Here is a 111836-nt window from a genome sequence, read left to right on the forward strand (position 1 = left end):
CATCACGCTCTACTCCTCCAGCCTCAACCTCCAGGTCCTCGGAATCCCGTGGAGCCGCGCCAGGACCATCGTCATCAGCGCGGCCGTCACGGCCGCCGGCTCGCTCGCCGCGCTCTTCCTCACCGACTTCACCTCCTCCCTCCTCTCCTTCCTGTCGCTGCTGATCATCGTGTTCGCGCCGTGGAGCGGCGTGTTCCTCGCCGACATGCTGCTGCGCCGCTGCCGGTACGACGCCCACGCCCTGCACGCCGGCCGCGCCGGCGCCTACTGGTACCGCGCAGGCTTCAGCCCGGCCGGCATGGCGGCGCTGCTCACCGGGCTCGTCTTCGCCCTCCTCACCTGCGACTCGGAGCTGTGGACCGGGCCGCTCGTCGCGCCCCTCGGCGGCGCCGACCTCACGCTGCTGGGCTCGGTCGTCGCGGGCCTCACCTACTGGGCGCTGAGCCGCCGCACCGCCACCCCCGCCACCACCGTCTGACCTCTCAGGAGCACCACCACATGTCACCCACCCCCGCCGACCTGGTCCTGCGCGGCGCCCGCGTCCACACCGTCGACCCGCGCCTGCCGCACGCCGAGGCCCTCGCCGTACGCGACGGGCGGATCGTCTGGCTCGGCGCCGACGCGGACGCCGACGCGTGGACCGGCCCCGGCACCCGCGTGATCGACGCCGCAGGCCGGCTGGTCCTGCCCGGCTTCATCGACGCGCACAACCACGTACGCCTGGGCTCCGACGACGCCTGCGTCCAGCTGGCGGGCGTCTCCACGCTCGACGGGATCCACGCGCACATACGCGCCTGGGCCGAGGCCCACCCGGACGCCGAGTGGATCGAGGCGGAGGCGTTCGACTACTCGGCCATCCCGGGCGGCCGGATGCCGCACGCCCGCGACCTCGATCCGGTCACCGGCGACCGCCCCGCCTTCGTCCTCAGCTACGACGTGCACACCGCCTGGCTCAACACGGCGGCCCTGCGCAGGCTGGGCATCGGCCGCGACCGTACGGGGCTGCCCTTCGGCGACGCCGAGACCGACCCGCTCACCGGCGAACCCACCGGTTTCCTCCGCAACTTCGCCATCAAGGGCCTGTCCCGGGACGGCCACCGGGCGCTGCGCGAGCTGGGCGTGCCGTGGGCCTCGCCCGACCGGCAGTACGGGCGCCTCGCCAAGAGCCTCGACGACGCCGTCCGGTTCGGCATCACCACCGTCGTCGAGCCGCAGAACTCCCTCGACGACCTCGCCCTCTTCGAGCGCGCCCGCGCCGAGGGGCGGCTGCGCAGCCGTCTCGTCGCCGCCCTGTTCCACCCGCGCGGCACGGGCGACGCCGACCTGGACGCGTTCGCGGCGGCGGCCCGCCGCTACGACGACGACCGGTTGCGCGTGGGGCCGCTGAAGCTGTACATCGACGACGTCGTCGAGCCGCGCACCGCCGCCCTCCTGGAACCGTACGCGGGCTGCGGGCAGCACCGGGGCGACACCTTCTACCCGCCGGAGGAGTTCGCGGAGCTGCTGGCCCGGCTCGACGCGCGCGGCTTCCAGTGCTTCGTGCACGCCACCGGCGACCGGGGCATCCGCACGGTCCTCGACGCGGTCGCGCACGCCCGCGCCGTCAACGGCCCGCGCGACGCCCGCCACCAGGTGGTGCACGTGGAGTGCCTGGACCCGGCGGACGTGCCGCGCTTCGCGGAGCTCGGCGTGGTGGCGTGCATGCAGCCGCGCCACTGCGCGCCGGAGATCGCCGGCCCGGGGCAGGACTGGGCGGAGAACGTCGGGGCCGGCCGCTGGCACAAGGCGTGGCCGATGCGCAGCCTGCGGGACGCCGGCGCGGTCCTGGCCTTCTCCAGCGACTGGAACGTCGCCGAGATGGACCCCATGGTGGGCCTGTACACGGCGGTCACCCGCCGCCCGCTCAGCGGTGGCGGCGAGCCGTGGATGCCGCACGAGACGGTGGACGTCGAGACCGCCGTGCACGGCTACACGATGGGCTCCGCCTACGCCAACTTCCTGGAGGACGACCTCGGTTCGCTGACCGTGGGCAAATTCGCCGACTTCGTCGTGCTCTCACGCAACATCCTGCGCTGCGCCCCCGAGGACATCCCCGGGACGGTGGCGGAGACGGTCGTGGTCGGCGGGGAGGTGGTGCACGCGCAGCACGCCGCCGCCTGAACGCCCCACCGGCACCCCGCGTAGTACGGGACGAAGCGACCGTACGAAAAGGGGGCGATCATCCGTGATTCCTCGCATCCATCGGGCGGCGGTGAGGGCGAGGGTGCGGCTCCGCGTCGACTACCCGCGCCGGGGCCGCAGCGGGCTGCGGCGGTTCCTGCCGTCCTGGCGCCAGGTGCTGGGCCTGGCGCTGCTCTGCTGCGCCGCGCTGGCCGCGCTGGTCGGCTACGTCTACTCCACGGTGCGGATCGTGGACGTGAACGCCTCGGCCCGCACGGAGGCCACCGTCTACTACTGGGCGGACGGCACCCAGATGGTCAGCGTCGGGGCGGTCAACCGGCAGAACGTGCCCCTGTCCGACATCCCGGTCTCCCTCCAGAACGCCGTGATCGCGACCGAGAACGCCGGCTTCTACACCGACCCCGGCTTCTCGGTCCGCGGCCTCGCCCGGGCGGTGTCCAACATGGCGCAGGGGGAGGAGATCCAGGGCGGCTCCACCATCACACAGCAGTACGTGAAGAACACGTACCTGACGCAGGAGCAGACCCTGGACCGCAAGCTGCGGGAGCTGTGCCTGGCGGTGAAGCTGTCCAGGAACCTGTCGAAGCAGGACATCCTCCAGGGCTACTTCAACACCAGCTGGTTCGGGCGCAACGCCTACGGGGTGCAGGCGGCGTCGGTGGCGTACTACGGCGTCGACGCCAAGGAGCTCGATCCGGCCCGCGGTGCCCTGCTGGCCGCGCTGCTCAAGGGCGGGGACCTGTACGACCCCTCCCTGAGCGAGGCGCACCACCGGCGTGCGGAGGCGCGCTGGCGGTACGTGCTGGACCGGCAGGTGGAGCTGGGGTTCATGTCGAAGGAGGAGCGGGCGAGGTACACCGTCTTCCCCGAGCCGCGCCCGCGGTCGGCGTCCCTCTCCACCAGCCTGTCCGGCCAGACCGGTTACCTGGTGGACGTGGCGAACAAGTACATCGAGCGGCGGACCGGGCTGACCGCCGAGGACCTGGGCCGCGGCGGCTACCGCATCCGTACGACCTTCGACCGCGCCCTGGTGGAGCAGCTCGAACGGACCGTGGAGGACGTCACCGCCCGGTCGGCCGGAGCCGGCGAGGGCGTCCGGGGCCTCCAGGTCGGCGCCGCGTCCGTACGCCCGGACGACGGGGCCGTACTGGCCGTGTACGGCGGGCCCGACGCGACCGAGCACTTCGCCAACAACGCCGACACCTCGGGCGTGCCGGTGGGGTCCGCGTTCCGGCCGTTCGTCCTGGCGGCCGCGGTGCGCGACGGCGGCGGCCCGGACGGCGTGGAGGACGTGGACCCGCAGGACGTGGAACCGAGTACCGCGCGGGACGTGGCGGTCGGCGCGGGGCTGCTGCCGCAGAGCATGGCCCCCTTGGACCGGTCCTTCACCTCCGGCACCTCGACCCCCAGTGCCGTGCGGATGGCGGACGCGTACGCCACCTTCGCCAACGGCGGCCGGCACGCCGATCTGTACGCCGTCACCGCGATCACCTACCAGGGCGAGCCCCTGGACGGCCTGGGGCGGCCGGGCGGGCGGCAGGTGCTGGACGGGGGCGTGGCGGAGGAGGTCGTGGAGGAGATGCGGGACGTGGCCGTGAACGCGCTGGACCCCGGCACCCTGCGCACGGTCGGCCCGGTCGCCGCGGGCCGCACCGACGCCGGGGACCGGCTGCCCGCCGCCTGGTTCGTGGGCGCGACGGAGGAGATGTCGACCGCCGTGACCGTGTTCCGCGCGGAGCCCGGCAAGGACGGCCTGCTGCCGCTGACGGGTGGTGAGGAGCTGCCCCTGGAGGTGTGGTCGTCGTACTCGACCACGATCCAGTAGGCGGCGAGGGTACGGCGAAGAGGCCGGCGTCCGCTCCCGGACGCCGGCCTCTTCGCGTACGCGGTGCGGGTCAGCCGGTTCCGCTGAGCCGGGCGAAGACCACCACGTTGTCGGAGTAGTAGCGCTGCGACTCGTCGTACTGGCCGCCGCAGGTGATCAGGCGCAGGCCCGCGTGGTCGATGTTCTTGTAGACCTCGACCGTGGGGAAGCGGTTCTTCGGGTACTGCGCGACGCGCTCGACCTCGAACGTCGCCTTCTTGCCGTCCTCGCGCTCGACCTCGATGGGGTCGCCGGCCTTGAGCGCGGTGAGCCGGTGGAAGACGGAGGGCGCGCCGTTCCAGGTGACATGGCCCGCGATCACGGCCGGGCCCTTGTCACCGGGTGTGGGGCCGGGGACGTACCACCCCGCCTTGGCGGGGTCCTTGGGGGTCTCCATGGCCCCGTCCTTGTTCTGCCCGAGCCGCTCCAGGGTGGAGGTGACGCCGATGGAGGGGATGGACAGGCTCCGGGGGGCGGGCTTCCCGTTCGCCGCGGGCTGCTGTTGTGCCTGCTGTCCCGGCTGCTGCTGTCCCGGCGGTTGCTGTCCCGGCTGCTGCTGCGGGGGCTGCTGTACGGAGGCCGACTGCGGTGCCTGCTCCCCGCCCGCGCACCCGGCCAGCAGGAGGCCCGCCGCCATGACGCCCGCCGCGGCTGCGCGGCCCCTCACGCGGCGCTCCTGCCGTACCCGGCGCGTGCGCGCCCCCGGACCCGTACGAGCGCGCCGGCCACCGCCGCCACGCCCGCGGCTCCGGCGCCGAGCAGTACGGCGCTGGTCTGCGCAGTCGCGGCGGTGCCTCCGCCGGTCTCGACGCCGCCGACCGGGATGGAGCCGACGGCCGCGCCTTCCACCAGGCCGCAGGTGGCGGGAGCGGTGGCCTCCTGCGGGAGCTTCGGGTCGAGGTCGCTCTTGCCGACGCCGAAGTCGTACTCCTCGTTGCCGTTCGGGTCGATGCCGTGCTGGACGACGTGCAGGTCCTTGATGTGGTCGGCGACGTCCTGGGAGACGTCGATGGTCCGCTCGTAGGACAGCTTGCCGTCCTTGTCGGCGACCGGCATGCGGTCCACGGCGAGCCCGCTGTCGGGTGTGGTGTCGCCCTCCGTGGTGAGCGAGATGTTGATGTCGCCGTAGATGGGCACGCCCTCGCTGGTGGTGACGATCCCGTCGCCGTCCTTGTCGGCGCTCGCGTCCGGGCAGCGGAAGTCGTGGCCGTCGGTGGAGCCGTGGATGTGCTGCGCGTGGGGCTGTCCCGGTGTGAGCCCCTCGGACTCGATCTTCACGGTCAGCCGGGTGCCGTCGAGGCTGAGCATCACCGTGCCGTTCGCGCCGGAGTCGTTCAGCGGATCCAGGTCGATCTGGAACGCCGACCCTTCGGCGGCCTGACCCCCGGCCTGACCGCCGGTCCGTCCGCCGCCGTGGTCGTCGGCCGTGGCGGAGGGCGAGGCGGCCGCCGCGAGCGCGAGGGCGGCGGGCAGGGCGATGAGCGTGGTGAGACGTGCGGTACGGCGGGTCGTACGACGGCCGGTGCGCTGGGCTATCACGATGCGTTCGTTACCTTTCGGGTGTCGTCCGTCAGCCGGTGCGGCGGACCTGGGCGTGCTGGGGCGTGGGGGTGTGCGGCGGGAGCGTGGCGACCTGCGCCGTCTCGCTCAGCCGCGTCACCTGCGGCCGGGCCCGGTCGGCTGCCGCGGTGTCGGGAAGGGGCGGGGGCGGTGCGGCCCTGTGCCGCTCGTCGGGTCCGTTCGCCACCGAGGACCAGGTGCGCAGGCGGTGGCTGGCGGCCTCGTCGAGGGTGACGGGCCCGCCGCGCTGCTCGGCCAGCCGGCTGGCCTCGCGGCCGAGGGCCGCCACGTCGTCCCAGCCGAGGCTGAGCACCACGGAGAGCTCGGCGCCGCCGCCCGGGAGCCCTTGCATCATCGGTTCACTGCGATCGGTCATATCGCTCCTGTCGTCGAGCCTGTCGTCGAGGCAGAGACGTGTCGCCGCACCTGGCAGGGCGCAGGTAGCCGGTAGTACGCAGTGCGCGGGCGTCATGTTCACGCCGGTGGCCGGGCGTGCGATCGTGGTCGTATGGGATCGCCGACGGGCAAGGACGTCGCCGTACTGGTCGGGTTGCAGGCGTCCGGGAAGTCCACCTTCTACGCACGCTGCCTGTCGGACCGGTACGCGCTCGTGAGCAAGGACCTGATGCCGCGGAAGGCCCGCCACAAGCAGGCGCGGCAGCTGCGGCTGGTGCGGGAGCACCTGGCCGCCGGGCGGCCGGTGGCGGTGGACAACACCAATCCGTCGCCGCAGGAGTGGGGGCCGCTGGTGGAGCTGGCCCACGCCGAGGGGGCGACGGTGACGGCGTACTGGTTCCCACCGGACGTGGCGGGCTCGCTCCGCCGCAACGCCGCCCGCGAGGCCGGCGACCGCGTCCCGGACGTCGGCCTCCTGGCCACGCTCAAACGGCTGCGCACGCCGTCGCGGTCGGACGGGTTCGACGGCGTACGGGAAGTGCGGTTCGACGGCCACGGCGGCTTCGAGGTGCGGCCGCTGCACCCCGTGCGGCCGGTGCGGCCCTGAGGCGGTGGCCGGCCCCGCCGCACGGGGCCGGTGACAACGCTTACCGCTGAGCGGTGGTGCTGGCCCCGTCCAGCGCTTCCCGGATGATGTCGGCGTGGCCGGAGTGATGGGCCGTCTCCCGGATCAGGTGGAGCAGGATCCGCCGCGCCGACCAGTAGACGGTCTCCGGCGGGGACCAGGGAGTCCTGGGAAGGGGGACGCTCCGGTCCAGGTCCGGCAGGGCGATCACGGCTTCTTCGAGCGTGCGCGACGCAGTCTCGTAGGTCTCCAGCAGCGCGGGGAGCGTGTCCTCCTCGCTCATGCGGTACTGCCCGGTGTCGAGCATCCCGTCCGGGACCTCCCCGTCCCCCTTGGCCATGATCTGCGCCCACACCCGCTCGCCACTGGCCATGTGCTTGACGATCCCGCCCAGCGTGAGCTCGCTGACGGTGGTGCGCTGCGCGGCCTGCGCGTCGGTGATGCCGCGGACGGTGATGAGCAGCAGCTCCCGCTGCTCGGCGAGGGCGCGCAGCAACTCGCCGCGCTCGCCGGGGAGAGGGGAGGCGGGACTCTGCGATGAAGTGGTCATGGACTGACCGTAGGAACCGTATAGGTCAGTTCGAGTCCTCCATTCCATCGACGCTGAGCACCAGCTTTCCGCGGGTACGGCCCGAGCGGCTGAGGTTCCACGCCTCCGCGGCCTGGTCGAGCGGCAGGACGCGCTCCACGTGGACCGTGAGGCGCCCTTCGTCGGCAAAGGCGGCGAGGGCCGCGAGGTCGGCGCTGTCGGGGCGTACCCACACATAGTGGCCGCCCTTCGCCAGGGCGTCCGCGTCCACGATGGACGCCAGGCGCTCGGGGCTCGTCAGCAGCTGCCGGGAAACCTCCACCGCGCCCTCCCCGACGAAATCGAGCGCCGCGTCCACGCCCTCGGGCGCGAGCTCCCTGACCCGGTCGGCGAGCCCTTCGCCGTAGGCGACCGGCTCGGCCCCGAGGGAGCGCAGGAAGTCGTGGTTGCGGGGGCTGGCGGTACCGATGACGCGGGCGCCCAGGGCCACCGCGATCTGGGTGCAGAGGGACCCCACCCCGCCGGCCGCGGCGTGGACGAGGACCGTGTCGCCCTCGCGTACGCCGACGCGCTTGAGCGACTGGTACGCCGTCAGGCCCGCGAGCGGCACCCCGGCGGCCTCCTCCCAGCTCAGCGCGGCCGGCTTGCGCGCGAGCATGCGGACGTTCGCGGACACCAGTTGCGCGTACGCGCCGTGCTGGACCTCGTCCTTGCGGACGTACCCGTACACCTCGTCCCCGACGGAGAACTCCCCGGCGTCCAGGCCCACGCGCTCCACGACACCCGCCACGTCCCAGCCGGGGATCATGGGGAAGTGGGCCTCCATGAGTCCGTCGAGGAGTCCCTCGGCGATCTTCCAGTCGACCGGATTGACCCCCGCCGCCTTCACCCGGACCAGGACTTCGCCGGGCGCCACCTTGGGCTCGGGCAGCTCGACGAGGGCGAGCTGCTCCGGGCCGCCGTACTGCTGCAGTGCCATCGCTTTCATGATCACACCATAAGCATCGGCAACAGCGGACGGCGGGCGTTCCGGGAACCCCTGAGCGGGTGTCGGGGCTGACCGGGGTGGTGCTGAGAGGATGGTGCGGAGTGCCGCACCACTCACGCGATGAGGAGGATGAGGAGGACTTCATGGACACCGCCGACGAAGGACGGCAGCAGTTGGACGCCGCGAGCGTACGGAACGCGAAGCAGACGCTGCTCCAGTTGCTCGCCCGGGCGGGGGTCTTCTCGGGCGATGCCGAGGAGCTGCTCGGGCTCGTCGAGGCGGGCGCCCTCGCCGTCGCGTACCGGGAGGTCGGCGGGATCGGACGCAGTGCGCCGGGCGGGAAGGGCGAGCTCTACGAGGCGGGCTGGCTCGACGGCGCGCAAGCCGTCACCGACGGACTCGGCGACCTCGCCGACCGGGCGCTGCGGCAGGCCGTCGCCCCGGGGCCGTCCGCCTCCGCTCCGGACGACCGACCCCCCGTCAGGAAGATGCAGGTGGAGCGGGCGAAGGTGGCGGTCGTGCCCCTCTACCTCTCCTTCACCGACGTCTCCGACCTCGACCCCGAAGTCTCCGAACAGGTGCTCATCGCCGTCCTCGGCACCATGAACTCCCGGCAGCGCGCCGGGTACGCGGGGCGGCTGGCCCAGTTCGCCTCGGTCCACCGCGTACGCCTGGAGCGGCTGTACGCCGCGTACGGACCGGGCAGCACGATCGCGATCCACGGCCGGTACTCCCTCATCCACTCCCCCACCAGCATCGCCGTACTGGAGCGGCTCGCCGCGGCGCCGTCGGAGCTGCGGGAGGAGTGGGACGCCGCCGAACTGCCGCCCGCCTGGCTGGAGGGCCTCACGACGGCCTGGGGCTCGTCGGCCTGACCGCGTGATGCCGCGTCGCCGTCGGCTCCGGAAGTGCGGGTACGGCGCCGTCCGCCGCGGGCCGCCGGAGCGCGGCACGGACGGACGGCGCGGCCGCCCGGTGCGCCGTGTCCCCGCCCTTGCGTCCCACGAGCGGGTGGTCGATCTCGGCTGGATCGCACGCGTAGCCGGATCCCCAGCTATTGACATGATCATGGCATCTCTGTTGGCTGGGTGCAGTCAGTCGACGAGTCGACCTACGGGGGTAGTCACATGAGAAACGCGCTTCGGGCGACGGTGGTCGCCAGCGCCACACTGGCGCTCGGCGGAGTGGTGCTGGCCGGCACCGCGCAGGCGGCGACGGCCGGCTTCTTCCTCGGGGACGGCGTGAACATCCGCACCTGTCCCTACACCTCGTGCACGGTGGTGGGCCAGGGACAGCGCCTGCAGACCTTCAACGTGGACTGCTGGACGGACGGCACGTCCGTATCCGGCAGCACGGTGTGGGTGCGCGGACGGAACGCCGCCACCGGCGTCTACGGCTACGCGTCCGCCGTGTACGTCAACTCCTCGGGCAACGGCACGCCCGGCTCCGGGGACAGGTGGCGGTATTACGCCCCGCACTGCTGATGTCCAGGCGGGTCGGCCTGCCGGCACCTCGATGGTGACGGCGGGCCCTCCTGCCGCGGGCACGCCCGCGCGCCGCCCGGCTCCTCACGGGACGCGGGAGAGCAGGGTGCGCAGCACGGCCTCGGTGTGTGTCCAGAGCAGGGAACCCGCGGCGGCCGGCAGCAGGTGCCGGGTCGCCAGCGGGATCATCCGGGCCAGCGAGGCGCCCAGGTCCGGGGAGTGGACCGGGCTCGTGTCCTGCTCCCCGTACCAGAGGTCGACCGGGACGGCGATGTCGGCCGGGTCGAAGGGCCAGCGGGCCATCGCCAGGACGGTGTCGCGGGCGTAGCCCGCCGAGCCCTGGCGGAACGCCTCGTCCATCGCGCGCCGGAAGGCGTGCCGGAAGACCGTGTCGGTGTAGACCGCGCGATCGGCCTCGGAGCTGGTGGTGACGACCAGCTCCCACAGGGCGTTGGCGCTGCCGAAGCCGGCGAAGGAGGCCATGGCGGCGTCGGGGTCGGCCGCGACCGCGTCCACCATGTCCCTGACCTGTGGGGCGAGCACGTGGGCAAAGCGCGGATGGGCGAGTTCGTCGCTGCCGGAGACCACGGCCACCGCCTTCACCAGACCGCTTGCCGCCAGCGCGAGCGCGAACGGGGCCCCTTGCGAGAACCCCACCGCCAACGGGCCGCGCAGAGCCCGCTGCTGGACGAAGTGCTGGATGTCGGCTGCCCAGTCGGTCAGGGTCCGGCCGGGAGCCGGGTCGGAGGCACCGAGGCCGGGCCGGTCCACACTGATGAGCCGGATCGCGGCCGCATCGACGAGACCGCCGCCGAAACCGAGCCATCTGCTGGTGGCCGCCCCCGGACACACCAGCACCGGGATGCCGTCGACCGGGCCCCACTCCGCCCAACCGAGGAGCCGGCCGTCCAGCAGCCGGGCCTCTCCCAGCCGTTCCGGCTCCGCTACGCCATAGTCCATGATCCGTACCGTTCGTCCATCTGCTCGACACTCCACGATAGGACGGGGCGGAACACGGGCGTTGGGCTCCCCTGCCGTACGGACCGACGCCGTACGGACCGACGCCGTGCGGCCGCGGACGTGAAGGTTCGCGCTGTGCGAGACTGCGCGCCACGCGGATGCTCGTGGGGGGGCTGACTGGTGGGTGTGCTGAAGAGGATGAGGATGCGGGCGGGCCTTGTCCCGGTGCTGACGGGGGCGCTGCTCCTGTCTGTGACGGGGTGCTCGCCGGAGCAGCGTCCGCTGGTGGCGGTGTACGTGGACGAACGGGGTGTCCCGTACGCGCTGCTGAGGTCGTGCGACGACGACGGCCGGGTGCGCGGGCCCGGGCTGCGCGGAACCTTCGCGCGGGGTACGAAAGGGGCCGCACCGGACGAGGCGCGGGGCAGCGCACCGGCGGAGCCCCTGGCGGAGGACTCCTGGACCGGTTGGGAGACCCGTGGGCCCCACGAGGCCGCCGACTTTCCCCTGTTCGCCCCGCCCTCGTCATGGTCCGCCGAGACCCGTGGCCCGCAGAGCCTGCAACCGGGTCACTCGTATGAGCTCGCGTTCGCCGACCCCGACGACTCCTACGTCTACACCGCCTCGGTGACGTTCGACGCCCGGGAACTCGCGGCGTTGCCGGCCGGACAGGTGCTGACCGGCCAAGGTGCCATGACGCGGGGGGCGTTCGAGAACCTCGTACGACAGGCTTGCGGAGGGTGACCGCTCCCCCGCGTACCCGCCGCGCCACGCCCGGGCACCGCGTCGCCGACTGGGCCGCTCGGGGCATGCCGGGCATCACCGGAAGGGTGGCGGGGTACCGGCTGAGCCATGGCCCTGTCGGTGGAACCGCTGCCCGAGTCGACACTGCGCGACGTGATCGGCCTGCTCGTGCGGCTGATCGAGTCCGCGGGCGCTCTGATCATCTTCATCGGTGCGGTCTGGGCGTTCGTCCAGTTCGTGCGGGCCGGGGTCCGGGCACGGGGCCGGGTGGCCGGCTTCAACCGCATCCGCCTGAGCCTGGGCCGCTTCCTCGTACTCGGCCTGGAGTTCCAGCTCGCGGGAGACGTCCTGCGCACCGCGGTCGCGCCCAGTTTCACCGAAATCGGGCAACTGGCGGCCATCGCGGCGATCCGGACCGCGCTGAACTACTTCCTCGGCCGGGAGATCGCCCAGGAGCGGGCAGAGCTCGAACAGCATGACGCACCGCACCAGCGGCACAGCACCAAGGGCCTGCCGACATGAAGTCCTGGCTGGAGGCGGCGGCCGTACTGATCACCGCCGCCGGGCTCGTCTCGGCCGTCTCCGCCTACCGCCTGACCCACACCCTCCGGCCGGCCCTGGCCGTGCTGCTCGACTTCCTGACCGCCGCCGGTCTCATCCGCCTCTCCGGCGCCCCCTCCTGGGACGGCATCGCCCTCGCGGCCGCGGTGATCGCCTTGCGTAAACTCCTCGGCATCGGCCTGGGCATCGCGTCCCGCACCGCCACGTAGCCCCGGCGCCGCTCAGCGGCACTACAACGGCCAGGGCCGGTTTCGGAGAGGGCCAGTTGGTCACTTCGCGCACTACAGGTGGCCACTTGTGCCGCCTGCAGAGGAGGAACCACTTCATGACCCGATGATTCGATCAACGTCCGACTGCGAGCATTCGGGTGACGCGACGGCGCGTCACCCCGGCGACCGGGGCCCTGCCCCCGGTCGATGTGGCTGGAGAAGCCAACTCGGCTGGCGCCGCTGCATGGTTCGCATGTTCCTCGTGGCTCTCCGCCGCGCGTGCTGTGTCGGAACCTCCGCGGTGTAGAGGGGCTTCGAGTGATGAAAACAACCGCCGTCGAACGTGCCGTGCCATACCGCCACCGGCAGCCCGCCAGGCCGCTCGGCATCCAGGCTCCGCGGGTCGTGTGCGCCGCACCAGGGCAACCAGGCGAAAATTCAGATCCCGATCCTCGGTGCCGTAGATCTGGCGGAGGGTCCGTCGTCCGCCCTCGGTAAGGCCCAGACCTTCACCGAAATGCGGATCGTGGACGCCCTGGCCGCGACCGGGCAGCTGAGCGTCACGCACCTCGGGCTCAGGACTGGTTCCCGGCTCCTCCGGACCGATCACGCTTCCGGGTAGGTCGCGGGCGCCTGCGATGAGGACGCCCAGCCACCCCTTGGCCAGCCGCCTCTCAATGGTGTCAAGAGGCAGCACCTCCGCTCCTCCGCTCGCCGAGAGGACGAGGTACAGCTGGCCGGCACCTGGCGCCAGCGTGCGCAGCGCATGGATGTGATCGAGTGTGACGGGGCGCCGGTCGAAGACGGGGGTGCCATCGAAGATGCCTGGGCGAACGATGCCCGGCTGACTTCCGGGACCACGGTGGCGCTCGGACAGATCCGCCGTCCCGTCGGCTGTGCTGCACGGGAGGCCGCTCGCCGGGCCGAGCAGCCGTTCGGCGACGAGAATCACGACGTCCTCGCCGCCGGGGTAGCCGCGCTCACGTACTTCCTCGAACAAGCGGCGGGCGACGGGGCAGCCCTCGGCCCACCGCTGGTGCAGGTAGGGCTTGTAGAGGTCGAGAATGCTGGTGCAGCCGGTCCACCGCCCGCCCAGTAGCTCGTCCGCACTCGCCGCATGCGCGTAGCGGCGCACCGTGTTGCGGGCCAGCCACAGCTGGCGGCCGATCTCCCTTAGTGCAACTCCTTGTTCAACCAAGGCACGGACCATCGCGTGTTGTTCGCGGACCCGGTCGGCCAGGCAGCCGGACATCCGCGGCCCCACGGCGGAAGCCGAATCGAGGTCAAGGCTCTCCTGGGTCGTGGCGCTGTCCAGCGGCTCGCGCAGCAGGGCACGGTGCTGGACAACCGTCTTCTCGACAGCCTCGGCAATGTTCGACCAGATGTGCCACCGGTCTGCGACATGCACGGCGTCCGGGGCGCCGAGGCGTCCGGCCTGGGCGTAAGCGATGGAGCGGTCGCGGCAGATTACATCTACGCCGGGATGCGCGGCGAGCCACCGGGCCACCGTCGTAGTCGTGCGGTCCGGTAGCAGTCGACGGGCTGGCGCGTCTCGATGTCGATCAGGATGGTGCCGTAGTTGTGGCCCTTGCAAGCAGGGCGGACTCGTCCACCCCGAACACTCGCGGCGTGGAAGTTTCCGGGTCCTGCAGGCGGCGGACCAGGCGCAACAAGGTCGAGCGGCTCACCCCGGCCCCCAGTGTAGGGGCCAGGCGGGCACCGGCCCGGCCGGCCAGCATCACCGCCAGACGCTCCAACACCGTCTGCAGTCTGGTGCTGCGTCTGCCGTGCCGGAAGGTCAGCCCATCGACCTGCTCGACGAACGCCACCTGCCAGCAACCTTGTTGGCCGCAGCGGAACCCCCGCACCCGCAACTCAATCAGCACCCGACGCCCGCCGACCGCGCTGTCGGCGAGCCGGCGTACGTACCGGCTGTACACCCGAGGCGACGACGCCGCACACGCAGCCCGTTCCGCAGTGGCGCGGGCCTGCACCGCCACCAACTCGCCGTCGGGTACGACGTTTTCGATCAACACCTTGAACGTGGTGGAACCGCAGGGTGCCGGGAGCAGCGCGCGGCCTGCCGCGAGGTCGACCCCGAGCTGGGACCATCCCGGCTGGTGCGGGGAGCAGCTCGCCGAGCAGTCACCGACGCCGCGGGCCTCGGGACCATCCCCGCGGGTGCGGGGAGCAGGCCGGGCTCGTCATCGCTGGCCTGGCCTGGCTGGGACCATCCCCGCGGGTGCGGGGAGCAGCGCATCGACCTCGCCCGTTCCGCCGGCACTTCGGGACCATCCCCGCGGGTGCGGGGAGCAGTACGTGGACCGGGCGACCGCGGCCGACGTGACGGGACCATCCCCGCGGGTGCGGGGAGCAGTCCTCGGCGGTGTCGTCGGGGGCGTTGTTGGCGGGACCATCCCCGCGGGTGCGGGGAGCAGCGGAGGATCGCGGGCAGGCGCATCAGGACTCCGGGACCATCCCCGCGGGTGCGGGGAGCAGCATGGGAGATCCGGGGTCTGGAGCCACCGCGGACTACCATCCCCGCGGGTGCGGGGAGCAGCTGCTGGAGATGGCCCGCCTTGGCAACCAGGTGGGACCATCCCCGCGGGTGCGGGGAGCAGACGGACGGGACCGGGTTTCTGTTGAGGGGAGAGGGACCATCCCCCGCGGGTGCGGGGAGCAGGTGCTGCGCAGCGTTGGGTGAAAGCGGCTGTGGGGACCATCCCCGCGGGTGCGGGGAGCAGACTCCGCCGCGCGCCGCCGGTGGCTGGCCGCCGGGACCATCCCCGCGGGTGCGGGGAGCAGGATGGCAAGCGGTGCCTGATCTACAACAAGTGAGGACCATCCCCGCGGGTGCGGGGAGCAGTACGACCAGTACGAGGTCATCACCCCGCAGCTGGGACCATCCCCGCGGGTGCGGGGAGCAGCCGTGGACGTCGGTCAAGGCGGGTGATCTGTCGGGACCATCCCCGCGGGTGCGGGGAGCACGCTCCGGCGGCCGATATGCGGGTGGGTACGGTGGGACCATCCCCGCGGGTGCGGGGAGCAGAAGCTCGCGCCGCCGTCGAGGACCGGGCGCCCGGGACCATCCCCGCGGGTGCGGGGAGCAGATACACACCCGGATTTGGAACTGGTTGCGGACGGGACCATCCCCGCGGGTGCGGGGAGCAGCCCGGCGTGCCCTTCAGTAGGTCGCAGGGGTCGGGACCATCCCCGCGGGTGCGGGGAGCAGCATCCGAGTTCGAGTCCCTGCTGTGCCTCGGCGGGACCATCCCCGCGGGTGCGGGGAGCAGTACGTCAAGGCCGACAAGTTCATCGTGGCCGCGGGACCATCCCCGCGGGTGCGGGGAGCAGAAGTGTGTGTCCTTCGCTCCGGTGATCGGGAAGGGACCATCCCCGCGGGTGCGGGGAGCAGGTGGCTGGCTTCCAGTCTCCCGAGAGGCTGGCGGGACCATCCCCGCGGGTGCGGGGAGCAGGGCACGCAGATGGACCACGCGATCTTGGAGTCGGGACCATCCCCGCGGGTGCGGGGAGCAGAAGACCGGCCAGTCCTGGCAGGTGGAGGCCACGGGACCATCCCCGCGGGTGCGGGGAGCAGGGGTCGCGCGGCGTGATCACCCTGGCGACTGCGGGACCATCCCCGCGGGTGCGGGGAGCAGTCGACACCATCGGAGCCGACGGCCCCAGCACAGGGACCATCCCCGCGGGTGCGGGGAGCAGTTCCGGCCCGAGTGCAGAGCGAACCGGGGCACGGGACCATCCCCGCGGGTGCGGGGAGCAGCGTGGCGGCCGGGCGCCGGGCATGGCTGCTGAGGGACCATCCCCGCGGGTGCGGGGAGCAGGACAGCTACGGGTCGGAGCAAAAGCGCATCCTGGGACCATCCCCGCGGGTGCGGGGAGCAGACTGAATGACCTGCGGTTTTAGTGGTGCTGGGGGCGGTTTCCGAGCACTTTCTCTGATTCCGACAAATGAGACAAAAGCTTTCTGATATGCATCAGCCCCTCCCAAACCGTCGGCGTTTGGCGGCCCTGCTCCAGCCGGATGGCGGCCCGTTGGGAACTGGACCGGCGGCGGGTGCGTTCGGGTCAGGGCGGCGGATCAGGGTGATGCCCTCGTGGTCGGCTGGCTGCCAGGCATGGTCATGGGCGCGGAAGGTGAAGCCCTGCTCGTTGTTGGTGGTGTGGGCCAGCAGGGCGCGGCCTTGCCCCGCGTACTGCTGGACTTCTTCCCAGAGCACGTCGCGGATCCGGGCTGAGGGGTTGCCCACGAACACGCCGGCGGAGATCTCCAGCAACCAGCGCGTGAGGAAGCCGCGTAGTCCGGCCGGGCAGTTGGTGAGGACGATGACGGTCACCAGAGCTCATCCCCGTAGTCGGGCCCGTCGTAATTGACGCCCGCGGCGACCTGGTGATTGCGGTCGCTCTGGAGCGTGACGACGTCCCGGTCGTCGCCGGACTCGGAGGGTGTGGCCGTCTCGGGCAGCACGAGGTGTTTGATGTCGTCGACGCACCGGTTCAGCAAGGATGTTTCGGTGATGCGGTCCCGCAGTGCACGGCGGGTGCGGGAGCCGACGTCCTCCTCGCCCTGTGCGGCCACGTCGAAGGCGAGCGGGATGCCGATTTCTGTCTTGTAGAGGTCGGCGATGTCCAGGACGAAGGACAGTTCGTGGCCGGAGTGGATGAAACCGAGGGCTGGGCTGCATCCCAGGGAGGTGACGACGGCGTGGGCGATGCCGTACATGCACTGGGCGGCGGCGGTGACGGCCTGGTTGACGGCGTCGCCGCTGGTGAAGTCGCCGGGGGTGTAACGGCGGCCCCGCCAGGAGACGCCGGTGCGGGTGGCCTGGGCTCGGTAACAGTCCTTGACTCGTCGTCCCTCGCGGCCGAGTAGTTCGTGCCTGGTGAGGCCGGCCGGGTCCTCGTCCGGGAAACGCAGCTGGTACATCTTGCGCGCCACGGCGAGGCGGCTGCGCGGGTTGGCCCACTGCCGGGCCTGGGCCTCCATGAGGGCGTTCGAGCGGCTGAGGGCACGGCCGGAGGCGTAGTAGCGCACGCCGTGTTCGCCGACCCAGCAGACTGCCGCGCCGGTCTCGCCCAGCACGCTCATGGCCTGGTGGGTGACGCGTGTTCCGGGGCCGAGGAGGAGGGTGCCGATGGTCGCTGAGGGGATGTGGGTGGTGCCTTCGGCGTCCTGGGCGGTGATGGCGTTGGCGTCGCGGTGGACCGTGCAGCGTTCCAGGTAGACGAAGGAGAGTCGTTCGTCGGTGCGGGTGAGCTGGCGGGGAGTGAGTGCCGGGCGCTGGGAGACTGTACTCATGGTGTTTTCCGGGCGGGCTGGGCAAGGGGGGCCAGGGTGAGGAGGCCGCAGCCGTAGGCGCGGGCCCGGCCGACGCCCTGGGTGAGGGTACGGCGCAGGGCGTCGGGGTCGATGATCTCCATCCGTCCTTCGAAGGTGACGGTGACGACGGTGACCGGCTTGTCCCTGCGCCCGCCGGAGCTGTGGGGCTTGTCGAAGGAGAGGGACCGCGTGTCCCGTACGGCCACTTCGTACCGGTCACCGGGATGGGAACGCTTCTGGTGGGTAGTGCCATCGGCCAAGAGTCGCCGGTCGGCCGGTTTCTCGCAGATGCGGAAGCCGAGGCGTTTTTGGCGCTCTTCGTCGAGCAGCCAGCCCATCTGGTGGATGGGTGTGAGATGGGCGGTGATCTTGCGGGGTTCGCCTTCTTTGCGGCGAATGGTGTGCACGGGGTTCGCGGTCAGGCGGAATGCCCAGCGGTCACCGGCGGTCAGCCGGTCGAGGAGCGGAGCATAGGACCGGGTCTGCCAACCGGGGTTGTCGGGGTCGGCGGCGGCGGGCCATCCGGCCTGCTCGACCAGGTGCGTCAGGTCGGGGCGATCAGGGCTGACGATGTACAGCAGTACCTCGGCGCGGGCTCGCTGATCCAGACGCCACAGCACTCGCGGTGTGTCGGGCTTCGGGGCGTCGGAGGGCAGGATGTGGGGGAAGGACGACATGACGGCCGCGTGCATGGCTTGAGGTGAGGACAGCAGGCGGCGGGCGCCGGGCCGCGCGGTGTTGACGCGGAAGCGGGTGATAAACATCAGGCGCTGTCATCCTCCAGGACATCGAGGGCGGCGAACGGATCGTGCGTATCCTGCGGGCTGCCGCCCGCCGGGACCGGAGTGGGCACGGGGGAGGTGGCGACGGTGCGCAGCGTGTGTCGCCGGTGTGCGGCGTCGAAGCTGACCGGCTGGTCGCGCAGGACGTCTGCCGCTGTGACCGGCTCGTCGGCGGACGTCTCGCGCAGCACCGTCAAAGTTTGCGGGATCGGGTGGCGCCTGCGGTACCAGGCGGATGCCTGCCAGGGCACGCGCGTCAGTACGTCCTCCAGGCGGGTGTCCTCGTACAGTCCGAGGCCGACCGGTTCGGAGGGCGGGCAGGAGCGTCGTCCGAGGTAGGGCGGGTACGCCGGGGTGCGCAGGGCGTCGCACAGGCTGGTGAGCAGGGCGTGATCGCCTTCGACTGCGGCGACGAAGACGGCGTCGGCGAGGTAGAAGCGTTCGGACAGCGGCATGGATGCGCCGGTGACGCCATGGTGGGCGGTATGGAAGTCCCGGATGCGGGTACCGGGCTGGTCGACGCGGACACCGAATCGGAGCGCCGCCAGGGGGGCGAGGCGTGTGTCGTCGCCGCGTTCGATGCCGGCCGCCGCGGCGAGCAGGCCGACGACGCCGCTCTTGGTCGGGGCCGATTCGGTGGTTCGGCGGGTGAAGCGGGAGGAGGCGCCCCAGGACTGCAGGGGGCCTGCCAGGCGGAGGGCGAGTACGCCCGTGCGGCTCATGCGGGCTTCTCCAGGCGTTCTGCGACGGCCTGGCCGACAGCGGCTGCGAGTTCGCGGAGTGTGCCGGTCTCGATGCCGAGATCGGCGAGCTTCTGCGTGGCGGGGCCGACGCGCAGGACCCAGGTGAGGGTGGTCTCGGGGTCGCCGTAGGCACGCTCGACATCGGAGGCGTAGGCGGCGAGCCGATCGGCGGCCTCGCGCATGTGGCCGCCGCCGTCGCTGCGGACCGGGTCCTCGAAGGCGGCGACGTAGCTGATCGGCCGGGTGGTGCGGAGCCTGATGACGACGGCGTCGGGCTCGGTGTGGTGCCCGAAGGTGTTGATCTTCCCGGTGGGGAGGGAGGAGACGAAAGCGTGCACGAACGCCTCGACGGCGCGGCGTACCGGCTCGGTGCGCGGTTCGTCGTCGCGTAGGCCCTGGCCGAGATTGGCGGCGAGCTGGTGCACGCCGAGGGCGGCATAGCGGTAGAGGGTTGCGGAGTTGAAGTCGACGGTGCCGATCATTCCGGCGCCGGTCTCCTCGTCCTTGTTCTCGTCGTCGACGGCGGTGTAGTAGTCGGACTCGTTGTCCACCCGGTGGACGCTGAGGGCGTGCGCGACCTGCACGGCGGCGTCGACGTTGATGTCGGCGATGTCGGCGACCATGCGGCCGAAGAGGGCGATGTCCACGGAGTGGCGGGTGTCCGCGATTTCCTTGACGCGGGCCTTGTTCTCCTTGGTCTTCAAAAAGGCCGTGATGTCGGCGGCGCCCTCGAGAGCGTGGCGGGCCAGGCCGTCGAGTTGCCGGGAGCTGAGAAAGACCAGGTACTTGCTTTCGGGGGCGGGGATGGGTCCTGCGTCCTTCTTCGCCTTGTCGGATTTTCGCTTGGGAACTTCGGTTTTAATGCCCGTGGCCTTGACGATCTCGTCGGCGAGCTTGAGCGCCGTCTCCTGTCCGACGGACGGGTCGAGGCCGGTGATCCGGTCGGCCAGGAGTTCCACGACCTTCTTGGTCCGCACCCCCAGTTCGGCGGGGTCGAGCAGGTGCTCGTCCTTGAAGTAGGTGCGGATGGCCCGCTTCCACGCCTGGCTCGAGACACGGGCGCGGGGAACGCCGCCGTAGACGGCCGTCTTGGGCGCGCCCGTGTCGTCCCGGTTGAGGTTGCTGGGCGGGACGGTCTGCAGGGCGTGTACGTCCAGGAAGATGCGGTTCACGAGGCGTCCTTGTCGCTGTCCGGGGTGGTGTTCTCGTCCGAGGCCGGCTGGGGCCGTCGCTGCTCGTGGAAGGAGCGACCCCACCTGCGGCGGACGGCGGCGGGCCCGTCGGGCCACTGCCAGAGGTAGAGCTGGCCGGCGAGGAGGGCGTAGTCGAGGGGGATGTCGTGGCGGCGCAGCAGGGCGACGATGTCGCGCAGCCGCTGGGCGAGAGTGACGAGGTCGGGGGCGGTGCCCGCGCGGACCAGACGCTTGCGGACGGGCTCGTCGATGCCGTCGGCCGGCATCAGGCGCCGAACCGCCGCGCCCAGGCCGCCGGGCCGTTCACGGGTGTGCCGGAGGTGCATGGGCGTACCGCGGGACTGCTGGTGGAACGCCCACAGGGTGAGGGCTGCGTGCAGCGCGTTCTCGGCGCGCACCAGCTCCAGCTCGCTCAACGGCCGGGTGTCTTCGGCCGCAGTGTGCAGCGGATCGGTGTCGATCAGGCTCCACAGGTCGGGCGTCTGGCCCGCCTCACGGCCCGCACCGCGGCGCAGGCGGGCGAGGGCGGCCACGGCCTGGGACCTGTCCTGGAGATATCCCGCCTGCCAGGAGCCGATGAGCGTGGCGGCGAGTTCTGCGACCTGCTGGTGAACCGGGACCACGGCGGGGGGAGCCGACGGGGATACGGGCGTTGCGGGGGTCATACGTGCACCTCCGGGTTGGTCGCGGCGTGATCGGTTGCCGGCAGGCCGGCGGGTCCCGGCCGGGGCGGACCGTCGCCGTTCGGGACGGCGGCACTTTCGCTGTGGCCCGCAGCGCTTGGAGAGTCGGGGTCCCCCAGCGCCCTGGCCAACCGTCCGCGGAACCACACGTCGGCCAGGCCCGCGTTCAGCCAGTGGGTGCCGCCCTTGTCGCCGGTGTGGATCCGCCCCTGCCAGGCCGCGTCGCCCGCGGCGGCGATGAGACGGTCCCCGAGACGGCCCACCATCTGCCGTACCTGGCGCTGCCAGGTGTGGCGGTGCTCGAACGGGTCGTCAGCTTCCGCCAGGGCGGACAACCAGCCGCGGTACGGATGGTCCAGCGCGTCGAATCCCTCGGCGCGGGCAGTGGACTTCGGTCCTTCCTGTTCGGTTCCGGTGGCCCGGGCCAGGTCAGCCGCAAGGTCCTCCAGGGCCCGCACCGCCCGATCGGCGTCCTCGGCCGCGGCGATGGCCTGCCGGGCGTACGTGGGATCCTGCCCGTGGAGCAGGACGACCGGCATCGCCAAGCGGTCGTCGACGACCTCGTCGATCACGGACTGCTGGGTCCCGTACCTGACGCCCACCACCCGGGCACGGATGAGGGAACGGCGGGTGAGATGGCCTTCGGTCACCAGACGGGCGACCCAATCGAGGATCCGCGGCCGAAGACGCGACGGTCCTCCCGCGCCGCCGGCCTCCTCCAGCCGGTCGGCGAGGAGCGCGGCGAGCCCTCGCCAGGACGAGCGGGCCGGATCGTGTTCCAGGGGCAGGTACACGGGTGACTGCCCCAGCTTCTTCTCCTGCGCGGGGCTGCGCCGCCACGGGGTCATCGGCTCGCGGCGATGCATGTTCCGCCAGGCGAGCGGGTCGCCGTAGCCGAGAACGACACCATGGACGCCATCCGCATCGTGGTGCAGCCGCACCCGGCGCGACTGCCAGGTGTACACGTCTCGAAGGCCGCACGCAGCCCGGCCGTCGGATCCCGGCCCGCACGGCTCACGGCGCCAGGCCGGCCGGTCGTCAGGAGAGAAGTCGAGTGCTTCGGTGTCCGCTGCCACCAGGTTGAGCAGCAGCGTCTGGCGTAGCGTCGCACCTTCCACGAAGACGCCGCCGAGCCCGCCCGCCCAGCCGGTGCCGAGCGGGTACACCTTGCCGCCCTTGACCCGGTCGTCGCCGGCCATGCCGCTCTTGATGCCGGAGGTGTCGTAGGCGTGGACGTGGACGACCCAGCGCGCGGCCTCGGCGAAGGTCAGCCGTTCCACGCCCGGCATCCGCGCAGTGAAGAACGGCTCCCCGGTGGGCACGTCGGCCACGATCCGGTTCAGGGAGAAGACCTCGTCCTTCGCGGTGCGCAGCCCGGCGGCCTGCAGGAACGGCGTCAGCGGGTGCAGAAGGTCGAACCGCTCGCGGTGCTCCTCCAGGTACGCCTGGACGGGGGCGAAGCACTCGGGGTCCTCCCACAGCTCCGCCCACTCCTCGATGCTGCGCGGACCGTCCAGGGCGTCGTGCGCGACGGCCAGGAGGAGGCGGACCAGAGCGAACTCCTGAGTGGCCAGGTCACTCACGACGCGCTGCAGATCATCGGCTCGGGCGAAAACCTGACACAGCGATAACTCGTGTTGAGAACCGTCGCTGTGCAGCACCTGGATCCACGGCCGGCGGGTCAGGTCGAAGGACAGTACGCCATCGTTGCTCGGACTGTACTTAGGCACTGCTCACCTCAAGACGGTCGCTGGGACTGCAGCGGAGGCAGAAGCCTGCCACACGGGTCTGACAATGCCCGCCGCGGAGAGGAACGGCTGGTATGCCAGCCATCCATGCCACGACCACGCGACAACCCATGGCCATTGAGCGCTTGCAGGACCCGGGCGTGGTGCACCACCGTTGTGGCGTAAGCGAGTTGACGCTTGACCTGCAGGAGTTTGCATGAGGCTCCACTTCGCCCGAGGTACGCGCATCCATGCTGCAACAGGCTGAGGGGCGTACGGAAATCATGAGTAGCTGGATCCGCTGGATCCTGGTGACGAGCGCCGTTGTTGTCATCTCTTGGTTAAGCCTGGTGCTGGGCAACCGCTCTGGCCGGTGCAGTGTCTGCCGTGGCGGGCCTGCCCTTGATCCGGTGGGGAGAGAGAAGTCAGCAGCCACCGAAGGAAATGTGATCGCTCCGCCCTGCGGCTCCCTACGGGTGTCGCGCCACGGCAACTTCGGGCAGCGCAGCAAGCTCCCGCGTAGCATGCGATTACTGCTCCCCACCAACATGGGGGTGGTCCCAGACGGTTTCACGTCGTCGGCCCTTCAGCACGGGTTACCTCCAGACCGTCTTCAGGGCTGTACTGGAGCGAGAATCCCGCCAGCCGGGTCTGACAGTCCTCGTCGAGAGCGAGAATCAGCTGGTCGGAGAGCCAAGGGCTGTCCTTGCCCTGCCACTTCGGCACGTACAGCTGCTCCAGCTCCTGGATGGCCCGGTCCATGGTTTCGCCGGAGAACTGCAAGGGGAGCCGCAGTCCGCAGCTCGCGGCTGTACGGGCCGCGAACCGTGTCGGCGTGGCGTCCTGCGGCAGTGCGAGGTCGGCTCGTTGCCGCTTCTTGCTGTCCGGCTTGAGCCACGGCAGGGTCGCAAAACTTCCGTCACCGCGCCGCTGCACGACGACGACCTCCAGGCTGTCCCGGCTGTCGCGGACCTGGGCACGCCCGGTGGGGGTGTCGTCCGTGTCCCCCACCCCGGCGGCGACCCAGCCGAACAGCGGACGCCCCGGTTTGCCGACGCCCCCCAGACGGAACACAGCGGCGCGCCCGGCCTGGTCGTCGCGGTGCCGGTCGAACTGTTCGCGTGCTCTCTTCATCGCGTCCTGCCAGTGGTCCGGCCCGATCGGGTCCTCCGCGTACGCGCTCTGCACGAGAGGACTGATGTCCGCAGGGAGCCGCACCGGCCGCCCGGATCCGCCGTCGAGGTAAGGGAAGAGCACTGCGGCCGATCGCAGCAGGGTGTACTGCCCGTACACGGCGACCGAGCCCCGCACCGGGGCGGGCACGTCCGCCGTCCAGTCGGCTCCCGTCACCAGGCAGCGCGCCGTCCGCAGGCGTACGGGCCGCTCTTCCTGACCCGGTCCGCGCTGGTGGCGGTGCAGGCGCCCCATGCGCTGCAGAAGCAGGTCGACAGGGCACAGGTCGCTGACCAGCAGATCGAAATCGACGTCCAAAGACTGCTCGGCAACCTGGCTGGCCACCACGATGTGCCGGCCCGTGGGCCTGTCATCCGTCTTCTCCGGAGGCCCGAACAGACGCAGCAGCGTGCTGTCCTTGTCCGCCCGGTCGAGATCGACGAAGCACGAGTGGGCCACGGTCACGTTCTCGGCCCCGAACCTGTCGCGCAGCGCGCGAGCTGTCTCGAGCACCCGCCTGACCGTGTTCCGGATCACCAAAGCGCATCCGCCGTCGGCCAGTTCGCTCTCCAGCCGGTCGCAAAGGACATCCAAACTGTCGTCCAGGCGCTCCAAGTTGACCGCCGTCGACCGGGCCGACGCCCGCGGGCGGCGGCACAGTGAGGCGCCGCCCGGAGCGACGGCGGTCAGCAAGGGGTACGCGTCCGGTGTGGCAGTGTTCCCGTCGGCATCGGCCCGGCCGGAGTACGCCGCGACGAGTTCACGTCTGCGCGAGGCCGGCAGGGTCGCAGACAGGACCACCACCGGGACCCGGTAGGCACTCAGCCAGGACAGCACCCGGTCCAGGTACACGCTCATGTACGTGTCATAGGCGTGCGCCTCGTCGATGACGATGACCTTCCCCGCCAAGGCGAGGTGCCGCAGCGCCAGGTGCCTGCTCTTCAACCCGGCGAACAGCAACTGATCGATGGTGCCTGCGACGAACGAGGCCAGCATGGCCTTCTTATGGCCACGCAGCCACGCATGCGCCACGAGTTCAGCAGCCGCGCGGTGCTGCTCGTCCCGCTGTTGCCGAGGTGCGGGCGCCGCTTCATCCACGCCGACGGCCACGACCCGCCCTGCACGGGCCATCAGGCCGGCGAAGTCCTCGTTCAGAGCGGCCTTGGAATGGGCCAGATGCACCGAGCGGCGCGAGCCGGCCACCCCCGGCAACCGCTCCAGCCAGTCCAGCAGGCGAGGGAACATGGCGTTGCCGGTGGCCATGGTAGGCAGGGCGAAGAACACGCCTCCCGCGCCCGAGCGCGCTGCGAAGATCTCGGCCACGGCGAGCGCCGCCTCCGTCTTCCCCTCCCCCATCGGTGCCTCGACGATCATCAGCCCGGGCGTCTGCATCTCCCGGGCGAGTTCCACGGCCGCTTCCTGGACCGGGCGTATCCGCGCTCCCGCCGGCAGTTCGAACCGGGAGGCGAACAGCTCTCGCGCGCTTCGGTCCGTTTCCTCGGCCCGCCAGGGTTCCGGCAGGTCCAGTCCCTGCCAGGCCGCGGCGAGACGCTCCTGGTCATCGCGGGACGCGCCATCGGGGAAATACGGGAAGAGGTCCGGGTTGCTGGCGATCCAGTCGGAGACGATGACCAGCGCGGTGAGAAGCACCTGCACCGGCTGCGGCAGCTTCACCGTCCGCCATGCCGCCAACCGCTGCGCCACACCGAAACGCTCGGCGCAGGCGTCGAGCAGTTCGGTCTGCACCTGCCGCCAGAGTCGGCCACTCGCACCAGGAGTGCGCAGCAGCTCTTCATGCTCGTACAAAGCTGTGATCTGGCCGTGTTCGGGCGGCGCCCCATGATGTCCGCCCACAGCAACCGTGAACTGCCCGGTCCGGGCGGACACCCACCCGTGGCGTTCCTCCAGCCATTCCCCCAGCAGTACCTGCCCGGCCAGACCGTGCGGCGCGATCCGACGGTCCGGCCCCATCGCCTTCGCCGAACGTATTTCCAGCCCGTGGCCACGCATCGCGTCGGCCAGCTGATCGACCTGACAGGCGAATGCCGGGGTGGCCTTGCCGATGTCGTGCACCCCGGCAAGCCATACGGCGAGGGCGCGTGCGTCTGCATCGCACTGCGGCAACGCCTCGGCCACCAGCCTGCGCACCCCTACAGGCAGCCAACGGTCCCACAACAGGCCCGCCACCGCAGCTGCGTCCTCCATGTGCCGCCACAACGGCAACCATCCATCGGTGTCACAGTCATACTTGGCCCACACCGACCGGGCCGGCCCCCCGAGCCGGCGCAACAGGCCGCAACAAGCACTCCCCTCATCACTCATGAGCAATTGATACCGGCAGACCCCACCCCCGCACACCAAAACAAGCCAACAGAAGCGCCTACAGGGAAACAGCACCGCCGTCACGTAGCATCATCGGCTTGCCACTGATCCAGCGAGAAGCACTCACGTGACCGAGTGCCAAAATGTCCCCTTGGCCGGAATCTGCGATAGTTACTGAAAACGCGTCACTACAGCAATCACTTCGCAGGTCAGAAAGTCTGCTCCCCGCACGCGCGGGGATGGTCCCGCGAGCGCGGACATCTCCAGCCTGCCCAACCCCTGCTCCCCGCACGCGCGGGGATGGTCCCCCTCATCTGCTGGACGCGTTCGCGCCCTGGGCCTGCTCCCCGCACGCGCGGGGATGGCCCCTCCTCGCCGGGCTGCCCGTGCCCGTTCCAGTCCTGCTCGCCGGACGCGCGGGGATGGTCTCGCCTCCGCGGCCCCTTTTCGGCGGACTCAAGGATCGCCACGCGTTCCACATGATGGGTCATGAGAAACAGGCCGATTAGGCCCTATAAGCGAACCGCCAACTTTTCACTACCCTGTCATGTCGCTTCAGTTGGGCAACATAGCTCGTGATCGCCGGTTAGCCAAACCGGCGTATCCCAAGACGATTATCTGGTCAACGTTCGTTTCAGAGCACAACCGCGGGTGATGGTGGTTGACGTCAGCGCTGCCGCCCATGGGGCGCCACACCTCCGTTCTCGAAGCGTGTCACCCCCATACGAATCTCTTCCACCGATCCTCCTAGTGCTCTGTACTGCCCCGAGAATGCCCGCACTTGCCCGTGCCGATAGCAACAAGCTTCAACACCGAGCCTCTTCGCGAGAAGAAGGCCGCAGCAGCACAACCCGCAACTCCCCGCCAGCATGCCGTCCCAGCCGATAACCAAGCGCCCCTCCTGACCAACGCCTGGTACTCAACCACCGACCTGGCCTCTTGTCTCCGGGTGGACGCCTCAACCCTGCGCCGATGGCGCACCGCCCAACCTCACAAGGACCGCGTTTCGTCGCCCTTTCGGAACGTGTGGTCATGTACAGCGCGCTCGATGTCGAGGAATGGCTGCACAGCCGCCGTGCCGTCCCCACCAAGGGGATCCATGGCCGATGAGACCAACGTTCCCGTCGGCATCCGGCTCTCCACCGACATCGAACACCGCCCTGACCGTCCCGCCCCCTATCGGGCGCGCGTCCGATGGTGGGATCCCACCACCAAGCGCCGTCAGTCACTGTCCGAGGGAAAGAACAGCGAAGAAGAAGCGCAGGAGTGGCTCCAGGCCATCATCCAGGCCGTACAAGCCGGCCTGACCTTGTCGACCGCCACCATGCCCTGGCCGAATACGGCGAAGCGAACATGGACCTCGTGCTGCGCGGCCTGGAGTTGAAGACGCTGGACCCCTACCTCGCAGGATGGCGGATGTGCGTGGTTCCCGCTCTGGGCCACCTACCCGTGTGGCCGATCACCAACGGTGTCGTCAACTGGACCGTGCAGAACTGGATCACCGAGGAGCACAGCCGCTCAACGGTGAAGAACACGCTCACCGCCCTGGTCCGCGTCATGGAACAGGCCGTGCGCGGAAGACGTTTTCGTCTTCGCCGCGTGCACCGCCGCCCGGATCAGCAATCTCGGGCTGCCGCGTCCAGGACATCGACACCGACCAGTGGATCTGGACGGTGCGCCGCCGGGCCACGCCCGCGCCCGGCGGACTGACCGACAAGGGCACCAAGGGCAAGCAGGCCCGCAAGGTCCCCATCATCGAGAAGATCCGCCCCCTCGTCGCCCAGCGCGTCCTGTCCGCCGTCCCCGACCCCGACGCCCGCCTGTTCACCGGCCCGCGCGGCGGACGCATCTCCACCGCCGTCCTGCGCGACGCGACCCACTGGGACGACGTCGTCACCCGACTCGGCTACGACCACCTGCGCCGCCACGACCTCCGGCGCACCGGCCTGGCCTGGTTCGCCGACGCGGGAGTCCCGGTACCCGTCCTGCGACGCATCGCCGGTCACGGCTCCCTCGTGGCCACCCAGCGCTACCTCCACCCGAACGTACACAACAAGATCACGGCCGCCGACGCAGCACTCTCCGCATACCGCAGCGCGGTCCGCGCCCCCCGCTCGCTCCCGAGCCCGATCGTCATCACCCGCTGACACCCGTCAAGGAGCCCGGTCCCCAAGTGGTCCCAAAAACGATCAAGGGGCCGTTTCAGATTGCTCTGAAACGGCCCCTGACCTGCGACTTCGCAAAGTCGGGACGACAGGATTTGAACCTGCGACCCCTTGACCCCCAGTCAAGTGCGCTACCAAGCTGCGCCACGTCCCGATGCGCGTGTCCCCCGGCTGGTCGCCGTGGTGAGCGCGCAGGAGAAGATTACCTCACTCTCGGCGTGGGTTCGTCTCCCGGGCCTCGAGTGCGCGGGTCGCGAGGGTGTCGGCGCCGCAGGTGGTGGCCAGGGTGGCGGCGTGGGTGAGTTCCGCCGGGGAGCCGGCGGCGAGCCCGAGGTCGTACCGGGCCAGGGCGTGTTCGTACGCGGAGGGGGAGGTCTCCAGGTGCCGGACCGCCCGGTCCAGGAGGTGGACGGCCTCGTCGGGGCGGGCGAACAGGGCCGCGCAGCGCAGGGCTTCCCCGAGGGCGGTGGCCGTGCCGAAGCGTTCGGCGTGGGCGCGGGCCTGTTCGGCGTAGCGGGCCGCGCGGGGCCGGTCGGCCGGGGCGAGGGTGCGGGCCAGGTCGCAGGCCCAGGGGGCCCAGACGGGGTTGAGGCGGCCGCGCCGCTCCAAGGCGCGGCCGGCCGACTCCAGTTCCGTGACGGCCTCCTGCGTGCGGCCTTCGGCGAGCAGGAGCCTGCCGTGGACGCAGGGGCCGTCGGGTACGACCATCGCGTGCGGCCAGGGCGGTCCGAAGCGGTAGTGGTCCGCGATGGCGCGGGCCTCCGTGGTCCGGCCCCGGGCCAGCAGCGTGTCGATGAGCAGGCAGACGGCGTCCCACTGGACCGGGAGCCCGGTGCCGAGGCGGTCGGCGATGCGCAGCGCCTCGCGCAGGAAGCTCTCGGCCTCCACGAGCGCGCCGCGGCGGCGGTGGGCCAGGCCGAGGAGGGTGTGGGCGAAGGCGAGGTGGGCGCCGCTCCAGCCGGAGATCTCGAAGGCGCGCACCGCCTCCTCGAACAGGGCGCGGGCGTGGTCGGGCCGGTCGGCGAAGGCGTACGCGACGCCGACCATGGCCGGTGTCTCGCAGCCCCACTCGGTGTCGGTCCAGCCCAGGCCGCGCGCCGGGCGGCCGTCGGGGAGGGAGCGCGCGCACAGGTCGAGGACGTGGTCGGCGTTCTCGCCGCGGAGCATCGCGTCGAAGGCGCGCAGCGACAGCAGGGCGCGTTCGGCGTTGTCGGCTCCGGGGAGGCGGCCGGCGAGGTCCGCGAGGCGGCGGGAGCGGCCGGGTCCGTCCTCCTCGGCGGCCTGGAACCCCTCGTACATGAACCGGGCCGCCTCCAGCCGCGTCCGGGCCGGGCCCGGCGGCGTCCGCGCGGCCTCCGCGGCGACGGCGCGGGCCGCCTCGCGCGGCTCGTCGGTGTGGGCGAGGGCCTGCGCGAGGCGGCAGGTGGCGTCGGTGCGCCGTGGCCCGGTGAGGCCCGGCAGGGCGAGGGCGGAGCGCAGGTAGCGCACGGCGGCGGACGGCGAGGTGAACAGGGCGGCGCAGCCCAGTTCGTACAGGACCTGCGCGTACGCCTCCGGGGGCGGCGGCTCCTGGAGGGCGCGTTCCAGGCAGCGGCGGGCCGCCGCGGGCGCGCCGAGGGCGAGGTACTCGCGGGCCGCCTCGCGCAGCTGGGCGACGACCTCCTCGTCGTCGTCCGGGTGGATCTCGAGCAGGTGGCGGGAGGCGGCCGCGGCACCGAGGCCCGCGCGCGTGAGGGCCCAGGCCGCCCGGCCGTGCATGGCGGTGCGGAGGGCGGGCGGAATGGAGCGGTATATGGCGGTGGCGATGAGCGGGTGGACGAACTCCAGGTGGTCGGATCCGGTGACGATGCGGGCCTCGCGCAGCCGCCGCGTGCAGTTCTCCGCCTCGGCCGCGGTCATCCCGGCGAGGCTGGCGGCGAGGGACTGCGAGATGTCGGTGCCGAGCACGGCGGCCGCCCAGGCGAAGCGGGTCGGGCCGGTGCCGAGCCGTTCCAGCCGGGCCACGAGCCCGCTGCCGCGCGCGGAGGCGGCCAGGTCGCGCAGGAGGGCCGCCGACGTCTCGACCGGGGTCAGCATGCGGTCCTGGGCCTTGGCGAGGAGCTCCACCGTCTCGTACGGGTTGCCCCCGGTCAGCGTCCACACCTCCCGGCAGAACGCCTCGTCCGTCTCGTCGCCGAGGGCGGCCCGGACCATGCCGGCGGTGGCGTCCGCCGTGAGGGCGCGCAGGGTGACGCGGAGCCTGGCCGCCTCGCCGAGCCGGTCGAGCAGGGCGGTGGCCGGGTCCGCCCCGGCTCTGGGGCGGTGGGCGAGGACGACGAGCACCGGCAGGGCGGGCAGGCCGACGGCGAAGGACGCGAGCCAGCCCAGCGATTCGGCGTCCGCCCAGTGCGCGTCGTCGACGATCAGGACGAGCGGGCGGTGGTGCTGGTGGCGGTGGCGTTCGGCGAGCCGCGCGACGAGCCGGTCCAGCCCGTCCCGTACGCCCTGCGGGTCGGCGAGCGGGGCGCTCGGGACGGTGACGCCGAGGGCGGGGGCGGTGATGTCGTACCGGTCGGCGAACAGCCGCCGCAGCTCGTCGCCGTCGTACGCGGCGAGGGCGGGTTGCAGCAGTTGCCGTACCACGTGGAAGGGGACGGACGTGACGGTCTCGCCGCCGCGCGCGGCGTGGACGGTGCAGCGGTCGGCGGCGAGCCGCCGTACGGCGTCGAGTAACGCCGTCTTGCCGATGCCGGATTCACCCCGGTAGACCAGCAGCCCGCCGGAGGCGCCGGCGCCGCACAGCGCGTCCACGGCGCGGGCCGCCGCGGCGAGCTCGGGTTCGCGCTCCAAGAGCGGTACGGACAGCCGGTGTTCCGACCGGGACGGCAGCATCGCCTTCCCTCCCCCTCGACGTGCCCGGGCATGTGTGCGTCTCCGGACCCGAGGGTAGCCGCGCCCCGGCGGCGGAGGACATGGTTGGGAACGCTCCCGCCGGAAGGGTGACAATCGAGGCGTGAACACGACGCGAAGGGACCGCGACCCCGAGGGCCGCGCACGCAACGCACGCCCCCGCGACGGGCTGGGGCGCCCGCTGCCGTACGGCGCGCCGGGTGTGGAGCGCCAGCCGGAGGGGGTGGTGCGTACGCCCGGGGAAACCCTCCGCGAGGCCCAGCGGCTGCTGGACGCGGGGCTGCCGTTCCACGCGCACGAGGTTCTGGAGGACGCGTGGAAGGCGTGCGCCGGGGAGCGGGAGGAGGAACGTGAGCTGTGGCGGGGCCTGGCGCAGCTGGCGGTGGGCCTCACGCACGCGGCGCGCGGGAACAGGGCGGGCGGGGCGCGGTTGCTGCGGCGCGGAGCGGAGCGGATCCGCGCCTTCTCGCCCGTGTACGGGATCGATGTCGGGGGGCTGGTGGAGTGGGCGCGGGGGCTGGCGGGCCGCCTGGAAGGCGCGGCCGAACTGGTGGCCGACCCGGTGGTCGATCCGGCGGCGGAGGCGCCGCGGCTGCGCCGGTAGGCGGGCTTGCGCGCCGACAGCCCCGGGGCCGTCTACGCCTGCGGCGGCGCGAGGCCCAGCGCCGGGAGCAGGACCGCCTCCAGGAGGGCCGGGAGGGCGTCCTCGCCGGTGAAGCGGTCGTCGAAGAGGCGTTCCACGCGCAGGACGCCGAGGAAGCAGGGGGCGACGAACGCGATGGCCGGATTGGCGGGGTCGAGTTCGCCGCGGGCGATGCCGCGCTGGAGCATCGCGTCGAGCGCGGCGACCTCGGGGTCGATGACCGTCTCGCGCAGCGAGCGGCGCAGGTCGGAGTGGAGCAGGTAGGCCTGGCCGACGGCCTCGATCAGTTCGGTGTCGCGGCCGCGGCGGGTCGCGGCGGCCTCGGCGGCGGCGCGCAGGTCGCCCGCGAGGGAGCCGGTGTCGATGTCGGTGAAGAGCGAGCGTCGGCTCTTGGCGAGCGCGGCGGTGACGAGCTGTCGCTTGGTCTTCCACTGCCGGTAGAGGGTGGCCTTGCCGCACTTGGTGCGGGCGGCGACGCCCTCCATCGTGACGGCGTCGTAGCCGCCCTCCCGCAGCAGGTCCAGGACGGCCGCGTACAGCTCCTGCTCACGCTCGGGAGTGATCTTGCTGCGGCGCGCGGCGGCGGTGGCGGCCTGCGTGGACATCGGGTTCTCCCCCGCTGACGGATGCCTCGGTGCGCCTTCGAGCCTACCTCATCGAGACGGGCCCGTATCGAGACGTTTGCGTATCGATGAGACGGGACCTAAGCTTTCCGTTTTGTTGCCTTAGCGAACCATCAGAGGGGCCGGACCATGGCTGCCGGGATACCACCGGAGACGACCGCCACCCCGCGGCCGCCCCTGGTACGGGAGCTGGCGCTGGTGACAGCGCTGTTCCTCGTCTACAAACTGGGCCGGCTCGCGGCCAACGGCCACGAGGGCCGCGCCTTCGGGAACGCCGCCCACGTCTGGGAGCTGGAGCGGGCCGTCCACCTGCCGGGCGAGGGGTGGGTGCAGCGGCTGCTGCTGCACGACGGGACGGCCGTCCACGCGGCGAACACGTACTACGCGGTCGTGCACTTCCCGGCGACCGTGGCCTTCCTCGGCTGGCTGTACTGGCGCCGGCCGGCACACTACCTGTGGTCCCGGCGGGCGCTCGCGCTCCTGACCGGCGCCGCGCTCGCGCTCCACCTGCTGGTGCCGCTCGCGCCCCCGCGGATGCTCGCCGAGGCGGGCCTGGTGGACACAGCGCGCGTCTACGGCCCGTCGGTGTACGAGGCGACGCCCGAGACGGACACGATGGCGAACCAGTTCGCGGCGATGCCGTCGCTGCACGTCGGGTGGGCGCTGATGGTCGCGATCGGGATGATGGCCGCCACGCGGGGCCGGTGGCGGCCGCTGTGGCTGCTCCATCCGCTGCTGACCCTGCTGGTCGTGGTCGGCACCGCCAACCACTACTGGCTGGACGCCCTGGTGGCCGCCGTACTGCTGGGCGGTGTCCTCGCCGTCGTACGGGCGCCGGGGGCCGTGCAGCGCGGGCCGGTGCTTCTCGGGGTGGCGGTGCGATGAAGGCGACGCTGTTCGCGGTGGTGCTGTCGCTGGCCTCGGCCGCCGGATACGCGCTGGCCGCGGTCGTCCAGGCGCGGCTCGCCCCGGCGGGCGGCCTGCGGGCGCTGGCCGCACGCCCCCTGTGGTGGTGGGCGATCGGGCTCAACACGGCGGGCGCGCTCACCCATGTCGCGGCGCTGCACTACGGGCCGCTCACCCTGGTCCAGCCGCTCGGCGCGCTGACCCTGGTGGCCGCGCTGCCGGTCGGGGCGTGCTTCGAGCGGCGGCGGGTGCGCGGGGCGGAGTGGCGCGGGGCGCTGTGGACCCTGGGCGGGCTGGTCGGCCTGGTCGCGGTGGTGGGTCCGGCGGCGCCGGGCGACGCGCTGTCCCTGCCGGAGGGGCTGGCGGTCGCCGCGGTGACGGCGCTGGCGATCGCGGCGCTCGTACGCCGGACCGGCCACGGGTACGGGCTCGGGTTCGCCACCGCGTCGGGCGTCGCGTCGGGCGTGGCGTCCGCGCTGACGCAGACGGTGACCGCCTCGCTCGCGCGCGAGCTGCCCGGCGGGCCCCTGGCGGCCTGGCAGACGGCGCTGCTCGCCGTGCTGGTGGCGGTGTTCGCCACGGGTGGGCTGCTGCTGTCCCAGGCCGCGTACCGGGGCGGGCTCGCCGCGCCGCTCGCGGTGGTGAACCTGGCGAACCCGGCGGCGGCGGCCGTGATCGGCGTCGCCCTGCTCGGCGAGGGCTTTCGTGCGGGGCCGGTGGGGTGGCTGGTCGCCGCGGGCTCGGCGGCGCTGGCGGCGCGCGGTGTACTGCTGCTGACGTCCGGTCAGCGCGTGGCCGCTCCGGTCACCGCCTGAGGAGCTCCGCGAGCACGGCCGCGTGGCTCTCGGCGGGCTCCTTGGATGCGGTCAGCAGCGTGAGCGGCCCCTTCCGGGCGAGCTCGCGCAGCCGGTCGAGGGCCTCGGCCGCCTCCGGGGCGGCCAGCTCCGCCTCGTACCGCTCGCGGAACTCCTCGTACGTGCCCTCGCCGGCGTGGTACCAGCGCCGTAGCCCGGTCGAGGGGGTGACGGACTTGGGCCACTCGTCGACGTGGGCGTCCGCCTTGGCCAGTCCGCGCGGCCACAGCCGGTCGACGAGGACCCGCGTCCCGTCGCCGGGCTCCGGCGGCTCGTAGACCCGGCGGAGTTTCGGGCGATGAGCGGCTTTTGTCATAGTTCCAGGCTAGGCGACCCGAAGGTCGAGGAGGCGGTGCGACAGGTGGGTCGCCTTCGTCCACGCCCTTCGCCACGACTTCCTCCGCCATGGCTCGAGAGCATCACACAGCCGGGCTGAGCCTCGCGTGGACGCGTGCGTGGGGCCACGGTCGCCTCGTGGGACGGTCGGCCCCGCGTGCGTGGCGCGGCTCTCATGAAGCGGACCGTCCCGCTCCGTCAGGGCGCGGGCGCCGGACGGCCCTGCAGGCGAGAGCGCGGAGGGCGCTTCATGCGGCGCTGTCCTCCTGCGCGGACGGGACGACGTGGACGACGCCGTCCGCGACGACCACCCGATGGGTGCGGACCGGGCGGCGCGCGGGCAGGCAGGTCGGCCGGCCCGTACGGAGGTCGAACGCGGCGGCGTGGAGCGGGCATTCGACCAGGCAGCCCTCCAGCCAGCCGTCGGAGAGGGACGCGTCCTGGTGGGTGCACGTGTCGTCGATGGCGTACAGCTCGCCGTCCTCGGTGTGGAACACCGCGATCGGCGGGCTGGTGCCGACGCGCACGGACTCGCCGACGGGGAGTTCTTCGAGGCGGCAGACGGGAATCACGGGTCCCCCTCCGTGGTCCGGGAATCCAGGGCCCTTGGGTAACATGATGTTTCGCATGGCACACGAGAGAGCGCGATGCGCAACAGAATCCGGTCGGGTCGCCCGCCGCGTCAAGGGCTTCCCGAGGATGCGGCCCGAACCGGCTGCCAGGGGGTGGGAGTTGAGCTGTGACCCGTGAACCGTCAGTGGCCGAACAACTCCCCGACGGCACCCGTGAGGACGTGCGCGAGGACGGGCGCGAGCGGGCCTCCAAGGGAGCGGCCGGCTCGATCCAGTCGGTGGACCGCGCGGTGAGCGTGCTGGAGATCCTCGCGCGCCTCGGCGAGGCCGGTGTCACCGACATCGCCGACGAGCTGGACGTGCACAAGTCGACGGCGTTCCGGCTGCTCGGCGTGCTCGAGAACCGCGGCCTGGTCTCGCAGGCGCAGGACCGCGGCAAGTACTTCCTGGGGGCCGGCGTGCTGCGCCTGGCGGGGGCGGCGGCCGTCCGGCTGGACATCTCGCAGGAGGGCGCACCGGTCTGCCGGGAGCTCGCCGACGAGCTGGGCGAGACGGTCAACATCGCGGTGCTGGACGACGACGCGGCGGTCAACATCATGCAGGCGCGCGGCCCCGCGTCCGTCACGGCCCAGAACTGGCTGGGCAGACGGACCCCGCTGCACGCCACCTCCAGCGGCAAGGTGCTCCTCGCCCACCTGCCGGCGACGCTGCGCGAGGGACTGCTGGCGCGGGCGCTGCCGCGGTTCACGGAGTACACGGTGAGCAGCGCCCGGATGCTGCGCGCCGAGCTGGAGGCGGTGCGCCGACAGGGGTACGCCCTCGTCACGGAGGAGCTGGAGCTCGGGCTGAACGCGGTGGCCGCGCCGGTACGGGCGCACGACGGCAAGGTCGTCGGCGCGCTGAGCGTGTCCGGCCCGGCCTACCGGCTGGAGCGGGACCGGCTGCCGGAGCTGGCGCGGCGCACGGTGTCGGCGGCCGACGAGCTCTCCCGGCGCATGGGGTACGGCTTCTGAGACGGTGAAGGCGCCCGGAAACGGCACTCCGCTCCTCCGCGGGGGCGGGGGAACCCGGCCCCGCGTCGTCGTGCGTCCGGGCGTTTCACGGCGCCCGATGCTTTTGCGCGCCGTTCGTCCCGGCCTCTTGACGGTCCGTCGGCGCCCTTCCCAGTATGTTCCTCGCCGCGCAACGCATCGCGCATTGTGCAACAGCAGAGGAGTGCTGTCGTGCCCTCGGAGCCCCCTGAGTCCTCAGAGCCCCCTCAACGTGAGCCACGCGAGCTCCACGACGCGGACCGGTGCGGCGAGGTGCTGCGCTCGGTGACCGTACGGTGAGCGGCGTGCGTGCCGAACGGGTCGTCACCTCCGGCACCTTCAGCCTCGACGGCGAGACCGTCGACGTCGACACCAACGTGTGGCTCGTCGGCGACGACGAGGAGGTGCTCGTCGTCGACGCCGCGCACGACGCCCGGGCGATCGCGGCCGCCGTCGCGGGCCGCCGGGTCACCGCCATCGTGTGCACCCACGGCCATGACGACCACATCGGCGCGGCACCCGCCCTCGCGGAGGCCACCGGCGCGCCCGTCCTGCTGCACGCCGCCGACCGGGCGCTGTGGGACACGGTCCACCCGGGGCGGCAGCCGGACGGTGAACTGCGCGACGGGCAGCGGCTGCTGGTCGCCGGGGTCGCGGCACGGGTGCTGCACACCCCCGGCCACACCTGGGGCAGCTGCGCGGTCCACGTCCCGTTCCTGGACGCGGTGTTCACCGGGGACACCCTGTTCCACGGCGGGCCAGGCGCGACCGGCCGCTCGCACTCCGACCAGGCGACGATCATGGCGTCCCTGCGCAGGCGGCTGCTGCCCCTGTCCGGCGCCACCGTCGTGCACACGGGGCACGGCCGCGACACCACGATCGCCGCCGAGCGGCCGCACGTCCCGGCCGCCGTCTGACACCCCCGACACCGAGGAGGGGCATGTCCAGCACGTCCAGCACGTCCAGCACGTCCCGCTCGTCCGCACCCGCACCCGCACCCGCACCCGCCCGGGCCCGGCCCCGCGCCCGCGCCACCCCCCGCGTCGTCGTCATCGGCGCCGGCATCGTCGGCTGCTCCCTCGCCGACGAACTGACCGCCCGCGGCTGGACCGACGTCACCGTCCTGGAGCAGGGGCCGCTCCCCGCCCCCGGCGGCTCCACCTCCCACGCGCCCGGTCTGGTCTTCCAGACCAACCCGTCCAAGACCCTCACCGACTTCGCCGCGTACACCGTCGAGAAGTTCGGCGCCCTGGAGGCCGACGGGCTGCCCTGCTTCGACCGGGTCGGCGGCCTGGAGCTGGCCACCACCGAAGAGCGCCTCGCCGACCTGCACCGCAGGGCCGGGCTCGCCGCCTCCTGGGGTGTGCGCGGCGAGGTGGTCCCGGCGTCCCGCTGCAAGGAGCTGTGGCCGCTGCTCGACGAGACCAAGGTCCTCGGCGGGTTCCACACCCCCGACGACGGGCTCGCCCGCGCCGTCCCCGCCTGCCGCGCCCAGATCACGCGCGCCGAGCAGCGCGGCGCCCGCTTCCTCGACCGGCACACTGTGACCGGCATCGAGCGCGAGAACGGCCGGGTCACCGCGGTCGTCACCGACCGGGGTGCCTTCCCGGCCGATCACGTCGTCTCGGCGGCCGGCTTCTGGGGCCCGGTCATCGGCCGGATGGCGGGCGTCGACGTGCCGCTCCTGCCCCTCGCCCACCAGTACGCGCGGACCCGTCCCCTGCCCGCCCTGGCCGGCGCGCGCGCCGAGGCGACCCGGCCGATCCTGCGCTTCCAGGACCGCGACCTGTACGTACGCGAGCACGCGGACCGGCTCGGCATCGGCAGCTACGCGCACCGGCCGATGCCCGTCGACCCCTTCACCGTCACGGCGTACGACGAGGCGCCCGTCATGCCCTCCTCGTACCCCTTCACCCCCGACGACTTCGCGCCCAGCTGGGCGGACTGCCGGTGGCTGCTGCCCGCCCTCGCGGACAGCGAGGTCGAGGAGGGCTTCAACGGGGTCTTCTCCTTCACGCCCGACGGCATGCCGCTCCTCGGGGAGTCCCGCGCGCTGCGCGGTTTCTGGCTCGCCGAGGCGGTGTGGGTCACGCACGCGGCGGGCGCCGCCAAGGCGGTCGCCGAATGGATGGTCGACGGGCGGCCGACAACCGACGTCCACGCGTGCGACCTCACCCGCTTCGAGGAGGCCCAGCGCTCCCCCGCGTACGTCGCGGAGCGCGGCGCCCGGGAGTTCGTCGAGGTGTACGACGTCGTCCATCCGCTCCAGCCGGTGGAACAGCCCCGGCCGTTGCGGGTCAGCCCCTTCCACGCGCGGCAGCGGGAGCTGGGCGCGTACTTCCTGGAGGGCGGCGGCTGGGAGCGCCCGCACTGGTACGAGGCCAACGCCCCGCTCGCCGAAGGCGTGCGCGTACCCGAGCGGGACGCCTGGTCCGCGCGGTATTGGTCGCCGATCGCGGCCGCGGAGGCGCGGGCGACGCGCGAGAGGGTCGCGCTGTACGACATGACGCCGTTGCGGCGCCTGGAGGTCTCCGGGCCGGGCGCGCTCGCCTTCCTCCAGCGCATGACCACCAACAACCTCGCCAAGAAGCCGGGCGCGGTGACGTACACGCTGCTCCTGGACGAGACCGGCGGCATCCGCTCCGACCTCACCGTGGCGCGGCTCGCGGAGGACCGGTTCCAGATCGGCGCCAACAGCCCCGCCGACGAGGACTGGCTGCTGCGGCACGCGCCCGGTGGCGTCCACATCCGCGACGTCACCTCCGGCACCTGCTGCATCGGCGTGTGGGGCCCGCTCGCCCGGGAGGTGGTGCAGCCGCTGACCCGCGACGACTTCTCGCACCGGGGCTTCGGCTACTTCCGGGCCAAGCGGACGTACGTCGGGCACGTACCGGTGACGGCGATGCGCCTGAGTTACGTCGGCGAGCTGGGCTGGGAGCTGTACACCGGCGCCGACCTGGGCCTGCGGCTCTGGGACACCCTGTGGGAGGCCGGGCGGGAGCACGGCGTCATCGCCGCCGGGCGGTCCGCCTTCAACAGCCTGCGCCTGGAGAAGGGCTACCGGGCCTGGGGCGTCGACATGACCGCCGAGCACACCCCGTACGAGGCGGGTCTGGGCTTCGCCGTCCGCATGGACAAGGGCGACTTCGTGGGGCACGAGGCACTGCTCAAGGCGGCCGAGCCGCGCCGCAGGCTCACCGCCCTGCTCCTCGACGACCCGGCGGCCGTCGTCCTCGGCAAGGAGCCGGTGTACGTCGACGGGGCCCCGGCCGGATACGTGACGAGCGCCGCGTACGGCTACACCCTCGGCCGCTGCGTCGCGTACGCCTGGCTGCCGCCGCTGGCGACGGGCACGGCCGTGCACGTGGAGTACTTCGGCCAGAAGGTGCCGGCGACGGTCGCGGACGAGCCGCTGTTCGACCCGGAGATGAGCCGTATCCGCCGCTGAGGAGGCCGGAGCAACGTGTCACCCACCTATGACGTGATCGTGGTCGGCCTCGGCGGCATGGGCAGCGCCGCCGCGCACCACCTGTCCGCGCGCGGCGCCCGCGTCCTGGGCCTGGAGAAGTTCGGTCCGGTCCACAACCGGGGCTCCAGCCACGGCGGTTCGCGCATCACGCGCCAGTCGTACTTCGAGGACCCCGCCTACGTACCGCTGCTGCTGCGCGCGTACGAGCTCTACGAGCGGCTGGAGCGCGACACCGGACGCGACATCGCCACGCTGTGCGGCGGGCTGATGCTGGGCCGCCCCGCGTCGCGTACCGTCGCCGGATCGCGGCTGTCGGCCGAGCGGTGGGGCCTGCCGCACGAGATGCTCGACGCCGAGGAGATCCGCCGCCGCTTCCCGACACTGACGCCGGCCGACGACGAGGTGGCGCTGTACGAGGCGCGGGCCGGGCTGCTGCGGCCCGAGAACACCGTGGCCGCCCAGCTGCAGCTCGCCACCACGGCCGGGGCGGAGCTCCACTACGAGGAGCCGCTGCTGCGCTGGGAGCCGTACCGCGACGGCGTACGCGTCCACACCGCCGAGAACACCTACACGGCCGGCCAGTTGGTGATCTGCCCGGGGGCGTGGGCGCCGGAGCTGCTCGCGGACCTCGGAGTGCCGTTCACCATCGAGCGGCAGGTCATGTACTGGTTCCGGCCACGCGGTCCGGCCGAACGGTTCCTCCCCGCGCACCATCCGGTCTACATCTGGGAGGACGCGGACGGGGTCCAGATCTACGGCTTCCCGGCCATCGACGGGCCGGAGCTCGGCGCCAAGGTGGCGTTCTTCCGCAAGGGCACCGTCTGCACGCCGGAGACCATCGAGCGGACCGTGCGCGACGACGAGACGGCGGCCATGGCCCGGCAGGCGGGCCGTCTCCTCCCCGACCTGCCGGGCCGGTTCCTGAAGGCCGCGACCTGCATGTACTCCAACACGCCCGACGAGCACTTCGTGATCGCGCGCCATCCCCGGCACCCGGAGTCGGTGACGGTCGCCTGCGGGTTCTCCGGGCACGGCTTCAAATTCGTGCCGGTCGTCGGCGAGATCCTGGCCGATCTGGCCCTGACCGGCACCACCGCGCATCCGATCGAGCTCTTCGACCCCCGGCGTCTCACCGCCGCGCCCGCCTAGGAGGCCGCCGTGACGGCAACAACCCCGCCCCCGAGCCTGATCGCCACGCTCCCCGGCGCCGCCTACACCGACCCCGACCTCTTCCGCCGGGAGCAGGAGCGGATCTTCGAAGCCATGTGGTTCTGCGCGGTGCGCGGCGCGGACCTCGGCAAGCCGGGTGCCTTCCGCACCGTCCAGGTCGGCCGCGAGAGCGTGCTCGTCACCCGCGACCGGGCGGGCGAGCTGCGCGCCTTCCTCAACATCTGCCGCCACCGGGGCGCGCGCCTCTGCCTGGAGGAGTCCGGCGAGGTGCGCAGGAACCTCCAGTGCCCGTACCACGCCTGGACGTACGACCTGGACGGCCGGCTGGTGGCCGCGCCGAACCTGGCGAGGATGCCGGACGTCGACCGGGTCGCGTACGGCCTGGTGGCCGTGCACCTGCGCGAGTGGCTGGGCTACGCCTGGGTGTGCCTGGCCGACGAGGCGCCGTCCTTCGAGGAGACCGTGATGGGGGCGGCGGTGGAGCGGCTGGGCGACGCCGCCTCCCTCGCGCGCTACCGCACCGAGGAGCTCGCGCTCGGCCGCCGCATCACGTACGACGTGAAGGCGAACTGGAAACTGCTCGTCGAGAACTTCATGGAGTGCTACCACTGCGCGACGATCCACCCGGAACTCGTGGACGTGCTCCCGGAGTTCGCGGAGGGGTACGCGGCGCAGTACTACGTCGGCCACGGCGCCGCCTTCGGCGAGGACGTCAAGGGCTTCACGGTCGACGGCAGCGAGGGGTTCGGCAAGCTGCCCGGCATCGCCCCGGACCAGGACCGGCGGTACTACGCCATCACCGTGAAGCCGACGGTCTTCGTCAACCTGGTCCCGGACCATGTGATCCTGCACCGGATGTTCCCGCTGGCCGAGGACCGCACGGTGGTGGAGTGCGACTGGCTGTACGCGCCCGAGGTCGTGGCCTCCGGCGCGGACGTGTCCACGTCGGTGGAGCTGTTCCACCGGGTGAACCTCCAGGACTTCGAGGCGTGCGAGCGCACCCAGCCGGCGATGGCGTCGCGCGCCTACCGCGCCGGCGGCGTCCTCGTGCCGAGCGAGCACCACATCTCCCTCTTCCACACCTGGCTGCTCGACAGGACGGGAGGATCCGGTGCCTGACGCCCTCACCGGCGGGGCGGACGACGACGCCGCACTCGCCGAGTTCGGCTACCGTCCGGAGCTCAAGCGCACGCTCGGCGGCTTCCACACGTTCGCCGCCGGCATCTCGTACATCTCCATCCTCACCGGCACCTTCCAGCTCTTCTACTTCGGCTACGCGAGCGGCGGGCCCGCCTACTGGTGGTCCTGGCCGATGGTGTTCGCGGGCCAGTTCATGGTGGCGCTGTGCTTCGCGGAGCTCGCGGCCCGCCATCCGGTGGCCGGGTCCGTCTACAACTGGGCCAAGCGGCTGGGCAATCCGCACATCGGCTGGCTCGCCGGGTGGATGATGCTGATCGCCTCCATCGTGTCGATCGCGGCCGTGGCCCTCGCCTACCAGCTGACGCTGCCGCGCATCTCGTCGGCGTTCCAGTTCGTGGGCGACGGGACGGGGACGTACGACGTGGCGGCCAACGCCGTCCTGCTCGCCGCCGTCCTCATCCTCTTCACCACCCTCGTCAACGCCTTCGGCGTGAAGCTGATGGCACGGATCAACACGGCGGGCGTCTTCCTCGAACTGATCGCCACGGTGGTGCTGATCGCGCTGCTCGCGGTCAACGTCGTACGCGGCCCGCAGGTCGTGACCGAGACGGCGGGGACCGGAGCGGGGCAGCCCTTCGGCTACCTCGGCGCGTTCCTCGTCGCCTCGCTCGCCTCCGCGTACGTCATGTACGGCTTCGACACGGCCGCGTCGCTGGGCGAGGAGTCGCTCGACCCGTCGCGCAACGCGCCCCGGGCCGTCCTCCGGGCGATCGTCGCTTCCTTCGTGCTGGGCGGGCTGGTGCTGCTGCTGGCGTTGATGAGCGTCAGGAGCCTGCGGGGCGACAAGCTGTCGACGGAGGGGCTGCAGTACGTGGTGCTGGACGTGCTCGGGCCGACGGCCGGCACGGCGATGCTGTGGTGCGTGCTCGTCGCCGTCACGGTGTGCGCGCTGGCCGTGCACACGGCGGCGGTCCGGCTCGCCTTCGCGATGGCCCGCGACACCAACCTCCCGGCGTCGGCGCGGCTGGCGAAGGTGAGCCCGCGGTTCGGTACGCCGGTGCTGCCGACCGTGCTCATCGGGGTGCTGGCGCTGGCGGTCCTGCTCGTCAACGTCCGGCAGCCGCAGATCTTCACGGTGGTCACCGGCATCGGCATCGTCATGATCTACGTGGCCTATCTGCTGGTGACGGGGCCCATGCTGGTGGCGCGGCTGCGCGGCCGGTGGCAGCCGGCCGAGGGGAGGTTCTCGCTCGGCCGCTGGGGCCTGCCGGTGAACGTCCTGGCCGTGCTGTGGGGCGCGGCGATGACCCTCAACCTGATCTGGCCGCGTGCCGCCGTCTACAACGCGACCGCCCCGTACCACTGGTACCTGCGGTGGGGAGCCGTGCTGTTCGTCGGGGCCATCGCGGCGGGCGGCTTCGCCTACTACTGGTTCGTCCAGCGGCACCGTACGGGCGTCCTGGCGGAGCACGCCGCGGCCCCCGCGCCCGCCCCGGCCACGAAGGAGGTCACCCGCTCATGACCGTCCAGGAGTTCGACTACGTCGTCGTCGGCGGCGGTACGGCGGGCAGCGTCGTCGCCGCCCGGCTCAGCGAGGACCCGACCGTCACGGTGTGCGTCCTGGAGGCGGGCCCGAGCGACGTCGGCGACGACGACATCCTGCGCCTGGAGCGCTGGATGGGCCTGCTGGAGTCGGGCTACGACTGGGACTACCCCGTCGAACCGCAGGAGCACGGCAACGGCTTCCTGCGCCACGCCCGCGCCCGGGTGCTCGGCGGCTGCTCCTCGCACAACTCGTGCATCGCCTTCTGGGCCCCGGCGGAGGACCTGGACGACTGGGCGGCGGCGGGCTGCCGGGGCTGGGGCGCGGCCGACCTGTTCCCGCTCTACCGGCGCCTGGAGAACAACGACGCGCCCGGCGACCACCACGGCCGTACGGGCCCGGTGCGGCTGCGCACCCTCAAGGGTGGCGACCCGTGCGGCACGGCGCTGCTGGAGGCGTGCGCGCAGGCGGGCATCCCGACGACGCCGTTCAACACGGGGCGGACGGTGGTGCGGGGTGCGGGCTGGTTCCAGATCAACGCCGACGAGAACAACATCCGCCAGTCGTCGTCGGTGGCGTATCTCCACCCGGTGCTGGGCAAGCGGCCCAACCTGGAGGTACGCACCGGGGTGCGGGCCAAGAAGCTGGTGTTCGAGGGCCACCGCTGCGTCGGCGTCGCCTGTCTGGACCCGGACCTGGTCCACACCCGTACCGTGCGGGCCCGGCGCGAGGTCGTCGTCTCGTGCGGCGCCATCGACTCGCCGAAACTGCTGATGCTGTCGGGCATCGGCCCGGCGGAGCACCTGCGGGAGGTGGGCGTGGACGTGCTGGTCGACGCGCCGGGGGTCGGGGCGAACCTCCAGGACCACCCGGAGGGCGTGATCATGTGGGAGGCGAAGCAGCCGATGCCCGCCACGTCCACGCAGTGGTGGGAGGCGGGCGTCTTCTACGACACGGGACCGGGTCTGGACCGGCCGGACCTGATGTTCCACTACGGCTCGGTGCCCTTCGACCTCCACACCGTCCGGCACGGCTACCCGACCTCCGAGAACGCCTTCTGCCTCACGCCCAATGTGACCCGGGCCCGCTCCCGGGGCACCGTGCGGCTGCGGACCCGCGACTTCCGGGACAAGCCGCGGGTCGACCCCCGCTACTTCACGCACGAGCACGACGTGCGGGTGATGACGTACGGGCTGCGGCTCGCCCGCCGCATCGCCGCCCAGCCGGCTCTGGCGGGGTGGGCGGGCGCCGAGCTGGCGCCGGGCCCGGACGTCCGCCGCGACGACGAGCTGCTCGACTACATCCGCGCCACCCACAACACCGTCTACCACCCCGCCTGCACCGTGCGGATGGGCGCGGCGGGCGACCCGCTGGCCCCGCTCGACGCCCGGCTGAGGGTGAAGGGCGTGGCGGGGCTGCGGGTCGCGGACGGCTCGGTCATGCCGGACCTGGTGACGGTCAACCCGTGCGTCACGACGATGGCGATCGGCGAGAAGTGCGCGGACCTCCTCAAGGAGGACCGCTGAGGAGGACCGCTGAGGAGGACCGCCGAAGGCTCCCGTGGTCAGGCGCGCTGCCACACCACCGGGGCCGCCGCGGGGTGCCAGCCCGGCTGCGCCTGGTGGGACTGGATGCAGCGGTAGGTGAGGCCGTCGTAGGTGACCTGGTCGCCGGGCGCGTACACCTTGCCGGCGGCCCAGGTGCCGCCCGCCTTGCCGGCCTCGCCCGGCTGGCTGGCGGTCGTCTTCAGCGCCAGCCCGTACGTCTGGAGGATGGGGTTGATGGGCTGGTGGTAGGTGGTGCCGCCCGAGGTGCAGTTCCCGGAGCCGCCGGAGGTCACGCCCTGGGCCTGGCTGCCGGAGACGTACGCGCCGCCCGAGTCGCCGGGCTCGGCGCAGACGGTGGTGCGGGTCATGCCGGTGACGGTGCCCTGGGGGTAGGTGACACTGGTGTTGTGCTGCTCGACGGTGCCGCAGTGCCAGCCGGTGGTGGAGCCCGAGCGGCAGATCGATGCGCCGACGAGGGCCTCGGTGGAGCCGGTCACCTCGACGTTCTTCTCGGCCTCGCCCTTGACGTACGCGGTCGCGGCCCACTCCGCGTTGGTGGCCACCCAGGCCATGTCGCTCTCGGGGAACTTGGAGGCCTTGAAGGCTCCCTGGGCCACCTTGTTGTGGCCCATGGTCTCGTTCCCCTCCTTGCCGCAGTGCCCGGCGGTGGCGAAGCCGGGCTGCGTACCGGACATGACGGAGAAGCCGACGGAGCAGCGGGCGGCGCCGATGTAGTACGCGTCGCCGCCGCGCAGGTCGTGCGCCAGCGGCTGCGGCCGCTCGGCCGTCGTCCGTACGCGCACCAGGGCGCGGTCCAGGCCGGTGGCGGTGAGGAGCGCCTCCGCCGCGGCCGGTTCGGTGGCCTCCAGCGTCACGGTGTTGGTCCGTACGTCGACGTACCAGACGGGCGCGTCGATCGTCTTGGTGGTCGTGGCGGCCTGGTCCAGCTTGGCCTTGGCGGCTTCGAGCTCGGCGAGCCCGTACCGTACGACCTCGGCCTCGGCACCGCCGGCCTTGATGGTGGGCACGTCGGCGGCGTCGGTGGTGGCGACCGTGACGATGGCGGAGGTGGTGCCGCGGACCCAGGCGCCCGCGAAGCGGGTGCCGAGCGCGGCGCGCAGGCGGCCCGCGATGGCCCCGGCCTCGGCCTCGTTGACGAGGCGCTTCGCGGCCTGGTCGCCGGTGAGGCCGAGGTCGCGCTGGAGGGCGCGCAGCACTTCGGGTGAGGGTCTGTCGGCGCCGAGCGTCGCGGCGGCCGACGGCACGGTGGAGGAGGGTCCGGCGGGTGGGGTGGGCGTTTCGGACGCGACCGCGGCGGGCAGCCCGGTCAGCACGAGCGCGCCGGCCGCGACGAGGACGGCGGTGCACGCGGCTGTGGTGTGTCGGTGGAGCATCAGGTGTCACCTCGGTTTCGGTGGGGGAAAGGCCCGATCCGTAGGTGTTGCCGAAAACGCCGCCGAAAATGTCGGCTTGTCGGTTTATTAGGTGGTACGGCAGACGCGGGCCCGCCATGCGGCGTAACCGCCGCGGCCCCGCGGTCCCGGAACGCCCGGGTGGGCCCCGGAGGCGTCGTCCGCCCCCGCGTCGTCCGCCCCGGCGGCGAGACGGTGCTGCAGCTCGATGTGGCGGAACTGGTGGACGGCCCCCACCTGGCGCAGCACCCCGCGCCGCTCGTGCGCGTCCACGAGGAAGGCGGTCAGGTCGCGGGGGGTGTGGCCGCGCAGCGCCAGGTAGTGGCGCGCGAGGGTGTAGCGCCACCAGGCGCTGTGGCTGAGGGCGGCACCGAGCCCGACCGCCGTGCCGTACGCCAGGGCGCGGCAGAGGAGGTGGGCGGGGGTCATCGCCACCTTGCCGCCGTCGGCGAGGCCCCGCGTCAGACCGTAGAACGGCCCGCTCTCCAGGGCGTATCCGGCGGCGTAGCAGACGAGGAAGGCGCCGCCGATCGCCGAGCCGACCATCAGCCACTGCCGGCGGCAGACCCGGCGGTCCTGCACCAACAGCTCCGCCGGGCCGACCGCCGTGGCGAGGTCGGCCGGTTTCCCCTTCAGGCCGTGGACGAGACCGACGGCGAGTCCGTACGCGGTCATGAACGCGAGCATGATGCCGAAGGAGTACGTGGGCACCCCGGAGGGAGCGGACTGGATCCGCAGCACGGCCCAGTGGGTGAGCCCGATCGTGGAGCCGCTGGCCAGCCCGATGGTGAAGCCGGGCCAGAACCAGGTCCACTGCGTACGGATGGTGGGGATGGGCCTCGGGCGGCGCGCCGACAGGTCACCGGCCACGGCGCCGACCGCGCCGCCCGCCAGGCCGTAGACGGCGGCGTTCGCCAGGGCGCCGAGGAGCGCCGCCGACGGGCCGAAGGTGGGGCGGAAGGAGAACCAGAGGACACCGCCGGCGGCGAGGCCCACGGCGCACCCGCGCCAGTCCCACGCCCAGCTCCGCCGGCCGGCCGGGCGCGGCGCGACGAGCCGGCTGGTCAGGGCGCCGACGACGCCGCCCGCGAATCCGTAGGCGAAGCCGTTGGCGGTGGTGGTCAGCAGCCAGCCCGGGGCACCGGTGGCCAGCGCCAGGGTGACGCCCTCGGCGACGCCCGTGGTGAGCCCGGCGGCGATGCCGCAGCCGAGGCCGCCCGCGACCCCGCCGGCCAGCCCGCCGACGATCGCCGCGGGCGGCCCGGTCAGCCAGCCGCTGTCCAGCCCGGCGGCCAGCGCGACCAGCCTGCCGATCACGGTGGCGGCGAACCACGCGGCGGTGCCGAGCACCACGCCGGTCGCCGCCTGCGCGAGCCGGGGCGGCAGCAGCCGGGGCAGCCGCCACCAGGCGAGGTCGGTCGTGCCGCCGCGGGCGGCGTCGAGGTGCCGCGCCAGGAAGCGCAGCGCGCGCTCGGCCTGCTCGGGTGTCCAGCGGCAGGGGTGGCGGGGGTGCGGGCGGTAGGCGGCGGGTACGAAGGCGTCGAAGAGGTGGCGCTCCAGGGCGGCGCGGTCGGGGAACCGGCCCGGGTCGCACAGCTCCGCCGGGGCGGGCAGCACCGCGCCGTGCTCGCCGGGGCGGGGGTTGTAGACGGTACGCGCCAGGAACAGCGCCAGCGGCGTGCGCAGCACCCGGGCCACCGGCGCGTCGGTGCCGAGGCGGCGGATCACCGGCTCCCAGCGGTCGGCCGCCGCCGTGCCCCGACCCCCGGCGTCCCGGCGCAGATAGGCGGCGATGTCGGCGTTGTCCAGTGGCCGCAGCTCGACGGCGGCCGCGCCCGCGAGGCGGACCGGCACCCCGGACGCCGGGGCGAGCGCGGCGCGGTACTCGGTGACGCGGCTGGAGACGACCAGCGGCTGCCCGAGCGGCAGCGCGGCGTTGACCATGTCCAGGGCCATGCTCCGGAAGGGCGCCGGGATCTCGTCGAAGCCGTCGAGGACCGGCAGGATGAGCCGGTGCTCCAACAGGGCCCGGGCGTGGCCGAGCTGGGAGTCGCCGAGCCCCGTGTAGTCCCGCGCGAGGCGCTCGGCCATCCACTCCTCCAGCGGCTGCCGGGCCGGGTTCCAGGAGGCGAGGGGGAACAGCACCGGGACGGGCCCGCCCTCGGCGCGCCGGGCGATCAGGGCCAGCAGCAGGCGGATCAGCAGCATGGTCTTGCCGGTGCCGGGCTCCCCGAGGACGAGGAGCCGCCGCGTGGGCAGCCGGTGGAGGAACACGTCGGTGATCTCGGCCCCGGCCCCGGCCAGGTCGGCGGCCGGGCGGGTCTCCCCCGCGTCACCGGCCTCCGCCATCGCGAGGAGGTCGGGCCACGCCTCGCCCAGGTCCGGGTCGGCGGCCCGCCACGACACCGCGAGCGGATAGGGGTCGTTCAGGCGGCGTACGCGCACCTCGGCGTCCCACTGGCTGCGTACGGCCACGGCGAGTTGGTCGGCGATGTCGGCGGGGCGGGGGGCGACGGCCGCCTCCGTCCGCTCGGCGCGGAAGGCGGCCCACGACAGGTACAGCCCGGCCAGCGACGGCAGCAGTGACACCGCCGTCTCGGCCGGCCGCAGATCGAAGCGGAAGGTGATCCACAGCGCCCCGGCCACGCCCCCGACCGCCAGTACGCCGAAGATGACCCCGTCCCAGCGCGCCCGCGCACCGCTCCTCATGGGGGGATTCTGCGGTGGCGGGCGCACGGCGGGGGCGGCGAACCGCGAGCGGCCCCTCGTACGGGTGATCAGGCCCCGGTCAGGGCGTGGTCAGTTCGTAGAAGCCCCTGCCGAAGGTGGCGGCGACCAGCCGGTGGTGGCGGGCGTCGTACTCGATGTCGTCGACCGGGACCTGGGGCATGCCGCGGCCCAGGCGCAGCCAGTGGCCCCGGCCGGAGGGGCTGGTGAACACGCCCTGGTCGGTGCCGATGTAGAGGATGCCGCCGCGGGCGACGACCAGGTCGTTGACGGGCGCGGCCGGGAGGTTCCCGGACAGGTCCCGCCAGTGGCGGCCGCCGTCGGTGCTGGCGTACACGTGCGGCAGCGGGGAGCCCGCGCGGTAGCCGGAGTGGGTGGTCCAGACGCGGTCGGGGTCGGCCGGGTCGACGACCACGCGGGTCACCCACGGCCGCCCCTCGGCGAGTTTGGTCCAGGTCGCGCCGAGGTCCCTGGTGACCCAGACGCGGCCGTCGTCGGTGCCCGCGTACACGGTGCGCCCGTCGGCCGCCGGGGCGAGGGAGGTGATGGTGCCGTAGTTGGGGTAGGCGGGGTCGGCGCCGGGACCGCCGGACAGGTCGGGGCTGATGGGATGCCAGGTCACGCCGCCGTCGGTGGAGCGGTTGACGACCTCGGAGCCGTAGTACAGGATCCGCGGGTCGCGCGGGTCGAAGACGACGGGCGTGAACCAGTTCCGGCGCTTGAAGGCGGTCTTGTCGGCGAAGTACGTGAGGGTGTCGCCGCCGTCGGTGGAGCGGAAGCAGTTGCCGTACTGGTAGCAGGCGAAGACGTTGTCGGGGTCGGTGGGGTTGATGAGGTTCTCCTCGCCGTCGCCGCCGAGGTACTCGTTGAAGCCGTCGCCGTCCCCGGCCCAGGAGCGCAGCGAGCCGTTGTCCTGGGCGCCGCCGGAGATCCGGGTGACGTCCTGCGGGGTGATGGCGGCGCTGTACAGCTGGGTGTACGGCTCGTGGCGGGCCTTGACCCAGCCGCCGTCGCCGTCGCGGTCGGAGCGGTAGACCCCGCCGTCGTTGCCCAGGTAGACGCGGCCGGGCCGGCGCGGGTCCCACACCATGGCGTGGTGGTCGACGTGGATGCTGGTGTCGTCGCCGGTCCAGGTGGCGCCGCCGTCCCGCGTCGTCATCAGCGCGACCCCGGCCACGTGGACGTGGTCGGCGTCGCGCGGGTCGGCCCACACCTTGCCGAACCACCAGCCGAAGCTGGACTGCGAGGCGGCGAGCGCCTGGTCGTCCGGCGTACGGTTCCAGGTGTCGCCGCCGTCGTCGGAGACGTAGAAGCCCTCGAAGGGGCCGCCGGACTTGTTGACGAGCGCGTAGAGGCGGTCGCCCGCGACGGCGAGGCCGATGCGCCCCACGTCGGGGCCGCGCGCGGGCAGGCCGCCGCCCAGGCGCTGCCAGCTCCGGCCGCCGTCGGTGGAGCGGAAGACGCCCGAGCCAACGCCGCCGTAGGTGCGCAGGTCGGGGCGGCGGCGGTGGTCCCACATCACGGCGTAGAGCCGGTCGCCGTCGACGGCGATCTCGGTGGCGCCGGTGAAGTCGTTCTCCCCGGCGAGGATGCGCTGCCAGGTCTCGCCGGCGTCGTCGGAGCGGTAGACGCCGCGGTCGCCGCCGCCGTTGTAGAGCGAGCCGGCCGCGGCCACGTAGACGCGCCGCGGGTTGGCGGGGTCGACGGTGATGGCGCTGATCGCGCCCGAGTCGCGCAGGCCGATGGGGCGCCAGTGGGCCCCGCCGTCGGTGGAGCGGTACAGCCCCGTGCCCTCGTAGGTGATGCTCCCGCCACCGGGGTTGGGCTCGCCGGTGCCGACGTAGAGGGTGCCGTCGGGGGCGGTGGCGACCGCGCCCATGGCCTGCGTCCAGTCGTCGGGCCACACGGAGTGGAAGGTGCTCCCGGCGTCGGTGGAGCGCCACAGGCCGCCGCCGGCGGCGGCCGCGTACACGGTGTCGGCGCGGGTGGGGTCGAGCGCGAGCGAGACGATCCGGCCGCCGATGTCGGTCGGCCCGACGGCCTTCCAGCGCCCGCCGATCGCGGGCAGCTTCCGCGCCTGTTGGGCGGCGAGGTCGTGGGCGTGGCGCGGCATCGCCTGCCCGGGCAGGGTCTTCTGCTGGTACCGGTACTCCGCCGGCGCGGACGGCCCCCGCACCGGCCGGTAGACGTCGGGCGGGCCGGGCGGCGCGGCGGTGGCGGGGGCGGTGCCCGGCGCCGTGAGGACGGCGGCGCCGGCCACCACGGCGAGGACGAACGACAGCAGGCGTCTACGCATGAGCACCCTCTCGTTGGCCACGACCACTTCAAACGGCGACGACGTTACGAGAGGGCGGGTGTGAACAGAAGGGCGCGTGTCGGCCTTTGTGGCACGCGAGGCGCAGGGCGCCCCGAAGGCAGGAGCCGTGGGGGTGACGTCGGACGCGTTGCAGCTCCACCCGGGGCTGTTCAACACCACCGGTCGACAACTCCCAGATTCCTGCCCGATTTCGGGCAGGAATCTGGAGGTTCGTCGACTCCCGCTCTATGGTGAGCGTCCATGATCACCGTAACCGCGTTGTGGACGTTCTCTCTGATGGTGGGACTCCTCACCCTCACGCCGGGGGTGGACACCGCGCTCATCCTGCGCACCGCCGCGCTCGGGCACCGCCGCCGCGCCTGGGGCGTGATCCTCGGGATCCAGAGCGGCACGCTGGTCTGGGGCGTGCTCACCTCGCTCGGGGTCACCGCACTGCTGACCGCCTCTCACCTCGCGTACGCAACGCTCCGCTGGGCCGGGGCCGCCTACCTGGTGTGGATGGGCGGCAGGCTGCTGTGGACCACCTGGCGCCGGCCGGCAGCCGAGTGCCCGGAGACGGCCGAAGCCGGGGCCGGCACCGGAACAAGCACCGGAACAGGCGCCGGGGGCAGCCTGCTCGGCGGCTGGCGTCACGGGATCACGACCAATCTCCTCAACCCGAAGATGGGCGCCTTCTACGTCGCGGTGCTCCCCCAGTTCATCCCCGCCGACGCCTCGCACCTCGCCGCGGGCGCGCTCCTGGCCGGCATCCACGTCGTTCTGGCCGTCGTCTGGGCCTGCGCACTGCTCGCCCTCGCCCACGCGCTCCGGGACCGGCTGCAGCGGCCCTCGGTGCGCCGCCGCCTCGACCGCATCACCGGTACGGTCATCGCCGCCTTCGGTCTCCGTCTCGCACTCGCGGAGTGAGCGGAGTGAGCGGAGTGAGCGGAGTGAGCGGAGTGAGCGGAGTGAGGCGGGTGCGAGCCCCTGCCGACCGCGCCGACGACCGACGAACGGGCAGCCCCCTCCCCCGAACCGAAAAGGACGGACGCGTGCACTCGCTTCCCACCGGCGCCGAAGCCGTGGTCTTCGACTGCGACGGCTTGCTGGTCGACACCGAGACCTGCTGGACCGTCGTGGAAGCGGCCGTCTTCGCGGCGCACGGGCACCCCTTCGGCCCCGCACAGAAGGCGCTGCTCCTCGGCCGTACCGTGGAGGCTTCGGGAGAGGCCATGGCGGACTACTTCGGACTGCCCGGAGCCGGTGCCGAACTCGCCGCCGAACTCCTCGAAAGAGGCCGCGAGGAGCTGGCGCGGGGCGCCGTCGCCCTCCCCGGGGCGGTGGAACTGGTGCGCGCCTGCGGTGCCGCCGTACCGATCGCCGTCGCCAGCAACAGCCCTCGGGAACTGCTGGACACGGCACTGCGATCGGCTGGTCTCGCCTCGTACTTCACCCACTCGTTCGCCGCCGACGAGGTGCCACGCCCCAAGCCCGCACCGGACCTCTACCTCACGGCCTGCGAGGCACTCGGCGTGGCTCCGGAGCGCTCCGTCGCCTTCGAGGACTCGGCCACGGGCGTCTCCGCGGCACGCGCGGCCGGGCTTTACGTCGCGGTCGTACCGTCCCTGCCGGAAACCGGCCTCGACCACGACTGGCTGGGCACCGGCCTCGGGGAGCCCGCGTTGCTCGACTGGGCCGGGCAACTGGGGCAGGGCACCGGGTGCCGCACACGTCGGTGACCGGCACCCCACAGGAGGCGGCGCCTACACCAACGGACGAGCGATCGCCGCGAGTTCGGCTCCGGAGGTGACGGTCAGGCCGTGCATGCCGTAGAAGACGCGGCCGGTCGCCGGGGCGGCGACGTCGCGGCCGCGGCCGTCGGCCGGGTCGGCGATCCGGCCGATGACCCGGCCCTGCGTGACGTCGTCGCCGGCGGTGAAGGCCGGGTACCACAGCCCGGTGGCGGGTGCGGTGACCGCTCCGGCCCAGACCCATTCCCGTACGGGCGCCGTCCTCGTCGGTGCCGGCCCGTCCAGCGCACGGGCCTCGCGCAGCAGCCCGTACAGGCCGTCGACCAGGCGGTGCGCGGTGGCCGGGTCGCGCTCGCCGAGCCGGCCGGTCTCGACGAGGACGGCCGCGACGCCCCGGCGCGCGGCGGCCGCGTGGCTGTTGCCGCCGCTCGCGTCCCGGCCGAGGATCACGTCCTCGACACCGAGGGCGTGGGCCAGCGCGCGGGTCCGCGCGTCGAGGCCCGGCTCGCCGGTGAGCCGGTAGCCGACGAAGTCGCGCAGGGTCTCGTCGATGCCGCCGGAGTGCAGGTCGACGTACACGTCCGCCCTGGTGATCAGGTGCGTGGTGTGCCAGGCCGCCAGCCGCTCGGTGGGGCCGCCCTGCGCGTCGCCGGGGAAGACGCGGTTGATGTTCACGCCGTCGAGCGGGGAGACGCCGAGGCGTCCGTGGTACGCGGCCGGCGGATGGGCGACCGGGCAGATGAGCACCTGGCCGGTCACCTCCTCCGGCGCGAGCAGCGTCGCGAGGCGGGCGGCCGCGTCGATCCCGGTGAACTCGCCGCCGTGCATGCCCGCCGTGATCACCACCCGGGGCCCGGGGCGCGCGCCGTTCACCAGGGTCACCGGGATGTCCGCGGTCACCACGGCGAGGTCCGCCGGCGCCACGGGCCTTGGTGCCGGGCTCGGCGCGCAGCGGACCGAGGGCCCAGACCGACGGCGGCGACGGCGGCGATGGCGGCGATGGCGGCGGTGGCGGCGGTGTCATGGTCGTGCTCCCGGGGAGAGGCGGCGCACGCCGGTCGCCGCGAGCAGCTCCCGTGTGTGCGGGTGGAGGCCGGCCGGCTCGTACAGGGCGGGCGCGGGCACCGTCACCGAGCGGAAATGCGCCACCATGGCGCCGCTTTGGCGCCACACACTTCCTTGTGGCGCCATAATCGCTTCCCATGGCGCCACAGTGGTGCCACTATGCTTCCCATGGACCTGACCCCCTACGTCGACCACCTCCGCCGTGAGCTCGCGGTCGCCGCGAACGCCGGCGGGGACGAGGCCCGCGCCCTGGCGGAGCGGCTCACCGCGCCCCTGGAGTCGGCCGCCCGGCTGACGCTGCTCAACGCGCTCTCCGCTGCCTCGGACGAGATCACGCGCGAGCTGGCACCGGGCTCGGTCGACGTCCGCCTGCGGGGGCTCGAACCCGAGTTCGTGGTGACCGCACCGCCCACCGCCGAGTCCCCCGGCGAGGAGGCGCCTGCCATGGCGGCACCCATGGCGCCACCGGTGGCACCACCGGCGCCCTCCCCGGCGGACAGCGAGGAAGGGGCAGGCACGGCCCGGATCAACTTCCGGCTCCCGGCGCCGCTGAAGGCGCGGGTCGAGGAGGCGGCCGGCCGGGAGGGCCTGTCCGTCAACGCCTGGCTCGTACGGGCCGTGGCCCTCGCCCTCGAACCGGGCGGCGGACCGGACCGGCCGGCCGGCCGTACCGCGCGTCACGGCCAGAGCTACCGGGGCTGGGTCCGCTAGCCGGAGTCCCCGCTTCGCACGTCACTCCTCCCGCGCCACCTGCGCACACACCTTCCAGAGTCAAGAGGACGGACCAGCCATGCCTTCTTACGACACCGCCGGGCCCATCACGGCGGTCCTCGAGTTCGAAGTCGGCGATGTGCGGCTCACCGCGGGCAAGCGCGGGGACACGGTCGTCGAGGTGCTGCCGAGCAACGGCGCCGACGACGCCGACGTACGGGCCGCGCAGCAGACGAAGGTCGCGTACGCCGACGGCACCCTCACCATGAAGGGGCCCAAGAAGCGCTCGCTGTTCGGCAGGAGCGGCTCGATCGACGTCATCATCGAGCTCCCCGCCGGATCGCGCGTCCGCGCCACCTCCCCCATGGGCGACTACACCGGTGAGGGACCGCTCGGCGAGTGCCGCATCAAGACCTCGCTCGGCGACATCCGGCTCGACGAGGCGTCCAGCGTGAACCTGCGGACCGAGCACGGCCACATCCGCGTCGACCGGGCGGTGGGCGATGCCGACGTCCGCGGGGCCGGCCGGGTCGACTTCGGCGAGATCGTGGGTGCGGCGACCATCAGGAACGGAAACGGCGAGACCGAGATCGGTGAGATCACCGGCGAGTTGAAGGTCAATTCCTCCAACGGCCGCATCACGGTGGGCACCGCGCACACCTCGGTCGAGGCCAAGTCCGCCAACGGCACGATCAGCGTGCGGCAGGTGGCGCGCGGCGTGATCGACCTGCACACCGCCGTCGGCGACGTGGAGGTCGGCATCCGCGAGTCCACGGCGGCCTGGCTGGACGTCGGCTGCAAGCTCGGCACGGTCCGCAACGAGCTCGGCGCCGCCGAAGGGCCCGACGCCGCCGACGAGACCGTCGAGATCCATGCCCGCACCGGCGTCGGCGACATCGTCATCCGCCGCGCCTGACCTCCCGCACGAGCGACCTCTCAGCGCGGTGCGCCCTCCGGGCCGTCCCGCCGAGCGGTGAGTACCACTCCACACACCATCGCACCGTCACACCGTCACACCGTCACACCGTCACACCGTCACACCGTCACACCGTCACACCGCCATGGAGGACACACCATGCAGCACGAACCGTCGGCCCGCCCCATCGCCACGGACGCCGCCGAGCCCGTCACCTTAGCCACGCAGCGCGCCGCCGGCTGCCCGTTCGACCCGCCCACCGGCCTCACGCACGTGCGCGAGGAACGGCCCCTGGCCCGGATGACCTACCCCGACGGACACGTCGGCTGGCTCGCCACCGGGTACTCGACGGTCCGCGCGATCATGGGCGACCCACGGTTCAGCTCGCGGTACGAGCTGTTGCACTACCCCTTCCCCGGTGGGCCGGAGGGCCCTCTGCAGCCTGCCCCGGTCGGCGACATGACGGGCATGGACGCCCCCGAGCACACCCGCTTCCGACGGCTGCTGACGGGCAAGTTCACCGTCCGCCGGATGCGCCTGCTCACCGAACGGGTGGAGGAGATCACCGCCGAGCAGCTGGACGCGATGGAGCGCCGGGGGCCGGGCCTCGACCTGGTCGAGGTGTACGCCCAGCCCATCCCGGCGCTGATGATCTGCGAGCTCCTCGGTGTGCCCTACGCCGACCGGGAGCGTTTCCAGCGGCACGCCCACACGCTCATGACCCAGGACGTGACGCCCGAGGAACGGTACGCGGCCTTCGTCGGACTCCAGGAGTACATGGCCGAGTTGGTCGCCGCCAAGCGCGCCGCACCCTCCGACGACCTGCTCGGCGACCTGGCGAAGGACTCCGACCTCACCGACGAGGAGCTGGTCGGCATCGGGGGCTTCCTCCTCGCCGCCGGGCTCGACACCACCGCCAACATGATCGCGCACGGCACGTTCGCCCTGCTCACCAACCCGGCCCAGGCCGAAGCCCTGCGCGGCGACCCCGATCTCGCCCCGAAGGCCGTCGAAGAGCTGATGCGCTACCTGACGGTCGCCCACACCACCATGAAGTCCGCGCTGGAGGACGTCGAGCTGGACGGCGTCACGATAGCGGCCGGCGAGAGCATCACCCTCTCCCTCCAAGCCGCCAACCGCGACCCGGAGCGGTTCCCCGACCCCGACGTCCTCGACCTGCACCGCGCGGCCACGGGGCACCTGGGCTTCGGACACGGCATCCACCAGTGCCTGGGCCAGCAACTGGCCCGCGTCGAACTGACGGTGGCCCTGCCCGCGCTGCTGAGGCGGTTCCCCACCCTGCGGCTCGACGTGCCGGCCGAAGAAGTACCGCTGCGCACCGACATGAACATCTACGGCGTACACCGGCTGCCGGTCACCTGGGACGCGTCCTGACCGGACCCTGAGCGGCGGCCCGGTACGCCGTGCCATGCCGGCGCGCACGCCACCGCGGCCCGGTCGGGATCGCGGCGGCGTGCGTGGTGACGGTGATGGTGGCAAGGGTCAGGTGGTTTCGTGCGCGGTGATGAAGGAGCGCATCTTCGCCAGGGCCGTGCTGTTGGTGATGACCGTGAAGTGGCTGGGTGCCATCGGGCCGCTCATCAGGTAGTTCTCGTCGGCGCCGGCGAGCATGGCGGTGTTGGTCGGTACGGCGTTGTAGTCGGCGGTCGACCGGATCGTGAGGTAGTCGACCTTGTCGTTGAAGGGGACCTCCGTCGGCGAGTTGAGCGCCTTCAGGAACGGTGTGTCGGGGGACGCGAACTGCTGGCAGGAGACGTACCACTGGCAGCCGTTGTTGGTGGTGCCGTGCTGCGGTCCGGCGAAGCCGATGTACTGGGAGACCTTGTCGGCGCCGCCGAGGTTCTTGATGTAGTACCGGGCCGCCAGGGTGGAGGCCGACCAGGTGGCCAGGACGACCCTGGAGGCGCCGGTCTGGCTGCGGACCTGGTCGACCTTGACCGAGAGCTCCTGGGCGGCCTTGGCCAGGTCCTGCGTCATCCGGCTGCTGTCGGTCCAGGTGAACAGCCTTGCCGCCGGCCAGCCGTGGGCCTGGAGGTTCGACTTCATGGTGTCCATGCTGGACGGCTGGCCGGTCATCCCGGGGATCATGATCACCGGGTCGTGCCCGGCGGCCGCGGCGGCCTCGGTACGCGGGGCCGCGGTGGACGTCTGGGACGCCAGCCCCAGCAGGCCCGCGGTCAGTACGGCCGCGAGCGTGGCGGTCAGCGTCCGCCGGACGGGGTGGAACGACATGGGTGCCTCCTTGCCCGTCGTACGGTGCGCCGGGAGCGGACTGCGGCTCGCCGCCCGGCGGTCGTCGACGGGGATGTGGGGTGGGGATGGGGAGCACCGTAGAACCGCGTCACTCGGCGGCTTGATGGGAGCGGCGCACATAGTTCCGCCGCGTATGTGTCCACCGTGACCATTACGGCGCCGGAGGCGCGCTGCGAGCGTGCTGCGCACATATCCGGCTTCGGGAGGATGGGAAATGATCCGGTTCGGCATCGTCGGCGGTGGCCTGATGGGGCACGGAATCGCCGTCGCTCTGGCCCGCGCGGGCTTCGGTGTGGCCGTCCACGACGCGGATCCCGCGACGCTGGCCGGTCTGGGTGAGCGGGTCGGGCAGGCGCTCCAGCGCTGCGGCACGGCGGCGGAAGAGCGTGCGACGGTGGCGGAGCGGATCACCGCGGCCGCGACGCTCGCGGAGCTCGCGCGGAGCTCGGACATCGTGGTGGAAGCCGTCCCCGAGCGCCTGGAGGTCAAGCACCAGGTGCTGGCCGCGCTGGAGGAGCGGGTCGGTGACGTGACGCCGATCTGGTCCAACACCTCGGTCCTGCCGCTCACGGAGGTGGCCAAGGGGATGCGGCACCCGCAGCGGCTGGTCGGAGTGCACTGGTGGAACCCGCCGTACGTCATCCCGCTGGTCGAGGTCGCGCCGGGGACGGAGACGGACCACCGGTTCGTGGAGGAGGCGTGCGAGGTGCTGAACGGGCTGGGCAAGACGACGGTACGCCTCCAGCGGGACGTCCCCGGATTCGTCGGGAACCGGCTGCAGTTCGCGCTCGTGCGCGAGGCGCTGCACCTCCTGGACCAGGGCGTGTGCGACGCGGTCACCATCGACACCGTCATGCGGTCGAGCCTCGCCCTGCGCTGGCCTGCCGTGGGCCCCATGGAGAACGCCGACTTCATCGGGCTGGAGCTGACCCGGTCCATCCTCGGCAGCCTCAGCCCCCACCTGTCGGCACGGACGGGCGACTTCCCCGTCCTCGACGAGCTCCTCCGCGCCGGCCAGGCAGGCCGCGCCTCCGGAGCGGGGCTGCTGCCCTGGCCGGAGGGGCGGGGCGAGGAGGTCGCACGGCGACTGGAAGCCGGAATCCGCCACAACCTCGCTGCGCCGCAAGACCGTCCGGCAGGGGTCCGGCGGGCGGCGGAGCGGTGATACTCCCCGGCGGGGCCCGGCACACCCCGCCGCGGCCCGGTGGCGTGACGGGCATGTCCGACGGAGGAGCCATGGCACGGACGTACGGCGGCGTGTTCCTGGAACTGCTGCTGGGGGAAGCCGACATCAGCGCGTTCGACGACGTGCTGGCGGCGGCCCGGGCCGCCGGGGAACCGGCCGGCCGGCTCGCGGAGCTGGAGGAGGAGCGCGCGCTCGCGCTGCGGCTGCGCGAGCGGCACCTGCGGCACCGCCGCAACGAGGCGGAGCTCCAGCTCCTCAACGACACCGCCAACGACCTGGCCTCGCTGCGCGACCTCGACTCCATCCTCCAGGCCATCTCCGATCGCGCACGGCGCCTGCTGGAATGCGACCTCGCCTACATCAGCCTCAGCGACCGCGGCAGGGGGGACAGCTACATCAAGGCGGCGGCGGGCAACATCTCCGGCCGGCTGCGCGAGCTGAGGCTGCCGGTCGGCAGCGGAGTCGGCGGCATCGTCGCGCGGACCGGCGAGCCGTACGCCGTCACCTCGTACCTCTCCGACGACTCCTTCGCCCATACCGCCGAGATCGACCGTACGGTCGCGGCCGAGCGGATCGAGTCCCTGCTGGGCGTGCCGGTGAAGCTCAACCAGGAGGTGATCGGGGTCCTGCTCGCCGCGCACCGGAGCCGACGGGGGTTCGGCAGCCGCGACATCAGCGTGCTGATGATGCTCGGTTCGCACGCGGCGGTGGCCATCGAGAACGCCCGTCTGCTGGGCGCCGCCCAGGCGGCCGTCGCCGAGCTGCGGGTCGCCAACGACACGATCAGCGCCCACATGGCCGACCTGGAGCGCACCGCCGACGTCCACGAACGCCTGACGCGCCTGGTCATCCAGGGCAAGGGGGTGGACGAGGTGGCGCAGGCGACCGCGACCTCGCTGTCCGGGACGGTCGTCGTCCTCGACGAGGACGGCGACATCGCGGCCCGGTCCCGCGGCCCGGCGTCGATACCGGTGGACGAGCTGCGGGCCATCGGCGCCGACGCCTGGCAGGCCGGAGGCACGGTGGTCCGGGGCGCCCGGTGCGCCGTCCCCCTGATCACCGAGTCGGAGCCCCTGGGCACCATCGTCCTCGCCGGGACGGCGACGGAGATCGGCACGATCGACCGCCGCATCCTGGAGCGGGCCGCGCTGGTCGCCTCCCTCGTGCTCGTCACCCGCAGACGCATGGCCGAGGCGGAGGCACGGGTGCGCGGCGAGCTGCTGGCCGACCTGCTGGCGGCGCACCCCAAGGACCACGACCTCCTCCGGCACCGCGCGGCCCTGATCGACGTCGACCTCGACGCCTGCCGGATCGTGGTGGTGGCCCGGCTGGACGACGAACCGCGGGAGCGGGTCTACGCGTCCACCGCGGCCTTCGCCCGGCGCCGCCGCGGACTGGCGACGCTCCGGCGCGACACCGTGATCCTGCTGCTGCCCGGCGACGACCCCCTGGAGGTGGCGCGCGCCGCAGCCCGCGAGCTGACGCGGACCTGCCGACGCCCCGTCACCGCCGGCACCGCCCGCGCCGGGGACATCGCCGGCCTCCCCGCGGCCTACCTGGAGGCGGACGAATGCCTGCGGGCGCTGCTCGCCCTGGGCAGGACGGGGGAGATCGCGGACACCCGCGGTCTCGGCTTCGTCGGCGCCCTGTTCAGCGGCCGGCCGGCCGTCGCGTCCTTCATCGACTCGGTCATCGGCCCGGTGATCGCGTACGACCGCGGCCACCGCTCGGAGCTGGTGCGCACGCTCGACGCGTACTGCCGCAGCGGCCAACACGCCAGGAACACCGCAGGCATGCTGCACGTGCACGTCAACACCGTCGCGCAGCGCCTCGCCCGCGTCAGCCGGCTCCTCGGCGACGGCTGGCGGGAGCCGGAGAGGCTGCTGGAGATCCAGGTCGCCCTCCGGCTGCTGAGAGTCAGCAAGTCCTAAGAGGTGTCTTCCGGATCCTGCCGAGCTCGCGCGCCCTGGGTCCTGTTCCACACCGCGCGAGCGGCAGGAGTGTGCGCCGAGGCCATAGTGCCCAGGGGGACGGGCTCCATAGCCTGTGCGCCCGCTCCCCCTCGGCGCACGCATGGAGACAGACCATGAAGAAGATCATCGCCGCTTCGGGCCTCGCGCTCACCCTGGTCAGCGGCGTCAGCCCGCCTGCCGCGTCCACCCCGGGCTCCCCTGCGGCGTGCGGTGACCTGCTCGGCCTGCGGATTCCCGCCTCCGCGATCGGCCTGCCCACCACGGGCGGCGAGGTGACCGCCGCGCGACCGGTCCCGGCGGCCGGCAGCGGCACGGCCGCGACCGGTGCCTACTGCCGGGTGGACGCCGCCATCCACCCCGTGGACCCGCAGGCTCCCGACATCACCCTGCGAGTGGCCCTGCCCGAGCGGTGGAACGGGAAAGCGATGATGTTCGGCGGCGGGGGCTACGACGGGACCATCCCCGATGTCACCGGCAACGTCCCGTTCGGCCCCACCGACCAGCCCCGGCCGCTGAGCCGCGGCTACGCCGTCTTCGCCGGCGACTCGGGGCATCAGGCCGCACCCGGCTTCAAGCCGACGCCCTCGCTCGACGGGTCCTTCGGCCTCAACGACGAAGCGGTACGCAACTTCGCGGGCGACGCCCTGAAGAAGACCAGCGACACGGCACGCTTCGTCCTGCGCGCGCACTACCGGCGCGGCGCTCCGGCGCACAGCTTCTTCGCCGGCGGATCGAGCGGCGGGCGGGAGGCGCTCGCCGTGGCCCAGCGCTGGCCCACGGACTTCGACGGCGTCATCGCCGCCTACCCCGCCTGGAACGCCGCGAGCCTCGACCTCTTCTTCGGCCACACGGCGCAGGTCTTCTCCCGCCCCGGGGCCTTCCTCAACCCGGCCGAGCAGCACCTGCTCCACCGCGGTGTCCTCGCGGCCTGCGACGGTGACGACGGCCTGCGCGACGGCGTCGTCTCCCACGAACGCGGCTGCCACTTCAACCCGCGCACACTGCGCTGCCCGCAGGGCCGGGACACCTCGGACACCTGCCTGTCCGACGCCCAGATCCGCGCCGTACGGGACCTGTCCGCGCCACTGCGCTGGCCGTACCGCCTCGCCAGTGGGGAGAAGGGCTATCCCGGCTTTCCCTTCCTCTCGGGTGCTGACATGTCCACGCCCCTGCTGGGCATGGGCACCGAGCCCCCCGGCCACCCGATGCCCAAGAACAGCGGCTACGGCGTGCAGTTCTGGGACCAGTGGGTGCGCTACTTCGTCACCCGCGATCCCGCGTACGACTCCCTGAGCCTGGACCCGCGCCGTCCCGGCGCCTGGCAGCGGCGCATCAGCGAGCTGTCGGCGCTGCAGGACGTCAACAACCCCGACCTGCGCCGGTTCGCCGAGGCCGGCGGCAAGCTGCTGATGGTGCACGGCACGGCCGACGAACTCGTCAGCCACCGCGCCACGGTCGACTACTTCCAGCGCGTACGGAAGCACATGGGCGAGCGCGCCACCGACGCCTTCGCCCGGCTCTACCTCGTCCCCGGCGCCAACCACGTCAACGTCGACGCGTCCTTCGCGGCGAGCTGGGACTCACTGACCGCCCTGGAGACGTGGGTGGAGAAGGACACCGCCCCCCTGCGGCCGGTCGTCAGCGACGCCAACCCCGCGGCGAACGGCCGGACCCGGCCGCTGTGCGCCCACCCGTCCTGGCCGCGGTACACCGGCACCGGCAGCCCCGACTCCGCCGACGGCTTCACCTGCTCCCCCACGCCGTGACGCGTCGATGGTGGTGCCGATGAGGCCGGCGGCGCGACCGCTTCAGGTCGGCGAGGAGCAGGGATCGGGCCGCTCCGGTCGCCCGTCCCGCGCCAGTTCGGCGTTGAACTGAGCACCCGCCAGCAGCACGACATGGGAGACCCACAGCCACACCAGGAACGCCACCACACCCGCCAGGGAGCCGTAGAGACGGTTGTACGTCGCGATGTGCGACGCGTAGAAGGCGAAGCCCGCCGACGCCAGCAGCCAGAGCAGCACCGCCAGTGTTCCGCCGGGCAGCGTCTGCCGCACACCGCGGGTCTCCGGCGGCCCGGACCGGAAGAGGAGCAGGACCAGGGCGACGACCACCGTGAACAGCAGCGGCCATTTCAAGCCCGCCCAGACCAGGGCGGCCTGATGGTCCGTTCCCGTGCCCCGGCCGATGGCCCGGGCGACCCGCTCGGCAGCCGTGAGCGTCAGCACCCCGCTGACCAGCAGTGCGAGCACGGTCAACGCCCTGAGCAGGATGGCGGGGAACGTCCGCCACGCCGGGCGGCAGTCGGGAACGCCGTACATCGCGTGCAGTGCCCGCCGGAAGACGGCCAGGTAGCTGGAGGCGGACCACAGCGCGGCCCCGGCGGTGACCACGAGCAGCAGCCAGCGGACCGACGAGCCCTCCTGCGGGCTGCTCAGGGCCTGGGCGAGGACCGGACGGGCCGCCTTCGGCACGAAGGCGGCCAGTTGCGCGACGACCTCCTCCGGGGAGTCCGTGCCGAGCAGCGCGATGGAGAAGATCATCACCAGCAGGGCCGGGAAGACGGCCAGCACCGCGTAGTACGTCAGCGCCGCCGCCCAGTCGGTGAGGTCGTCCTCCCAGACGGCGACCGGTGTACGGACCAAGGCCCTGGCGTGCGCCCCGTGCTCGCGCCGACCGGGCGCCGAGCCGCTCGCGGGTACACCGATCGTCATGACATCACCGCTCCGTTCAGGGCCTGCCGCCACCCGGCCGCCGCCGCGCCCCGAGCGGGGGCGGCGGGTTGCCTGTCTGGTGCCCCGTCAGGGCGGCGTAAACGCCAGGGAGCCCCGGCGGTGTCACCGCGCGTGCCTGCCCTTCGCCGGCTTCGGCTTTCCCTGCCGCTCCTCCGCCTTCTCGGGAGCCGGGCCGGCTGCTCCGGGACCGTCCGCACGGCCGCGCTGCCGCTCCCCACTGCCGGAAGCCGACGGCGTGCCGCTGTCGACCGCCGTCTCCTCGGCGCCGGTGGCCCGCCGGCTCACGGTGTACGAGGGGGACCGCGGCGCGGACGCGGAGACGGCGGCGGCTCCGACGGACGGGGTGGGCGAGGCGGTCGCGGAGGCCGACGCGGACGGAGAGGAGGCGGAGGGGGCGGACGCGGACGGGGAGGAGGCGGACGCGCTCGACCGGTTCGCGCCCGGTGAGGCTGGCTCGGTCGTCGCGGGGCGGGGAGGACCGGACGCGGCGTTCTCCGCCTCGGCGGACGGCCCGCCCACCGAACCGGCCAGTCCGACGCCGAAGACGGTCATGGCCGCGCCGGCGGTCAGCAGGATCCGGCCGGCCCGGCGAGCGGCGGGCCGGCCGGAGGCGGATCGCGCAGGTACCGGACCGCCGTGTGCGGAGACGGCGGCCTCGGCGCCGGCGGTCCGGAGCGCGGCGCCCGTCCCGTGCGACCTCAGCGTGTCCGGGTTCCGCTCGCCGGCGTCGTCCTCGCCGCTCACGGGCGAAGCCGCGAGCACGGAGGATCCCGTGGGCACGTCGGCCGCTTCCGCGGGGCCTTCCGATGCCAAGGCTGCCAGGGCGCGTCCGCAGGCCCGGGCGTCCGGCCGGCGGGTCTCCTCCGCGTCGGTCATGGCGGCCAGCAGTTCGACGAGCTCCGCCGGTATGTCCGGCGGAATGACCGGGGGCCGGTGCAGGCGGGCGATCGCGGCCTCCAGCGGCGCCCCGTCGTACTCCAGTTCACCTTTGATGGACTCGATGAGCACCAGTCCCAGACTGTAGATGTCCGCCGCCGGCCCGGCGCCCCGGCCCAGCACCTGCTCCGGGGCCATGTAGGCGGCGGTCCCCACCAGGGCGCCCGGGACGGTCTGGGCCGTGGTGCCGAGCAGCCGGGAGATGCCGAAGTCCGTCAGGCGGGGGAGGCCCGCCTCGTCCAGCAGGATGTTCGCGGGTTTGACGTCGCGGTGGACGACTCCGGCCCGGTGCACATGGGCCAGGGCGGAGGCCAGCTCGGCGCCGATCCGGCACGCCTCGGCGGGTTCCAGCGGAGCCGCGGTGATCCGCCGGCGCAGCGTCGTGCCCCTGACCAACTCCATCACCAGGTAGGGCGTTCCGTCGTCCCGGCCGCAGTCGTACACGGTGATCAGGCCGGGGTGCTGCAACTGGGCCAGCAGCCGGCCCTCACTGTCGAACCGCTCCTCCGTGTCGGCGGCACCGTCCGGGCGGAAGACCTTCACCGCGACCGGCCGCCGCAGGCGCAGGTCCACGCCCTCGTACACGTCGGCCGCGCCGCCGCGGCCCAGCAGGTCGTCGAGCCGGTAACGACCGGCCACCACGTGGGCGGTGAGCCGGAGGTCCGGCCGGATCGGCCACGAGCGGACTTTCATCACTGCGCTCCCTGCGTCCTGTTGTCACCTGCCGTCGTCCGCCCGCCCACGCGTGTGCTGCCGGTGGCGTGCCCGGCAGCGTGGTTGCGAGCACCATGTGCCCGTGTGCCCCCTCAACCGCCGGGCATCCCCCGTCCCTCGTCCGGCCTCGTGGGCGGAGGGTTCGCCGCCGTTTCGGCATGATGGAGTCATGCGGACCCGACCGGTGCTCGTCTTCGACGGCGACTGCGGCTTCTGCACGTCCTGCGTGTCGTTCGTCGAACGCCGCCTCCGCCCCGGTTGCGAGACCGTCCCCTGGCAGTTCGCGGATCTGGCCGCGCTGGGCGTGACGCCGGAGCGCGCCGCACACGAAGTGCTCTGGGTGACCCCCACGGGCCTGGTGTACGGCGGTGCCCGGGCGGTGGCGAAGATCCTGCTGTGCACGGGCCGGGGCTGGGCGCCGCTGGGCGCGCTGCTCATGCTGCCCCCGGTGCGGTGGGTCGCCCACGCCGTCTACCGGCTGGTGGCGGACAACCGGCACCGGATGCCGGGCGGGACGGCGGCGTGCGCGGCACCGGCGCCACGTGGGCGAAGGTGACGGGAGCCGGGCGGTGGCTCCCGCCGGAGGGGGTAGGTGAGGACAGCACACGACCATCGCGTCTGCGAAGGAGACGAGCATGACCGACGACGCCTACCTGTTCCTCGTGGACGACCCGGCGACCCCGCTGGGCGCATCCGTCGCCGCTGTCGGAGACCTGGCGTGCTTGGAGACGCCCGCCGTACGGGCCTGGCTCGACGCGCATGAGGTGACCGCCGCCTCCGCGGAGGTCCGGCTGCTGCCGCCGGAGGAGACGGGCGCCATCCCCGACGGGGCGGAGAAGCTGCCCGTTCCGTTGAGCGACGAGGAGCTGAACCGGCTGCGCCACGCGCTGGCGCCGGGCGCCCTCGCCCGCGTGGAGAAGGAGCTGCTGGCCTACCGCGACTGCGCGGGCGAGCGGGACGCCCTGCTGGCGCGGGCCACGGCCGCCGGGGTTCCGCCGCACCGCATCGTCGAACTCACCGGCGAGGACCCCCGGACCGTGGCATCGGCGGCCGCGGCGCAGGGGCAGGGCCGTCCGTCGGATCCCGGTCCGCGGCAGCGGTGACGGGGAGGGGGAACATGACGACCGAGGAGACGCGTACCAGGCTTCGCCTGCTGGAGGACCGGCTCGGCGAGCGCACCCCGGCCCCGATCGAGGGCCAGACCCGCATCCCCCTCCCCCGGCCCACCCCGGCGGACGACGTGGACGAGGGGCCGGAGCGCCGCGACACGGCCTGACGGCCGGGCGCAGACCCCGGTGACCTCGGCACTCGCGAACAGCTCGTAGACGGGGGTGACCGTGTGACGGCCACCGGTGGGCGGGGACGTCCCGGCGGGCGACCGGCGGGCGATCCCGTCCGCGCCGAGCACGCCGGCCGTGGAGGTACGCCTCCCCGCGCAGGCGTACCTCCACGGCCGACACCGACGACCACCCGCTCATCGCACTCTGCGGGACTGGGACCGTGCGGCGCCAGACCGCCGACCACGCCTCAGCGCGCTGCACGCCCCGCGCTCCCTTCCGAGCCTGGCCGCGAAACGATCAAGGGGCCGTTTCAGATTGCTCGGAAACGGCCCCTCGACCTGCGACGGCGAGCTGTCCCGTCAGACAACGTAGGGAAGTTTGAGCAATCCGACCCGTAGTGAACTGGCCTGTGAGACCTCACTCGCCACCTCCACCTCCGCCTCCCCCGCCCCCGCAGCTGTGGCCGCCCCCGCAACTGTGACCGCCGCCGGAGTGTGTGCCCGTATCCGGGCCGGGGCCGGGGTCGCCGAACAGGCGATTGCGCGTGCGTCTCGGAGGCCGGCCGGGACGGCCTGGAGCCGCCTGCGCGCGGCCGACCGGGCGTCGCACGGTCTCCTCCCGGAGCATGGTGCTTTCGACGAAGACGTACACCGGCATGCTCGGATCGCACTCGGCCTGTTGGAGGTGCCGCCGGCCCGCATGCGTCACCTTACGGTCCGCGCCCGCCACCAAGCCCCATGTGGCCAGCCCACGGGCGATCTCTTCGACCTCCGGGGAGCGTTGCAGGCCAGCGCGTACGGTGTCGATGCTCTTGGTGCGCCGGCAGAACGCAACCACAGCGCGCTCGACCGCATGCAGGGGTTGCTCCCCATCCACAGTGCGCACCTGCGCGGCGTGCACCACGAGCAGCCCGCGCCGGTTCAGGGCGATGACCGCGCTATCCACCACCCGCCGGGCCCCGCCCGCCAGGAACGCGACGTCATACACATCCAGAGCCCGCGTCTCGCCCGAGCCTCTTACGATCCACCGGAACACCCACCGCATACCAGACCCCCCGTTTTGGCCCACCTCACCTGGTGGCAGTGTCACCTGACGGCGCAGCGACCAACCGCCTTCCCGCCGTCTCAGAGCAAGACTTGAGCTACAGCCTTGGCCGCGGCCACGCCAACGCACTGGTCGCCCACACCCTGGCCGACAACGGCCCGGGGCATGGGGTTCGCAGGCCGCGACCTGGGGCCGCGTCCCCAAGACCTACATCCGCCTGGCCGACGACACGAGCCTGCCTCTCGCCTTGCAGGACCGGCTGATCCGCGAGGGCGACGAGCTGACCCCGGACAACCCGTACGACGTCCGCACACTGGCGGGAAGCCACCTGAAGTGGCTGGTCGACCCGGCGCCGGCGGCCCGCGTCCTGGCCGACCTCGCAACGCTCCCGGGCCTGTCCGCTCCGGCGCGAGCGGACAGGCGTGAGCGGAACGGTGGTGGAACTACGAGGAACGAGCGCACGTGTGGTGCGCACCCACGACCGCCCACGGCGCTGAGATCGGACACCGCTACCGGGTGACGGCCTCGGCCGAGGCCGTCACCCGGCCCCTGTGCCGGTCCACGGGTGGTCGGAGCCGGCCCGGGAAGACGTCCCCCACATCGAACCGGCCCCCGACACCTTTCCTTGCCGCCGTCCGCCATGGCGTGCCGCCCGGCGCCTGCCCGCACGACTGGATGCCGTGCTCATCGTCCTGAGCGGGCCGACCATGATCCAGTGGGACGAGGACCGCAAGCTTCTGCCCGCCTCCCTCAGGTACGAATGGCCCGTCGTCGTGGCCCGCACCGGCGCGGAGATCGACCACCAGCGGTGGCCGACCTCGGGAACATCGACACCACGAACTGGATCTGGACCGTACGGCGCCACCCACCCGACATGCACAAGATCACCGCTGCAGGCGCGGCCCTCTCGGCCCACCTCAGCGCGCTGCGCGCCCCCCGCTCCCTGCCAAGCCCGATCGTGATCTCCCGCTGACACGGTCAAGGGGCCTGGTCTCCAACTGGTCCCCAAAAACGATCAAGGGGCCATCTCAGATTGCTCTGAAACGGCCCCTTGACCTGCGACTCTCACAAGTCGGGACGACAGGATTTGAACCTGCGACCCCTTGACCCCCAGTCAAGTGCGCTACCAAGCTGCGCCACGTCCCGATACCCGTCTGACCTGGGGTTTCCCCCGGCCCGGCGTGCATGAGAACAATACCGCACTCCAAGCGATGATCACGAACCGCTTTCCAGATCGATCGCGCGTTCGAATCCGGCACCACCCCGCGCGTGCGCCACTCCCACGCGCCCCCGCGCATCCCGCGGGCGACCCCGTCACGCGACGTACGCCCCAGTGCGCCCCCACACGCCGGAGGTGCGCACGCCCCTCCCCCGGGCCATCGCGGCCACCACCGCGCAACGAAGCGCAGATCCCGCTCATCCACGGTAGGGATTCGGTCGGCACCCGCGCCAAATCGATCCGCCCCCGCCGTACGCCTGAGGCCCCTGTGAACCCAGAGGTCGGAATCCACCCCTCCGGGCGAGACGCACGCGAAAGCTTTGCCCTTGGCATGTGGCAGAAAGAAGCGCAGGGGGAATGGACCCCGGATAGGACCGGACAGGCCAGTACCACGGGAACCACAGTCCTCGTGAAACGTCAACCGACCGCGTTCTGGACAAAGTTGAGCATCGCACTGAAGGGTCGGAGACGATCAACACCATGAGGTGGTCGGCCTGTTCGGACGGGACCACTACCGATGCACCACCTGTTCTCATCACCCCGCGAGCAGGCGTTTCGCAGAGGAGGGCTCGCATGGACGGGTATTTCGCCAGTCGACTCCATCACCAACTACGGGAGGAAGTCAGGCACTTCGCGGAGACCGAGGTCCGGCCACTCATACCCGCCATGGAGGCGGCCCGGACGGTGCACCACGAGCTGTCCCGGCTCATCGCCCGGCAGGGCTGGCTGGGCGCGACGATCGGCAGGGACTACGGCGGGATGGGGGTGGGCCACCTCGGGAAGACGATCATCATCGAGGAGCTGTCCCGGGTCAGCGGTGCCATGGGCGCCATGGTGCAGGCCTCCCAGCTGGGCGCCGCCAAGATCGTGCACTTCGGCAGTGACGAGCAGAAGAAGACCTGGCTGCCCGCGATCGCGGCGGGTGACTGCCTGCCGACGATCGCGGTCACCGAGCCCGAGTCCGGCGGCCACGTCCTGGGCATGAACGCCACCGCCGTACGGGACGGCGACGACTACCTCCTCAACGGCCGGAAGGTGTTCGTCGGCAACAGCCACGTCGGGGACCTGCACGGTGTCGTGGTCCGCACCGGACCCGGTGCGAAGGGGCTCACGGCCTTCCTCGTCGAGCCCTGGCGTCCGGGCTTCCGCGTCGGCGACCAGAAGCCGACGATGGGCCTGCACGGCTTCGGCTTCGGTGAGCTGTTCTTCGACGACTGCCGCGTCCCGGCGGCGAACCGGCTCGGCGACGAGGGGGACGGGCTCGCCGTCGCGTACTCCTCCAGCGTGCTGTACGGGCGGGCCAACCTGACCGCCGTCTCGCTCGGCATCCACCGGGCGATCCTGGAGGAGACGACCCGCTTCTGCGAGGAGCGCCACCGCTACGGCGCCCCGCTGCACGAACTGCCGTCCGTCAAGCTCAAGCTGGGCCGGATCCAGTCCCGGCTGATGACCGCGCGGCTGGCCGCCTACCACGCGGTGCACCTGCTCGACCAGGGGCTGCCCTGTGACGCGGAGCTGATGAACGCCAAGCTCGTCAACGTCGAGTCGGCGCTGGACTCCGCGCGCGACGCCATGGAGATCCACGCCGCGGCCGGACTCTTCACCGACCGCCCCGTCGAGCGCTACCTGCGCGACGCGCACCACATCTTCGCCCCGGCCGGCACCTCCGACGTCCAGCTGCTGCGCCTCGCCGAGGTGGCGCTGGGCGCGTCGAAAGGCCAGTGGTCGGAGCGGCTCGCCGATGTCGTACGCATGGAACCCGCCCTGTAGCGGTGCCGCCGGAACGCGTAGTGTCCTCGAGGGGCTCGGGAGCCGCCCCTCGAGGCAGCCGGGAGGAGCAAGTGAGCGCGACGCACGGCCATCCCGCACCCCTGGGGCGCGCCTCCCGCTGACGCGAGGATGCGGTCGGCGACGGTGCCGTCGACCGGAGCGCCGGTCTCATCGATCTGCCGGGGCTGCTGGGTGCCGGTGTCGTTGGCGCGGGCGATCGCGCGCTTCAGGGCGACAGTCTGTACGGGCTTTTTAGCAGAGCGTTGCGGGCGCTGACTCCGCTGCGCCGGCCTGGCCCCCGCTGGCCGTCGGCCGACCCTCGGCCGGCCTCGACCATGCCGTGTTCGGCGAGCCAGTGCAGGCCCCGCGTCACGAGGACGTCGGACAGCTGCGTCTTATCGGCCTCGGCTCCGTACAGCGCGGTCCGCCAGTCCGGCCGATCCGCGAGCGGGCTGCGTTTGGCGATGGAGCCGGAGTAGAGCGTGCCGTCCAGCAGGCGCAGGTTCCACCCGGCGCCCCGCGCGCGGCACCCGGCCCGATGTCACACATCGCACCGCCCACCCGTCATCCCTGAGGAACGGCCACACACCCACCTCCGGGAGAGACACCATGCCCACCCTCATCACCATCGTCGGCGGCGGCTTCGCCGGGCTCACCGCCGCCATCACCGCCGCCGAAGCCGGCGCCCGGGTCACCCTGTACGAGGCGCACCGCACCCTCGGTGGACGGGCCCGCACCGCCGAGGGCCCGTACCGCACGAACGAAGGCCCCCACGCCCTCTACCACCGCGGCCCGCACTGGTCCTGGCTGGCGCAGCGAGGCCTGCTCGGGCCCATGGCGGCCGTGCCGCCGCGCGAAAGCGCCCGGTTCCGCTTCCACCTGGACGGCGAGCTGCGCCGCACGCCGCCCCTCGGCTTGCTCCGCCTGGCGCGCCGCAGGCCCGAACAAGCCCCGGTCGACGCGGACTTCGCCACCTGGTCGCAGCGCCTGACCGGCGGCCCCGCCGGCCGCGCCGCCGCGCACTTCGCGGCCGTCGCGCTGTTCCACCACGACCCCGGCTCGCTCTCCGCCCGCTTCGTGCAGGAGCGGCTGCGCCGGGCCACCGCGTTGCCGCCCGAGGCGCACTACCCGCGAGGCGGCTGGGGCCGGGTCATCGACCGGATGGCCGCCCGCGCCCGGAACCTCGGCGTACGCGTCGAAACCTCCGCCCGCGTGGACGCGCTGCCCGACCGTGACGGCCCGGTCGTCGTCGCCACGTCCCTGGACGCCGCCCGCCGCCTCCTCGGGGACCCGGCGCTCACCTGGCCCAGCGGGCGCACCGTCCTGCTCGACCTGGCGCTCCGGTCGCACCGCGGCGACCCGTTCGTGATCTCCGACCTGGACGCACCCGGCTGGCTGGAACGGTTCACCGCCCAGGACCCCTCCCTCGCCCCGGCCGGGCAGACCCTCCTCCAGGGCCAGTTCCCGATCGCCCCGCAGCAGTCCAAGGCGGACGGTGTCGCCCACGCGGAACGGCTGCTCGACAAGGGCTTCCCCGGCTGGCGCGAGCGCACCCTCTGGCGCCGCGAGGCCGTCGCCAACGGCCGTACGGGAGCGGTCGACCTGCCGGGCACCACGTGGCGCGACCGCCCGGCGATCGACCGGGGCGACGGGGTCCTCCTCGCGGGCGACCAGGTCTCGGCGCCGGGCGTGCTGACCGAGGTGTCGTTCACCAGCGCGATCAGTGCGGCGTCCCTCGCCCTGCGGGCCGCCCGCGTCACCCCGTCCCGCACGCCCGCGCCTTGACCTCAAGCGGACTTGAGGCTGAAGGCTCTCCCCGTACCGCACGAAACCGCGCGGAGCCGCGACACCGCGACGCCGCCGCACGCGCCCCACTCAGCAAGGGGGAGCCACCATGCGCGCATCCGCCTGCACGCCTTCGGCCCCGCCGAGCACCTCGCCTAGAGGAGGTGCCGGACCCCACGCCCGCCCCGGCCAGGTTCGCGTCGGCGGCCCAGCGGGCGAAACACCCGGGGACGGTCTGCCACGGGCTGAACCGCTCGGGCAGGTCCCTCCAGGGCAGACCGGCGCGGACACAGGTGGCAGCAGCGGTTCAATCACCGCCCACCGCGGCGTCAGGAATCTCCCCATCCGTCACCGGACCAACGAGGCCGCGGCGGCGGCCTCCGACATTTGCTTTCCTTCTTCAGCGGGGTGCGCTTCGCTTTCGAGGGATCGGTCCTGTTCTCGCCGTGGCGACATCGGCTCCGGTATCAGCAGGATGTGACCTGGAAGTCGAGTACACGGCGTTTCCCCTCCCAGTCGCCTCAGAGAGCGATCACGTCATGCACTTCTTACCTTCATCGCCGTCAGATCCGACCAGCGCGCATTCTTCTGTGATTGACCCCAGGGTAGCGGTGCACTGATGCGGGGAGGCCCACAGCCGTGGGGCTGTGGGGCTCCCCCACACTTAAGTAAGCCGGACTACTTCTTCTCCTTCTTGTAACGCCAATAACCAAGTAGGAATCCGACCACGAGAACGACGCCTCCGAGTATCCAAGTCGCCGCCGGGTTTCCTTGGAATCCGATTCCCGCTGCTTCGGTCATTTGTACCTCCTCAGAGCCAACTTCCGGTAATGCCGAAGCCCCCGAAGTAACCGAGGGCGTTGTAACCCAGGTCCAGCCCAAGTGGCACAGGCTGGTGCCGAGCCGCCGCTCGAACCGTAAGCGCCTGAAGCGTGCAGGAGGCTCTGAACGCCGGGCGGCCCGGCCTCGGCCCCGCGGTGCTCGACGAGGCGGCGGCGGTGGCCGCTGCGGCCCGTCACTCGGTACCGGAGGCGGAGGGGAAGGCGGCGCTGGCCGTGGTGTCCGCGTCGGGGTCACCGATGGTCCCGTCCTTCTCCCACGAGCTGACGGCGGGTTGACCGCGGAGGGCGAGCACCCTCTTCGGCGACCTGACCCGCCGGTCCCGGGAGCTCGGGGTGGTGACTCCGCTCCTCGGCCTGGCCACCTTGCACCTGCGGGTCCACCATCGGCGGGCCCCGGCCGGTGGCGAGGACCGCGTCCCGGTCAGTGCGGAAGGCCGTCCGAGCCTGAGGTGATCAGACCCGTCTCATACGCCGCGATCACCGCCTGCGCGCGGTCGCGGAGGCGGAGCTTCGACAGGATGCGGGCGACGTGGGTCTTCACCGTGGCCTCGCTGAGGTGAAACCGGGCGGCCAGTTCGGCGTTGCTGAGACCGCGCGCGAGGTCTTGGAGGACCTCGAGCTCGCGCGGCGTGAGCGTGGACAGGTTACGGTCGCCTTGTCGTACGAGCCGCTGCCGGCTCAGGGGGTCAGGTCAAGTACGCGGACCGGCTCCCCCGCCCACCGGTCGGGGGCGGTGGTGGCGATGATCGCTCCGTCGGGTCGATCCGCGGTCGGTTGCGCCGCGTACTGGCTGTGGGCGGCGGCCCAGGTCTCCTGCCGTGCGAGGGCAAGGGCGCCGGGCAGGTCCAGCTCGAGGACGGTGACGCCGGGCAGGGAGGCCAGGTGCTCGGCCGTGCCGGGCCGGACGCGGTCGGCTTCGACCAGCGCGCACGCCGGGGCGTACAGGAACCAGCCCGCTTCGGCGTGGGCGCGGTGGATCAGGCGGGAGGCGAGGACGTTGCCCTGGCCGGCCGCGGTGATCGCGGTGTCGTCCAGGACGATGTGCACGGCATCGCTCACCGGGCGGCCGCCTGCGCCAGGCGTCGGTCCAGCTCGCTGTCCAGCTCCTGCTCCTCGGCAGCGGTCGGTGCGTATCCGGTCCACTCCTTGAGTGCGGCCCGTGCCTTCTCGGCCCGCTCGGCCCGCTCGGCCGGGGTCAGCAGCGTCTCGGCCAGACGCGCCAAGTAGGCGCGCAGGGACATCCCCTCAGCTGCAGCTATGGCGGCCAGCCGGTCCTTTGCTTCCTCGGGGATGCGGACGTTGGCGTCGGACATCATCATGCTCCTGCTCCCCATGGGTACGGGTACGTACCCGTACCCTACTCTGTACACGCCCGGGTCACCGTGTCAACGGTCGGCGGGCTCTTGGCGCTTGGTTGGGCGCAGGTACCTCCTTCCTGCGACCCAGGGGAGCAGAGCTCAGGCGGCGATGCTCAGGTCCGCCGCGGTCACCGCCACGCTGGGGCGAGCCGTGGCCTTGAGCCGCATCCGCTCCTTGACCACGTCTGCTCCCTCGAAGGTCTTCCAGTACGGGTGGGTGGAGACGGTCGTGGCCAGCGAGGCACTCCTGGCGCAGCCGGGCGACGGCGGCCTGCTGCTCGTCGGTCCATCTGGGGTTCCTGGGCTCCGTTGACCTCGATGGTGCGGCGGGTTTCGGTACGGGGGGCCAGCTGCCCATGCCTGCCTTGGCGCAGTCAGGCAGGGAGGCAATCTGTTGTCAACCGTCGCCGCGCTGCTCCCAAGCCCGGACGATCTCGGGAGGAATACGTCCGCGGTCCGGGAGTTCGTACCCGTTGGCACGTGCCCATGCCCTGATGTCTTTAGGGCTCGTTGCGGCATCTTCTGTGCTGACCCGCACGCTGGGGCCGCGTTCTGGTGGGGCCGGGGAGAACACGGGCCCTGCAGTGGGAAGCGTGCGAGGAAACATGGGGACTTGCGCGGACCCCTGCAGGACGGCGAGGATGAATTCGCTAATCTTCCCCTCGAATGTGAACCAGCCGCCGCGCATGGCGTGATTGACCGTAATTTTCCAGGAATCCGGATCTTCGACGGGATCCGTGATCCAGAAAATGTAGTCGCCGTTTCCTGCGACACCTGCGGCCAGAAGATTTTCTACATTGCAGGGAAGTGGCTCGGCATGCAGGTCGGCCTGCCATATCTGCTTGATCTGTTCGCGCAGGCGTCTCGGCATGGGACCGGTCAGGCTGTATTCTTCGTGCCCTCCGGGCTGGTAGAGGGTGATGAAGTTGTTGAATTCACCGCACCCATAGAGATCTGCGACCTGCTTGTAGTCGTCAGGCAGGTGCAGCCCGACAGACTGCTCCACTTCGTCCCAATCGTGACGGCTGGGCTCCGAGGGTGGCGGGCACAGCTGAGTCAGAGCAGGGATCGCAGCCATACATTCTCCAGGGCGTTAGGGCCGCGGCTCGTCATGGACAGGATTGTCAATCCAGTCCTCGATATCAAACAGGAGCTTTTTGTTCTCGCCTTTCTTGCGTCCAGGCTTCGACCTGGACGCTCTGCGGAGGCGAGTCCGAGGTCATCGTTCGCGTAGTGAAGGAAGACATTGTAGGTGACTACTTCTCCCTTCTCCTTCGCAGCCTTGCAGATCTGTCTTTCGAAATTGCTCATCTCCGGACTGTTCATGGGATTCTGCGTGATCGTGCACAGGTTCTCCGGGCCGGCCTCGTACGACGGCAGACGAGGACGGCATCGATGGCCGAGGCAGAGCGCGGTCCTCCGCCGCCGGAGCATCCACCGTCGGGCATCGTGACCGGTCTACGCGCTCAGGCGGCGGTACTCAGGTCCGCCGCGGTTACCGTCACCTCGGCGCGGGACGCGGCCTTGAGCCGCATCCTCTCCTTGACCACGTCCGCGCCCTGGAAGCCCTCCCAGTACGAGTGGGTCGTGACCGTCTCGGACAGCTCGAGGCACTCCTCGCGCAGCCGGGCGGCGGCCTTCTGCTCATCGGTCCATCCAGGGCTCGATTCCCGGCCTCCGGTGACCTCGCCGGTATGAGGGTGCTCCGTACCGGGCCAGCCCTCCATGGGCTCCACCGACCACGGCAGGGACCGCAACAGCGCCGAAAGCTCCGCGGTTACCTGGTGGAGGCGGGTCTGGGCGGCGAGCAGGTCGCCGGGGAAGGAGGCCTCAGCCATAGCCAGAATGATACGTGCGTTCGAATCTGATTCGCCTTCCGGCACGCCGGTGTCCGCCAGGTCCTGAGGAGCGCGCTCGTTCTCTGTAGCGAGCGTGGGCTCGTCGACCGGTTGCGCCGGCAGCCAAGCAGCAGGGGCCGGACGGGCAGTTGGCTCTGCAGTCGGCGGGACGGTGGGCTGTACCGCCTGGCCACACCGGGGAGCGCCGATCTCGCACTCCCCGGACCGTGGCCGGAGGGTGCTCGGCGACACAGGCTGCGGCGCCACTGCGAGCTCCGCCGTAGCTGGGTGTACGGGCTGCCGTGGCCCGTCGACAGTGATTGAAAGCTGTGCGAGGCCGCGCCGGGACAGCGGCGCGCTCGGCGTCCACGTTTCGTCTCCGAAGCAGCAGGACAGCTCCGCCTCCTCACCCGAGAAGTGGATCGCGTCGCCAGGTTCGACGACTCCCTCGGCTGGTGGTTCCTCGATCGGCCGGTACTCGACCTTCCACCGGGGTCACCGTCCGAGAGAACTTCGCCAAGGAGCGGGCCGGGATCCTGGACGACTTCCTCCGGGCGCAGCGGCGGGCCACCGACCATCTGCGCGCCCTTCCGGTCGCCGCCGCTGACACGTCCGCGACCACCACGCCGACGCCACCTTGACCAGCGAACCCAACCTCGCCGAGCTCCACCAGGCCGGCCTGCGCCCCGGCGCCACCGGACGGAAGTCCGCGGCCGCGCTCGTCCACCCGCTCACCCCGCGCGGCATCCTGGCCACCGCCGCCAGCGTCGCCGCGGGCCTCCGCGGCCCCGGCGCCTGACACCGCACCGCCGCCCTCACCGCCGTCTGCGCGGCCGCGTACCTCGCCGGCGGCTGGCCCGCCTTTGTGCGCGGCGTCGCAACACCCGCGGCTGACGCCGGCCGAAGGGCGGCGGTGGAAGCTGCGGGGCCTCACTGAGGCCCTGTGAAGCGACTTGTGGTGTGCCTGCGTGGCGCACCAGGGGCTGGCCGGTGGGCTGAGAGAGGCCCGGGGGCGGGTGCCGCACGGCATCGCGCGGGGGTGACCGCGCCACCGGACCGTCTGGACCTGCCCGCCCGTCGACGCCGTCACGCGCGGTTGATCGCCGCCCTGACGACGCTGATCGGCGCATGTGCCGACGCAGCGGCGGCGGTGTATCAGCCGATCGCCGCCGCCCCGCCCGGCCGGAAGGCCGTAGAGGTATCCACCTTGCCGTGCATCCAGTTCGCCGAGGTGACCTCGCGCCAGTCCGCAACCTCCGCATGACCGGCCCGCCCGGGTGCCGCGGGCCCAGGGGGGCCGGGCTCTGCCCTGCACCCCGCGGCCGCTCGGGGGCAGGGCGTCCCGCAGCCCCGGTAAACGCAAACCGCCCCGGGAGGCGGTTGACGTGCCGCACATCCGCCGGCAGAAAAGGCCGCCGTCACAGGTTCGCGCGCCGCCCTGCATCAAGCGCCGGCCCGACCACGGCTCTCCGGGCATCGTAGGGCGATGCGCGGAGAGCCGGTGCGCGTCAGGAGTCGTACGCGATGTCGAGATCGCTTGAGAAGGCGGTGCTGTCTTCGGCGGCAGGCCCATCTTGTGCCGAGGATGACTTGCTGATCCCGTCGAACAGCGAGTAGTTGAAACGGAAGCCGAGGTTTGCGGTTCCGGTCTTAACCGCCCACCTTCACGCGGAAGGTGCAGTTCCCGTACAGCGTGTAGTCCTTGTTACGCCGGTTGTTGGGAACCGACGAGTGCCAGAAGTAGTCGACGGCGACGTTCGAGTGCTTGTCGTGGTAGGGCAGCTGCATGTGTCCGGCCGAACACGTCATCTTCCCCGTCGCGATGGCCTGCACCTGCTTGGACGTCCGGAAGGACCAGGCCATGGGGGCAGGCTTGCCCACGGTTCCGGCCATGTTCACCTGCCCGGTGAAGGTGCCGTTGGAGTCCGTCTTCGTGTAGGACGGGGCAGACATTTTGAAGGTGTGCTTCCCCTGGTTGACGCCGGCCTGGGCAGGCACGGCACCGAGAGCGAGAACAGCGGCAAGGGCCGTCGAGCCGACCACGGCTGCCCTCTTCGTGGATATGGAGAACACGAGAATCCTGTCTGTGAGCGCACGGCAGAAGAGACCAGGCCCCTGCCAGGCGTGACGGATAGGACCGATTCGGCAGGTGCCGACGCGCGGTCAGGAATCGAAGCGGATGTCCAGGCCGGACGAGAAGCCCGGCCCGCTGTCTTCGTCGGACCGGCGGTGCGATCCGGCCTCCGGCCAGATACTCACGGCGCGCCAGTGGTACTCGTCCTGCTCGGCCCGCTCGGCCGAGAAGGTGACGGACTGGCCGACGGTCAGCTCACGAAACCCCTCGGCCTGAATGACCGAGAAGTGCGCCCACACCCTGGCCGGAAGGGCGTCGGAGGCGAGCACGCCCCATCCCTCTTCGCTGTGCCACTCCAGCACGCGGCCGGTGAACACATCTCCAGACGTGGTCTCGGGCATGGGCGTCCCCCCTGTTCAAAGGCCGCCTCGCCTTTCGGCACGCACTGTGGTCAGCAGCGCTCAACCGAATCGATCACGAACCTAACAGATATGCACTGTCGCAGGAATGCGGTACTTGTGTGACCTTCGTCCGGGTCGCCGCGCCGCCGACAGCAGCGTCGCGGCGGCCTACCGGTGGGTTCAAGACGGCGACGGGCTCGCGCTCCCCGCGATCACGCCGTCTTACGCAGCGCGGCTCCGCGGGCGTGCGAGCTGATGATCGCGGCCGCCAACGAGAAGGTGCAGGGCGCGAACGTCCGCAGCCTGCACGTCCTGCCACTCGCGCTCACGGCGGCGGATCCCGCCACGGCGGCAGCCCACCCACCTCCGCCGGCCGAACAGCGCCTGGTGGTCGCTCAGGAAGCAGCTCGCCGTACCGGTCGATGTGGTCGAACACCAGCTGGTGGTCGGCGGCGGCGCGGTTGCGCCAGTCCAGGACCTGCTCCCGGGTGAGCTCCTCGAGGACCAGCTCCGGGTCGTCGTCGATGTCGGCGGCCTCCGGCTGCGGAGCGGGTGCGACGGCGGCCGGACGCGGCGCGGGCAGCACGACCGGGGCTACCGGCTCGTCCACGACGACATCGGCCGGCTGCGCGGCCCCGGCTGCGGCGCGGGCCTTGGCAGCGGCGGCCCGCTGCTCCCGGATCTGCTCCCACCGGCGGGCCTTGGCCCACGCTTCGGCCGTCACGTCCTGGTGCAGCCGCTGCTCGACGGCCGCACGACGCTCGCTCTCGGAGGCGCCGGGCATCGCGGCGTCGACGGCGGCCGCGACCGCGCGGCGTCGGGCACGACGACCGCCGGGCCTTTCGGCAGGGGTCAGTGCTCCGGCAGTTCCCATGAAGCGAACCAGTGGGGGAACGGTCCGGCGGAGGGCGGGAAGGCGAACGGCGGGGTGCGGTCGGTGAGCAGGCGCAGCACGAACTCGCCGGTACCGCAGTCGAAGCGCTGCCACTCACCGTCCAGGTACTGCACCAGGACTGGCCAGTCGTCGGGACCGGCCGGTCCGGTCAGCCAGTGGAAGGTCAGCTCCTGCTCGGAGGTCCCCCATATGAGCACGCCGCCGGGCGCGGGGTGGACGGGGTACGGCCGGTACAGGTCGGCGTACCGCGCCATGCCCCGGCCCCAGGAGACCAGATCCGTGCCCAGCGCACCCGGCACCAGCAGGTCCAGGTACTCGTCGAAGCTGCCCGCGCCGAAGGCGTCGACGATGTCCTTGTAGTCACCGGGCAGCGCGGTGCCCAGCGCGGCCTCCGTCGCGGCCCAGTCGACGCCGCGCCGATCGGGCTCCGTCCACCCGGTGACCTCCCGCAGCAACTCCACCCACCCGACACCGGGCGGGCGGGTGAACGCGCGCCGGGCGAGGACCGCGACGCGGCGCGGGCCGTCGGCGGTGGCCGTCACGCCGTATCCGAACCAGTGCTCGGTCAGCACCCACCCGCGCAGCTCAATCAGCCCGCCCTCGCCGCCGATGGGGAGCCCGCCGTCCCCGCCCACCGGCGGACCGTCGGGCACCCCAGCCGCCGTACCCCCGACGACCCACGCGCGTACAGGCAGACCCGCCCCGTCGACCACGTCCGCGGCGACGCGCTCCAGCTCGGCCAGATCCTCCGCGTCACTGGGCACACAGACATGCCCTGCCCCATGAGTGGGCAGCGGGCAGTGCAGTTCAGGCGCACGCCAGGCGTCGTGCAGACGGGCGCGCAGTGCGGAGGCGTCCATGCGGCCAAGTGAACAGCACGGCACTGACAACGCGAGTCATACGGCCCGGATGGCACCCGGCCTTCCCGGCGCGACGATCGGCGCCCCGCGTTGGCAGCCTCGGCCTACGGTCGCACGCGGCGTTCGAGGTGGATGGCCGTGCAGACGGCGACCTTGCCCGCAGCGCCCAGGGGTCGAACGGTTTGCTGATGTCGTTGACCGCGCCAGTCCGTCCTTCTCGCGCGGGCCTGGCGCAGCGCGGCGGCCTCTGTCGCCGCGGCCTGGCGGCGGCGCGCTGTGCGCGGGTCTGCTCGATCGGGGCCGGCGCGTCGTCCGGAACGATCCCGGGCTCGGGGAACGCACGGCGGCTCAGTCCCCGCAGCGCGGCGATTTGCCGCTCCACCGCATCCGCGATGGCCTGGTCGGCACGGGGCGGCGGCACGGTGCACCGCGATCGCGCGGTGGTAGAGCCCTCCGACGGAGCGGGGCGCGGCACCGGGACGCCGGGCGTGGTCAGCCCGTGGCGGCGGTGGGTGACGAACACCGGGTCGCGGGTACGGCCCTTCAGCAGTCGGGGCAACGCCAGCAGCTGACCGGCGGGGGCGGTCAGGAGGCCGGCCGCATCGAGCGCAGTCGGTCGGCGATGTCGTACACGGTCAGCCGCAGCCCGCGGACATCGCGAATCAGGTCCTCCCACGGACCGAAGGAGTCGTCGACACCCTTCCCGGAGGCCCGGATGTACGCCACGGCGACGCCGTATGGGCCCAGTAGTACCGAACTCACTGCCCCTCGCCCGGCGCGGCACCGCGATCCTCATGACGGCTGACATCGGCGACACCCGACCTTCCGCTGCGACGAACATCAGTCCTCGCCTATCGTGCTCTGATGTCTCAGCAGCCTTCCGTGCCTGGCGGCCCCTACGGGCCGCCTCCCGGCATACCACCGCAGGATCCCGCCGCATCGTATGCCGGGCATCTCGCCGGCCCGTATGCTCCCGTGCCGCCCTATCCCCCTCAGCCTCCGCGCAGTCGGCGCCGGGGCCGCCTTGCCGTGATCATCGCAGCGGTGGTCACCGTTGCGGCCCTGGTGGCAGGGACGGCGTTGTGGGCCATGCTGTCCGCTGACACCCCCGGAAAGCCGTCGGACGTCCAAGCCTCGGCGTCCTCGTCGCCGAAGCCCACCGGCCCGGGGCTCCTGTGGGTGGCCATGCAGCCCGAAGCACCCGTGCCAGCGGGAGACGGGGCCTGGCTGACACCTCATGTGTACGCCACCGGTGCTCCTAAAGCAGTTACCGGCTACCACCCGGTCAGCGGCAAAGTCCTATGGAACGTGCCGTTGACGGGTGCCATCTGCGCCGCCTCCGACACCAAGACAGCCGCGGGACTGATTGCGGTGACGTATGCGCTCCCGGAGAGCGTCGCGGGACGATGTACCGAGATCGCCGTCATCGACCTGAACAAGGGCACCATGGTGTGGCACAGATCCATCCCCGAGGCAAAGGTCAAGGAGGGCTTCCGCACCTCCGTCGCGATCAGCGACACCATCGTCGCGGCCGGATGGGAGGAGTACTCGGTCGGCTACCAGACCGCCACAGGCACGCCCCTGTGGACCACGCCGACATCCGGATGCCAAGGCGAGGACCATCGGGGAGTGGTCAGCGGGCAAAAGGTGGTCTCCCTCGCCCGGTGCGGCTCCATGCACAAGGTCGGTGAGCGCGACCCGGCGTCGGGCAAGATGCGATGGCGGTTCAGCGTGCCGGATGCCACCGACGCGTGGCTCGTCTCCGCCGATCCTCTTGTCGTCGGGATCAGCACCAACCCGGAACTAGGTTTGGGCAATGCCAACGGCGTGCTGGTGATCTCGCCGGCCAACAAGCTCCAGGCCGCCATCGACCTCGGCGACAAGTACCAGGCGGGCTGCGAGTGGCTGGAGTCGCGCTGTGGCAAAGTCGTCGTCACCCAGGACAGCTTCTACGTCACCTCCCGCATCCCCGGGTCGCCAGAGGCGGACGAGATCGCGGCCTTCGACATGCGCTCAGGCACACGGCGCTGGAACGTCCAGCTGAAGCAGTGGCCCGAGCAAAGGGTTCTCCCCATCACCGCCGACGCCACCGGCAACCTTCTCGCGTACGTCCAGGCCCGGGGCAACGTGGGAAGCAAGATCGTCAGCCTGTCCGCGCAGACAGGCAAGCACACCGTTCTGCTGCAGATGCCGGACGGAAAGACAGCCGTCGACAACCAGCCGGACTACCGGATGATGAGCGAGAAGGGCACCGACTACTTTCATTACCAAAACGGGCGGCTCTACCTGCACTCCAAAAGCGCCGTCCCCACCTACAGAGGAAAGGTCATGAACCTCGTCCTCAGCACGCGCTAAGAGAGCGGGACCGACGAAATGCGGCTCATCAGGTGCCGGTATGCACAGGCGGAGTCACCAGGCCGTACGCCCACCGCTTGTTCGTCGTCGCTCGCGCCTCGCTGGGTTCCCAGATTGGGATCGCCGGGTCTGCACGAAGCTTGGGCCGCCCCTGGCAGGGGAACTCGGAGGCCAGCGCCAGGCCTTGGCGGCCTCCTCGGTAGCGGTGGAGGGCTGGTTGCGTTGGCGGGCACGGCCGTGGACGGCGCGCACGGAACTCCCCCGGCCTGACCGCCGGGGGTCCTCCCGTTACGGATCACCTGCTTAGCGGGGGCGGGGCCAGGGTTTCTGCCTTTCCCAGTGCGGCAAGGGCGGTCTGCCAGTGGCCGACTGCGGCCGCTTCGGCCGCCTGCGCCAGCAGTCCGGCTACCCGGACTGGATCCTGCGCGAGGCCACCGACCGTGGCCGCCATCTTCCGTACGCCCCGCGCGTGGAGGCGAAGGGCCTCGGAGAGGAGCTCGGCTCCCGCCCGGGCCCCACCGAGATAGGGGAGACCCACAGGGACAGGTGCTCGCGCACGATGGCCTGGGGGCGCCGGTTGTCCAGGAGCGTTTCAGAGCGCGGTGCGTCGGCGTGGGCGGCGGTGACGCGTCCGGACCCGGTGGCTATCAGGGGCTGGTGGGCGTGGCTCAGGTGCGGTACCAGGGTGGCTGGCCGTCCAGCCCGTCCCGGCACGTGCGGGACTAGTCCGTGGTTGTCGCCGTCCACGAACACCGCCAGGAAGTCGTCCCCGCACGCGCGGGGGTAGTCACCGTGCGACTGGAACGGCAGGCCAGGGCAGCCATCGTCCCCGCAACGCACGTGGCGGTAGCCCGGCGCCGGCCGCCGAGCCGAAGCTGGAGAAGGAGTGGTCCCCGCGCGCGGGGGTAGTCCGTCGTGCTGCTCCTGGACGACACCGACGAGCCCGTCGTGCCCGCGGACAGCCCGGTGCCGGCAGCTGCCCGGGCTGTGCGTACTGCAGCATCTGTCGGATGGTGGGCCGGGTCCAGCATCCAGGCCGCTGGCGCTGGTTCCGTCGCACGAGACAGGAGCGCACGGTATGTCCGACAGCCGTATCGCTTGCATGGGGTCGGCAGTTGACCGGGTCCGGTCCACTGGTGTGGGTTCCTCCGTACAGTGGATCCGCACCGTCAGCTCCATGCCGTCGCCTTGCCGCTGCGGCTGCCGAATCTGCCGAAGTGGCCGCACCACTGGCATTAGTGCAGGTCAAGAAGTGTCGTCCCCGCGCCCGCGGGGGTAGTCCCCGTGCGACTGGAACGGCAGGCCAGGGCAGCAATCGTCCCCGCAACGCACGCGGCGGTAGCCCGGCGCCGGCCGCCGAGCCCAAGTTGGAGAAGGAGTGGTCCCCGCGCGCGGGGGTAGTCCGGCGACCAAGGCCGCGGGCGTTTTCCGCAACATGTCGTCCCCGCACGCGCGGGGGTAGTCCCCGGGTCACGGGTGAGGTTGTCGTGGCCGTGCCGTCGTCCCCGCAGGCGCGGGGGAGTCCGAGGACCGCGAGCAGCGCGCCGCCCACACCCCGGTCGTCCTCGCACGCGCGGGGGTAGTCCGACGGACCTCGCCGAGGCCGCAGCCACCCTGGCCTCGTCCCCGCCCCGCGGGGGCAGCAGGCATGATGGGGGCGGGTGTCCTCCACCGCGGCGCCGTACAGTGGATCCGCACCAAAACTGACATGTCATCGGCTTGCTGCTGTGACCGCCGAATCTGCCGAATGAGCGTCGGCCGCATTGCCGGCATCAGTGCAGGTCAAGAAGTGTCGTCCCCGCATGCGCGGGGGTAGTCCCTGGAGCGGGTTGCCCAGCGCCAGCGGCACGGCGTCGTCCCCGCATGCGCGGGGGTAGTCCGCGGGTGGGGGAGTACATGTGCGGCTGGCGTACTTCGTCCCCGAACGTGCAGGGCACGCCCGGCGCCGGCCGCGGAGCCGAAGTCGGAGGAGGAGTGGTCCCAGCGCGCGGGGGTAGTCCGCCCGCCGAGCAGACCACCGCCGCCACCGGAGTGTCGTCCCCGCACGCGCGGGGGTAGTCCCTTGGCCACGGCGACCTTCGTGGCGCGCTGCAGGTCGTCCCCGCGCCCGCGGGGGTAGTCCGCCGAAGGCCTCGCTCGCCTGCCACATGATCGAGTGGTCCCTGCACCGGCGGGGGTAGTCCCGTGCCGGACGTGATCGTTACGTTCACGCCCACGTCGTCCCCACACGCGCGGGGTAGTCCGACCCTCTCGCCTGCGGACCATGTCGCGATGGAGTCGTCCCCGCACGCGCGGGGGTAGCCCCAAGGAGCACGATCATGAGCGCCACCACCCTGAGTCGTCCCCGCACGCGCGGGGGTAGCCCTCGGTCGGCCTCCAGGCCGGGCACCTTCTTCATGTCGTCCCCGCACGCGCGGGGGTAGTCCGGAGTACGCGGCGGCGCGGCGCACCACGTTGAAGTCGTCCCCGTACACGCGGGGGGGACTCCCCCGTGCGGCGAGATCGCGCTCATGCCCTGGGAGTCGTCCCCGCTCGCGCGGGGGTAGTCCGACGAGGAGGCCGAGCCGGCGGGAGGCCCCTTGTCCCCGCACGCGCGGGGGGGTAGTCCCCGCGCCAGCTGCGTAGCCGGTCGTGCGGCTGGTCGTCCCCGCGCGCGGGGGTAGTCCGTCGTGCTGGACGACACCGACGAGCCCGTCGTGCCTGGGGACAGCCTCGGTGCCGGAAGCTGCCCGTGCTGTGCGTACGGCAGCACCTACCCGGTGGTGGCCGCGTCCAGCGCCCAGGCAGCCGGTGCCCGCTCCGGCAACACGAAACCGGTGCGCACAGCATGCCCGACAGCCGTATCGGTTGCAGCAGGTCGGCAGTTGACCAAGCCTGTCCCACTGGTGTGGGGTTCCTCCGTACAGTGGATCCGCAGCACCAGGTACACGCCGTCCCCTGGCCGCTCAGCCGCCGAATCTAGCCGAATGAGAATCGGCCGTACTGCCGGCATCAGTTCAGGTCAAGAAGTGTCGTCCCCGCGCCCGCGGGGGTAGTCCCTCCCCGCCTTCCCGGGACCGGGGCCTCTGGCAGTCGTCCCCGCGCCTGCGGGGGTAGTCCCAAGTTCCAGGCCTAGGTCAAGAACAGCAGCTGGTCGTCCCCGCCTGCGCGGGGGTGGTCCCAGCAGCGGCAGGGAGTCGGGCAGGGTGTACTCGTCCTCCCCGCACGCGCGGGGGTGGTCCCCAGATCCGCCCGCAGCGGACGAGGCCTAGTGTGTCGTCCCCGCACGCGGGGGTAGCCCCGTGCTCGTGGAGCGGGCGGATGGGACCCGGGCGTCGTCCCCGCACGGGCGGGGGTAGCTCGCCGGGCTCCGACCCTGGCCGGAGAGGTGCTCTAGGGGCTGTCTCCTTGATGTTCACTGAGGGACGGTGCCGGTTGGGTGCCGGGCCTGACGCATCCTCCCCATGAGTTGTGCTCACTGCATGCCTCCCCTACGAGCCTGGCTGCACCGCCTCTATGATCGACCGGCCGCAGAACGACAACGGGGTGGAGGCGTGATGCCTGGTCGGGTCGCCGCAGTGAGCCGTAACGAGACGTACGCGTTCAGCAAGCCCAATCGCGATTCCATCACGTTGCTCACGGGGCTCGGTGTGGAAGGAGACGTTCACGCAGGGGAGACGATCCGCCACCAGTTCCGCATGACCTACGAGCCGGACCTGCCCAACCTGCGCCAGGTCCACCTGATGCACGAAGAGCTCTTCGACGAACTCGCGCTCAAGGGCTTCGAGGTCTCGGCGGGCCAGCTCGGTGAGAACATCACCACGCGCGGGGTGGACCTGTTGGGCCTGCCCACCGGCGCTCTGCTCCATCTCGGGGAGCAGGCGGTGCTTGAGGTGACAGGACTGCGCAACCCGTGCTCGAAGATCAACGATTTCCGCAAGGGGCTGCTCAGTGAGGTCTTCGACATCGACCCCTTGTCCGGCGAGTTCGCCTTCAAGTGTGGCGTCATGGCTGTGGTCCGCCGTGGAGGGACCATCCGCCCCGACGATTCCATCCGGGTCGAGCCCCCGCCCCTCCCCCACCGCCCGCTGGAACGGGTCTAGCTGTTTGTCCCGTGGTCATCGGCGTGCCCAGATGAGGATGGCGACGAGGTGGAGTGCGGCCTGGTAGGCGATCACACGCTTGCCCGTTCGCGTAGCCAGGCCTCGCCCCTGCTTCAGGTGGTTGACGCACCGTTCAACGGTGTTGCGCCACCCGCGGGGTCGTCCCCGTGGAGCAATTCGCAACGCGGCCGTTCCCCCATCGTCCCCGCGACCGCGGGGGTAGCCCGCCGGGCCGCAGCGTCGCGGGCTTCGGCAGCTCGTCGTCCCCGCACGCGCGGGGGTAGTCCCGCCACCAAGAAGGACAGCCGCTACCTCGCGATGTCGTCCCCGCACGCCCGGGGGTAGTCCCCTGGACCACGGCGACAAGGACAGCGTGGGTGTGTCGTCCCCGCATGCGCGGGGGTAGTCCGGCGCTGGCCGCGGAGCCGAAGCCGGAGGAGGAGTGGTCCTCGCGTGCGGGGGGTAGTCCGTCGTGCTGCTCCCGGACGACACCGACGCGGTCGTCGTGCCTGGGGACAGCCTCGGTGCCGGGAGCTGCCCGTGCTGTGCGTACGGCAGCCCCTGCCGGGCGGTGGCGCGTTCTGCGTCCCGGCAGCCGGTGCCGGTTCCGTCTACGAGACCGGAGCGCACGGTATCCCCGACAGCCGTATCGCTTGTATGGGGTCGGCAGTTGATCGGGTCCGGTCCACTTGTGTGGGTTCCTCCGTACAGTGGAGCCGCACCGTCAGCTCCATGCCGTCGCCTTGCCGCTGCGGCTGCCGAATCTGCCGAATGAAAAGTGCCCGCATCGCTGGCATCAGTGCAGGTCAAGAAGTGTCGTCCCCGCGACCGCGGGGGTAGTCCCTCGGCCCGGCCCGACCCATCACGGCGGTATGAGTCGTCCCCGCGCCCGCGGGGCAGTCCCCCGTTAGTCGCTTTAGACTTGACGGACCCTCAGTCGTCCCCGCGCCCGCGGGGGTGGTCCCCGGGACCAGGCCCACGAAGCGATCATCCGGGCGTCGTCCCCGCACGCGCGGGAGTAGTCCTTGCAGGCCCATGCGGCGCCAGGTCTCGATGTCGTCGTCCCTGCACGCGCGAGGGTAGTCCCCGACACACTCCCTGTCGGTGCCGGCTGCGGTCGTCGCCCCCGCACGCGCGGGGGTAGTCCGATGGTGGAGCTGGTGGTCTGGGCAAGCGGCCTGTCGTCCCCGCTTGCGCGGGGTAGTCCGGAGTGTTCGTGACGCGCGGGGGTAGCCCTGACCGTGTGGCGCTCGCCGGAGCGGTGCGGAGATCGTCCCCGCACGCACGATGCAGGGCGTCGCCTACAGCTCAGACCGGCGAGACAGCAGTCTCAGCACACTGGTCTTCGGCTGGGGCACGCTCATCGCGGCCGCCTCGCTCGCCGCGGCCTCCCGCCGGCGCTGGACACGGGCCAGCTCGATCGAGGCCGACCCATCGTCCGGCACCGCATCCGGCTCCGGGAACGCCTGGCGGCTGAGCTGGCGCATCGCGCGGGTCTGCCGCTGCACAGCCTCCGCGATGGCCGGGTCGATCCGCTGCTCGGGTGCGACGACCCGGTGCGCGGCGAGCGCGGCCTGGTAGCCGGGGCACGCGATCTCCCGGCTCTTCACCGGCGTCTCGGGCGCGGTCGAGACCGCCGGGGCCTGCTCGGTCGTACGGGGCACGGGTGCGGCGCCGACCGCCAGGACCCGGATGGTGCGTACGGCGTCCGTGCTGACCGAGCTGTTCGCTACGGCGATGATCCGGGCGCTGATCAGCCGGAGCTGGGCGGCATATGCGGGCGAGTCCGGGCGCAGATCCAACTGCCCAGACTCCGCGTGGAACGCCACGGCCCCAACGTGGGCGGGCAGGTTAGGGGACACGGCAGCCGCGATGTTCGGCCACTGGTCCAGGACGCTGCCGCCTGCGGCCGGGACGTCCCAAGCCCGGTCGGCCATCAAGCCCTGGAGCACGGCGGCGAACCCGGCCAGCTCCCGGCCGTCGCGCCGGACAGATATGCCGCGAGTGCGGCGCATCGTCCGTGACGTCGGGCTCGGGGAAGGCGCGGCGGGCCAGTGTGCGCAGCGTGGCGGTCTGCAGCTCCACAGCCTGGGCAACCTTCAGCTCCCCACGGGGCGGTGGCGCCGCCGGGTAGAGCGCCTCGAGCGCGCGGCGGTGCCAGCCGACGGAGCAGGGCGCGGTGGGTGCGGACAGAGGCGAGGCCGCGTCGGCGGCCGCCGTGGCGGCGCCAGCATTCCCGGGCGCGAGCGCCAGGACGTGCAGGGTGCGTAAGCGCGCGTCGGGCACCTGCTCGTTGGTCGCCGCGATCAGCTTCGGCGCGATCCAGCGTCGTCGTACGCCCCTCGACCTCCTCGGCGGTGGTCCGATGAACAGCCCCAGCCCGCTAAATCCCCACCTCTTGGTGCTGCTGATCGCCGGCGTGGCTTCGTTCATCTTCAGGGACAGCGTTTGTCGACCAGTTTGAGCAGCGGTTAGTGATCACTGGGGCGATGAATGTTCACGAGTTTTGACGGCGCTTCGCGTCAGTGATCTCCGCCTGCCGTCGGTGTGGGGCAGTCGTGTCCGTCGCCGGGCAGGCCCATGACATTCAGCACGGGTTCCTCGCCCTCGGGGATCTCGAAGGTGAAGTTCGCTCCCGACGGAATCACCACGAGCGAGCACTGGTCGCTGAAGGTCAGCGGCGGATAGGGCTGCCAGGAACAGCTGGCCTTGTCCAAGGCGGAAATGACGTCCGCGTGCTTGAGCCCTGCCGGGAAGGAGCCGGTCCCCCCGGCAACCGATGGAGGGAGTTCGACGGTGTCACGCCAGGTCTGGAGGCAGATGAGAGAGACCTTGCGACAGCGGCAGACACTCAGCTCAAGATCTCCGTAGGCGAAGAGCCTCGGCCACTTTCTGCTCCGGCTCATCGTTCCGATGTCCCACGGCTCGCCGAGTGCCGCGGTCACATCGCTCCAGTCGGCTCCGCTGAACACCGGGCCCAGCCGGCCCGTCTTCGCCATGCTAGTCAGGACATCGAGAATCTCCACGAGGCGGAGCCTGACAGGTAACCTGACCAGCAGTCCAACGGTTTCAGGGACGTCAGCCCGCTGCGGTCTGCTCGGCTCGGGCTCGTGTGCTGGCGAGGCGGTAGGAGTCGGTGCCGGTTTCAATGATGGTGCCGTTGAAGGTGAGGCGGTCGACGATGGCCGCGCAGAGGCGGGGGTCGGTGAAGGTCTTGGTCCAGCCGCCGAAGGATTCGTTCGAGGCGATGGCGACGCTGTTCTTCTCTTCGCGTTCGGTGAGGACTTGGAAGAGGAGTTCGGCGCCGTGGCGGTCGAGTTCCATGTAGCCGAGTTCGTCGATGCAGAGGAGGTCGACGCGGCCGTAGCGGGCGATCGTCTTGTTCAGCTGCTTCTCGTCGGCGGCCTCCACCAGCTCGTTCACCAGCTTCGTGGCAAGCGTGTAGCGGACGCGGTAGCCCTTCATCGCGGCCTCGGTGCCCAGCGCGATGAGCATGTGGGACTTGCCCGTGCCGGAGTCGCCGATCAGGCAAAGCGGCTGGCTCTTCTTGATCCACTCGCAACTGGCGAGGGTATGGATAGTGGCCGGGTCGATATTCGGGTTGGCGTCAAAATCGAAGGATCGCAGGGACTTCTCCCGGGGGAACCCAGCCGCCTTGATCCGCCGCTCGGAGCGGCGCCGTGCCCGGTCATCGCACTCGGCCATCAAGAGCTCGGCAAGGAAGCCGCGGTAGGTCATCTGGTCCCTGGCGGCCGCGGCTGCGATGTCGGGGAACTCGGCCCGGATCGTCGGCAGCCGCAGGAGACGGCAGGCGGTGTCGATGGCAGCGTCGGCGGCCTGCTCGGTCATGTTCCGCTGGCGGGGCAGGGTCACTGGGCTTCTCCCTCACGGTGGGTGCTGCCACTGGTGCGGTGGCGGCGGAGCAACTGGTCATAGGGGGTCACCGAGGGCAGTGGCCTGGTGTCCGGCGGCAGGTGCGCGAGCCGCCACTCGTGCAAGGACGTGACGGTCGCCGACGGCTGGCCTGCCGGATGCGGATCGCGCGGGGTGGGGATGGCGATGATCTCGTCCTCGGTCTGGGCGGCTTTGCGGGCCTCCAGGGCAACGGCGTCCGCGGTCAGAGCGCCTGCCCTCAGGGCCGTGGCCAGGCCCGCGACCAGATGTTCGTGCGCGATATGCCGTCCCAGCAGGAGCACTTCGATCAGTGCTCGGGTGCCGTCCCTCTCGCCGTGGACCTTGCGGGCGGCGGCCCACCACGCGTCGTGAACCGGGGTGAACCTTCCCGCCGAACGAGCCTGCTCCAGGGCGGTTGCGCCGGGAAAGGCGCCCGGTTTGCGGACCAGGGCCTCCAGGTAGTGATCCAGCTCCAGACGAGTCCCGCATTTGGCGATCAGGCGTTCATGCCGGGCCACTTCCACGTTCTGGTCGTAAACCACGAGGTGAGAGGCGTGCAGCATGACCCGGACCTTCTTGCCGATCAAGCGGACGGGGACCGAGTAGCGGTTGGCGCGGACGGTGATCTGGCTGTAGCGGTCCACCCGCGGCGTGAACAGACGGCCGGTCTCGAACGGCTCGTCTGGCAGGGGCGCCAGCAGCGGCTGTTCGACGGCGAAGTACTCGTCGATCGTCCGCGGCCTCGACCCGATGCGCCGGCGTCCGTCGTGGAGGTCCCACTGGCCGACCAATTCGTTCAGCTCAGCGAGCGAGGCGACTTCCGGGACAGGTGTGAAGTGGTTGCGGCGGAAGTAGCCGATCTGCCCCTCGACCCCGCCCTTCTCGTGGGCGCCCTCAATGCCGGGCCGGCAGTAGAAGCTCTCGATGCCGAAGTGGGAGCGGAACGCGATCCAGCGGTCCGTCTCCACTCGGGCCCGGCTGAGCCCCAGGACCTGGGCGACGGCGGACTTCAGGTTGTCGTAGCGGACCTTGCTCCGCGGGACGCCGCCCAGCGTTCTGAGCGCGTGCACGTGGCCTTCAAAGAAGGCTTCCTGGCCACAGGAGGCGAAAACGCGATGCACTGCCTTGCCCGAGTAGGACAGGCGGAAGGAGAACAAGTAGCAGGTGACCAGCTCACCGGCCAGCCACACCTTGACGTCACCGAAGTCGACCTCAGCCTCCATGCCGGGCTGGTGGGACTGAGGGACGAACGCCTCCACCGGTGCCTTCCCGGAGGCCGCCAGAATCTCGGGCTTCCGGTCAGCGACGTAGCGTCGGACCATCTGGTAGGAGATGCCCTCGGCCTCGTTCTCCTCAACGAGCCGGTGGAAGATCCGCGTGACCGTGTGCCGCTGCTTGCGCGGCGCATCCAGGTCCGCCCGCAGCATCTGGTCGATTGCGAACTTGTACGGATCGAGAGCGGTAGCGCGCGGCGGAAGCTTTTTCCGGGGTTCCGGCCAGGCGGAGTTCACCGCCTTCCGCACCGTCCGGTACGTCACCCCGTACTTGCGCTCCAGGGCTCGCATCGACGTACCAGCACGGTGGTCACGCCGGATCGCCGCATACAGCTCGACCTTCGACATCTGCGGCATGACCAGCACCTTTCACCAGGAGCATCCCGATGCTGCCCTGGCAAGAACCCCAGTGCTGTCAAAACTCGTGAACATCACCCGACCGTGGATCGGGGTGCCTCCCAAACCCGTGAACAACTGCTGTCGCTACCCGTGAACAAAGCCACTTGCCGCCGTTCTGCGGTGTACAACGCCGAGACCCTCCGGTACTGGTCGGCGGTTTCCACGCTGATGCCACGGCCCCGGACGAAGTCTTCCAAGGCGTGACGGGTGTTGGTCGTGCGTCCCATCGGCACCTTCGCCAGGATGAGATCGCCCTTGGAAAGCCTTGCAGCGCACACCGCCGCCACACCGGCTACTTCGGCTTGGTCAAGCTGATCCCAGGTCACCTGTACGCCGTCGCCTGCCTGGCCAGCGTCCTGCACGGCCCGTCCGGGCTCGTCCCAGAAATTCATGCTGCTGAAGCTAGGAGGGGCCGCTGACAAACCGCGGGTCGAACCCTGGCCTTCGCTCCCCCGCACAGCCCAATTAGCGCATGGTAATTTCCCGGGAAGGAGTATTCGTAGTAGGAAAAGAACCCTTTCCTCTGAGGGCGCTCTGACGTGGTGGCACGGTATTTCTGGAGGACATCTCGCCAGGGGCGCTACCGACCCCGGACCTTAACCCGTCCGGCTGTGCTCGCTGTGTGGTGAGCTTCTCAAGAGCTCGTCTCGAAACGCCGCGTCCCCGGCAGCTGCAATGCCGGGGTGTGACTGAGCACTTGATTTGGCGAGCTGAACACCAGCCGGGCAGCTCGTACGGCAGCAAGGAATCGTTCATGCCACCGAGATTTTTGGTTGGTGAACAGAGCACGCTACGAGCGGCGCGGTGCTCCAGATCTCCGCCGCCCGGGATCAGGCAGGAGCGGCCGCCGGTCCGGTGAACGGGGGCAGCGCCTTGAAGCGGTCGTCGAGGGTGATCGTAGGAGTGAGGCGGCGGAGGGTTGCCCGGACCCGGGTCAGCGGGTGGTCCGGGAACCGGTCGTCCCACTCCTCGTCATCGGCGACGTGGTACGGCAGCCCGCCGAACTGCTCGCCGTCCCCGTACGGGTGAGGCCGGAAGTACTGATCCGGACCCACCTCAGCCATGATCATCGCCTCACGCATCCCGGTCATGCCGCTCTCGGCGGCCTGCACCTTCAGGACCGTGCTGCACCCGGCACGGGGCACCGTCCAGGTGCCGAGGAAGACCTGCCCGTGCCCGCCAGGCCGCGGCACCTTGATTAGCTGACGGACTGCCTGGACCCCGTCCACCCCGCCGATCACTGCTTCGATGAGCCCGCCCCCCGCCCGGGCCGCGATCCGCGCCAGCCCGGCCCGCAGCCATTCCGGCTCCCCCAGCGTGCCCGGCAGGTCCGGTACGAGGGGAAAGAAGTGCACGGAAAGGACGAGCCCGGCCTCGTCGGTCCACACGCCCACCTCACGCTCGGTGAAGCCCGTCAGGTCCAGCCCAGTGATCGGAGTCATGGTGATCATCATGCTGGATGGGGCGCGGGGCGGTCCACGGAATCCGGCGGCGTCAGTGGTCTGATGAGGCATCCTCAAAGCCGCCAACTCATACGCTCACTCGCCAAGTGAAGCGCTGAGTCACACGGGGCGCGGCGCTCGTACAAGGAACCTGGCCTACAGCTCGATGTCGAGCCGCTCCACATCGGTGAACTCCACCCCGAGGCCGTGGGCCCGGGTGTTGTTGGCGCGGAAGTACATCTGGGCGAGGCCCTCAGCCGCGATCTGCTGGAGCTGCTGCTCGGTGGCGCCCTGCTTCCGGGCGGTGAACAGGCGGTCCGCGAACACGGGCGGCAGGGCCTGGGTGATGTCGCGAATCCGGGCGTCGTCGGTCGTGCCTGGTGCGGCGGTGAACCCGAACCTCGCGCGGGTGGAGAGGACCAGGCCGCCGGTGGAGGCCGCCTTCTTCTTCACCTTCGCCCGCACCTGCGGCTGCCACCGCTTCTTGACCCCGCGCTCCAGGCGGCCGCGGAGCTCCTGGCGGGGGCGCTTGAGCTTGCCCGCGACGTACCGCTCCACGGTGCGCTGGGAGATCCCGAGCGCCTGGGCGGCGGCCTTGGTGCCCTTGAGCTGCTTGACCAGGTACTTCATCTGCGCCTGGGCGCTCTGCGGGGGGCGGCGCGTGAACGCCGACTCCAGCGCGCGGTCCAGGCTGTCCCCGATCGAGTCGGCCATGGGTTACTCCCCTTCTCCGGCGCTCTGGTCGGTCTTGATCAGGTTGGCGATGTTGAAGACGCTGCCGCGCTCCTCGAACAGCGATTCCACCCACAGGACGGTCTGGGTGCCCTGGTGCTTGACCATCCCGGGCGAGACCCCGAGCTGCTTCGGTCGGCCGTAGTGCTCATCCAGCAGCGCTTGCCGGATGGCGGCTACGGCAACTGCTCGCGGTTCTCCCCGCACGCGCGGGGGTGGTGCTTCGAAGGCCTTTCCGTGAGATGGATGCTTCGGCTTAAGCCGTGGTCCGCAGCGCAGGCGACGGCCCAACCAGCGGTGTTTCGGTCTCCCACGCCGCTCGCCCGGCACGGGCTCGTTGCAGGGCGGCAGCCTTGGTCGCTGCGGTGTGGCGGCGGAGTTGGGTGTGGGCCTGCTCGATCGGGGCCGGCGCGTCGTGCGGGACGACGTTGGGCTCGCGGAATGCGCGGCGGCTCAGTTCCCGCATTGCGGCGGTCTGTCGTTCCACCGCTCGCGCGATCGCCGGGTCCGCGTCTGGCCCGGTCGCACGGCTTGGCGGTGCGCTTCCAGGGCGCGGAGGTAGCCCTCGGGCGGGGTCCGCCGCTGTACCGGCGGGCAGGTCGCGGTCGGCTGCGGGTCCGGGTTAACGGCCGTGGTTGCGGGGCCATCCTTCGCCGGAGTGGGCGGCAAGACGTGCAGGGCGCGGATGTACGCGTTCGGCACCCGCTCGTTGGCCGCCGCGATCAACTTGGGCGCGCTCCAGCGGAGCTTCGTGCCGTACGCGGGAGCGTCGGGGACGACAGCCAGACGGCCAGTGTCCGCGTCGAACGCTACAGCTTGGACGTGTCCGGCGAGCTCCGGTGCGGCCGCGGCGACGACATCGCCGAACTGATCGAGGAGCTGCCGCCAACAGCCAGGGCGACCATGCCGCGCTCGGTCATCATCATGTTGATCGCCGCTCCGAGCCCGAGCGGCTCACGGCCGTCACGGCGTACGACCGTGCTGGTGCGCCGCTTCGGCTTCTCCTTGCGGGCGGCGCCGTTCTTCCTCGCCGCCTCCCGGGCTGCGACCAGGGCCTGGCGCGCGAGGTCGACACCGGAAAGCTCTCCGCCGCTCATGCCTGTCCCCACGAGGAGTAGCCGAGGCCGAGGTGGCCGAGGCCCGCGAGGCGCTGGACCTGGTCCACGAACCTGGTGGTCACGGGCGGCGCGGGCGCGCCAGTCGATGACCTGCTCACGGGTCAGGTCCTCGAGGACGAGCTCCTGCCCCTGGTCGACGTCGTCGACGACCGGAACCGGCGCGGCGGCGGGGCGGGGCGCGGGCACGACGACCGGCGCCACGGGCCCAGCTGGGACGGAGACCTGCGCGGCCGCAGCTTCGGCACAGGCCTGAGCTGCGGCGGCCTTCCGGGCGCGGACCTGCTCCCACTCGTACGCCTTCGCCCACGCCCTGGCCGTAACGTCCTGGTGCAGCTGCTGTTCGACGGCCGCACGGCGCTCGTTCTCGGAGGCACCGGGCATCGCGGCGTCGACGGCGGTCGCGACCGCACGGCGCTGGGCACGGCGGTCTACCTGCCGGTCCTCGCAGCGCGGACGGTCCCGGCCGGAGTCGAGCAGAGCACCCTCGTCGCACCGGGGCTCCGCGCACCAACCGGCGCTGCGGCAGGCCCGGCCGATCAGCCGGCCCACCGGGGCCTTGATCTGCCCGGCCAGCCGCATCCGGGTGGCCAGACGGCGGGCGAGCCGGTCGGCGATGACCTGCGGGCCGTCAGCACGACCGGCGAAACCGATCACGCGGGCCGGCTCGTTGCGGGCGACGGCCTCCACCAGTCGGCGGGCGGCCGGACGCTCCAGCCGGGCCCAGACCAGGTCCACCGGCCCCAGGACGGTCCGCAGATGCGCTGGCGGCAGAGGAGCCCTCCCCCGCTGCTGCCTGCCCACGCCCCCGCCGCCGGCCACCGGCCACGGCCGCCGTTCACGCCTTCAACGACCGGGGAATCCTTCGGCTGTTCCCGGCGGAGCGGGCCGCCGCCCTCGCGCGCACGCGCGGTCCCGGCAGACCGTGGTTCCCACCACGGCCTTCGCCAGAACCGGAAAAGCCACCAGAGAGCCAGAGAGAACCACCCGCACCAACGTGCCGTGCGGGGACATCACGGCCGGTGCGCCACGGAGTGGGCGCGGCTCACAGGCCGCCGTCCTCGCGGCGGTGGATCTGCTCCACCAGCTCCGCCGCGAGCGACTTGATCGTCTCCAGGCCCGCCCGGCCCCAGGGCCGGGGTTCGGTGTCGACCACGCAGATCGTGCCGAGGGCCGTGCCCGTACGGTCGATGAGGGGCGCGCCGAGGTAGGAGCGGATGCCGATCTCGTCGACGACCGGGTTGCCCGCGAACCGCGGGTAGTCGCAGACGTCCTCCAGGACCAGCGCCTTGCGGCGGACGACCACGTGCGGGCAGTAGCCGTGGTCGCGTGCCATGAAGCGGCTGACGCCGCCCGTGGCCGCGGCGGTGGCGGCGGCCGTGGACTTGAGGTCCTGGCGCGCGTGCGTGCCGTCCGGGGTGTGCAGGCCGGCGAAGAACTGCCGGTTCTCGTCGATGAAGTTGACCATCGAGTACGGCGCGCCCGTCACCTGCGCCAGCCTGGCGGCGAACGCGTCGAGGGCGGGGTCGGGCTGCTCCCCCAGGCCGAGTTCGCGCAGCCGCCGTACGCGCAGGGGTGCCTCGCGGTCGACGGGGGTCAGCAGCAGGTGACGGGTCGGGTCATAGGTCATGACGGTGCTCCGTAGCTCGGCGCCGGGGCCGGGGCGGGGTTGGTCGCCAGCAGGTGCTGGACGAGGGTGACCAGGGTCTGGATCCCGGAGCTCGCGATCCGGGCGTCGCACAGCACGACCGGCACCTCCGGCTTGAGGTCGATGGCGGCGCGGATCTCCTCGGGTGCGTACCGGAAGGAGCCGTCGAACTCGTTGACGGCCACGACGAAGCGGATACCGCGCCGCTCGAAGAAGTCGACGGCCGAGAAGGAGGCCTGGAGGCGGCGGGTGTCGGCGAGTACGACCGCCCCGAGGGCACCCTCGGAGAGCTCGTCCCACATGAACCAGAACCGCTCCTGGCCGGGTGTGCCGAAGAGGTACAGCACGTGCCGCCGGTCGAGGGTGAGGCGGCCGAAGTCCATGGCGACCGTGGTGGTGGTCTTGGACTCCACGCCGTCGAGGTCGTCGGTGCCGATGCTCACCTGGGTGAGCAGCTCCTCCGTGCTCAGCGGCTCGATCTCGCTGACCGCGCCCACGAAGGTCGTCTTGCCGACCCCGAAGCCGCCTGCGATCAGGATCTTCACGGCGGTGGGGAAGACGTCGTCGTCGAAACCGTCTCGAGCCTCAGAGCCGTCGTCGTAGGCCATGGAGCACTGCCTCCAGCAAGGAACGGTCGGTGGGGTTGTCGTGCGCGCGGGGCGCCCGAGCGGTCAGCGCCCCGCAGTCGACGAGATCGGAGAGCAGCACCTTGGTGACCACCGCGGGCAGCCGCAGGTGCGCCGCGATCTCGGCCACCGAGGTCGGCCCGTGGCACAGCCCGAGGACCTGGTTGTGCTCCGGGCCGAGCGGGGCCTGCGGCACCGCCCCGGTGGCCATCACGAGGGAGAGCAGGTCCAGCGCGGCCGTCGGCCGGGTGCGGCCGCCGCTCACCGTGTACGGGCGGATGAGCCGGCCGGCCGCGTCGTCGAGCCAGGGCCCGTCCTGCCACTGCCCTGTGCGTTGCCGTGGTCGGGAGGACTGCATGGCTCAGCGTCCCGTGGCGCCCGGTGCCGCCGCCGCTTGTCTGGCCGGGGTGACGAGGTACGGCCGTACGCTCTTGACCAGCATCGCCATCTCGTAGCCGAGGACGGCGGCGTCGGTCTCGCGCCCGGCCAGCACGGCCAGACAGGTGCCGGATCCGGCGGTGGAGACGAACAGCAGGGTGTCGTCGAGCTCGACGACGACCTGCCGGACCTCACCGCTGTCGCCGAAGCGGCTGCCGGCGCTGCGGCCCAGCGAGTACAGGCCGGAGGCCAGGGCCGCCATGTGGTCGGCGCTGTCGGCGTCGAGGCCGTGCACGGATTTCACCAGGCCGTCGGAGGAGAGGAGAACCGCGCTGCGGGTATGGGGGACCCGCTGGATCAGACCGGTGAGCAGCCAGTCGAGATCCGAGGAATGGCCGGTCGGCACATCACTCGCCATGGTGCATCTACTCCTTGTGAGCTTCGTCGTGTCGTACGGAATCGGGCGCGGGGGCGGGGGCCGGGTCGGTGTCGGAGTCGGCGTGCGCGAGCTCCGCCAGGCCGATGCCGCGCCGGAAGGCCGCCATCAGGCCCGGGTCGTGCAGGACCTCGTCGTCGTGGCGGCGGGCCACGGGCGCGTCGCGCAGCTGCGGCACCAGGTGCTCCTGCGCGCGCCGCTTGGGGAGGCGCGGCCGGTCGCCGTGCTCCTCCTGTACGGGCAGGGGCACGGGGTCCGCCGGTACGTACGGCGCCGGCTGCTGCGGCGGTAGGGCGGGCGGCGCGGGCCGCGGGTGTACGGGTTCGGGGCGCGCGGTCTCCGGCGGCGCGGGGGGCGCCGGAGCGCCGCCCGTCGCCGGTACCTCCGCTGCTGCGGCTCCCGTGGCCGAGACGGCCTGGGGGGTCGCGGGGGTCTGGGAGGCCGCGGCGGAATCGGCACCGAGGAGTCCCTGCGGCAGGACGAGGACGGCCTGGACGCCGCCGTAGATGTTGGTCTGGAGGCGGACCGCGATGCCGTGCCGCCGGGCGAGCGCCGCGACGACGTACAGGCCGATCCGCCCGTCCTGGAGGAGATGGGCGACGTTGACCTGGTCGGGGTCGTTGAGCAGCGCGTTCATCTTGTGCTGCTCGTCGGCCGACATGCCGAGCCCGCGGTCCTCGACCTCGACGGCGAGCCCGGCCGTGACGTACTGGGCGCGCAGCAGCACGGTGGTGTGCGGCGAGGAGAACAGGGTGGCGTTCTCGACGAGTTCGGCGAGGAGGTGGATGACGTCGGCGACGGCGTGCCCGCGCAGGGTGCCCTCGATCGGCGGCACCAGCTTGACCCTCGGGTACTGCTCGACCTCCGCGATGGAGGAGCGCAGCACCTCGGTCATCGTGACCGGGTTGGACCACTGGCGGCGCGAGATGGCGCCGCCGAGGACGGCGAGGTTCTCGGCGTGCCGGCGGACGCGGGTGGCCAGGTGGTCGACGTGGAAGAGGCCCTTGAGCAGCTCCGGGTCCTCGACCTGGTTCTCCAGCTCGTCGAGGAGCTGGATCTCGCGGTGGACGAGGGACTGGAGCCGTCGGGCGAGGTTGACGAAGACCTCGACCTTCTGTTCGTTGCCGACGCTGCTGGAGAGCTGGGACGCCTGTACGACGGCGGTGACCGCCGCCTCGTGGGCGCGGGTCAGCTCGGTCGCGAGCACGTCGAACTCGTCCGCGCCCGGGCCGGGCAGCGGTGTGCCCGGCAGCGGGGGCGGCCGCTCGCCGCGGCGCAGTTGGGCGACCAGGGCTTGGAGGTCGCTCTGACTGCGGGCGGCGGTGCGGCGCAGGACGGCGCACCGGTCCAGTACGGAGGTGGCCACGCGGTCGGCGCTCAGGGCGGCCGCGGCGATGGCCGCGACGGCGAGCGCCGCGCAGGCGGTCAGCGTGGCCCACAGGGCGGGGGACGGACTGGCGCCGGTGGAACGGATGGTGAGGAGCACCGCGGCGACGCCGCCGAGGGCGACGACGACCGCGGGCGCCACGGCGGCGCCCAGGAGTCGGGAGCGTATGCGGGCTTCGGGAGACGGGCCGGGCGGGTTCGGCCTCCCGTGGTGCGGCAGGGGACGGGCGCCGGACCGGCCGTGCCGCCCGCCTTCACGGCGGTCCGGCCGCGCGGCGGGTGCGCGAAGTTGAGACATCAGCGTCCTTGGTACGTGGGGCCCCGGGAATCGGCGTGGAGGTACGGACGTGCGTGTGTGGAGTGCTGTGGTGGTGCGGATGCTGCGGATGCTGCGGGTGTTCGACCGTGGCGCTTCGGAGAACGCCTCAGGCGTCCGATGAGCCCACCGTTGATCACCGGCCACACACGGTAGTCGGCATACATTCACGTCCGATGGGCAGTTGACAAACTTGCCCGCCAAGCGTCCCGCTCTGGTATGAGGCCTCGTACTCCAGCCCGAAAACGCGGAGTTGACGAAAGCCGCGGGGCCCCGGTGCGATCCGGCGGCCCCGCGGCTCGTACGGACGCGGTCCGATGCGGCCTGACGCGACCTCAGGAGGCCGGGGTCGGGAAGGTGAACCGTACGTCGGTCAGCCGTTCCGACACCTCCCACAGGCGGCGGCCGGCCTCCGCGTCGGCGGCCGCCGGGGACAGCGCCACCCGCGTGGGGGCGCCGCGCAACTCGCCCCGGCCGTCCGGGCCGAAGAGCTCGCCGCCCTCCGCGCCCGGATCGGTCGCCGCGTACAGCTGCGGCAGCGCGCCCTGGGCCGGGGCCTGGGCGAGCGGGAGGAGGAGGCGGCCGAAGAGCACCTTCACCAGACCGACCGGCCCGCTGGTCTGGAGGTTGGTGGCGGTGTAGCCGGGGTGGGCGAGCATGCTGCGCACCGGGCTGCCGGCCCGGGTGAGCCGTCGGTGGAGCTCCCGTCCGAAGACGGCGTTGGCGAACTTCGCCTGGTTGTAGAAGCCCATGGACGCGTACGCGCGCTCGCCGGTGAGGTCGTCCCAGTGCAGCCGCCCCTTGCGGTGGTTGAGGGACGTGACCGTGACGACGCGGGGGTCGCGCCCGGCGCTCAGCAGGTCGAGCAGGAGGCCGGTGAGGGCGAAGTGGCCGAGGTGGTTGACGGCGAACTGCAGCTCGTGACCCTGCGGGCTCAGGTACCTCGGAGGCGCCATCACGCCGGCGTTGTTCACGAGCACGTCCAGTCGCGGGAGGTCGGCGCGCAGCCGGTCGGCGAAGGCCCGTACCGAGTCCAGGTCGGCCAGGTCGAGGGGGCGCACCTCCAGGCGGGCGGCCGGCAGCCCGGCCGTGATCTCCGCGGCCGCGCGGCGCCCTTTGGCCTCGTCGCGCACCGCGAGGATCACGTGCGCGTCCCGGCGGGCGAGCGCCCGGGTGGTGGCGAGCCCGAGGCCGCTGTTGGCTCCGGTGACGACGACCACGCGGCCGGTCTGGTCGGGTATCCGCTCGGCGGTCCAGCGCTGCATCTGCTCTGTCATGCGACACACGCTGCCTGTGATGGCACCAAGTGTCAAGACGTCACCTAGTGACACGTACGGCATGGCGCTACGATGGCCGGGTGAGTTCCCGTCCAGAAGTGACCATGGCCGAGCGCAAGCGGCAGCTCGTCGCCAACGAATTGACCGAAGCGGCGCTGCAGTTGTTGGCGCTGAAGGGGTTCGACGCGGTCACCATCGACGAGATCGCGACCGCCGCCGGGGTGTCCAAGCGCACCTTCTTCCGGTACTTCGCGTCCAAGGAGGACGTGGTCGTCCAGTTCCTGGCCGACATGGGCGCCGGCATACGGACGGAGCTGGCGGGCCGCGCTGACGGCGAGCCGCCGTCGGTGGCGCTGCGGCACGCGGTCTGGGTGCCCATGGCCGCCTGTGGCGACCGCTCCGACCACGCGGAGAGGGCGCTGCGCGTGGTCCAGCTGATCCTGCGCACGCCCGCTCTGCTCGCGCGCTTCCTGGAACGCCAGGCGCAGTGGCGCGACGACCTGGCGGCGGAGCTGGCGCACCGCCTGCGGCTCGACCCCGCGGCCGATCTGTACCCGCGGCTGGCCGCGGGGATGGCGCTGGCCGCCTACGACGCCGTACTGCGGCGGTGGAGCGACAGCGACGGCGCCGACGACCCGGCCGCGCTCCTGGACCGGGCCTTCGCCGTCATCGCCCCGGCGCTGGACGCCGAGGGGCCACGCGCCGCCGGGGGCGCGTGAGGCCGTACGCGCGCGGTCGGCGGGAGAGCGGGCGGGCGGCGGAACACTCCCCGGCGGGCTCGAGCACCTCGCCGCATGCGGAAGCCGGCCGGGACGGTCAGGCCGGGGGACCGGAGTCGTAGCGCCAGGAGCCGGGCCCCGGCCGGAACGCGCCGATGGGCGGACGGGCGGCTGAGGGAACGTGGGCCAGGTGGACACGTCGCGACTGGTCGTCCGACCCGTCCCTCCGAGGGCGACCTCACGCGCCTTCGACCCACCGTGCCATGCCTTCAAAGGCGTCGAGCGTGCGGACATGAGTCGGTCCGTACCAGTCGCTGCAGTCCCGGCCGATCCGGTCGTACAGTTCGGCGGCGCCGCGCACATCGCCGCTGCGGCCGGTGAGGTCAGCCAGGTTCATTCGAGCGGTGACGACGAGGGGATGGTCAAAGCCGTGCTCCCGGGCCAGCTTCCGGACCTGTAGGTCGGCAGCGCTGAGCCGGTCGGCGAAGCCGCTGTCGATCCGGAGCGCCCCGAGGGCCGGGTCCGAGGTGGCGCGCCGGTCCTCCGAGGCCCTATCGAGGTGGCGTTCTATCTCCGCGATCGCGTGTACGACCGTGCGCGCGTTCTCCGGACGCTGCCGCGGATCCTTGGCGAGCAGCGCCATGATCAGTTCATCGAGCCGCGCAGGGACACCCGCCACCTGCGCACGCGGGGGCTTGGGTGTCCTTTCCTGGTGTGCCAGAGCGAGGGCCACCGGATCGGCGCGGCCGTCACCGAACGGCGGCCAGCCGGTGACCATCTCGTACATCACACAGCCCAGCGAGTAGAGGTCGCTGAGTTCGTCGCCCGGATCGGCGCGGCATCGTTCCGGTGACATGTACAGGGGGGTGCCGGCATGACTGCGTGTCTCGGTGGCGTCGACGAAGCGTGACAGACCGAAGTCGACGATGCGTACGTCGCTTTCGGCCTCGCGAATCAGTATGTTGCCGGGCTTGATGTCACGGTGTACGACGTCTTTGTCATGGGCAGCGGCGAGTCCCTGGGCAATTTGGCCGCTCCAGCGGCAGGTCCGAGCCAACGGCAGCGGTTTGGGACCCACGAAGTCGGTCAGCGGCTGCCCGTCGACGAACTCCATGACGAGGAAGGGGTCGACGCCGTCCATATGACAGTCGAAGATACTTGCGACATAGGGGCTGTCGACCTTGGCGGCGATCAGGCTCTCGCGTTCAAATCGGCCTCGAACGGTCGCCAGGCGTACGGGATCCGGTCGCGGTCCGACCAGTTTGTCCCACGCGAGAAACTTCAGGGCGACTTCACGGGCCAGAACGCTGTCACGCGCCAGCCATACGTGTCCGAATCCACCGCTGCCCAGGTGACGATCCATTTCGAAGCGGTTATTGGGTCCGACGGTCCGGCGACCGCCGGGGAACGCGTTCACTCCTGTGTTTCCGCAGGGCCGAAATCCTCTGGCGCGCCCCTTTCGAGCGCGCCCGCCTCGCCGCGCCACGCACCCTTTGCCCAGTCCTCGAGCCCCTGCTCAGCGTCGAGGTACTCCCGCCAGGCTGTGAAGAACTCGGTGCGCTGGGCCAGCGCTCGCTTAAGCGCGGCGGTGCCAGTGCGCACCTTGTCGCGACCCTCTCGGCTCAGCTCCTGCTTGCGTGCGGGCACCCGCCGCCACTCGACGATCGCCCAGACGGCGGTGACGATGCCCAGGAGAATTACGGTCACGCGTGGTGTACCCCTCGACACCAGAAACGCTGCGATCGCGCTCACCAGCGACATAGCGGCTGCGGTGATGAGCCGGCCCAGGTTGAGCCGCACCGAATCGACCTGCTTGCGCGTATTTTCCTCGATGAGGCCGCGCAACTCGTTGACGAGCGACTTCTCCGGCACAGACACGTTCGGGTCTGCGGGCAGCGGGCGTCGCCACTCACCCCACGTGACGTCGATCTCCGGAGGCAGCAGTGACCGCGAGTGTTCGACGTAGACACGGGAGGTGCTCAGCACCTGCGGCCACACCGCGCGCAGCGACAGCAGGCGTGCCTCCTCTCCAAGACGTACCGCTTCGGGAACGAACACGGCATTGACCAGCAAGGTACTCAGATCCACGGGAGTGGCGGCGGCCTGTTGCACGGCGTGCTCTTCACGCGCCGCCTTCTCGTCACCGCCGTACTCGACGACGAGCTCGAGATAGCGGATGCGCGATGCAAGTGCGGCCTCGTCGGCGTCATACCGGTCTATGAGGGCGTCGAGGGCGCTGGCCGCGTGCCCAGACCTGTCCTTGTCGTGATCACCGGGGAACGCACGGCGCAGATGGAGGAGCGTGGCCTCGGGAATCGTCGCCCATTCCCATCCGCGGCGCAGCTCATCCCAGCCCCCGGCACACACCCGGCTCAGCTCCTCAAAGCGCTTGTCAGGCAGTTTCTTTCCCAACTCACTCATGCGTTGTGCCACTTGTTTGGTGAGTGTGGACGCCCTGGCCAGACCGAGACGGTCCAGCCACCGCTCAATGGCCTGCCGAGTGTAGGCATGGGCTTGCTCGCCCAACTCGTTGCAGGCGACCGCATCGAGGACAACGTGGAAGTCCTCGTCGAGGGCGTAAGGGTCGAGCGACTGCAGATAGCGGTCGATCCATCGGGCGGCCTCGTCCAGCTCGCCAAGGCGCGTGCAGGTGAGGGTGAAGAAGAGGTTGGAGCGGGCCTGGTCGAGAGAGTAGGCCTGGGCGCGGGCCCGGCGCATCTGTGGCGCCTTGCCAAGGTGCCGTGCCGCGAGGGACACCATGGCCGGACCAAGCCAGAAGTCCGGCTCCATGAGCATGCGCTCTTGGGCGCATGCTGCTACCAGGTCCTTGTCCACCACGTCCCGTTCCAAGGCGTCCTTGGTCAGCGCGTGCACGAGGCCGTGTGCTAGAGCCCGAGTCTGGCGGCGCTGCTCGAAACGAGCGTGCCAGTCGATGGTGAGCCGCGTCAGCTCCGCCTCCGCCAGCGTTCGCGCCTGGTCCTTGGCGTACTGATCTGTGAACTCCTGAAATCGGCGCTCAAGTTGGAGTACACAGCCTTCGACTCGCCCAACCGCGTGTGCGACGTCGCTCAACTCTGCCGCTACAGTGCCGAGTTGGCTCCGTAGTGATACGAGCTCGTCGCGCGCCACGTCGATCCGGGCCCCCATGGCGTCGACACCGCGATGTACCTGCTGCAGGGAGGTCTCCAGGTCGTCAAAGCGTGCCTCCATATCCCCCTGTTCAGTCACATCGCCCCCGAACCGGTCAGCGCACCCGATGCCGCGCCCTCGCCCGGCACCATCTCCAACTCGCGTCTTCTCCTCATTATCCGTACGCCTCCACCCTCCGTACCTCGAAGCGCTAATCTGGACGTACTGGTTGACGTGGTGCCACGCTGCGACGGCATCCGCAGGGGGAGACGTAGATATAGTGGATCAACTGCACCGTCCCGTACTAGACTTGTTTTTCGGGCGGGACGACGCGGAGCACGACTTCGCCGATGGTCTACTGAGGCGGGGATTCCAACGCACTCTCGCCTACGAGGCGGCGCTCAACGGACGAAAATCGCTGATCATCGGCCGCAAGGGCTCGGGGAAGAGCGCCATCTGTGCACAGCTCGCCCACGGCGGGGTGTACTCCGGACCCACGGCCGAGATCGTGCCGGACAACGCGGCGGGCGACGAAATCCGCCGCTTCGACCTGCAGGGCCTCACCTCGGATACGGCCAAGTCCCTCATTTGGCGCTACTTGTTCGCACTCGAAGCTGCCCGTCATGTGGTCGACCACTCCGACACCAGGCACGGCCGGTCGCTGCGCCGGCCCGCGCCGGTGCGTGCCCTGCGTGACTTCCTCCGGGCCAACGGAGAGGAGGCGAACGCGCGTCTGACGGACCGGCTCCGGCGCGGCGCGAGCCGTCTGCAGTCGGCAACGTTGTCCGTGAAGATGTTCGGCGTAGAGGCCAGCATGCAGACCGGGGACGGGGTGACTGAGTCCGGATCCGAGGGCGCTCGCGCCATGCGGCAGCTCGACGCGCTGGAAGTCGGCGTTCGGAAGGCCTTCGACGCTTTGGACTGCTCCGCCGCCGGGCACCCGCCGTTGCTCGTGCTCGTGGACCAACTGGAGCTCGTGTGGCAGGCCGACCCGGACAGCCACGCACTGGTCACCGGGTTGTTAATGGCCGCAAAGCACATCGCGAGGTCTTACAGCAAGGGCGTGCGCTGTGTGCTGTTCATCCGCTCCGATATCTACGACACGCTCAACTTCGCGGACGGAGACAAGTTCCGCAGCGACGAGATTCACATCACCTGGACTCCGGGGGCCTTGAAGGACCTGGCGCTCGCTCGTGCGTCGCTCTCCCTCGGGCGAGATCTGACCCACTCGCAGTTGTGGGGTGACGTCTTCCCCGCCACGGTCGGCGGCGAGCCGACCGCGGACTATCTCATCCACCGTTCCCTGCCCCGCCCGCGCGACGCCATCCAGTTCCTCACCCGCTGCCGTGACGTTGCCTGGGAGCGGGGCCACGGTACAGTCCACGAGTCGGACATATTGGCCGCGACCAAGCGCTTCTCCCAGTGGAAGCTGGAGGACCTCGCTCGGGAGTACAACGTCGGATTCCCCTTCCTGCGCGAGGTGTTCGCGCTCTTCGAGCACGGCGACTACCGGGTCGACCGAGACACCTTCGCAGAACGGTTCGCCGTGATCCGCGCGAACCTCCACGAGACGTACCCTGCCTACACCGATCACCTGAACGCGCAGGCTGTGGTGGAGGCTCTCTTCGCCATCGGATTCCTCGGTGTACGGCGCGGTGAGGGCGTCGCATACGCGGGCTCGACAGCGCTGCCCGTCCAACCGTACGAGGACGAACTGCATGTTCACCCATGCTTCCGATCCGCGCTCCACTGCGAGGAGACCGCCTCAGCGCATCTCGCGGGCATCGGCCCAGCCCTGTCCCCCTCTACGTCCCGCCAGGCGCACACGAGCTTCCTGCGCAGTATCACCGTCACGGACGCGGGATTCACCGTCAACCGCGAGGTACGTCTCCTCGGCGAGGTAGAACTCGCCGCTCAGCGGCTGCTGCGCCATCTTCAACGATCAGGCCTACCTGCACGCGTACGGGAAGAGACGACGCGCGAACTGACGGAAGGCCTTGCGCAAGCCCGCCGACCCGCGCAGGACGACGAAAGCGTTGACACACGCGTGCGCACCACGATTACGCTTCTGGAGTCTCTCGCCGACCGCCTCTCCCGCAACGGCTACGGCCGCGAGCCGGTCACACTGCGCCTGGCCGACGAAGCGCGCTCACTGGAGCGCGTGCTGGGCGGTTCCGCAGGCGGCGGCGACTCCGACTCGTCGGGGTGACCGGTTGAACAAGTGGCGATCACCCGCGCCAAGCGCACCGCAGGGTCTCCCGTAGGAAGGCGCGTCGAAGGGGCGCCCCGCTCAAGTCCGGCGGCAAACGATCCGGCCCATCAACCGGGGGACGCTCAAGGATCCGGACCATCTCCCAAGCTCGTCCCCGACCGACGTCACCGCTCACCCGCGAGGTTCAGATCGCCCCTGCTCGTCTCGGCCCCGCGCTCGGCACTTCGGCGACGGCGCCAGGGGCGCGCGATCGGAACCGACACCGCCCGCCACCACGCCTCCGCCGGCACTTCCCCCGCCGGCTCGAACGGCTCGCCCGGACGCGGGAACGCCGCCGCCTGGCCGGTCTCCTCGGCCGCGTCCCTCGTCCACTCCCCCGGCTCCGCCCACGGGTGCGGCGCCAGGTTGAACGTGCCCCAGTGAATCGGGAGCAGCACGCCCGCCGCGGCCCCGCCCTGGAGGTCCAGGTGGGCGCGGACGCCCTCGGCGGGGGTCATGTGGATGTCGGGCCAGAACTCGCTGTACGCGCCTATCTGGATCATGGTGGCGTCGAACGGGCCGTGCTCGGCGCCGATCTCCCGGAAGCCGGGGAAGTAGCCGGTGTCGCCGCTGTGGTAGACGCGGTGTTCCGGTCCGGCGACCGCCCAGGACGCCCAGAGCGTGTGCTGCCGGTTGCGCAGGCCGCGCCCGCAGAAGTGGCGGGCCGGGGTGGCGGTCAGGCGTACGCCGCCGACCTCCGTCGACTCGTGCCAGTCCAGCTCGCGCAGGCGGGACGCCAGCACGCCCCAGTGCTCCAGGTGGGCGCCGACGCCGAGGGGGACCGCGAAGAGGGTGTCCGTGGCGGCGAGGGCGCGGATGGTCGGCAGGTCCAGGTGGTCGTAGTGGTCGTGGGAGATCACCACCACGTCCACCGGGCCGAGCGCGGCCAGGGGCAGCGGTACCGGGTGCAGCCGCCGGGGCCCGGCGAAGGGGAACGGCGAGCACCGCTCGCCCCACACCGGGTCGAAGAGGACGCGGACGCCGTCGATCTCCGCGAGCACGCTGGAGTGCCCGAGCCACGTCAGGCGCAGCCCGGACGCCGGGGGCCGGGCGAGGTCGGCGACGGTGGTGGGGTGCACGGGGATGGTGCCCGCCGGCGCGCGGCGCCGGCGCCCCTCCTTCTCGAAGTACGTCTTCGCGAACTCGACGGCCGAGCCGGAGGGTCTGTGCCGGGCGCCCACGGGGTTCTGGAACACCCCGTCCGCGAAGTGCGGCGAGCGGCGGATGCGCTCCAGGCGCTCCCCCGCCGGGTCCGCGCCGAAGGCGGCGGGCCACAGCGGGCGCGGCCGGGACCGCGACGGTCGCGTGGGCGTGGCGTCGGAGCCGGTCACGGCACCTCCAGGGCTCGGGCCTCCCATTATGGGCGGGGGGTGTGACAGCCGGGGGTGCGGGTCCGGCTCCCTACAGCGGCAGCAGGTCCGGGCGCTTGGCCGAGACGTGGTCGCCGGAGGATTCGCCGCGCAGGCGGCGGCCGATCCAGGGCACCAGGAACTCGCGGGCCCACTGGATGTCGTCGCGGCGCACTTCGAGGGTGCCGCGCGGCGGCAGGGGCGGCCACGGCTGGTCCGGGTCGGCGGGCACCTCCACGCCCAGGACCTGCCCGGCGCGCAGGGCGACACGGGTGTGGCCCTCGGCGGACAGGTGGAGCCGGTCCGCGTCCCAAGCCCGCCTGTCCTGGACGGTCTTGAGGGACCAGAGGTCCAGCACGGGGCAGCCGTAGCGGTCGGCGACGGCGCGCACATGGCCGTTGTACGTGGCGATCTTGCCGCGCAGATGGCGCAGTACCGGCACGCCGCGGGTGTCGAAGCCGGTCGTCACCAGCACGGTGCCGACCACCGAGGTCAGGTCGGCGACGGCCCGCTCGAAGCGCTCGGCCACGTCGTCGGGGTCGCTGCCCGGCCGGATGATGTCGTTGCCGCCCGCGCAGAAGGTCACCAGGTCCGGGGCGAGCTCCTTCGCCCGCGGGAGCTGCTCCTCGACGATCTGGTCGAGGAGCCGGCCGCGTACGGCGAGGTTCGCGTACCGGAAGTCGTCGGGCTCGGGCAGCCGGTCGGCGAGCAGCACCGCCAGGCGGTCGGCCCAGCCGACGAACGTCCCGTCGGGTCCGGGGTCTCCGACGCCCTCGGTGAAGCTGTCACCGATCGCCACGTACGACCCGAATACGTCACTGTCTCTGAAGGTCGAATCGTCTGCCACGGGAGCACATCCTGCCTCCTTCCATGTGACCTACGCGACCGTAAGGAGGGGTTGACGTAGCGTGAGATACGCCACCGGTCAAGATTCACCCAAGCCGGAATACGCCACCGCCCGGCACCGTGGGGCACGGTGCCGGGCAGGGCGGGATCGGCGGTGTGCCGACGGTGCGTCAGATCGAGACGCCGTGCTGGCGCAGGTACGCCAGCGGGTCGATGTCCGAGCCGTAGCTGGGGCTGGTGCGGATCTCGAAGTGCAGGTGCGGGCCGGTGGAGTTGCCGGTGGAGCCGGAGAGGCCGATCTGCTGGCCGCCGCTCACGCTCTGGCCGGAGGAGACGGAGAGCTGGGAGAGGTGGGCGTACTGCGAGTAGGTGCCGTCGGTGTGCTTGATGACGACCTCGTTGCCGTACGAACCGCTCCAGCCGGCCGAGACGACGGTGCCGGGACCGACGGCCTTGACGCTGGTGCCGGAGGAGGCCGCGAAGTCGACACCGGTGTGGTAGCCGGAGGACCACATGGAGCCGGAGGCGCGGTAGGGGGTGGTGATCGAGGAGTCGACCGGGGCAGTGAAGCCCGAGGCGCTGCTCTTCGGGGCGGACTGCGCCGGGGCGGCCTTGGCCGCCGGGGCCTGGGGCTTGGCCACCGGGGCCTGGGGCTTGGCGGCGGAGCGGGAGGCGCGGGCCTCGCCGCGGTCCTCGTCGGCCTTCGCCTTGGCCGGGGCGGCCTTGGCACCGAGGGTGAGCTCCATGCCCGGCAGGATCAGCGACGGGTCCTCGCCGATGACCTCGCGGTTGTCCTTGTACAGCTTCTGCCAGCCGCCCTTGACGTTCTTGTTGTGGGCGATCTTGGCGAGGTAGTCGCCGGCGACCACGGTGTACGTACGGGGCGCGGGCTTGGCGGCGGCCGGGGCGGTCTGCGCGGCGGCGACGACCTGCTGCGGAGCGGTCGCCGGCGCGGCGCTCTGCTCCGCGGCGTGCGCACCGGTGGCGCCGAGCAGCGGGAGGGCGATGGCCGCGCCACCGGTACCGGCGGCGACGAAACCACGCGTGAGCGTGCTGGACTTGGGACGGCGGTGCTTACCCTTGGCGGGCATGGCGAATTCCTCTCCGGCGCCTGCGAGGTGAGCTGTCGGGTTCGGGCTGGAGATGCCCGGCCGCGTGGTGACGCGACTT

The 111836-nt window shown here is 71.8% G+C and carries 102 protein-coding genes, 2 tRNA genes, 5 pseudogenes, 1 CRISPR repeat array and 1 riboswitch (2 of these 111 cut by a window edge); of the genes and pseudogenes, 45 read left to right on the top strand and 64 right to left on the bottom strand.

The window, feature by feature from the left end; genetic code table 11:
- From ACZ42X_RS01990 to ACZ42X_RS02000, 3 genes are all read left to right on the top strand, one after another.
- Window positions 1–478 carry the 3' portion of a purine-cytosine permease family protein gene (locus ACZ42X_RS01990; protein ID WP_468283258.1) on the top strand. It extends 923 nt beyond the left edge of the window, so only the last 478 of its 1401 coding nucleotides appear in the window; the start codon falls outside the window, past its left edge; it ends in the stop codon at window positions 476–478.
- Between the two features lie 20 nt (window positions 479–498).
- Complete coding sequence (locus ACZ42X_RS01995) at window positions 499–2160, top strand: amidohydrolase (RefSeq protein ID WP_468283261.1); 1662 nt, start codon at window positions 499–501, stop codon at window positions 2158–2160.
- A 64-nt stretch (window positions 2161–2224) separates the two neighbouring features.
- Window positions 2225–4006 (top strand): transglycosylase domain-containing protein, encoded by a 1782-nt coding sequence (locus ACZ42X_RS02000; RefSeq protein WP_468283264.1) that lies wholly within the window; start codon window positions 2225–2227, stop codon window positions 4004–4006.
- Window positions 4007–4076: 70 nt separating this feature from the next.
- Here ACZ42X_RS02000 and ACZ42X_RS02005 read toward each other — a convergent pair whose 3' ends face one another.
- The 3 genes from ACZ42X_RS02005 to ACZ42X_RS02015 are packed head-to-tail and all read right to left on the bottom strand — an operon-like array spanning window position 4077 to window position 5981.
- Window positions 4077–4712, bottom strand: a complete 636-nt coding sequence (locus ACZ42X_RS02005; RefSeq protein WP_468283267.1) for a class F sortase — start codon at window positions 4710–4712, stop codon at window positions 4077–4079.
- Entirely contained in the window at window positions 4709–5584 is an 876-nt protein-coding gene (locus ACZ42X_RS02010) for a hypothetical protein (RefSeq protein WP_468283270.1), read from the bottom strand. Before ACZ42X_RS02010 ends, ACZ42X_RS02005 begins: the two co-directional genes overlap by 4 nt.
- A gap of 31 nt (window positions 5585–5615) precedes the next feature.
- A complete protein-coding gene (locus ACZ42X_RS02015; RefSeq protein WP_468283272.1) occupies window positions 5616–5981 on the bottom strand; it encodes a hypothetical protein in 366 nt (121 codons plus the stop codon).
- Between the two features lie 132 nt (window positions 5982–6113).
- Between ACZ42X_RS02015 and ACZ42X_RS02020 the strand changes: the two genes are divergently transcribed.
- Complete coding sequence (locus ACZ42X_RS02020) at window positions 6114–6608, top strand: AAA family ATPase (protein ID WP_468283275.1); 495 nt, start codon at window positions 6114–6116, stop codon at window positions 6606–6608.
- 40 nt (window positions 6609–6648) lie between these two features.
- Here the strand turns inward: ACZ42X_RS02020 and ACZ42X_RS02025 are convergent, their stop codons facing one another.
- The gene (locus tag ACZ42X_RS02025; protein ID WP_468283278.1) at window positions 6649–7176 is read right to left on the bottom strand and encodes a DinB family protein; all 528 of its coding nucleotides are present in this window, start codon (window positions 7174–7176) and stop codon (window positions 6649–6651) included.
- A 25-nt stretch (window positions 7177–7201) separates the two neighbouring features.
- Window positions 7202–8143: an NADP-dependent oxidoreductase gene (locus tag ACZ42X_RS02030; protein ID WP_468283281.1), complete on the bottom strand. Its 942-nt coding sequence runs from the start codon at window positions 8141–8143 to the stop codon at window positions 7202–7204.
- A 143-nt stretch (window positions 8144–8286) separates the two neighbouring features.
- Here ACZ42X_RS02030 and ACZ42X_RS02035 point away from each other — a divergent pair, with 143 nt between their 5' ends.
- The gene (locus ACZ42X_RS02035; RefSeq protein ID WP_468283284.1) at window positions 8287–9018 is read left to right on the top strand and encodes a hypothetical protein; all 732 of its coding nucleotides are present in this window, start codon (window positions 8287–8289) and stop codon (window positions 9016–9018) included.
- A 252-nt stretch (window positions 9019–9270) separates the two neighbouring features.
- Entirely contained in the window at window positions 9271–9627 is a 357-nt protein-coding gene (locus ACZ42X_RS02040) for a hypothetical protein (RefSeq protein WP_361428413.1), read from the top strand.
- Between the two features lie 84 nt (window positions 9628–9711).
- On the opposite strand, the gene ACZ42X_RS02045 is transcribed toward ACZ42X_RS02040, so the two are convergent.
- Window positions 9712–10587 (bottom strand): alpha/beta fold hydrolase, encoded by an 876-nt coding sequence (locus tag ACZ42X_RS02045; protein ID WP_468283287.1) that lies wholly within the window; start codon window positions 10585–10587, stop codon window positions 9712–9714.
- A 204-nt stretch (window positions 10588–10791) separates the two neighbouring features.
- Here ACZ42X_RS02045 and ACZ42X_RS02050 point away from each other — a divergent pair, with 204 nt between their 5' ends.
- The 3 genes from ACZ42X_RS02050 (at window position 10792) to ACZ42X_RS02060 (ending at window position 12101) form a co-directional block, all read left to right on the top strand.
- Window positions 10792–11331 (top strand): hypothetical protein, encoded by a 540-nt coding sequence (locus ACZ42X_RS02050; RefSeq protein ID WP_468283290.1) that lies wholly within the window; start codon window positions 10792–10794, stop codon window positions 11329–11331.
- Window positions 11332–11439: 108 nt separating this feature from the next.
- Complete coding sequence (locus ACZ42X_RS02055) at window positions 11440–11853, top strand: DUF1622 domain-containing protein (RefSeq protein ID WP_468283293.1); 414 nt, start codon at window positions 11440–11442, stop codon at window positions 11851–11853.
- The gene (locus ACZ42X_RS02060; RefSeq protein WP_468283296.1) at window positions 11850–12101 is read left to right on the top strand and encodes a hypothetical protein; all 252 of its coding nucleotides are present in this window, start codon (window positions 11850–11852) and stop codon (window positions 12099–12101) included. The genes ACZ42X_RS02055 and ACZ42X_RS02060 overlap by 4 nt, the downstream gene beginning before the upstream one ends.
- A gap of 133 nt (window positions 12102–12234) precedes the next feature.
- Here ACZ42X_RS02060 and ACZ42X_RS02065 read toward each other — a convergent pair whose 3' ends face one another.
- From ACZ42X_RS02065 to cas3, 10 genes are all read right to left on the bottom strand, one after another.
- Window positions 12235–13695 (bottom strand): transposase, encoded by a 1461-nt coding sequence (locus ACZ42X_RS02065; protein WP_468283300.1) that lies wholly within the window; start codon window positions 13693–13695, stop codon window positions 12235–12237.
- The gene (locus ACZ42X_RS02070; RefSeq protein ID WP_468283302.1) at window positions 13664–14134 is read right to left on the bottom strand and encodes a hypothetical protein; all 471 of its coding nucleotides are present in this window, start codon (window positions 14132–14134) and stop codon (window positions 13664–13666) included. Before ACZ42X_RS02070 ends, ACZ42X_RS02065 begins: the two co-directional genes overlap by 32 nt.
- Window positions 14135–14205: 71 nt before the next feature.
- A CRISPR array of direct repeats spans window positions 14206–16004; the repeat unit is 29 nt; unit sequence GGGACCATCCCCGCGGGTGCGGGGAGCAG.
- 92 nt (window positions 16005–16096) lie between these two features.
- The gene (gene cas2e / locus ACZ42X_RS02075) at window positions 16097–16456 is read right to left on the bottom strand and encodes a type I-E CRISPR-associated endoribonuclease Cas2e (protein WP_468283304.1); all 360 of its coding nucleotides are present in this window, start codon (window positions 16454–16456) and stop codon (window positions 16097–16099) included.
- Window positions 16453–17418 carry a type I-E CRISPR-associated endonuclease Cas1e gene (gene cas1e / locus ACZ42X_RS02080; RefSeq protein WP_468283306.1) on the bottom strand — a complete coding sequence of 322 codons (966 nt, stop codon included), beginning with the start codon at window positions 17416–17418 and terminating at the stop codon, window positions 16453–16455. Before cas1e ends, cas2e begins: the two co-directional genes overlap by 4 nt.
- The gene (gene cas6e / locus ACZ42X_RS02085) at window positions 17415–18203 is read right to left on the bottom strand and encodes a type I-E CRISPR-associated protein Cas6/Cse3/CasE (RefSeq protein WP_468283308.1); all 789 of its coding nucleotides are present in this window, start codon (window positions 18201–18203) and stop codon (window positions 17415–17417) included. The genes cas1e and cas6e overlap by 4 nt, the downstream gene beginning before the upstream one ends.
- Window positions 18203–18943 carry a type I-E CRISPR-associated protein Cas5/CasD gene (gene cas5e / locus ACZ42X_RS02090; protein WP_468283310.1) on the bottom strand — a complete coding sequence of 247 codons (741 nt, stop codon included), beginning with the start codon at window positions 18941–18943 and terminating at the stop codon, window positions 18203–18205. The genes cas6e and cas5e overlap by 1 nt, the downstream gene beginning before the upstream one ends.
- Entirely contained in the window at window positions 18940–20136 is a 1197-nt protein-coding gene (gene cas7e / locus ACZ42X_RS02095; protein ID WP_468283312.1) for a type I-E CRISPR-associated protein Cas7/Cse4/CasC, read from the bottom strand. The genes cas5e and cas7e overlap by 4 nt, the downstream gene beginning before the upstream one ends.
- Window positions 20133–20822 (bottom strand): type I-E CRISPR-associated protein Cse2/CasB, encoded by a 690-nt coding sequence (gene casB, locus ACZ42X_RS02100; RefSeq protein ID WP_468283314.1) that lies wholly within the window; start codon window positions 20820–20822, stop codon window positions 20133–20135. The genes cas7e and casB overlap by 4 nt, the downstream gene beginning before the upstream one ends.
- Window positions 20819–22570 carry a type I-E CRISPR-associated protein Cse1/CasA gene (gene casA, locus ACZ42X_RS02105; protein ID WP_468283316.1) on the bottom strand — a complete coding sequence of 584 codons (1752 nt, stop codon included), beginning with the start codon at window positions 22568–22570 and terminating at the stop codon, window positions 20819–20821. Before casA ends, casB begins: the two co-directional genes overlap by 4 nt.
- Before the next feature lie 567 nt (window positions 22571–23137).
- Complete coding sequence (gene cas3 / locus ACZ42X_RS02110) at window positions 23138–26062, bottom strand: CRISPR-associated helicase Cas3' (RefSeq protein WP_468283318.1); 2925 nt, start codon at window positions 26060–26062, stop codon at window positions 23138–23140.
- Between the two features lie 1099 nt (window positions 26063–27161).
- Between cas3 and ACZ42X_RS02115 the strand changes: the two genes are divergently transcribed.
- The 3 genes from ACZ42X_RS02115 to ACZ42X_RS02125 are packed head-to-tail and all read left to right on the top strand — an operon-like array spanning window position 27162 to window position 28209.
- On the top strand, window positions 27162–27446 hold the full coding sequence (locus tag ACZ42X_RS02115; RefSeq protein ID WP_468283320.1) for a hypothetical protein: 285 nt from the start codon (window positions 27162–27164) through the stop codon (window positions 27444–27446).
- On the top strand, window positions 27416–27772 hold the full coding sequence (locus ACZ42X_RS02120) for a hypothetical protein (RefSeq protein ID WP_468283322.1): 357 nt from the start codon (window positions 27416–27418) through the stop codon (window positions 27770–27772). Before ACZ42X_RS02115 ends, ACZ42X_RS02120 begins: the two co-directional genes overlap by 31 nt.
- On the top strand, window positions 27736–28209 hold the full coding sequence (locus tag ACZ42X_RS02125; protein ID WP_468283324.1) for a tyrosine-type recombinase/integrase: 474 nt from the start codon (window positions 27736–27738) through the stop codon (window positions 28207–28209). Before ACZ42X_RS02120 ends, ACZ42X_RS02125 begins: the two co-directional genes overlap by 37 nt.
- 98 nt (window positions 28210–28307) lie before the next feature.
- Here ACZ42X_RS02125 and ACZ42X_RS02130 read toward each other — a convergent pair.
- Both ACZ42X_RS02130 and ACZ42X_RS02135 read right to left on the bottom strand, forming a co-directional pair.
- Window positions 28308–28381: transfer RNA gene (locus ACZ42X_RS02130), tRNA-Pro, on the bottom strand.
- Between the two features lie 53 nt (window positions 28382–28434).
- The gene (locus ACZ42X_RS02135; protein WP_468283326.1) at window positions 28435–31098 is read right to left on the bottom strand and encodes an ATP-binding protein; all 2664 of its coding nucleotides are present in this window, start codon (window positions 31096–31098) and stop codon (window positions 28435–28437) included.
- 121 nt (window positions 31099–31219) lie between these two features.
- On the opposite strand from ACZ42X_RS02135, the gene ACZ42X_RS02140 reads away from it, so the two are divergent.
- Window positions 31220–31720, top strand: a complete 501-nt coding sequence (locus ACZ42X_RS02140) for a DUF309 domain-containing protein (protein WP_468283328.1) — start codon at window positions 31220–31222, stop codon at window positions 31718–31720.
- 32 nt (window positions 31721–31752) lie between these two features.
- Here ACZ42X_RS02140 and ACZ42X_RS02145 read toward each other — a convergent pair whose 3' ends face one another.
- On the bottom strand, window positions 31753–32364 hold the full coding sequence (locus ACZ42X_RS02145; protein WP_468283330.1) for a TetR/AcrR family transcriptional regulator: 612 nt from the start codon (window positions 32362–32364) through the stop codon (window positions 31753–31755).
- Between the two features lie 147 nt (window positions 32365–32511).
- Between ACZ42X_RS02145 and ACZ42X_RS02150 the strand changes: the two genes are divergently transcribed.
- Both ACZ42X_RS02150 and ACZ42X_RS02155 read left to right on the top strand, forming a co-directional pair.
- The gene (locus ACZ42X_RS02150) at window positions 32512–33267 is read left to right on the top strand and encodes a phosphatase PAP2 family protein (protein ID WP_468283332.1); all 756 of its coding nucleotides are present in this window, start codon (window positions 32512–32514) and stop codon (window positions 33265–33267) included.
- Entirely contained in the window at window positions 33264–34103 is an 840-nt protein-coding gene (locus ACZ42X_RS02155) for a DMT family protein (RefSeq protein ID WP_468283334.1), read from the top strand. Before ACZ42X_RS02150 ends, ACZ42X_RS02155 begins: the two co-directional genes overlap by 4 nt.
- On the opposite strand, the gene ACZ42X_RS02160 is transcribed toward ACZ42X_RS02155, so the two are convergent.
- Together ACZ42X_RS02160 and ACZ42X_RS02165 are read right to left on the bottom strand one after the other, a co-directional pair.
- Window positions 34093–34458 (bottom strand): DUF488 domain-containing protein, encoded by a 366-nt coding sequence (locus ACZ42X_RS02160; protein ID WP_468283336.1) that lies wholly within the window; start codon window positions 34456–34458, stop codon window positions 34093–34095. The genes ACZ42X_RS02155 and ACZ42X_RS02160 overlap by 11 nt on opposite strands.
- Window positions 34459–34726: 268 nt before the next feature.
- Window positions 34727–35050: a bifunctional 3-phenylpropionate/cinnamic acid dioxygenase ferredoxin subunit gene (locus tag ACZ42X_RS02165; protein ID WP_361428435.1), complete on the bottom strand. Its 324-nt coding sequence runs from the start codon at window positions 35048–35050 to the stop codon at window positions 34727–34729.
- A gap of 221 nt (window positions 35051–35271) precedes the next feature.
- Between ACZ42X_RS02165 and ACZ42X_RS02170 the strand changes: the two genes are divergently transcribed.
- The 7 genes from ACZ42X_RS02170 to ACZ42X_RS02200 all read left to right on the top strand — a co-directional run bounded on the left by ACZ42X_RS02170 (window position 35272) and on the right by ACZ42X_RS02200 (window position 44929).
- Window positions 35272–36063 carry an IclR family transcriptional regulator gene (locus tag ACZ42X_RS02170; RefSeq protein WP_468284096.1) on the top strand — a complete coding sequence of 264 codons (792 nt, stop codon included), beginning with the start codon at window positions 35272–35274 and terminating at the stop codon, window positions 36061–36063.
- Window positions 36064–36377: 314 nt separating this feature from the next.
- Complete coding sequence (locus ACZ42X_RS02175; RefSeq protein WP_468283338.1) at window positions 36378–36998, top strand: MBL fold metallo-hydrolase; 621 nt, start codon at window positions 36378–36380, stop codon at window positions 36996–36998.
- Window positions 36999–37021: 23 nt separating this feature from the next.
- Window positions 37022–39529, top strand: a complete 2508-nt coding sequence (locus ACZ42X_RS02180; protein ID WP_468283340.1) for a GcvT family protein — start codon at window positions 37022–37024, stop codon at window positions 39527–39529.
- Window positions 39530–39544: 15 nt separating this feature from the next.
- Entirely contained in the window at window positions 39545–40699 is a 1155-nt protein-coding gene (solA, locus tag ACZ42X_RS02185) for an N-methyl-L-tryptophan oxidase (RefSeq protein WP_468283342.1), read from the top strand.
- Window positions 40700–40708: 9 nt separating this feature from the next.
- Complete coding sequence (locus tag ACZ42X_RS02190) at window positions 40709–41839, top strand: aromatic ring-hydroxylating oxygenase subunit alpha (protein ID WP_468283345.1); 1131 nt, start codon at window positions 40709–40711, stop codon at window positions 41837–41839.
- Window positions 41832–43382, top strand: coding sequence for an APC family permease (locus ACZ42X_RS02195; RefSeq protein WP_468283347.1), 1551 nt, complete (start codon window positions 41832–41834; stop codon window positions 43380–43382). The genes ACZ42X_RS02190 and ACZ42X_RS02195 overlap by 8 nt, the downstream gene beginning before the upstream one ends.
- Window positions 43379–44929 carry a GMC family oxidoreductase gene (locus ACZ42X_RS02200; RefSeq protein WP_468283349.1) on the top strand — a complete coding sequence of 517 codons (1551 nt, stop codon included), beginning with the start codon at window positions 43379–43381 and terminating at the stop codon, window positions 44927–44929. The genes ACZ42X_RS02195 and ACZ42X_RS02200 overlap by 4 nt, the downstream gene beginning before the upstream one ends.
- Before the next feature lie 38 nt (window positions 44930–44967).
- Here the strand turns inward: ACZ42X_RS02200 and ACZ42X_RS02205 are convergent, their stop codons facing one another.
- From ACZ42X_RS02205 to ACZ42X_RS02215, 3 genes are all read right to left on the bottom strand, one after another.
- Window positions 44968–46344 carry an alpha-lytic protease prodomain-containing protein gene (locus ACZ42X_RS02205; RefSeq protein ID WP_468283351.1) on the bottom strand — a complete coding sequence of 459 codons (1377 nt, stop codon included), beginning with the start codon at window positions 46342–46344 and terminating at the stop codon, window positions 44968–44970.
- Between the two features lie 87 nt (window positions 46345–46431).
- On the bottom strand, window positions 46432–49071 hold the full coding sequence (locus ACZ42X_RS02210) for an NACHT domain-containing protein (protein WP_468283353.1): 2640 nt from the start codon (window positions 49069–49071) through the stop codon (window positions 46432–46434).
- Window positions 49072–49150: 79 nt separating this feature from the next.
- Entirely contained in the window at window positions 49151–51385 is a 2235-nt protein-coding gene (locus ACZ42X_RS02215; protein WP_468283355.1) for a WD40/YVTN/BNR-like repeat-containing protein, read from the bottom strand.
- Window positions 51386–51646: 261 nt separating this feature from the next.
- On the opposite strand from ACZ42X_RS02215, the gene ACZ42X_RS02220 reads away from it, so the two are divergent.
- Both ACZ42X_RS02220 and ACZ42X_RS02225 read left to right on the top strand, forming a co-directional pair.
- Window positions 51647–52312: a LysE family translocator gene (locus ACZ42X_RS02220; RefSeq protein ID WP_468283357.1), complete on the top strand. Its 666-nt coding sequence runs from the start codon at window positions 51647–51649 to the stop codon at window positions 52310–52312.
- Between the two features lie 125 nt (window positions 52313–52437).
- Window positions 52438–53124, top strand: a complete 687-nt coding sequence (locus tag ACZ42X_RS02225) for an HAD family hydrolase (protein ID WP_468283359.1) — start codon at window positions 52438–52440, stop codon at window positions 53122–53124.
- Window positions 53125–53148: 24 nt separating this feature from the next.
- On the opposite strand, the gene ACZ42X_RS02230 is transcribed toward ACZ42X_RS02225, so the two are convergent.
- Together ACZ42X_RS02230 and ACZ42X_RS02235 are read right to left on the bottom strand one after the other, a co-directional pair.
- Window positions 53149–54039: a M14 family metallopeptidase gene (locus ACZ42X_RS02230; RefSeq protein ID WP_468283361.1), complete on the bottom strand. Its 891-nt coding sequence runs from the start codon at window positions 54037–54039 to the stop codon at window positions 53149–53151.
- Between the two features lie 117 nt (window positions 54040–54156).
- Complete coding sequence (locus ACZ42X_RS02235; RefSeq protein ID WP_468283363.1) at window positions 54157–54288, bottom strand: hypothetical protein; 132 nt, start codon at window positions 54286–54288, stop codon at window positions 54157–54159.
- Between the two features lie 81 nt (window positions 54289–54369).
- On the opposite strand from ACZ42X_RS02235, the gene ACZ42X_RS02240 reads away from it, so the two are divergent.
- From ACZ42X_RS02240 to ACZ42X_RS02250, 3 genes are all read left to right on the top strand, one after another.
- Complete coding sequence (locus ACZ42X_RS02240) at window positions 54370–54912, top strand: hypothetical protein (protein WP_468283365.1); 543 nt, start codon at window positions 54370–54372, stop codon at window positions 54910–54912.
- A gap of 79 nt (window positions 54913–54991) precedes the next feature.
- Window positions 54992–55828: a DUF4097 family beta strand repeat-containing protein gene (locus ACZ42X_RS02245; protein ID WP_468283367.1), complete on the top strand. Its 837-nt coding sequence runs from the start codon at window positions 54992–54994 to the stop codon at window positions 55826–55828.
- A 159-nt stretch (window positions 55829–55987) separates the two neighbouring features.
- Window positions 55988–57223, top strand: coding sequence for a cytochrome P450 (locus tag ACZ42X_RS02250; protein ID WP_468283369.1), 1236 nt, complete (start codon window positions 55988–55990; stop codon window positions 57221–57223).
- A gap of 108 nt (window positions 57224–57331) precedes the next feature.
- On the opposite strand, the gene ACZ42X_RS02255 is transcribed toward ACZ42X_RS02250, so the two are convergent.
- The gene (locus tag ACZ42X_RS02255; RefSeq protein WP_468283371.1) at window positions 57332–58081 is read right to left on the bottom strand and encodes an esterase/lipase family protein; all 750 of its coding nucleotides are present in this window, start codon (window positions 58079–58081) and stop codon (window positions 57332–57334) included.
- A gap of 235 nt (window positions 58082–58316) precedes the next feature.
- On the opposite strand from ACZ42X_RS02255, the gene ACZ42X_RS02260 reads away from it, so the two are divergent.
- From ACZ42X_RS02260 to ACZ42X_RS02270, 3 genes are all read left to right on the top strand, one after another.
- Complete coding sequence (locus ACZ42X_RS02260) at window positions 58317–59267, top strand: 3-hydroxyacyl-CoA dehydrogenase family protein (protein WP_468283373.1); 951 nt, start codon at window positions 58317–58319, stop codon at window positions 59265–59267.
- A 71-nt stretch (window positions 59268–59338) separates the two neighbouring features.
- A complete protein-coding gene (locus ACZ42X_RS02265) occupies window positions 59339–61219 on the top strand; it encodes a helix-turn-helix domain-containing protein (protein ID WP_468283375.1) in 1881 nt (626 codons plus the stop codon).
- A gap of 155 nt (window positions 61220–61374) precedes the next feature.
- Entirely contained in the window at window positions 61375–63027 is a 1653-nt protein-coding gene (locus ACZ42X_RS02270) for a tannase/feruloyl esterase family alpha/beta hydrolase (RefSeq protein WP_468283377.1), read from the top strand.
- 42 nt (window positions 63028–63069) lie between these two features.
- Here the strand turns inward: ACZ42X_RS02270 and ACZ42X_RS02275 are convergent, their stop codons facing one another.
- Together ACZ42X_RS02275 and ACZ42X_RS02280 are read right to left on the bottom strand one after the other, a co-directional pair.
- Window positions 63070–63975 carry a YihY/virulence factor BrkB family protein gene (locus ACZ42X_RS02275; RefSeq protein WP_468283379.1) on the bottom strand — a complete coding sequence of 302 codons (906 nt, stop codon included), beginning with the start codon at window positions 63973–63975 and terminating at the stop codon, window positions 63070–63072.
- A gap of 123 nt (window positions 63976–64098) precedes the next feature.
- Window positions 64099–65625, bottom strand: a complete 1527-nt coding sequence (locus ACZ42X_RS02280) for a serine/threonine-protein kinase (protein WP_468283381.1) — start codon at window positions 65623–65625, stop codon at window positions 64099–64101.
- Window positions 65626–65815: 190 nt separating this feature from the next.
- Here ACZ42X_RS02280 and ACZ42X_RS02285 point away from each other — a divergent pair, with 190 nt between their 5' ends.
- The 3 genes from ACZ42X_RS02285 to ACZ42X_RS02295 all read left to right on the top strand — a co-directional run bounded on the left by ACZ42X_RS02285 (window position 65816) and on the right by ACZ42X_RS02295 (window position 66922).
- Window positions 65816–66202: a thiol-disulfide oxidoreductase DCC family protein gene (locus tag ACZ42X_RS02285; RefSeq protein WP_468283383.1), complete on the top strand. Its 387-nt coding sequence runs from the start codon at window positions 65816–65818 to the stop codon at window positions 66200–66202.
- Between the two features lie 79 nt (window positions 66203–66281).
- Window positions 66282–66749 carry a DUF6003 family protein gene (locus ACZ42X_RS02290; RefSeq protein ID WP_468283385.1) on the top strand — a complete coding sequence of 156 codons (468 nt, stop codon included), beginning with the start codon at window positions 66282–66284 and terminating at the stop codon, window positions 66747–66749.
- 14 nt (window positions 66750–66763) lie between these two features.
- Complete coding sequence (locus ACZ42X_RS02295; protein WP_468283387.1) at window positions 66764–66922, top strand: hypothetical protein; 159 nt, start codon at window positions 66764–66766, stop codon at window positions 66920–66922.
- A gap of 421 nt (window positions 66923–67343) precedes the next feature.
- Here the strand turns inward: ACZ42X_RS02295 and ACZ42X_RS02300 are convergent, their stop codons facing one another.
- The gene (locus ACZ42X_RS02300; protein WP_468283389.1) at window positions 67344–67970 is read right to left on the bottom strand and encodes a TIGR04222 domain-containing membrane protein; all 627 of its coding nucleotides are present in this window, start codon (window positions 67968–67970) and stop codon (window positions 67344–67346) included.
- Between the two features lie 172 nt (window positions 67971–68142).
- Here ACZ42X_RS02300 and ACZ42X_RS02305 point away from each other — a divergent pair.
- Both ACZ42X_RS02305 and ACZ42X_RS02310 read left to right on the top strand, forming a co-directional pair.
- Window positions 68143–68370 (top strand): annotated as a pseudogene (locus tag ACZ42X_RS02305) (alpha/beta hydrolase); the annotation flags it as partial.
- 408 nt (window positions 68371–68778) lie between these two features.
- A complete protein-coding gene (locus ACZ42X_RS02310; RefSeq protein WP_468283391.1) occupies window positions 68779–68943 on the top strand; it encodes a hypothetical protein in 165 nt (54 codons plus the stop codon).
- 99 nt (window positions 68944–69042) lie between these two features.
- Here the strand turns inward: ACZ42X_RS02310 and ACZ42X_RS02315 are convergent.
- Window positions 69043–69116, bottom strand: a tRNA-Pro gene (locus ACZ42X_RS02315).
- 646 nt (window positions 69117–69762) lie between these two features.
- Here ACZ42X_RS02315 and ACZ42X_RS02320 point away from each other — a divergent pair.
- Window positions 69763–70959, top strand: a complete 1197-nt coding sequence (locus ACZ42X_RS02320; RefSeq protein WP_468283393.1) for an acyl-CoA dehydrogenase family protein — start codon at window positions 69763–69765, stop codon at window positions 70957–70959.
- Between the two features lie 609 nt (window positions 70960–71568).
- Window positions 71569–72744 (top strand): FAD-dependent oxidoreductase, encoded by a 1176-nt coding sequence (locus tag ACZ42X_RS02325; protein WP_468283395.1) that lies wholly within the window; start codon window positions 71569–71571, stop codon window positions 72742–72744.
- Here ACZ42X_RS02325 and ACZ42X_RS02330 read toward each other — a convergent pair.
- Window positions 72716–73024, bottom strand: a pseudogene (locus ACZ42X_RS02330) (transposase); the annotation flags it as partial. The gene ACZ42X_RS02325 and the pseudogene ACZ42X_RS02330 overlap by 29 nt on opposite strands.
- A gap of 652 nt (window positions 73025–73676) precedes the next feature.
- On the opposite strand from ACZ42X_RS02330, the gene ACZ42X_RS02335 reads away from it, so the two are divergent.
- Window positions 73677–73862 carry a hypothetical protein gene (locus tag ACZ42X_RS02335; RefSeq protein ID WP_468283397.1) on the top strand — a complete coding sequence of 62 codons (186 nt, stop codon included), beginning with the start codon at window positions 73677–73679 and terminating at the stop codon, window positions 73860–73862.
- Window positions 73863–74007: 145 nt separating this feature from the next.
- On the opposite strand, the pseudogene ACZ42X_RS02340 reads toward ACZ42X_RS02335, so the two are convergent.
- The 3 genes and pseudogenes from ACZ42X_RS02340 to ACZ42X_RS02350 all read right to left on the bottom strand — a co-directional run.
- A pseudogene (locus tag ACZ42X_RS02340) lies at window positions 74008–74235 on the bottom strand (response regulator transcription factor); the annotation flags it as partial.
- A gap of 29 nt (window positions 74236–74264) precedes the next feature.
- The gene (locus ACZ42X_RS02345) at window positions 74265–74645 is read right to left on the bottom strand and encodes a PIN domain-containing protein (RefSeq protein ID WP_468283399.1); all 381 of its coding nucleotides are present in this window, start codon (window positions 74643–74645) and stop codon (window positions 74265–74267) included.
- Window positions 74642–74899, bottom strand: coding sequence for a hypothetical protein (locus tag ACZ42X_RS02350; RefSeq protein ID WP_468284098.1), 258 nt, complete (start codon window positions 74897–74899; stop codon window positions 74642–74644). The genes ACZ42X_RS02345 and ACZ42X_RS02350 overlap by 4 nt, the downstream gene beginning before the upstream one ends.
- 220 nt (window positions 74900–75119) lie before the next feature.
- Here ACZ42X_RS02350 and ACZ42X_RS02355 point away from each other — a divergent pair, with 220 nt between their 5' ends.
- The gene (locus tag ACZ42X_RS02355; protein WP_468283401.1) at window positions 75120–75257 is read left to right on the top strand and encodes a hypothetical protein; all 138 of its coding nucleotides are present in this window, start codon (window positions 75120–75122) and stop codon (window positions 75255–75257) included.
- Window positions 75258–75341: 84 nt separating this feature from the next.
- On the opposite strand, the gene ACZ42X_RS02360 is transcribed toward ACZ42X_RS02355, so the two are convergent.
- Together ACZ42X_RS02360 and ACZ42X_RS02365 are read right to left on the bottom strand one after the other, a co-directional pair.
- A complete protein-coding gene (locus ACZ42X_RS02360) occupies window positions 75342–75950 on the bottom strand; it encodes an Lsr2 family DNA-binding protein (protein WP_468283403.1) in 609 nt (202 codons plus the stop codon).
- Between the two features lie 460 nt (window positions 75951–76410).
- Window positions 76411–76782, bottom strand: coding sequence for a hypothetical protein (locus tag ACZ42X_RS02365; RefSeq protein WP_468283405.1), 372 nt, complete (start codon window positions 76780–76782; stop codon window positions 76411–76413).
- 637 nt (window positions 76783–77419) lie between these two features.
- On the opposite strand from ACZ42X_RS02365, the gene ACZ42X_RS02370 reads away from it, so the two are divergent.
- Both ACZ42X_RS02370 and ACZ42X_RS02375 read left to right on the top strand, forming a co-directional pair.
- Window positions 77420–77581 (top strand): hypothetical protein, encoded by a 162-nt coding sequence (locus ACZ42X_RS02370; protein ID WP_468283407.1) that lies wholly within the window; start codon window positions 77420–77422, stop codon window positions 77579–77581.
- A 240-nt stretch (window positions 77582–77821) separates the two neighbouring features.
- On the top strand, window positions 77822–78046 hold the full coding sequence (locus ACZ42X_RS02375; RefSeq protein WP_468283409.1) for a hypothetical protein: 225 nt from the start codon (window positions 77822–77824) through the stop codon (window positions 78044–78046).
- Window positions 78047–78432: 386 nt separating this feature from the next.
- On the opposite strand, the gene ACZ42X_RS02380 is transcribed toward ACZ42X_RS02375, so the two are convergent.
- The 5 genes from ACZ42X_RS02380 to ACZ42X_RS02400 all read right to left on the bottom strand — a co-directional run bounded on the left by ACZ42X_RS02380 (window position 78433) and on the right by ACZ42X_RS02400 (window position 81774).
- Entirely contained in the window at window positions 78433–78735 is a 303-nt protein-coding gene (locus ACZ42X_RS02380; protein ID WP_468283411.1) for a hypothetical protein, read from the bottom strand.
- A gap of 210 nt (window positions 78736–78945) precedes the next feature.
- Window positions 78946–79257: a cold-shock protein gene (locus ACZ42X_RS02385; protein ID WP_468283413.1), complete on the bottom strand. Its 312-nt coding sequence runs from the start codon at window positions 79255–79257 to the stop codon at window positions 78946–78948.
- A 325-nt stretch (window positions 79258–79582) separates the two neighbouring features.
- Window positions 79583–80131, bottom strand: a complete 549-nt coding sequence (locus ACZ42X_RS02390) for a hypothetical protein (RefSeq protein WP_468283415.1) — start codon at window positions 80129–80131, stop codon at window positions 79583–79585.
- Window positions 80110–81012, bottom strand: a complete 903-nt coding sequence (locus ACZ42X_RS02395; RefSeq protein WP_468283417.1) for a hypothetical protein — start codon at window positions 81010–81012, stop codon at window positions 80110–80112. Before ACZ42X_RS02395 ends, ACZ42X_RS02390 begins: the two co-directional genes overlap by 22 nt.
- 585 nt (window positions 81013–81597) lie before the next feature.
- Complete coding sequence (locus tag ACZ42X_RS02400; RefSeq protein ID WP_468283419.1) at window positions 81598–81774, bottom strand: hypothetical protein; 177 nt, start codon at window positions 81772–81774, stop codon at window positions 81598–81600.
- 267 nt (window positions 81775–82041) lie between these two features.
- Between ACZ42X_RS02400 and ACZ42X_RS02405 the strand changes: the two genes are divergently transcribed.
- Window positions 82042–83367, top strand: a complete 1326-nt coding sequence (locus ACZ42X_RS02405; RefSeq protein ID WP_468283421.1) for an outer membrane protein assembly factor BamB family protein — start codon at window positions 82042–82044, stop codon at window positions 83365–83367.
- Window positions 83368–86903: 3536 nt separating this feature from the next.
- Entirely contained in the window at window positions 86904–87449 is a 546-nt protein-coding gene (locus ACZ42X_RS02410) for an MOSC domain-containing protein (protein ID WP_468283423.1), read from the top strand.
- A 15-nt stretch (window positions 87450–87464) separates the two neighbouring features.
- Here the strand turns inward: ACZ42X_RS02410 and ACZ42X_RS02415 are convergent.
- The 17 genes and pseudogenes from ACZ42X_RS02415 to ACZ42X_RS02495 all read right to left on the bottom strand — a co-directional run.
- Window positions 87465–87596, bottom strand: a pseudogene (locus ACZ42X_RS02415) (IS5/IS1182 family transposase); the annotation flags it as partial.
- 1154 nt (window positions 87597–88750) lie between these two features.
- Entirely contained in the window at window positions 88751–89464 is a 714-nt protein-coding gene (locus tag ACZ42X_RS02420; protein ID WP_468283425.1) for a DciA family protein, read from the bottom strand.
- Between the two features lie 507 nt (window positions 89465–89971).
- The gene (locus tag ACZ42X_RS02425; RefSeq protein ID WP_468283427.1) at window positions 89972–90475 is read right to left on the bottom strand and encodes a hypothetical protein; all 504 of its coding nucleotides are present in this window, start codon (window positions 90473–90475) and stop codon (window positions 89972–89974) included.
- Between the two features lie 52 nt (window positions 90476–90527).
- Window positions 90528–91322, bottom strand: a complete 795-nt coding sequence (istB, locus tag ACZ42X_RS02430; RefSeq protein ID WP_468283429.1) for an IS21-like element helper ATPase IstB — start codon at window positions 91320–91322, stop codon at window positions 90528–90530.
- Window positions 91319–92965 carry an IS21 family transposase gene (gene istA / locus ACZ42X_RS02435; protein WP_468284100.1) on the bottom strand — a complete coding sequence of 549 codons (1647 nt, stop codon included), beginning with the start codon at window positions 92963–92965 and terminating at the stop codon, window positions 91319–91321. Before istA ends, istB begins: the two co-directional genes overlap by 4 nt.
- Window positions 92966–93048: 83 nt before the next feature.
- Window positions 93049–93408, bottom strand: a complete 360-nt coding sequence (locus ACZ42X_RS02440; RefSeq protein ID WP_468283431.1) for a hypothetical protein — start codon at window positions 93406–93408, stop codon at window positions 93049–93051.
- Between the two features lie 438 nt (window positions 93409–93846).
- On the bottom strand, window positions 93847–94458 hold the full coding sequence (locus tag ACZ42X_RS02445) for a hypothetical protein (protein ID WP_468283433.1): 612 nt from the start codon (window positions 94456–94458) through the stop codon (window positions 93847–93849).
- 156 nt (window positions 94459–94614) lie between these two features.
- Entirely contained in the window at window positions 94615–95172 is a 558-nt protein-coding gene (gene tpg / locus ACZ42X_RS02450; protein ID WP_468283435.1) for a telomere-protecting terminal protein Tpg, read from the bottom strand.
- Window positions 95173–95175: 3 nt separating this feature from the next.
- Complete coding sequence (locus ACZ42X_RS02455; protein ID WP_468283437.1) at window positions 95176–95298, bottom strand: hypothetical protein; 123 nt, start codon at window positions 95296–95298, stop codon at window positions 95176–95178.
- A gap of 345 nt (window positions 95299–95643) precedes the next feature.
- Window positions 95644–95991, bottom strand: a pseudogene (locus ACZ42X_RS02460) (hypothetical protein); the annotation flags it as partial.
- A gap of 8 nt (window positions 95992–95999) precedes the next feature.
- A complete protein-coding gene (locus ACZ42X_RS02465; protein ID WP_468283439.1) occupies window positions 96000–97043 on the bottom strand; it encodes a hypothetical protein in 1044 nt (347 codons plus the stop codon).
- Window positions 97044–97350: 307 nt separating this feature from the next.
- Window positions 97351–97935: a GAF domain-containing protein gene (locus ACZ42X_RS02470; protein ID WP_355355015.1), complete on the bottom strand. Its 585-nt coding sequence runs from the start codon at window positions 97933–97935 to the stop codon at window positions 97351–97353.
- Window positions 97932–98561: a GTP-binding protein gene (locus tag ACZ42X_RS02475; protein ID WP_361415293.1), complete on the bottom strand. Its 630-nt coding sequence runs from the start codon at window positions 98559–98561 to the stop codon at window positions 97932–97934. Before ACZ42X_RS02475 ends, ACZ42X_RS02470 begins: the two co-directional genes overlap by 4 nt.
- Window positions 98539–98937 (bottom strand): DUF742 domain-containing protein, encoded by a 399-nt coding sequence (locus ACZ42X_RS02480; protein ID WP_361415295.1) that lies wholly within the window; start codon window positions 98935–98937, stop codon window positions 98539–98541. Before ACZ42X_RS02480 ends, ACZ42X_RS02475 begins: the two co-directional genes overlap by 23 nt.
- A gap of 3 nt (window positions 98938–98940) precedes the next feature.
- Entirely contained in the window at window positions 98941–99375 is a 435-nt protein-coding gene (locus ACZ42X_RS02485) for a roadblock/LC7 domain-containing protein (RefSeq protein ID WP_468283442.1), read from the bottom strand.
- Window positions 99376–99382: 7 nt separating this feature from the next.
- Window positions 99383–101077, bottom strand: a complete 1695-nt coding sequence (locus ACZ42X_RS02490) for a sensor histidine kinase (RefSeq protein WP_468283444.1) — start codon at window positions 101075–101077, stop codon at window positions 99383–99385.
- 353 nt (window positions 101078–101430) lie between these two features.
- Window positions 101431–102372 carry an oxidoreductase gene (locus ACZ42X_RS02495; RefSeq protein WP_468283446.1) on the bottom strand — a complete coding sequence of 314 codons (942 nt, stop codon included), beginning with the start codon at window positions 102370–102372 and terminating at the stop codon, window positions 101431–101433.
- A gap of 104 nt (window positions 102373–102476) precedes the next feature.
- On the opposite strand from ACZ42X_RS02495, the gene ACZ42X_RS02500 reads away from it, so the two are divergent.
- Entirely contained in the window at window positions 102477–103091 is a 615-nt protein-coding gene (locus tag ACZ42X_RS02500; RefSeq protein ID WP_468284102.1) for an acyl-CoA-like ligand-binding transcription factor, read from the top strand.
- Between the two features lie 238 nt (window positions 103092–103329).
- On the opposite strand, the gene ACZ42X_RS02505 is transcribed toward ACZ42X_RS02500, so the two are convergent.
- Together ACZ42X_RS02505 and ACZ42X_RS02510 are read right to left on the bottom strand one after the other, a co-directional pair.
- Window positions 103330–104508, bottom strand: coding sequence for a serine/threonine-protein kinase (locus ACZ42X_RS02505; protein ID WP_468283448.1), 1179 nt, complete (start codon window positions 104506–104508; stop codon window positions 103330–103332).
- On the bottom strand, window positions 104505–106319 hold the full coding sequence (locus ACZ42X_RS02510; RefSeq protein WP_468283450.1) for a hypothetical protein: 1815 nt from the start codon (window positions 106317–106319) through the stop codon (window positions 104505–104507). The genes ACZ42X_RS02505 and ACZ42X_RS02510 overlap by 4 nt, the downstream gene beginning before the upstream one ends.
- A gap of 181 nt (window positions 106320–106500) precedes the next feature.
- Between ACZ42X_RS02510 and ACZ42X_RS02515 the strand changes: the two genes are divergently transcribed.
- Entirely contained in the window at window positions 106501–108429 is a 1929-nt protein-coding gene (locus ACZ42X_RS02515; RefSeq protein WP_468283452.1) for a P-loop ATPase, Sll1717 family, read from the top strand.
- A gap of 167 nt (window positions 108430–108596) precedes the next feature.
- On the opposite strand, the gene ACZ42X_RS02520 is transcribed toward ACZ42X_RS02515, so the two are convergent.
- From ACZ42X_RS02520 to ACZ42X_RS02530, 3 genes are all read right to left on the bottom strand, one after another.
- Complete coding sequence (locus tag ACZ42X_RS02520) at window positions 108597–109802, bottom strand: MBL fold metallo-hydrolase (protein WP_468283454.1); 1206 nt, start codon at window positions 109800–109802, stop codon at window positions 108597–108599.
- A gap of 70 nt (window positions 109803–109872) precedes the next feature.
- On the bottom strand, window positions 109873–110667 hold the full coding sequence (locus ACZ42X_RS02525; RefSeq protein WP_468283456.1) for an SGNH/GDSL hydrolase family protein: 795 nt from the start codon (window positions 110665–110667) through the stop codon (window positions 109873–109875).
- Window positions 110668–110836: 169 nt separating this feature from the next.
- On the bottom strand, window positions 110837–111757 hold the full coding sequence (locus tag ACZ42X_RS02530) for a M23 family metallopeptidase (protein ID WP_468283458.1): 921 nt from the start codon (window positions 111755–111757) through the stop codon (window positions 110837–110839).
- A gap of 4 nt (window positions 111758–111761) precedes the next feature.
- Window positions 111762–111836, bottom strand: a riboswitch (cyclic di-AMP (ydaO/yuaA leader) (it continues 84 nt past the right edge of the window).

The organism is Streptomyces sp. NPDC030862 (assembly GCF_055571835.1).

Excerpts from the sequence above, each read along its gene's own strand:
- ACZ42X_RS02045 (WP_468283287.1), bottom strand. The coding sequence starts at position 10,587 with ATGGACTATGGCGTAGCGGAGCCGGAACGGCTGGGAGAGGCCCGGCTG.
- ACZ42X_RS02040 (WP_361428413.1), top strand. The coding sequence starts at position 9,271 with ATGAGAAACGCGCTTCGGGCGACGGTGGTCGCCAGCGCCACACTGGCG.
- ACZ42X_RS02440 (WP_468283431.1), bottom strand. The coding sequence starts at position 93,408 with ATGAATTTCTGGGACGAGCCCGGACGGGCCGTGCAGGACGCTGGCCAG.
- ACZ42X_RS02205 (WP_468283351.1), bottom strand. The coding sequence starts at position 46,344 with ATGCTCCACCGACACACCACAGCCGCGTGCACCGCCGTCCTCGTCGCG.
- ACZ42X_RS02290 (WP_468283385.1), top strand. The coding sequence starts at position 66,282 with ATGACCGACGACGCCTACCTGTTCCTCGTGGACGACCCGGCGACCCCG.
- ACZ42X_RS02395 (WP_468283417.1), bottom strand. The coding sequence starts at position 81,012 with ATGGACGCCTCCGCACTGCGCGCCCGTCTGCACGACGCCTGGCGTGCG.
- ACZ42X_RS02180 (WP_468283340.1), top strand. The coding sequence starts at position 37,022 with ATGTCCAGCACGTCCAGCACGTCCAGCACGTCCCGCTCGTCCGCACCC.
- ACZ42X_RS02455 (WP_468283437.1), bottom strand. The coding sequence starts at position 95,298 with ATGGTCAAGCACCAGGGCACCCAGACCGTCCTGTGGGTGGAATCGCTG.
- ACZ42X_RS02155 (WP_468283334.1), top strand. The coding sequence starts at position 33,264 with ATGAAGGCGACGCTGTTCGCGGTGGTGCTGTCGCTGGCCTCGGCCGCC.
- ACZ42X_RS02490 (WP_468283444.1), bottom strand. The coding sequence starts at position 101,077 with ATGTCTCAACTTCGCGCACCCGCCGCGCGGCCGGACCGCCGTGAAGGC.
- istA (WP_468284100.1), bottom strand. The coding sequence starts at position 92,965 with ATGTCGAAGGTCGAGCTGTATGCGGCGATCCGGCGTGACCACCGTGCT.
- ACZ42X_RS02275 (WP_468283379.1), bottom strand. The coding sequence starts at position 63,975 with ATGACGATCGGTGTACCCGCGAGCGGCTCGGCGCCCGGTCGGCGCGAG.
- cas3 (WP_468283318.1), bottom strand. The coding sequence starts at position 26,062 with ATGAGTGATGAGGGGAGTGCTTGTTGCGGCCTGTTGCGCCGGCTCGGG.
- casB (WP_468283314.1), bottom strand. The coding sequence starts at position 20,822 with ATGACCCCCGCAACGCCCGTATCCCCGTCGGCTCCCCCCGCCGTGGTC.
- ACZ42X_RS02295 (WP_468283387.1), top strand. The coding sequence starts at position 66,764 with ATGACGACCGAGGAGACGCGTACCAGGCTTCGCCTGCTGGAGGACCGG.
- ACZ42X_RS02285 (WP_468283383.1), top strand. The coding sequence starts at position 65,816 with ATGCGGACCCGACCGGTGCTCGTCTTCGACGGCGACTGCGGCTTCTGC.
- ACZ42X_RS02050 (WP_468283290.1), top strand. The coding sequence starts at position 10,792 with ATGCGGGCGGGCCTTGTCCCGGTGCTGACGGGGGCGCTGCTCCTGTCT.
- ACZ42X_RS02120 (WP_468283322.1), top strand. The coding sequence starts at position 27,416 with ATGGACCTCGTGCTGCGCGGCCTGGAGTTGAAGACGCTGGACCCCTAC.
- ACZ42X_RS02150 (WP_468283332.1), top strand. The coding sequence starts at position 32,512 with ATGGCTGCCGGGATACCACCGGAGACGACCGCCACCCCGCGGCCGCCC.
- ACZ42X_RS02410 (WP_468283423.1), top strand. The coding sequence starts at position 86,904 with ATGCCTGGTCGGGTCGCCGCAGTGAGCCGTAACGAGACGTACGCGTTC.
- ACZ42X_RS02200 (WP_468283349.1), top strand. The coding sequence starts at position 43,379 with ATGACCGTCCAGGAGTTCGACTACGTCGTCGTCGGCGGCGGTACGGCG.
- ACZ42X_RS02235 (WP_468283363.1), bottom strand. The coding sequence starts at position 54,288 with ATGGTGGCGCATTTCCGCTCGGTGACGGTGCCCGCGCCCGCCCTGTAC.
- ACZ42X_RS02390 (WP_468283415.1), bottom strand. The coding sequence starts at position 80,131 with ATGGGAACTGCCGGAGCACTGACCCCTGCCGAAAGGCCCGGCGGTCGT.
- ACZ42X_RS02245 (WP_468283367.1), top strand. The coding sequence starts at position 54,992 with ATGCCTTCTTACGACACCGCCGGGCCCATCACGGCGGTCCTCGAGTTC.
- ACZ42X_RS02495 (WP_468283446.1), bottom strand. The coding sequence starts at position 102,372 with ATGACAGAGCAGATGCAGCGCTGGACCGCCGAGCGGATACCCGACCAG.
- ACZ42X_RS02250 (WP_468283369.1), top strand. The coding sequence starts at position 55,988 with ATGCAGCACGAACCGTCGGCCCGCCCCATCGCCACGGACGCCGCCGAG.
- ACZ42X_RS02530 (WP_468283458.1), bottom strand. The coding sequence starts at position 111,757 with ATGCCCGCCAAGGGTAAGCACCGCCGTCCCAAGTCCAGCACGCTCACG.
- ACZ42X_RS02220 (WP_468283357.1), top strand. The coding sequence starts at position 51,647 with ATGATCACCGTAACCGCGTTGTGGACGTTCTCTCTGATGGTGGGACTC.
- ACZ42X_RS02210 (WP_468283353.1), bottom strand. The coding sequence starts at position 49,071 with ATGAGGAGCGGTGCGCGGGCGCGCTGGGACGGGGTCATCTTCGGCGTA.
- ACZ42X_RS02265 (WP_468283375.1), top strand. The coding sequence starts at position 59,339 with ATGGCACGGACGTACGGCGGCGTGTTCCTGGAACTGCTGCTGGGGGAA.
- ACZ42X_RS02115 (WP_468283320.1), top strand. The coding sequence starts at position 27,162 with ATGGCCGATGAGACCAACGTTCCCGTCGGCATCCGGCTCTCCACCGAC.
- ACZ42X_RS02480 (WP_361415295.1), bottom strand. The coding sequence starts at position 98,937 with ATGCAGTCCTCCCGACCACGGCAACGCACAGGGCAGTGGCAGGACGGG.
- ACZ42X_RS02270 (WP_468283377.1), top strand. The coding sequence starts at position 61,375 with ATGAAGAAGATCATCGCCGCTTCGGGCCTCGCGCTCACCCTGGTCAGC.
- ACZ42X_RS02445 (WP_468283433.1), bottom strand. The coding sequence starts at position 94,458 with ATGACTCCGATCACTGGGCTGGACCTGACGGGCTTCACCGAGCGTGAG.
- ACZ42X_RS02475 (WP_361415293.1), bottom strand. The coding sequence starts at position 98,561 with ATGGCCTACGACGACGGCTCTGAGGCTCGAGACGGTTTCGACGACGAC.
- ACZ42X_RS02025 (WP_468283278.1), bottom strand. The coding sequence starts at position 7,176 with ATGACCACTTCATCGCAGAGTCCCGCCTCCCCTCTCCCCGGCGAGCGC.
- ACZ42X_RS02255 (WP_468283371.1), bottom strand. The coding sequence starts at position 58,081 with ATGTCGTTCCACCCCGTCCGGCGGACGCTGACCGCCACGCTCGCGGCC.
- ACZ42X_RS02500 (WP_468284102.1), top strand. The coding sequence starts at position 102,477 with ATGGCCGAGCGCAAGCGGCAGCTCGTCGCCAACGAATTGACCGAAGCG.
- ACZ42X_RS01995 (WP_468283261.1), top strand. The coding sequence starts at position 499 with ATGTCACCCACCCCCGCCGACCTGGTCCTGCGCGGCGCCCGCGTCCAC.
- ACZ42X_RS02260 (WP_468283373.1), top strand. The coding sequence starts at position 58,317 with ATGATCCGGTTCGGCATCGTCGGCGGTGGCCTGATGGGGCACGGAATC.
- ACZ42X_RS02030 (WP_468283281.1), bottom strand. The coding sequence starts at position 8,143 with ATGAAAGCGATGGCACTGCAGCAGTACGGCGGCCCGGAGCAGCTCGCC.
- ACZ42X_RS02380 (WP_468283411.1), bottom strand. The coding sequence starts at position 78,735 with ATGTCTGCCCCGTCCTACACGAAGACGGACTCCAACGGCACCTTCACC.
- ACZ42X_RS02015 (WP_468283272.1), bottom strand. The coding sequence starts at position 5,981 with ATGACCGATCGCAGTGAACCGATGATGCAAGGGCTCCCGGGCGGCGGC.
- ACZ42X_RS02385 (WP_468283413.1), bottom strand. The coding sequence starts at position 79,257 with ATGCCCGAGACCACGTCTGGAGATGTGTTCACCGGCCGCGTGCTGGAG.
- cas1e (WP_468283306.1), bottom strand. The coding sequence starts at position 17,418 with ATGAGTACAGTCTCCCAGCGCCCGGCACTCACTCCCCGCCAGCTCACC.
- ACZ42X_RS02320 (WP_468283393.1), top strand. The coding sequence starts at position 69,763 with ATGGACGGGTATTTCGCCAGTCGACTCCATCACCAACTACGGGAGGAA.
- ACZ42X_RS02060 (WP_468283296.1), top strand. The coding sequence starts at position 11,850 with ATGAAGTCCTGGCTGGAGGCGGCGGCCGTACTGATCACCGCCGCCGGG.
- ACZ42X_RS02035 (WP_468283284.1), top strand. The coding sequence starts at position 8,287 with ATGGACACCGCCGACGAAGGACGGCAGCAGTTGGACGCCGCGAGCGTA.
- tpg (WP_468283435.1), bottom strand. The coding sequence starts at position 95,172 with ATGGCCGACTCGATCGGGGACAGCCTGGACCGCGCGCTGGAGTCGGCG.
- ACZ42X_RS02350 (WP_468284098.1), bottom strand. The coding sequence starts at position 74,899 with ATGTCCGACGCCAACGTCCGCATCCCCGAGGAAGCAAAGGACCGGCTG.
- ACZ42X_RS02055 (WP_468283293.1), top strand. The coding sequence starts at position 11,440 with ATGGCCCTGTCGGTGGAACCGCTGCCCGAGTCGACACTGCGCGACGTG.
- ACZ42X_RS02485 (WP_468283442.1), bottom strand. The coding sequence starts at position 99,375 with ATGGCGAGTGATGTGCCGACCGGCCATTCCTCGGATCTCGACTGGCTG.
- ACZ42X_RS02420 (WP_468283425.1), bottom strand. The coding sequence starts at position 89,464 with ATGCGCCGCACTCGCGGCATATCTGTCCGGCGCGACGGCCGGGAGCTG.
- cas6e (WP_468283308.1), bottom strand. The coding sequence starts at position 18,203 with ATGTTTATCACCCGCTTCCGCGTCAACACCGCGCGGCCCGGCGCCCGC.
- ACZ42X_RS02325 (WP_468283395.1), top strand. The coding sequence starts at position 71,569 with ATGCCCACCCTCATCACCATCGTCGGCGGCGGCTTCGCCGGGCTCACC.
- ACZ42X_RS02365 (WP_468283405.1), bottom strand. The coding sequence starts at position 76,782 with ATGGCTGAGGCCTCCTTCCCCGGCGACCTGCTCGCCGCCCAGACCCGC.
- ACZ42X_RS02470 (WP_355355015.1), bottom strand. The coding sequence starts at position 97,935 with ATGACCTATGACCCGACCCGTCACCTGCTGCTGACCCCCGTCGACCGC.
- ACZ42X_RS02300 (WP_468283389.1), bottom strand. The coding sequence starts at position 67,970 with ATGCGGTGGGTGTTCCGGTGGATCGTAAGAGGCTCGGGCGAGACGCGG.
- ACZ42X_RS02135 (WP_468283326.1), bottom strand. The coding sequence starts at position 31,098 with ATGCTGCCGTCCCGGTCGGAACACCGGCTGTCCGTACCGCTCTTGGAG.
- ACZ42X_RS02020 (WP_468283275.1), top strand. The coding sequence starts at position 6,114 with ATGGGATCGCCGACGGGCAAGGACGTCGCCGTACTGGTCGGGTTGCAG.
- ACZ42X_RS02160 (WP_468283336.1), bottom strand. The coding sequence starts at position 34,458 with ATGACAAAAGCCGCTCATCGCCCGAAACTCCGCCGGGTCTACGAGCCG.
- cas5e (WP_468283310.1), bottom strand. The coding sequence starts at position 18,943 with ATGAGCCGCACGGGCGTACTCGCCCTCCGCCTGGCAGGCCCCCTGCAG.
- ACZ42X_RS02240 (WP_468283365.1), top strand. The coding sequence starts at position 54,370 with ATGGACCTGACCCCCTACGTCGACCACCTCCGCCGTGAGCTCGCGGTC.
- ACZ42X_RS02215 (WP_468283355.1), bottom strand. The coding sequence starts at position 51,385 with ATGCGTAGACGCCTGCTGTCGTTCGTCCTCGCCGTGGTGGCCGGCGCC.
- ACZ42X_RS02145 (WP_468283330.1), bottom strand. The coding sequence starts at position 32,364 with ATGTCCACGCAGGCCGCCACCGCCGCCGCGCGCCGCAGCAAGATCACT.
- ACZ42X_RS02280 (WP_468283381.1), bottom strand. The coding sequence starts at position 65,625 with ATGAAAGTCCGCTCGTGGCCGATCCGGCCGGACCTCCGGCTCACCGCC.